Below are 115,343 nucleotides of genomic sequence, written 5' to 3'. Positions count from 1 at the left end.
GAGGCTCTTCTCGCGGTTTTCGCTGTGGCCCAGTTCCAGGCGCGATTGCCAGGCTTCGTTGATGTGGCCGTCGATATAGCTGCTGAAGCTGCTGACGGCGAATTCGCTGTAGGGTTTCTGCGGGTAGCTTTCGAAGGTGTTGCTGTCGAAGCGCCCGAAGGGATTGTCGAACTCGTTTTTACCGCGGTTATCCAGCAGGTTCAGGCCGGCTTCCCAGTCATCGTTGAAGGCGTGGCTCAGGCTCAGGCTCAGGGATTGGTTGCGGTAGGCATCATCGTCGCGATCGCTGGCATAAGACTCATGGGTGCGATTGCTCCCAGCGGTTTCGTCGAGGCTGGCGCCCAGGTTGAAACGGGTCTGCTGGTCGCCGCCGGACAGGCCGATGCTGCGCTCCCAGCTCTGCTGGCTGCCCATGCCCAGGTGCAGGCGGGGTTGCAGGCCCTGCTCGGCGCTGCGCCGGGTGAAGATCTGGATCACCCCGCCAATCGCGTCGCTGCCGTAGATCACCGAACGTGAACCGCGCAGCACTTCCACGCGCTCGATCTGCTCGATATTCAGGTGCTGCAGGTTGCTGTCGCCCGAGGTGGAAGAGCCGATGCGCTGGCCGTCCACCAGCACCAGGGTCTGTGCTGACGAGGTGCCGCGAATGTAGATGCCGGGCAAGCTGCCTCGCCCGCCGGTCTGTGCCACTTGCACGCCCGGTACCCGTTGCAGCAGGTCAGTGACGCTGGAGGGTTGCAGGCGGTCGATATCGTCGCGGGTAAACACGGTGTTGGCGGCGCTGCTGTCGTTACGCGCCTGCACTTGGCGGTTGGCGCTGATCAGCACGTCGGGCAACTTGAGCGCCTGTTCGCGGTCGAGGGTGTCGGCCAGCAGTTGGCCGGCAGGCAGCAGGGTAAGGGTCAGGGCGAGACGCGAGAGCTTCATCGACAATCCATTGCGGCTGGTGAGCGAGGCAGGGGCCAGGGATAAATCCTGTAGCCGCTGCCGCAGGCTACGATCGGCCCCGAAGAGGACGCGCTCTTCGAGATCGGCCCTTATCGCAGCCTGCGGTAGCGGCTACAGGTTACAGGCCGAGCAGTTGCAGGCGTGCCTGCACGGCGGCTTCGATACCGGCTTCGTCCAGGCCGCATTCGGCGAGCATCTGCGCCGGCTTGGCGTGCTCGACGTAGAGGTCCGGCAACCCCAGGTGCAGGATCGGCTTGAGGATCGCCTCGCGCGCCAGGAACTCGCTGACCGCACCGCCGGCGCCGCCCATGATGGCGTTTTCCTCGACGGTCACCAGCAGCGCGTGGCTGGCGGCGATCTCGCGTACCAGGGCCTCGTCCAGCGGTTTGACGAAGCGCATGTCGACCACGGTGGCATCCAGCGTGTCGGCGACTTTCAGCGCCTCGGCCAGTTGCACGCCGAATACCAGCAGGGCCACCTTGCTGCCCTGGCGGCGGACCACGCCCTTGCCGATCTCGATCGGCTGCAGGTCTTTCTCGATGCTGGCGTTCGGGCCGCTGCCGCGCGGGTAGCGCACGGCGGCCGGGCCGTTGTACAGGTGGCCGGTGCTGAGCATCTTGCGCAGTTCGTTCTCGTCACTCGGGGTCATCACCAGCATGCCGGGGATGCAACGCAGGAACGACAGGTCGAAGCTGCCGGCGTGAGTCGGGCCGTCTTCGCCCACCAGGCCGGCGCGGTCGATGGCGAACAGCACGTCGAGGTTCTGCACCGCCACGTCATGCACCAGCTGGTCGTAGCCGCGCTGCAGGAACGTCGAATAGATCGCCACCACTGGCTTGGCGCCTTCGCAGGCCATGCCGGCCGCCAGGGTCACGGCGTGTTGTTCGGCAATCGCCACGTCGAAGTAACGCAGCGGGAAGCGTTCGCTGAACGCCACCAGGTCCGAGCCCTCCTTCATCGCCGGGGTGATGCCCACCAGGCGCGGGTCGGCGGCGGCCATGTCGCACAGCCACTCGCCGAATACCGCGGAGTACTTCGGCCCGCCGGCTTTCTTCGGCGCGGCGGCCGGGGCGTCCAGGGGTTCGAGCTTGGTGATGGCGTGGTAGCCGATCGGGTCGACTTCCGCCGGGGCGAACCCTTTGCCCTTTTTCGTCACCACATGCAGAAACTGCGGGCCCTTGAGGTCGCGCATGTTGCGCAGGGTGGCGATCAGGGTCGGCAGGTCGTGGCCGTCGATGGGGCCGATGTAGTTCCAGCCCAGTTCCTCGAACAGAGTGCCGGGAACCAGCATGCCCTTGGCGTACTCTTCGGTGCGGCGGGCGATTTCCCAGGCACCGGGCAGGCGCGACAGGACCTTCTTGCTGCCCTCGCGCATGCTGGCGTAGGTGCGGCTGGAGAGGATCTTGGCCAGGTAGTTGGAGAGGCCGCCGACGTTGCGCGAGATCGACATGTCGTTGTCGTTGAGGATCACCAGCATGTTGGCGTCCACTTCCGGCGCGTGGTTCAGCGCCTCGAAGGCCATGCCCGCGGTCAGGGCGCCGTCGCCGATCACCGCGATGGCCTTGCGCTCGCTGTTCTGCAGGCGGGCGGCAATGGCCATGCCCAGCGCGGCGCTGATCGAGGTGCTGGAGTGGCCGACGCCAAAGGTGTCGTACTCGCTCTCGGAGCGGCGCGGGAAGGCGGCCAGGCCGTCCTTCTGGCGCAGGGTCGCCATGCGTTCGCGGCGGCCGGTGAGGATCTTGTGCGGATAAGCCTGATGACCCACGTCCCACACCAGACGGTCGTCCGGCGTGTCGAAGACGTAATGCAGCGCGATGGTCAGCTCGATGACGCCCAGGCCGGCACCGAAATGCCCGCCGGTCTGGCCGACCGAATAGAGCAGTTCCAGGCGCAACTCATCGGCCAGGGTTTCCAGCTCGGCTTCGCCTAACCGGCGCAGGCCGTCCGGCGTATTGGCACGGTCGAGCAGGGGCGTGGTCGGGCGCTTGCGGGGAATCTCATGGAACGTCGTGGGCATCAGGCGAATCGTTATAGGTATAAAAGAGGCGGCAGTTTACCTTATGCATCGCAAGCTGCCCACGCGGAGCGCGGAACTTGGTGGATAGGCGGTCTGCCGCGCCGGGGTCGATCAGCTGCGTCGTTCGACGATATAGCGCGCCAGCTCCCGCAGGGGCTCGGCGGCCGCGTCAAAGGGTCGCAGCGCATGCAAGGCCTGATCGCGCAGCTCCAGGGCATAGGCCTTGGCCGCTTCCAGGCCGAGCAGGGCCGGGTAGGTCGGTTTATCCCGGGCAATGTCGGCGCCCTGGCGCTTGCCCAGGGTCGCGGTATCGCTTTCCACGTCGAGAATGTCGTCCTGCACCTGGAACGCCAGGCCAATGGCCTGGGCATAGGTCTGCAGGGACTTGAGCTCATCTTTCTCGGCCCGGCCGCTGGCCAGGGCGCCGAGCTTGACGCTGGCCTCGATCAGCGCGCCGGTCTTGTGCCGGTGCATGTATTCCAGGGCTTTCTGATCGAGCTTGAGGCCCACCGAACCGAGGTCGATAGCCTGGCCGCCGACCATGCCAGCGGGGCCTGCCGCCAGCGCCAGGGCGCTGACCATCCGCAGGCGGATCTCGGCGCTCGAATCGCTCAGGCGCGGGTCGAGCAGGGCACTGAACGCCAGGCTTTGCAGGCCGTCGCCGGCAAGAATCGCGCAGGCTTCGTCGAAGGCTTTATGGGTGGTCGGCTGGCCGCGACGCAGGTCGTCGTCGTCCATCGCCGGCAAGTCGTCGTGCACCAGGGAATAGGCGTGGATCAGTTCCACCGCGCAGGCCGCGCCGTTGGCCTGTTCCGCCGGGCTACCGAGGGCTTCGCAAGCGGCGTAGGCCAGCAGCGGGCGCACGCGTTTGCCGCCGTTCATCACGCTGTAGCGCATGGCTTCGTAAAGGCGGGCCAGCTCGGGGCTTGGCGCGTTGAACAGGGTTTCCAGCGCAGCATTGACCCGGGCCTGACTGCTGGCCTGATAGGCCGCGATCATTCCGGTTGTTCCGCGTCGAAGGGTGCTTCGGCCAGTTCGCCGTCGCGCTCCAGCAGGATCTGCACTTTCTGCTCGGCCTGGGCCAGCGCCGCCTGGCAGTCGCGGGTCAGGCCGATGCCTTGCTCGAAGGCGGTCAACGAGTCTTCCAGCGACAGCTCGCCGTTCTCCAGCCGCTCGACCAGCGTCTGCAGGTCGGCGAGGGATTGTTCGAAATCTAAGGCAGCTTTTTTGCGGGCCATGGCGGCTATCCCGGTTGACGTTAAACCGGCGCGACACTAGCAGACATGGGGTTTTGGGGCAAATGAGCCGCGGTCGCCGAGCCGATTGCCTGCGCTGGATCATGGCCTGTTTACACGGCCGGGCGGGTGATGCCATTTCTTGCTTTGCGACAAGGAAAATTGCCGGCACTTGCCTTGCAATGACCCATCGTTGATTGGCAAGGAGAAGCTGAAATGGGTGTTTTCCAAGGTGTATTGAGGACGTGTGTACTGTTGGGCAGCTGTGCCAGTAGCCTGGTGCTGGCCGGCGGGGCCGACGGTTTGCAGCGGGTGAAGGTGGATCTGCTGGCGCCGCCGCAGGTTCATCCCCACGAGCAGGCGGTCAGCGGGCCGCCCAAGGTGCTGCAGTTTCGCATGAGCGTCGAAGAGAAAAAGATGGTCATTGACGACCAGGGCACCACGTTGCAGGCCATGACGTTCAACGGCTCCATGCCCGGCCCGACCCTGGTGGCGCACGAGGGGGACTACGTGGAGCTGACGCTGGTCAACCCGGCGAGCAACAGCATGCCCCACAACATCGACTTTCATGCGGCCACCGGGGCCCTGGGCGGGGCGGGCCTGACCCAAGTGGTGCCGGGCCAGGAAGTGGTGCTGCGCTTCAAGGCCGACCGCAGCGGCACCTTTGTCTACCACTGTGCGCCGCAAGGCATGGTGCCCTGGCACGTGGTCTCGGGCATGAGCGGCGCGCTGATGGTGCTGCCTCGCGACGGCCTGCGCGACCCGCAAGGCAAGCCCCTGCATTACGACCGCGCCTACACCATCGGCGAGTTCGACCTGTATATCCCCAAGGACAAGGACGGCCACTACAAGGACTACCCGACCCTGGCGTCCAGCTACCAGGACACTCGCGCGGTGATGCGTACCCTGACCCCGAGCCATGTGGTGTTCAACGGCCGCGTCGGCGCCCTGACCGGGGCCAATGCCCTGACCTCCAAGGTCGGCGAAAGCGTGCTGTTCATCCATTCCCAGGCCAACCGCGACAGTCGTCCGCACCTGATCGGCGGCCATGGGGACTGGGTCTGGACCACCGGCAAGTTCGCCAACCCGCCGCAACGCAACCTGGAAACCTGGTTCATTCCCGGCGGCTCCGCCGTGGCGGCGCTGTATACCTTCAAGCAGCCGGGCACCTACGTGTACCTCAACCACAACCTGATCGAAGCCATGGAGTTGGGGGCCCTGGCCCAGGTCAAGGTCGAGGGGCAATGGGACGATGACCTGATGACCCAGGTGAAGGCGCCGGGGCCGATCGTCGAGCGCAAACAGTAGAAAAGGGCAGGGATATTGCTCAGGTCTTGATCATTTCGGAAAAGTCCGTAATATCCCCCCATGCTCATCGACCAAATCAAAGCGCTGGCCAGCGACATCCGCATGCAGATGCTCGAATGGCTGAAAGACCCGGAAGGCAATTTTCCGCCCCAGGGCCATGACGCGCCGACTGTCATCGGCATCTGCATGACTGACTTGCAGCACAAGGCCGGGCTCTCGGCGTCCAGCACCTCCAGCCATCTGGCGATTTTGCAGCAGGCTGGCCTGGTTGATGCCACACGCATTGGCAAGTGGACTTATTTTCGCCGTAACGAAGCCGTCATCGCAGCCTTTGCCGAGCAACTGAAGCGCGAGCTTTGAAGTTTTACCTGAACATTTCGTAATTTTACGAAATGAAACGACGACCCAAGAGGAACTGTCCATGAAAGCAATCTACGTTCAAGCCGGTGGTGGCTACGACAAAGTAGTGGTCGGCGAGGCTCCGGCAGCCGCGCCCCAGGCGGGCGAAATCACCGTGCGCCTGCGCGCAAGCTCCCTCAACTACCACGATTTCGCGGTGGTCAGCGGCATGTGGGGCCCCACCGAGGCGCGCATTCCGATGGCCGACGGCGCGGGCGAAGTGACAGCCGTGGGCGCCGGCATCAGCGAATTTGCCGTAGGCGATTCGGTGGTCAGCACCTTCTTCCCCGAGTGGCTGGACGGCGAGCCCAACGTTGAAGGCTTTGCCACCGTGCCGGGCGACGGCGTGGACGGCTATGCCCGTGAGTTCGTCACCGCTCGCGCCACTGCCTTCACCCGCGCGCCCAAGGGCTGGAGCCACGCCGAAGCCGCGACCCTGACCACCGCCGGCCTCACGGCCTGGCGTTCGCTGGTGGACGACGGCGGCGTGACGGCTGGCGATACGGTGCTGGTGCAAGGTACGGGCGGGGTGTCGATCTTCGCCCTGCAGTTCGCCAAGATGCTCGGCGCCACGGTGATCGCTACGTCCTCCAGCGACGCCAAGCTGGAGCGCTTGAAGGCCCTGGGCGCCGATCACCTGATCAACTACCGCCAGGACCCGGCCTGGGGCGAAACCGTGCAGAAGCTCACCGCCGGGCGCGGCGTCGACCATGTGATCGAAGTGGGCGGTCCGTCCACTCTGGAGCAGTCGATGATCGCCGCGCGGGTCGGCGGCCAGGTCTCGGTGATCGGCATCCTGACCGGCGTCGCCGGCGAGTTCCCGATTGTCACCGCGCTGGTCAAGCAATTGCGCTTGCAGGGTGTACTGGTGGGTAGCCGCCGGCAGCAGCAGGACATGGTCCGCGCCATCGACGCCAACGGCATGCGTCCGGTCCTCGACAAGCACTTTGCCCTGGACGCCATGACCGACGCCTTCCGCTACCAGGAAAGCAACCAGCACTTCGGCAAGATCATTCTCGATATCTGACCCTGCCTGGCTGGTCGCCGCGGATCATTCGCTCTGATCCGTGGTGGCCAGCACCTCGTTGATCTTCCAGCAGCCTTTGTCCTTGACCAGCAGCAGATCGACGATCTGCGTGGTGTCCGGCGTGTTGCCCAGGGTCACCGACTCGCGCGCCGAGGTGCCTTGTACCTGCGGTTCGCCGACCTTGATCTGAGTCAGCCACTCATCCATGTAGTCCTGGGTCTTGATGAAGTAGTCCTCTTCCAGGCCCTCGGGGCTGTCCATCTGCTGCTTGATCCGCCCGATCAGCGATTGCGTGACGTACTGCTGCAGGTGCGGCAGGTCGTCGGTGATCGGGTCTTTCTGGTCGCTGAAACTTTGCAGGTACCAGTTGTAGAAGGCTTCGGCCACGGGCTTGGGCGAGGCCGCGCAGTCGGCGAGGCTGAGACCGGGGTGCAAAGCGGCGGCGGCCAGGAGCAAGGGAAACAGCTTTCTCATGGGGCGGTGTCCTTACTGGGGCGATGGGGTGCGAGGCGCCGTCCAGGGCATCGAACGGCGGCCCTCAAGCACAGTCACGCCATTGCGGGGTGTTCGATTTCAACATGGGAGCACGGTTAGCGCTATTGATCGTTTGTCGCGGGGCTGCGTTTTGGCAGTGCCTTGCAATACAAATCCGCTTCCGGAAGGTGTAGTCTTAAAATCACAATCGCTGCATGATCGAGATCAAACAGACCGCGACCTTTATGGAGTGGGAACGCAGGCTCAAGGATTCCAGAGCCAGGGCAGCGATTGCGGCGCGTATTTTTCGCTTGGCCAACGGCCTGCCCGGGGATGTATCGCCGGTGGGCGAGGGCGTGAGTGAGTTGCGCATCCATTACGGGCCGGGCTATCGGGTTTATTTCCAGCAGCACGGCCTTCAACTCGTCATCCTGCTGTGTGGCGGCGACAAAAGTCGCCAGCGCCACGATATCGAACGGGCCTGCTACCTGGCCCGTCGCTGGAGCCCATCATGAATGAACCGCTTTTCGACTATGACCCCGCCACGGCCCTGCGCGACCCGCAAGCCATCGCCCTGTTCATGGCGGACGCCTTCGAGACCGGCGATGCCGGCTACATCGCCAAGGCCCTGGGGGTGGTGGCCCGGGCCAAGGGCATGACCGAACTCGCTCACGAGACCGGGCTGTCCCGCGAGCAGCTGTACCGCTCGTTCAGCGAAAAGGGCAACCCGACCCTGAAAACCCTGCTGGCGGTGATGCGCGCCCTGGGCCTGGACATGACCGCGCGCGTGCACGGGGCCGGGTAAATCAGCAGAGGCTGCTGGCGCAGCGTTCGCGAAGCCGGGTCTGGACGCGATTGCGGCCCTTGCCCTTGGCGGTGTACAGCGCCTGGTCGGCCTCCGACAGCAAGCGCGAAAGGTCGTGCCCGACATCCTGGGTGGTCACCACGCCGATGCTGACGCTGAGCAGCCCCGGCTCGAGCATTGCCAACTCCGAGAACCCCCGGCGAAGGCGCTCCGCGACCTGCACCGCCTGGCGCTCGTCGGTCTCCGGCAACAGGCAGGCAAACTCCTCGCCGCCGATACGGCCGAACACGTCCTGCGGGCGCAGGTTGGCCAGGGCCAATTGACCAAAAGCGATCAGCGCCTGGTCGCCCGTTTGGTGGCCGTAGGTGTCGTTCAGGCGCTTGAAGTGGTCCAGGTCGCACAGCAGCAGGGCCGCGCCGGCGCCACGGCGCTGGCTGTCGAGCAGGCTCCGTTCGCCCCGGGTCATGAACGCCCGACGGTTGCCCACGCCGGTCAGCGCATCGCTGAAGGCGGCGGCCTTGAAGCGTAGCTCCGCGCGCTCCTTGACCATCGCCAGGGTCACGTAGGCGATGCCGATCACGTACAGCATCGCCTCGAACAGCATCAGGGAAAAAAACGATACGCCCTGGCCGCTGCCCGACAGCGCGTTATCGAACGCCAGCCCTTTATCGGCAAAGGCCCGCACGGCATAAAAGGCCGTGTGCAGCAGGGTCAGCAGCAGTGCCGGTACATAGGCGACTTCCAGCTGCCGGCGGCTGCGCCAGAACTCCAACGCCGTCAGCACCCCATAAGCCGTCACCAGTGCCGAATACACCGATACCCGCGTGGACATCGACCCGTAGAACGCCGGCACCAGGCACAGCAGCAGCCACAGGGCCGCGCCGGCGAACAGGCCCGGCAGGTGCGGCAGGCGCCCGGCGAACACGCGCATCGCGGTCCAGTTCATCCCCGCGCTCAGCAATAGCAGCACATTGGCCAGCACCAGCGGCACCACATCGATTCCCAGCCCGCGCAGGCCGGTCAGCAGCATGCCCGCGGCCGCCAGCAGCATCATGCTGCCCAGGTACGCCAGCGAGCGCTCGCGGGTTTCCCGCAGCCACGCGTGGATGCTCAACAGCCCCATGAGGCAGAAGACAAAAACGCAAACCAGTTGCAGGGTCGGAATGTGCAGCACCATGTCCTTGGTTCTCACGGGGTCATGCCGGCAAGGGGCTGGCAGAGCGAGGTGGACCCCGTTGCTCGAGGGGCGCCTTGGCGTGGAAGCGCAGGATTGTAGCGATATCTTTTTGCCACTGCTTGATTGCGAAGGCGGGGCATTCGGGCGAGGGGAGAGCATCCGGCCAAAACGGGGCCCGTAGATGCGGCCCCGTATTCAGTCGTCCCTAGCGCGCCTGGGGCTGGTTGGCATCGAGCAGGGCGCTTACCACGGCATTGGCCATTTCCACCGAATGGATCATCGACCAGATCAACCCGCGTTCCACGCCGCTGGCGCGCTCGCTGATCTCGTCGCTGACCTGCACCGCGCAATCCAGCAGTAGCGACACATGGACCAAGGCTTCTTCGGCACTGACGCCGGGGCGGACGTTGAACAAGGCATCGCGGCCCACGGCTGCCGCGGCGGTGTCTTTCAGGCTGCCGAGGATAGAGGTTTCAGGCGTATTCGACGCCAGGGCCAGGCGAATGCGCTGGGTGGCGAGGTCGTGTTCGGGGTTTCTGAATTGCCCGGACAGGGGCGGATCGGGGACCAGCTTTTTCATGGTGCATCTCCAACGTGAGTGGAGCTGCCAGATGTCGCTGCTAAACGAGTGGGTGGCAGCTGTACGCAGGTTAGCAGGCCGGTCACATTGGAAAACCGGCGCACCCGAAGGTGCCCTGCGCACAGCCGCCATGACAGGCAGAAAGAATCTACCGACAGGTGACTTCGATGCGCCCAATGTGAAGCTCCGAGCTGCTAAACCCGATCACTGAATAAGCAGTGACAGACCGAGCCTAGAGAGCAGGTTTTGCAGGCGCAAGCGGGTGGGAGTTTCTAGGAAAAGTCGCTCAATAGAAAGCGAAGAACCTTACGTTGATGCGCCGAAAGTGGACGTTGGGGAACCTTTCGCCTTCGGTCTTGACCTGCGTGAAGAGTGCTTTGGCTCTACCCGCGGCTTCGGGCGGATCGTGGTGTCGAGGACCGCATTAACGATGGCATGTTCAAGCCCCCTGCCTATTGCTCAAGAGCCGACTGGGCGAGGAGCCGCCATACAAACGGACGACGTCCGTACAAAAAAACAGAACAAGAAGTTACCGTTTCCATGGCTATCCGCCTTCCGCGCGCGCCATAAAAATAGCGGGACAATTTCCCAAGGCGGAGCGCCATATCCATGTCAAGCGTATACAGAGACAACATAGAACTGGTCTTCGATATCCAAGGCCAAGGCCCCGATCTTTTGTTGATCGCCGGTACTGCGGCCGATCGTACGCTCTGGTCCCTGGTGCGCGCCGATCTGGCCAAACACTTCAGGACGATTGCCTTCGACAATCGTGATTCGGGAGAAAGCAGCCTCTGCGCCACCGGTTATGCACTGCAAGATCTCGCCAAGGATGCGCGTGCTGTCCTGGACGCGGCAGGTTCTTCGCGGGCGCATGTCATGGGCCATTCCCTGGGTGGCATGATTGCGCAGGAGCTGGCGCTCCTGGCTCCGCAGCGCGTTGCCAGCCTGACATTGGTCGATACCACGTCAAGGTTGGGGACTTACACGCAAGCAGTCATTTCCATGGCTCTTGCATGGTGCCATGCCATAGAGGACCGGGAGCTTCTGGTGAAGTCGCTGTACTTCCTGGCCTTGGGCGAGGACTCCATTCAGGGCGGAGCGTTGAGCCAGGTAGCCGCCTCTATTGCTGAAGGTGGGCCAGGGCAACCTCGGGAAGCGCTGGTGCGTCAGTGGGAGGTTGACCTGACCGTCGATATCTACAATCGCCTCAAGCACATCAGCGCTCCGACCCATATTGTCTGGGGCGCGCAGGACAAGCTGATACACGAAAGCCATCAGTTCGAGATGCTCGACAACATCATGGGCTCGACCTACACCCGCCTTGAGCATTGCGGGCATTGCCCGATGCTTGAGACCCCCGTCAATTTCGTAGAGAACACCCTGCAGTTTCTGCTGGGGCAGTGAACCCGAACCGATGGAGCCCGAGCTCCATCGACTTGCAGGCCCGCGCGGCCTTGCAGGTTGCTCGCGACCGGCGTCGCCGGTACGGGATCAGGAAGCGGTTAAAACCAACCCCATGCGTTTCCCCGCCGCCGATACGGCAAGCGACCGGCTTTCAGTCGAGCCGTCTCGGCGGTCATTGGCCGCATCGATACTTGAAGCCGACAACCCTCACCCCCGCCCCTCGCCACCACAGATAAAGTCAATGAACGCCCGCAGCTTCGGCGTGAGATGCCGGCTCGAGGGCCAGACCACCTGGATGTTCAGGGTGCGCTGCACCCGCTCGGGCAGGATCGATATCAGCTCGCCGGCATCCAGCCCTTCGCGCACCGCGAATTCGGGGACGCAGGCAATGCCCAGGCCCTGGCGGGCCATGTGGATCAGCATGTCGAGGTTATTGCAGACCATGGTCGCCGGGACCTTCAATTCGGTGCCTTCGGCGAGCCCCGTCAGCGGCCATTTTTCCAGCTTGCCGGTCGACGGCAGTTTGTAATGCAGGCAGTGGTGGTCTTGCAGTTGTTCCACCGTGCCCGGGTGACCGTAGCGGTCAAAGTAACTGGGCGCGCCCACCAGGTAGAAGCCGAAGCTGTCCAGCTTCCTGGCCATCAGCCGCGAGTCGTGCAACTGGCCGGTGCGCAGCACGGCGTCGAAGCCTTCCTCGACCACGTCCACCAGGCGGTCGGTGAAGTCCAGTTCCAGCTGGATGTCCGGATAACGCTGCATGAAGCGCGAGAGGTGCATGAACAGCACGTCGCCGAGCAGCGGCAGGCTGATGCGCAATTTGCCGCGCGGGGCCTCGCTGGAGCTGGAGAGTTCCTGTTCGGCCGCCTCCAGTTCGTTGAGCACCCGCCGGCAGCGTTCCAGGAACAGCGAGCCCTCGCTGGTCAGGTTGATGCTGCGGGTATTGCGGTGGAACAGCCGGGTGCCGAGTTTCTCTTCCAGGCGGGCAATGCTCTTGCCCACGGCCGAGGCGGAGACCCCGAGCAAGCGGCCCGCGCCTACGAAACTGCGGCTCTCGGCGACCTGGACGAACACCGTGATGCCATTGAGCTTATCCAACGCTCACTCCTTTGATTGCGGACAAAAAGGTCCGTGGACCCCGGAATTGTAACCTCTGTTTCCCTACGGTGGCCGGTTCTACTATCGCTACATCCAGCTCTGCCATTCAACAGTTTGGGGTCAGGTATGTCAGTCAACGAACCGCTTCGCCAGCTACATTCGCTTCGCTCGTTCGAGCCCGCCCAGGTGGCCTCACGGATCGATGCCGTGCTCGAACAGACCCTGCACGACCAGCGCCTGGTGGGCGCGGTGGTGCTGGTGGCCCACCAGGGCCAGGTGATCTACCACCGCGCGGCCGGCCTGGCCGACCGGGAAGCGCAAGTGCCGATGCGCGAAAATGCCTTGTTCCGGCTGTCGTCGGTGTCCAAGCCGATTGCCTCGGTGGCGGCGCTGGTGCTGGTCGCCCAGGGCAAGATCCAGCTGGACGACGACATCAGCCGCTGGCTGCCGTATTTCAAGCCAACCCTGGGCGACGGCCAGCCGGCGACCATCACCCTGCGCCAGCTGCTGAGCCATACCGCCGGCCTGTCCTACGGTTTCCTGGAAAGCGCCGCGGGCGGTCCTTATCAGGACGCCGGGGTGTCCGACGGCCTGGAGCGCAACGCGCTGACGCTGGAGGAGAACCTGCGCCGCCTGGGCCAGATCCCGTTGCAGTACCCGCCCGGCAACGGCTGGGGCTACTCGATCGCCACCGACGTGCTGGGCGGGCTGATCGCCGCGGTGCATGGCAGCAGCCTCGCCGTGGCGATCGACCAACTGGTGGTCCAGCCCCTGCAACTGCACGACACCAGCTTCAAGGTGACGGACGTCGAGCGCCTGACCGCGGCCTACCTGAACGATCAGCCGCGGCCGCACCGCATCGAGGACCTGGAGGTGATCCCGGTCTTCGAGGGCACCATCGGCATCAAGCTGGACCCGGCCCGGGCGCTCGACCCCAACGCCTATGACTCCGGCGGCTCCGGCCTGGTCGGTAGCGCCGGCGAGTTCCTGACCCTGCTGGAGACCCTGCGCAAGGGCGGCGCGCCGCTGTTGCCCAAGGCGCTGGTGGATGAGATGACCCGCAACCAGACCGGCGACCTGGAACTGGAAAACTGGCCCGGCCGCGGCTTCGGCCTGGGTTTCACCGTGCTCAAGGACCCGGCCGCGGCGCAGACCGCCGAGTCGGCCGGCAGCTGGCGCCTGGGCGGCGCCTACGGGCACTCGTGGTTCGTCGACCCGGCGCAGCAACTGACCGTGGTCGCGTTCACCAACACCGCCTTCGAAGGCATGTTCGGCCAGTTCACCGTAGACCTGTGCAACGCCGTCTACGGCCAGTGACCCCGCGCCGGCCCCCGCCACCGGGGGCCGGCCGCATGAACATCGAAAAACAGACGGTTCGCTCAGCGATCTGCATTGCCGTACCCCTCGCAACATTGCCTGCAAGCGCGCAACGCCATTGATGGTTTTTTATCGGGAGCACGCTCGACACGCGCAGGCGTGGTCGGGCGCGCCGTGACTCTACGGGGATCGGATGATGAAAAAAGCAGAGCTCTACCACTCGCATGTGCACAGCAAGCTGGACTCGCTCACGGGAATACGCTTTCTCGCCGCGGCGATGGTGTTCATGTTTCACGCGTCGCTGACCCGCATCATCGGTTTCAACCCCTACGCCGACAGCGACGTGATCAACGTCTTCCAGCGCCTCTTCAGCGGTGGCGGCTGGCTTGGCGTGTCGTTCTTTTTCGTGCTCAGCGGTTTCGTGATCACCTGGTCCGCACGCAAGGGCGACAGCCTGACCGGCTTCTGGCGGCGCCGGTTGCTGAAGATCTACCCCAACCACATCGTCACCTGGTTGCTGGCGATGCTGTTGTTCAGCGTGCCGGCCGCCAGCGTGGCGATCTGGTTGCCCAACCTGCTGCTGGTGCATTCGTGGATTCCGCGGATGGACACCTTCCTCAGCGTCAACGGCCCGTCCTGGTCGCTGTGCTGCGAGATGTTCTTCTACCTGCTGTTTCCGCTGGCGCTCAAGCTGGTCTGGAAGATCTCCGAGGAACGCCTGTGGCACTGGGCCTGGGCGATGGTCGCCGGCCTGGCCCTGACGCAAGTGGCGATCCGCCTGCTGGCGCCCGCCACGCCGCTGATCAACGAGTACCCGATTTCCCTGAGCCAATGGTGGTGGGCCTATTACTTCCCGCCCGCGCGGCTGTTCGAGTTCGTGCTGGGCATGCTCATGGCGCGCATCCTCATGGCCGGGCGCTGGATCGAGTTGAGCGTGTCCTGGGCGTTCGCGCTGTTGGTCGTGAGTTATGTGGCGGCCATGTACGTGCTGTTCCAGTACAGCCTCAACCTGGTGACGCTGGCGCCGATCGCCGCGCTGATCACCGCCATCGCCGCCAGCGACCTGCAGGATCGCAAGGGGCTGCTCAACAGCCGCTGGATGGTCTGGCTGGGGGAGATCTCGTTCGGTTTCTACATGATCCATCTGCTGATCATGACGCTGGCCACGCAGTTGCTTGGCGGCCGTCTGTTCGACAACGCCACGGCCACCCTGATCGTCGCGGCGACCTTCGCCCTGTCGGTGCTCGGCGGCTGGCTGCTGTTCAATTTTGTCGAGCGCCCGGTCATGCAGCGCTGGGGCCGGCCGGGCAAGGCGAGGGCGCTGGGCGGCCTGCCGCAGCCTGAAACCGCGCCTTGATCGACCCTCAACCGATGGCCTCATCACAGGGAAGTTGTCTTATGCACTCGATCCGATCCCGGCGCTCGGGCAGCGCCTTCATGTTTCGCACCTTGCTGGCCTGCGCCGTGGTGGCCGGCCTGGTGGTCGTGCTGCGCGGCGAACCTTCGGCCACCGCCAAGGCCGCCGCGGCGCCGCCGGCCGCCGAGGTCGACGTGGCCATGGCGCTGTCGCGGCCGGTGACAGACTGGCAGAACTATTCCGGGCGCCTGGAGGCGGTCGAGAAAGTGGTGATCCGCCCGCTGGTGTCCGGGACCATCGTTGCCGTGCACTTCAAGGACGGCGCCATCGTCAAGGAAGGCGAGCTGCTGTTCGAGATCGACGCCAGGCCCTACGCCGCCCGGGTCGAGCAGGCCCAGGCGAGCCTGGCCGCGGCCAGGTCGCGCAGCCAGTACACCGCCACCGACCTGGGGCGGGCGCAGCGGCTGATCAATTCCAATGCCATCGCCATGCGCGACCTGGACGAAAAGCAGAACGCCGCCAGCGAAGCCCAGGCCAATGTCCGGCAGGCCCAGGCGCTACTCGACAGCGCCCGCCTGGACCTGGCCCATACCCGCATCAGTGCGCCGGTCAGCGGGCGCATGTCGCGGGCCCTGGTGACGACGGGCAACATTGTCAGCGCCGGGGAAAACGCCGCGCCGCTGAGTACCCTGGTGTCGCTGTCGCCGATCTACGCGGCGTTCGACGTCGACGAGCAGACGTTCCTGCGTTACCTCAACCAGAGCAGCGCCAAGCCCGAGCAGGTGCCGGTGCTGCTCGGGCTGTCCAACGAGAGCGATTACCCGCGCACGGGCCAGTTGGCCTCGCTGGACAACCAGCTCGACCTGCAGTCGGCCACATTGCGGGTGCGCGCCAGTTTCGACAACGCCGACGGCCAGCTGCGGCCCGGCATGCTGGCGCGGATCAAGCTGGGGGGCGGCCCGCCGCGCCAGGCCGTGCTGATCGATGACCGCGCCATCGGCACCGACCAGGACAAGAAGTTCGTGCTGGTGGTGACCGCCAACGATCAGGTGGAGTACCGCCGGATCAGCCCCGGCAACCTGGTGGGCGACCTGCGTGTCATCGATTCCGGCCTGCAACCGGGCGAGCGGGTGGTGATCAACGGCCTGCACCGGGCGCGCCCCGGTGACACCGTCAGGCCGCTGTTGGCCCAGCGCGCGGACGCGAGCGCCCAGCCATGAACTTTTCCCGTTTCTTCATCGACCGGCCGATCTTCGCCGGCGCGCTGTCGACCCTGATCCTGCTGGCCGGGATCATCTCGCTGTTCCGCCTGCCGGTCTCGGAGTACCCGGAGGTGGTGCCGCCGCTGATCGTGGTCAACGCCCAGTACCCCGGCGCCAACCCGGCGGTGGTGGCGCAGACCGTGGCGGCGCCGCTGGAGGAGCAGATCAACGGCGTCGAGGACATGCTGTACATGCAGTCCCAGGCCAACAGCGACGGCAACCTCACGCTCAGCGTGACGTTCAAGGTCGGCACCGACCCGGACAAGGCCCAGCAACTGGTGCAGAACCGCGTCTCGCAAGCGCTGCCGCGGCTGCCGGAAGACGTGCGCCGGCTGGGGGTGGTGACGATGAAGTCGTCCTCGACCCAGACCCTGGCGATCCACCTGGTGTCCCCTGACGATCAGTACAACGCCACCTACCTGCGCAACTACGGCATCCTCAATATCAAGAACCAGCTCGAACGCATTCCGGGCGTCGGCGAGGTGCGGATCTGGGGCGGCGGCGACTACGCGATGCGCATCTGGCTGGACCCGCAGAAGGTCGCCCAGCGCGGCCTGAGCGCCAGCGACGTGGTGGCGGCGATCCGCGAGCAGAACGTCCAGGTGGCCGCCGGGGTCATTGGCGGCCAGCCGATGCGCACGGACGTGGCGCAGCAACTCTCGGTCAACACCCAGGGGCGGCTGAAGTCGGAAAAGGAATTCGGCGACATCATCCTCAAGAGCGCGCCCGGCGGCGCGGTGACCTTTTTGCGCGATGTGGCCCGGGTCGAACTGGCCGCCTCGGACTACGGCCTGCGCTCGCTGGTCGACGGCAAGCCGGCGGTGGGGTTCGGGGTGTTCCAGATGGCCGGCGGCAACGCCCTGGCGATCTCGGCGAAGGCCCGCGAGATCATGCTCGAGGCCAAGCAGGACATGCCCACCGGGGTCGACTACAAGATCGTGTTCGACCCGACCCAGTTCGTCCGCTCGAGCATCCTGGCGGTGATCCAGACCCTGCTCGAATCGACCCTGCTAGTGGTGCTGGTGGTGATCCTGTTCCTGCAGACCTGGCGCGCCTCGATCATCCCGCTGCTGGCCATGCCGGTGTCGATCATCGGCACGCTTTCGCTGATGCTGGCCTGCGGTTTTTCGATCAACGCGCTGTCGCTGTTCGGCATGGTGCTGGCCATCGGCATCGTGGTCGACGACGCGATCGTGGTGGTGGAAAACGTCGAGCGCAACATCGCCCTGGGCCTGACGCCCAAGGCCGCTTCCTACAAGGCGATGGACGAAGTCAGCAAGCCGATCATCGCCATCACCCTGACCCTGGTCAGCGTGTTCGTGCCGCTGGCCTTCATGCCCGGGCTGACGGGACAGTTCTACCAGCAGTTCGCGCTGACCATCGCCATCTCGACGCTGATCTCGGCGTTCAACTCCCTGACCTTGTCGCCCGCGCTCTGCGCCTTGCTGCTCAAGGCCCACGACCAGCCGCGCGACCGCCTGAGCCAGATCATCGACCGGCTGCTGGGGCCGCTGTTCACGCGCTTCAACCGGCTGTCGGCGCGCGGCGAGCAGGCCTACGGCAATAATCTGGGGCGGGTGATCCAGCGCAAGAGCATGACCCTGGGCCTGTACGCGGTGTTGCTGGGGCTGACGGCCTGGCTGGGGCATTCGCTGCCCGGCGGTTTCGTGCCGGCCCAGGACAAGGAATTCCTGGTCGGCCTGGCGCAGTTGCCCAACGGCGCCTCGCTGGAACGCACCGAGCAGGTCATCCAGCGGATGAACGAGATCGCCCTCAAGCAACCCGGCGTGGCCCATACCCTTGAGTTTCCCGGGATGTCGGTCAACGGCCTGATGAACTCGTCGAGCGCGGGGATCATCTTCGTCATCCTCGACCCCTTCGCCGAGCGGCACGGCGAGCAGATGAGCGCCGGGGCCATCGCGGCGGCGCTGAACCAGCAGTTCGCGACCATCAAGGAGGCGTTCACCGGGGTGTTCCCGCCGCCACCGGTGCTGGGCCTGGGGACCTTGGGCGGCTTCAAGCTGCAGTTCGAGGACCGCGGCGCCCTGGGCTTCGAGCAGCTCGACGCCGCGGTGCGCGCTTTCCTCAAGCAAGCCGCGCAGGCGCCCGAGCTGGGGCCGAGCTTTTCCAGCTACCAGATCGACGTGCCGCAGTTGAAGGTCGACCTCGACCGGGTCAAGGCCAAGCAGTCGAACGTGGCGATGACCGATGTGTTCGACACCTTGCAGATCTACCTGGGCTCGCTCTACGTCAACGACTTCAACCTGCTGGGCCGGGTCTATCAGGTGCGGGTGCAGGCCGACGCGCCGTTCCGCGCCCATGCCGACGACATCGGCCAGCTCAAGGCGCGCAACGCCGACGGCAACATGGTGCCGCTGGCCAGCCTGGTGGAGGTGCGCCCCACCTACGGGCCGGAAATGGTGGTGCGCTACAACGGCTACACCGCCGCCGACCTCAACGGCGGCCCGGCCCCGGGTTATTCCTCCGGCCAGGCCCAGGCCGCGGTGGAGCGGATCGCCGCCGAGACGCTGCCCCAGGGCATCAAGTTCGAGTGGACCGAGCTGACCTACCAGCAAATCATTTCCGGCGACTTCACCCTGTGGATCCTGCTGATCTGCACGTTGTTGGTGTACCTGGTGCTGGCGGCGCTGTATGAAAGCCTGCTGTTGCCGGTGGCGATCCTGCTGATCGTGCCCATGGGCATCATGTCGGCGCTGCTCGGGGTCTGGCTGACCCAGGGCGACAACAACATCTTCACCCAGATCGGCCTGATGGTGCTGGTGGGGCTGGCGAGCAAGAACGCCATCCTTATCGTCGAGTTCGCCCGCGAGCTCGAGCTGCAGGGGCAGGGCATCGTCCGCGCCGCCATCCAGGCCAGCCAGCTGCGTTTGCGGCCGATCCTGATGACCTCCATCGCGTTCATCATGGGCGTCGTGCCGTTGGTGCTGTCCACCGGCGCCGGCGCCGAGATGCGCCATGCCATGGGCGTCGCGGTGTTCTTCGGCATGCTCGGGGTGACCCTGTTCGGCCTGCTGTTCACCCCGGTGTTCTACGTCGCGCTGCGGCTGCTCGCCACGCGGCGGGCCCGCGCGAACCAGGAGGCCAGCGGCCCGCCCATTGCGGAAATAACGGTCCGCTAAGAACGGAACAGCAGACGGTTTTTCCCTATTTGCAATCGCTCTACAGTCATCCGCACTCAATGAAACAAGGGGACAGTCAATGACACGCGTCGTGCGCTTTAGCCAATACGGTGGCCCGGAAGTACTCAAGATCGAAGACATCGAGGTGCCTGCGCCGGGGCCCGACGAGGTACGGGTCAAGGTCAAGGCGATCGGCCTGAACCGGGCGGAATCGATGTTCCGTTCCGGCCAGTACCTGGAGCAGGCGCAGTTTCCCTCCCGGCTGGGCTACGAGGCAGCGGGCATCGTCGAATCGGTAGGCAGCAGGGCCGGGCAGTTCGCGGTGGGCGACACGGTCAGCCTGGTGCCGCCGATCTCGATCGCGCAGTGGGGCACCTACGCGGAACTGGCGGTGCTGCCGGCCGCCATGCTGGTCAAGCACCCCGCCAGCCTGTCGTTCGCCGAGGCCTCGGCGGTGTGGATGCAGTACGTCACGGCCTGGGGCGCGTTGCTCCATGTGGCGGCGTTGCAGCCGGGCGAGTTCGTGCTGATCACGGCCGCGTCGAGCAGCGTCGGCCTGGCGGCGATCCAGATCGCCAATCAGCTGGGCGCGATCCCGATCGCCGTCAGCCGCACCGCGGCCAAGCACGAACAATTGCGCGAGGCCGGCGCGGCGCATGTGCTGACCAGCGAACAGGCGGACTTCAACCAGCAGGTCGAGCGCATTACCGCGGGCAAGGGGGCCCGGGTGATCTTCGACCCGGTGGGCGGGCCGTTCCTGGAACAACTGGTCGAGGCCGCGGCCAGCGGCGGCATCGTCCTGGTGTACGGCGCCTTGAGCAGCGAGCCATCGCCGTTCCCGCTGTTCAAGGTGCTGAGCAAGAGCCTGGCGTTGCGCGGTTACCTGCTGCACGAAATCACCTCGCGGCCCGAGTTGCTGGAGGCCGGCAAGGCCTATGTGATCGCCGGCCTTGCAGCCGGGAGCCTGCGGCCGATCATCGCCAAGACCTTCGATTTCGAGCGGATCGTCGACGCCCACCGCTACCTGGAGGCCGGCGACCAGTTCGGCAAGGTGGTGGTCACCCTGGAGTCCGGGTCATGAAAATGCTCCATCCGATCTACTTCCTGGCGCTGGGCCTGTTCGGCGTCTACACCATCGAGTTCGGCGTGGTCGGGATTCTGCCGGTGATCATCGAGCGCTTCGCCATCAGCGCCTCCCAGGCGGGCCTGCTGGTGGGGCTGTTCGCGCTGATCATCGCGGCGTGCGGGCCGGTCATGGTGTTGCTGCTGTCGCGCTTCAACCGCAAGAAGGTCCTGACCCTGGCGCTGTTCGTGTTCGCCGGCACCAGCGTGCTGTCGGCCTATGCGCCGAACTTCGAGTCGCTGATGCTGCTGCGCATCATCCCGGCGCTGTTCCACCCGGTGTATTTCTCCCTGGCTTTCGTCGCGGCCACGTCGCTGTACCCGCCGGGGCAGTCGACCAATGCCGCGGCCAAGGCGTTCGTCGGCACCAGCATGGGCATGGTGCTGGGGGTGCCGCTGACGACGCTGATCGCCGCGCAGTTTTCCTACGAGGCTTCGTTTCTGTTCTGCGCCGCGGTCAACTGCATCGCCGGCCTGGGGATCATCGCCCGGCTGCCGGACGCGCCCGACAGGCAGGCGGTTTCCTATGGCGACCAGTTGGCGATCCTGCGCAAGTTTCCGCTGTGGCTGAACATCACCGCCTCGACCCTGATCTTCGCCGCGATGTTTTCCGTGTACAGCTATTCGGCCGAGTACCTGGCCCGGGAAGCCGGCATGAGCGCGCAACTGATCAGCATCCTGCTGGTGGTCTTCGGCGTCGGCGGCGTGGCCGGCAACCTGTACGCCGGCAAGCTGATCGGCCAGAACATGGTCAGGACCACGATCCTGCACCCGATCCTGCTGGCGGGCGCCTATGGCTTGCTCTACCTGTTCGCCGGCCCGTCGCTGCTGACCATGTTGGTGATCGTGGTGATCTGGGGCGCGACCCACACCAGCGGGCTGATCGTGACGCAGATCTGGCTGACCTCCGAAGCGCCGGAAGCCCCGGAATTCGCCACCGGCATCTATATCTCCTTCATCAATCTGGGCGTGACTATCGGGTCGACAACGGGCGGTTGGTTCCTGGCGCGCCTGGGCTTGCAGGGCACTCTTTACAGTGGTTTGCTGTTTGCCGCGCTGGCCCTGGTGGTCATCGTGGTCAAAGTCCTGTTTTTCAGTGTGGCACCGCGCAAGGGAGGCGCGACCGTCGCGGCAGACTGAGTTCTGCGATGCAGGGCGGCCCGCACGGAGCCGGAGGGTTTTCATCCGTGCGCGGCTGGCATCGGCTTGACGTTCCCAACCAAGGATCTCCAGGACGGAAGCCTTTGGGTCGACCGCCTGGATTGTTTTTCCATTGAAAATCGATCGAGGCCTCATGAATCCCCTGACTGTGTCCAACCCGTCCTGCAACTGGCCCACAGGGCTGGAGTCGCGCGACAGCAGCATGTTCGACTGGGAAAACCTGCGCCATTACGTCACCTTCGCCCGCACCCAGTCGCTGAGCAGCGCGGCGCGCGAGCTGGGCGTCGAGCATGCCACCGTGGCCCGGCGGATCGCCGCGCTGGAGTCGTCGCTGAACCTCAAGCTGGTCGACCGGCGCAAGCGCAACTACGAGATCACCCCGTTCGGCCACCGCATCGCGGAAATCGCCGGGCGGATGCAGAAGGACGCCAAGGCCATTTCCAAGGTGGCGCTCTCGGTGCAGACCGAGATGGTCGCCGACCTGGCGGTCAGCGCGCCGCCGTTGCTGACCTCGGAGTTCATCGCCCCGCACCTGGGGCGCCTGCGCCGCGAGCACCCGTCGATCAATGTCAGCCTGTTGATGCAGGACGACATCGGCACCCTGTGCAACCCCGAGCCGGACCTGATGATCCGCCTGTGCCGGCCGACCCAGATGGACCTGGTCGCGCGCAAGATCGGCACCGTGTCCTTCGGCCTGTACGGCAGCCATGAGTACCTGGCGGCGCACGCCAGCGAGGCATACGAATACATCATCTACGACGACAGCATGGAGCATTCCCGGCAGCAGGTATGGCTGCGCGAGGTCGCCGCGGAGCGCCCGGTGGTGTTGCGGGCCAGGAGCCTGGAAGTCCAGGCGTCGGCGGCCCGGGCCGGTATCGGCGTGGCGTTGCTGCCCAATTTCTATGGCCAGAAGGACCCGGTCCTGGGCAAGGCCAGGTTCCATGCGCCGGACCTGATGATCGATATCTGGCTGGTGGTCCACGAAGATTTGCGCAAGGAGGCGCCCATTCGTTCGCTGATGGACTTCCTGGTCAGTTGTTTTCCCACCGAACACTACTTTTGAGGCGATCTCTTACAGGTGGCGTAGTTCACTCTGGCATTAATACAAGGGGAATTTTTTAACCCCCCAGGGTGAATACGGGGAGTTTACAAACAAGCGGGCAGATTTCAGTATCGGCTCCATAACAAGAAACATGCTTGCTCCTCCGACGATTGATAGCTCATTGCCAGGGTTTTCAAAAGTCCCCCTCCCGGACACGGCACACGCTTCTCCGGTTGCGGTCTCAAACCATAATAAAAACAACAGCGCCGAATTCGATTGTCCAACGACAGTGATCGCTGGCAGTCGAAGTGCTGATGCTGAAAAAAACCTTTACCAAGTTCTGCTCTTGGCCTTAGCGGCCATCGACTCATGCCTGTAATAACTGCATGGGAATAACCCTGCATTACGGTCACGTTACTACTCACGAAACCCGGGACGTACTTGCGTGCGCTTCCAGAGTTTCATAGCGAGCTCACAGAAGGAATTGGGATCATGAATAACGTAAAGATTATTGATGTAACGCTCCGTGATGGTGGTTATCGCAACAACTTCGAATTCACCACCGACTACGCCTCCAATGCCGTCGGACACCTTGTAGACGTTGGGGTTGGCCATGCCGAAATCGGTTATTGCAACGGTTCTTTTGTGCGCAAGAAAGAACATGGGCTGAGCAGTTCGGTCAACCCGGAATATATTGAATCGTTGCGCCGTGCGGCGCGTGGTCAACTCGGTTTGTGTGTCATGGTGCACCCGCGCAATGTGACCGGCGAAGACTTTGAAATGCTCGCCGAACAGGGCGTCGGTATGATCCGTGTGTGTTTGCGCGCCGAGCAACTAGAGCAAGGCCTGGACACTATCGAGTTGATCAAGTCGTTCAACTTCCAGGCCAGCGCCAATATTACCCATATCACCACGCAAACACCGGGAACCGTTACCGACATGGCATTGCGCGCGGAAGGCGCCGGGGCCGATGTTATTTATTTCGCCGACTCTAATGGCAATATGATTCCTGATGATGTCGAACGGCTAGTAAGTCGGATATCCAGAAGGGTGCATGTGCCGCTGGGGTTCCACGCGCATAACAATCTTTCCCTGGCACTTTCCAACTCCATCGCCGCTGTCGAGGCCGGCGCCGAATATATCGATACGTCGATTTGCGGCATGGGCAAAGGCGCCGGCAACTTGCACCTGGGCATGTTTATCGCCTACCTGGAGCGGGTCGGCAGTGCCAATGGCTATGACTTGGTCAAGGCGTTGCAACTGTCCGAATACACCGCGCAGAGCGTTCCACTGAGCAGCCTGCCGACCCCGCTCATGGATGTGATGCTGGGGGCCTACAACTTGCCCTTCGATGTCCAGCAGCGGCTGGAGGACACCATGTCCCGGCTGCAGATCAGCTCGACCTTCCAGGCGCTGCGGGCGATGCACGAGCAGGACCTGTTCCAGCGCCGCGCGGCGCGCCCGACGGTGATTTCCCGGGCCAGTTTCCCGGCTCGCCTGGCCGCCGAAGGAAAAATGTGATGACGACCCTTTCGCAATCGACGTTGCCGGGCAAGCCGGCGCGGCATCGGGTCTGTGTGTTGCCTGGCGACGGCGTCGGCGTCGAAGTCGTCGACGCCATACTGCCGATCTTCGATGCGCTGCAACTGCCCATCGACCTGGACTTCGGCCAGATCGGCTGGGAGTGCTGGCGCAACGGCGGCGACCCGGTGCCGGCCGAGACCTGGGAAAAAATCGCCGCCGCCGACGCCACGCTGCTGGGCGCCATCACCAGCAAGGCCTTGCAGGAAGCGGAAAAGGAATTGCCCGCGGCCTTGCGCAACACCTCGCGGGCGTACGTCTCGCCGGTGATCCAGCTGCGCCAGCGCCTGAGCCTGTATGCCAACGTGCGGCCGGTCACCGATGTGCTCGGCGAGGGCCGGTTCCGTTTCACGGTGATCCGGGAGAACACCGAGGGGCTGTACGCGGGCCTGGACTTCGCGTCGATTCCCGCCGAATTCGAGCCGGTGCTCAAGGCCCGGGAACTGGCCGGCGCGCCCTGGACCCGCGAGGGCGCCGAAGACGCGACCATGACCGTGCGGCTGCAGACCCGGGCCGGCCTGACCCGGCTGTTCCGCTTCGCCTTCGAGTACGCGCGCAAGCACGGCTACAAGCGCGTGACCCTGGCGGACAAGCCCAATGTGCTGCGCTACAGCGGCGCGTTCGCCCGGGGGATCCTCGAAGAGGTGGCCGCGCATTACCCGGACATCGCCTACAACATCGACAACGTCGATGCCGTGGCCCTGTGGATGATCCGGCGTCCGGAACGCTTCGGGGTGATAGTCGCGGAGAACATGTTCGGCGACATCCTTTCCGACCTCGGGGCAGGGGTCATGGGCGGCCTGGGGTTCGCGCCCAGCGCCAACATCGGCGACGCCGGGGCCTACTTCGAGCCGGTGCACGGCAGCGCCCCGGCCCATGTCGGCCAGGAAAAAGCCAACCCCAGCGCGATGTTCCTGTCCCTGGCCCTGTTGCTCGAACACCTGGGCTACCAGGCCCAGGCCCAGGCCATCGAGCAGGCCGTGGCGCAGGTGGTCCGGCACGACTGCCAGACCTACGACAGCGGCGGCCAGGCGACGACCCGGGAATGCGCCGCGGCCATCATCGAAAGAAGCGTGTTCAACCTCAATCAACTCGCCCCCCACAGCGAAAACGGCTGGGTTTCGCCAGCAAGGAGTCATGCATGAGCCACCCAACACTCTCGGAATCGCAACGCGCCTCCCTGCTGGAGCAATGCGCTGTGCTGGACACCGCCTCGCTGAGCGACGCCCTGGACAGCCTGGGGATCGACGCCGGGTTGCTGGGCATCGTCCAGCAAGTCCCGGGGACCCGTTGCGCCGGCTTTGCCTTTACCGTGCTCTACGAGCCGGTCAGCCAGGGCGCGGGCTTCAAGAACGCGGCCAACTACATCGACGACGTGCCGCCCGGCTCGGTGGTGGTGTCCAGCAACGCCGGCCGGCTGGACGCCACGGTCTGGGGCGACATCCTGACCCACGTTGCGGTGCAGCGGAATGTCCGCGGCACCCTGATCGACGGGGTGGCGCGGGACATCGACACCGTGACCCGCCTCGATTACCCCTTGTTCAGCCGCGGGCGTTTCATGCAGTCGGGCAAGAACCGCGTGCAGCTCAAGGCCACCCAGGTGCCGGTCGAGGTCAGCGGCGTGACCATCCGCCCCGGCGACCTGATCGTCGGCGACGCCAGCGGCTGCCTGGTGATCCCCCTCGAACAGGCCGAAGAGGTCATCCGGCGTGCCATCGCCGTGGAGAAGACCGAGCGCGACATCATCGCGTCGGTCGGCCAGGGCCTGTCGCTGGCGGAGGCGCGCTGCCTGCACCGCTACGACCAGCCGTGGCTGGCGGCCGAGGCGAAAACCCCAAGCGCCGCCTGAGCGGCAACCTGCCTGCGACGTACAGGCGTGAGGCGCAACGACGCATCACGTTCCCTGATCAAGGAGATACAGCAATGACTTCGAATCATCCGGCAAAGATCAAGACCAACCCGATGCGCAGCAGCACCAACAAAATCAAGCTGGGGGTCTTCGCGCTCAATATCGAGGGCGGCTGCACCCTGACCACGGTTCCGGAGCGCCTGGACGCCTCCGACTGGAACGGCAACCTGGAAATCGCCAAGAAGGCCGACAAGGCCGGCCTGGAACTGCTGCTGCCGGTCGGCCGCTGGCGCGGCTGGGGCGGCGCCAGCGACCCGATGGGCGTGTCGTTCGAGACCTATACCTGGGCCGCGGGCCTGGCCTCGGTGACCGAGCAGATCGCGCTGTTCACCACCTCCCACCTGTCGACCGTGCATCCCTTGTTCGCCGCCAAGCAGGCCGCGACCATCGACCACATCAGCGGCGGGCGCTTCGGCCTGAACATGATCTGCGGCTGGTACGGCAAGGAAATGGGCATGTTCAACGGCGGCGTGCAGCTGGAGCACGACCGGCGCTACGACCACGCCGACGAGTGGCTGAAGATCGCCCGGCTGGCCTGGAACGAACCGGGCAACTTCGACCATCAGGGCGACTTCTTCAACATCGCCCAGGGCTTTGCCCAGCCCAAGCCGCTGAACCAGCCGTTCCTGATGAACGCCGGCGGTTCCGAGCGCGGTCGAAGGTTTTGCGCCGAGCATTGCGACGCGGCGTTCCTGATCCTCAAGCACGAGGACGACGACGCCACCATCCGCGCGCAGATCAAGGCCTACCGCGACCTGGCGCGCCTGGAGTTCGGCCGCGAGATCCAGATCTGGGTCTACTCCTACGTGGTGCAGAAAGACACCCTGGAAGAGGCCGAGAAGTACCTCGACTACTACGTCAACCAACACGGCGATGAAGTCGCCCTGGATAACGTCACCTCGGAGATCGGCATCCAGAGCGGCATGTTCGCCAGCACCGAGGACGCCGAGCGCTTCCGCTTCCACTTCAAGGCCGGGTTCGCCGGGGTGCCGCTGGTGGGCACCGCGGAAATGATCACCGAGCAGTTCCAGCGCTACAGCGACCTGGGCATCGACGGCATCTGCCTGACCTGGCTCGACTACAAGAGCGGCCTCGACGAGTTTCTCCAGGACGTCCTGCCACGCATGGAAGACGCCGGCTTGCGCCAGCCCCACAACAGCTCGCGGGTGATTATCGGAGCGGTGGCATGAGCGCCCGGAGCGCGTTGGCGCTGGCCGTCGAGCCCCCCGAACAGGCGCTGGCCGAGGACTTCAAACGGGCCATGCGGCGCCTGACCAGCACGGTGTCGATCATCGCCACCGGCGTCGACGGCGCGCGCAGCGGCATGGTCGCCACGGCGGTCAGCTCGTTGTGCACCGAGCCGCCGTCGCTGCTGATCTGCATCAACCGCACGGCCAGCCTGTACCAGCCGCTGCTGGCCAACCAGCGCTTCAGCGTGAACCTGCTCGATGCCGCGCAGAGCCGCCTGGTGGGCGTTTTCGCCGGCCAGCTCAAGGGCAATGCGCGCTTCGAGCATGGTGACTGGGCGGCCTGCGACGACCTGCCGTACCTGGCCGACGCCCAGGCGACGCTGTTTTGCAGCGTCGATGCGCGGCTGTCCTACGCCACCCACGAGGTGATCGTCGGCCGGGTCGAGAAGTCGCGGGTCAACGAGCGGATTTCGCCGCTGCTGTGGCAGGACGGCAAGCCGGTGCAGTCCTGCGAACTGATCCACTGAACCGCTTTTGAACATCCCCTGAACACTGTGTTTTTTGCCTGGAGGCAACATGAGCAACCTGACTGAATTCGATGCACCTACCCCCGCCGAGAGCGAGGCGATTTTCCTGGTCAACGTGGTGCATGTCTTCGAGGGGCAGCAGGACGCCGCCCTCGACGTCCTGCGCTCGGCCGTGGGTTATGTGGCGCAGAACTACCCGTCGTTCCAGTGGAGCCGCCTGTTCAAGAGCATCGACGGCAAGACCGTGATCAACCAGGCGCAGTGGAGCAGCAAGGAGGAATTCGACTCGCTGTTCAGCGACGAGCAATTCATGTCGCGCTATTCCCGATTGAAGGAAACCGGCACCTGGGAGTTCCACCTCTACAAGGTCAACGACTACATCCCGGCAGACTTCGCCCCGGTGGCCGCGGCACTCGCCTGAGGGCAAGCGGGCCCGCGCGCACGGGGTGCCGCGGGCCCGTCGTTCGGCGACTTTTATCGGTACATCAAGGAGAGACACCGTGAGCAATTTTGATTCCGCGCTGACCCGACTGCTCAAGATCACCCATCCGGTGGTGCTGGCGCCCATGGGCGGCGCTTCCGGCGGGCGCCTTGCCGCCGCGGTTTCCCGGGCCGGCGGGCTCGGCCTGGTCGGCGCCAGCTATGGCGATCCGGACTGGATGAAGACCGAGCTGGCGCTGATGAGTGACGTCAAGGAGCCCTGGGGCGTCGGCCTGGTGATGTTCACCGTGGCCAAGCGTTTCGAGCTGCTGGACCTGGCCCTGTCCTATGGGCCCGATGTGGTCGCCTTGTCGTTCGGCGATGCCCGGCCCTTTATCGCCCCGATCAAGGACAGCGGCGCCCAGGCCGTGGTGCAGGTGCATGACGTCGACCAGGCGCTGGCCGCGCTGGATGCCGGGGCCGACGCCTTGATCGTGCAGGGCGCCGAGGCCGGCGGGCACAGCCTGCGGCGCGCGTCCTTGCCATTGCTGCCGGCCGTGCGCGACGCGGTGGGCGACGACGCGGTGCTGATCGCCGCCGGCGGCATCGCCGATGGCCGGGGGCTAGCCGCGGCGCTGTTGCTGGGCGCCGACGGGGCCATGCTGGGTACGCGCTTCCTGGCCAGCGACGAAGCGCTGCCGTCGAACAAGGTCAAGCAACGCCTACTCCAGGCCACGGCGGGCGACCTGGTACGCACCCGGGCGTTCGACCTGGTGCGCGGCATCGAATGGCCCGAGCACTACAGCGGCCGCGCCCTGGCCAACGACTTCACCGCGCGCTGGCTGGGTTTCGAGCAAGAGCTGCTGGGAGCCCCGGCCAGCGTGGCCGAGGACTACGCGCAGGCGTTGCGCGAAGACAACACCGACGTGCGGGCGATCTGGACCGGCGAAGTCGCCGACCTGATCAACGATGTGCTGCCCGCGGCCACCATCGTCGAGCAGACCGTGCGCGGCGCGGAGCAGGCGCTGCGTGTTGCCGGCCGACGGTTTGCCTGATCCCGACGAACCCTGTTCTTGCGCAAAGGAATCGATATGAACAGCAATGCCCCCGTACATGTGCAGTTTGGTTTGGGCCCGGAACTGGTGGTGGTGATGTCGCCGGTCATGCCCACCTGGGACGAGGGCCAGTTCTTCGCCCCCCTGACCCAGTCGCTGGTCGACAAGGGTTATCGGGTCGTGATCTTTGACACGTTGTCGTTGCTGGGCGATGACGACGAGCCTTTCATCGGTTTTACCCAGCGCTGGGCGCAGGTGCTCGAACCGCTGGGGCCGATTGCCCTGATCGCCGGGTCCGCCCTGGGCGGCGCGGTGGTCCAGGGCTTGCTGGCGACCGGCGTGGGCCGGCAGGCGGCGCAGGCGCTGCTGATTTCCTCGCCGACCAGGGCCGACAAGATCCTCGACCGGCGCCTGGGGGCGATGGCCGACCTGGCCAGCGCCGGCGACGTCGACACCGCCCTGATGCTGCTCGATCAGTGGGTGCTGCCGGCCCGGGTGAAACCGCCGGCGCGCCAGCCTGCGCCGCCGGCGACGGCCGACGAGCGGGCCGGGCGACGCCTGGACCAGGGTTTCCGCTTGTTGAGCGAGCTGAATGTCGAGCCACAGGTCGCGGCCTGGCCGGGGCGCCTGCTGAGCATCTTCGGCGAGCGCTCGCAGCTGGTCAGGGCGACCAATGTCAGCTTCCAGGCGTCCGCGCAGCATCGGGCGGTGGGCGTTCCCGGCGCCGGCATGCGCCCGCTGCTGGATGACCTGGCCCAGGTGCGCGCCAGCGTGCGTACGCACCTTGGGATCGACCTGGAGGCCCATGCATGAGCACCTCGACCGCAGCAAGCGAGGCCGCCGCGGCGCGCTTTATCGATGTTCACTACCATGCCGGCCCCGATGCCTACCTGCGTCGCCACAGCGCGATACAGGCCGGCGGGCAGTATCGGGCGCTGGACGGTTGGGTGGTGCTCAAGAACCATCTGGGCTGTACCGCGGCCCAGGCTTGGGAGGCACGCCAGCAGGGGTTGCCGGTGTCCGGCTCGATCGTGCTCAACGAGATTGCCGGAGGGATCGACTGGCGGGTGGTCGAGCGCTCGCTGTGCCAGCATGGCGCCGCCGAGCTGCGTTTCATCGTCCACCTGCCCACCGTCACGGGGCGCAAGCACACCAGCCGCCTGGCCCGCGACCTCAGCCACCCGATCCTTGGCCAGCGCCCGGTGCAGCCGCTGACGGTCAGCGACGCCAGCGGCCGATTGAACCACGCCACCCTGGAGCTGCTGCGCATGAGCCGGGATTACCCGGTGGTGATCTCCACCGGCCATGCCAACCGCGAAGAAGTGCTGCGCCTGGTGGAGGCGGCGGACCGCTTGCAGGTGCCGCGGCTGATGCTCAACCAGCCGGCCAACCCCCTGACCGGGCTGAAGGCCGCGGACCTGCTGGAGCTGGGCAGCCTGCCGCTGCTCTACATCGAGCAGACCGCGCTGACCTACCTGCTCGGCTATCAGGACGAGGACGACTTTTCCAGGGTCCTGCGCGAGCTGCCCCAGGTGGTCTACAGCTCGGACCTGGGCCAGACCAGCCAGCCGGACATCCGTCCGTGGCTGGACATCAGCCAGAAATGGTTCCAGGCCTTCGGCCTCAGCGCCGCACGCATCGAGTCGATCACCCGCGGCTGTCCGCTGCAGATGCTCAGTCACTGACCGGCAGCGGCTGAAAGGGCAGGGCAGGGGGTTTCCGGGCATTAAAAACGCCGGCTCATGGCCGGCGTTGTGGTGTGTTTTTCATCGCCTCGATGGGGGAATGGATACCCCTGGAATCAACGCTCGCGCATGGCCTCCCTGGCCTTGTTGAACGGTTTGATCAGGTAGTCCAATACCGTCTTTGAGCCTGTCTTGATGTCCACCGTCGCGATCATCCCGGGACTGATGGCGAACGGCTGACCCTGCGTGTTCTTTAGAAAACTCGACTCTGTTTGAATGAACACGCGATAGAAGTAGTTTTCCGGCTTCACCTTGTCCTGGATCGTATCCGGGGAGATTGTCACCACCTTGCCATCGAGCCCGCCGTAGATGGAGTAGTCATAAGCGGTGATTTTCACCTTCGCCGCCTGGTCCGGATGAATGAAGGCGATATCCCTCGGTGAAATGCGTGTCTCGATCAAGAGCTGGTCATCCAGCGGTACGATCTGCATCAGCTTGCCATTGGGCGGGATGACCCCGCCGATGGTGGTCACCTCGATGCCTTTGACAATGCCGCGCACGGGCGACAGGACCGTCAAGCGGGTCAATGAGTCCTCGCGACCTCTAATGACCGAGTTCAAGGTGCTGACCTCCGAACGAGCCTTGGCCAACTCCTCTCCCGCCTGAACCTGATAGGTAGACCGTAGCTCGGTGAGTTTGAGCTGCAATTCGCTGCGCTGGCGCTGCAAGCGAATCACCTCGACATTGCTGGCGGCACCGTTTTTGGCCAGCGACTGGGTGATCTGCAGTTCCCGGTCGACCAATCGCAGCGAATCATTCACCCCCGCCAGAGACTCCTTGAGCCTGTTGACCCGTTTATTGTAGAGCCGGGTTTCTCGAGCCATCAGCTCGGCGAATGGCTGAAGTTCATCGGGAAAAACCAGGGCACTGCCATCCACCTCCGCCTGCAGGCGACTTGCGCTAGCCAGGACGGCACGGTATCGAGAAGCGCTTTCCTCCAGGTTCGACTCGGTCTTGGTCGGATCAAGTTGCGCCAGTACTTGTCCTGCCTCTATCAGATCACCTTCCGACACGTTGAGAGCGGCCAGGATGCCTCCCTCCAGCGATTGAATGATCTGCTCATGGGAACTGGGAATCACCTTGCCATCGCCTTTGGAGACTTCTTCCAGGTCGGCAAAATAGGCCCAGCTACCAAGGATCAGAACAATCACCATCAGGCAGCTGACTACTCCCATTGATTGCTGCAGCGCAGCATCGTCCTCCGGGTCCATTCCTTCCAACGGCGACTTCTTCTTCATGAGGCGGCGCGCCCGGGCCAGCAATCCGTGAATATCAAGCATGCCGATCACCTCCGTTCTCGGGGTTGACCGCGGCAGAGCGGCTGAGACGCCTGATGGCTTCATCCTTGGGTTCGTCGAGCACGACCTTGCCCTCGTCGACCACGACGATTCGATCGACCAGTTCCAGCAAGGCAGGCCGATGCGTAGCGATGATCAGGGTCTTGCCCTGGGCCCACAGGCCGAGGTTTTCCAGAAACAAGCGCTCGGTTCCTTCGTCAAGCGATGAGGTCGGCTCATCCAGCAGCAGCACGTTGGGTTGACGCAGGAGCAGGCGGGCCAGCAGCAACGACTGTTTCTGGCCACCCGACAAGCCGATGCCGCCTTCCATGATCAGGTGATCCAGACCGGTCGGAAGTTTGTTGATGAAACTCGCCGCCCCCGTCAGGGCGAGTGCCGAGAGCATTTCCTGATCGGCGGCCAAAGGCGCGCCCAACTTCAGGTTTTCCCTGATGGTCCCGTGAAACAGCTGAGAGTCCTGCGTCAGCAAGGCCACGTCCCGGCGAACGTCCGCGGGGTCGAGGTGATTGAGCACGACGCCGTCCAGGCTGATGGAGCCTGAGCGAGCGTCGATGCCTCCTACCAAGGCCTGCAACAACGTCGACTTGCCGGCGCCATTGCGCCCCAGCACGGCGATGCGCTCACCGGCGCGAATGCTCATCCGTTCGACGTGCAGGGCCGGGCGATCTGGGCCATAGGCGAAAACCGCCTTGTCCAGGACGTAGTCCCCATACAGGTGGGCACGATGGACTTTGTGGCTGTGCTCCGGGTAATCGGTGGGCAGCGCCATCAGCTTGTCCAGGCCGGCCAGCGCGGTTTTTGCCTGCTGCCAGCGGATGATCACCTGCGTCAACTGGGCCATTGGAGCCATCATGCGCGATCCGAGGATCGAGGCGGCCACCAGGGAGCCCGTCGTCAGGTCCCCCACCATGACCATCGGCGCCCCAAAGAAAATCACCACGGCGAACACCAGGGTTTGCACCGACTGCGACCAATACTGCAAACGATGAGTCAGTGCCTTGAGCTGCAGATTCGCGGCGGCTGTCGTGGCGTTGTAGTGATTCCAGCTCAGCTGGAATTTCTGCTCGGCCTGCAGCGCCTTGACGTCCTCCAATCCCTGGATGGCCTCCACCAGCAACGCATTGCGCAAGCTCGACTCCCTGAGAGCCTGGTTGGCCAGCCGGCCCAGCTTGCCCTGGCTCAGTAAGCTGGGGACGACCATCAATACCAAGGCACACAGGGGCACCAGGACAAGAGGGCCGACCAACAGCCAGAACACGGCAAGGAACAGCAGGAAGAAGGGCAGGTCGGCCATGGCCGTTACCGTACTGGAAGTGATCAGGTCACGGATCTGTTCCAGTTCCCGGATCTGCGAAATGAAGGTGCCCGTGGAGCGCGGGCGGGCCGAGTTGCGTAGACGGATGGAGTGACCAAACACCTTGTCGGACAGGCGCATGTCCGCTCGTTTGCCCAGCAGGTCGGTGACATGGGATCGGGCATTGCGGATCACGAAGTCGATAGCGCCGGCCAGCAGCACGCCGATGAACAAGACATACAGGGTCGGCATGGAGCCCGCAGGCACGACCCGGTCATAGGTCTGCATGGAAAACAGCACCCCGGCCAGCCCCATCAGATTGGCGATCAGTGACGCGAATATGACATAGCGATAGGATTTCCAGTCCCGCAGGACAATGTCCTTGAACCAGTGCTTTTCATGGGGCTTGGTGTAATCGTCAATGCGCACGTCCGCACGATTGCCCACGGGGCGAAGGATGATGACCCTGCGGCATTGCTCCAGCAATTGGGCTCGAGGCAACACCGTCGCCAGGCCGTGGTCGCCACTGAGCCGGACCTGAAGCGAGTCATCGGCCCTTAGTCCTTCGATCAGCGCCAACTGGCCATCTTGCAATTGAATCAGCAATGGCAGGCGCCACTGAGTGAGGTCCTGGACTTTCAGCTCTTCGTCGATCTTGATCGAAAGCCCCAGGTGCTTGGCAATCGCGTACAGCTGTTCGTCCGAATGCGGGCTGTTCTGCCAGGCCGCAGCCAGGCGAACGTCCTCGGGCGAGAAGGTCAGGTTGTAATGGCCGGCGACCAACAACAGCACTTCCAGCCAGGGTGGGGAATTGTGCTGCGCGCTCTTTCCTGGCTCGTCTTGCAAGGTTGGGTTCATGGCAAACGCTCGGGATAATTGTCATTGCCGGCGGCGCCGAACGACCGACTGAGATGGCCTGCGCTATACAGGCAGTTGATCTGCAATCGGCGCAGAGTGTTTAACGTGCTTTGTTGCTCGATACGCGCCAGATAGGCTTCCTGCTCCGCGTTGAGCAGGTCGAGCAAGGGGCGTGTGCCCAATTCGAGATACTGCTTGCGATACAACTCGCGAGTCTCATTGATGGCGCGTTCGCGCAGAGACTGGGCACCGAGACTGGAATGCAGCTTCAGCACCTGGCTTTTGGCCTGCTGCAGTTCCTGTCGTGCGTTGAGCCGAGCGGTATCGAGCCCGGCCTGCGCGGATGCCAGGGCCCGCTCGCTGGCGGCCTTGCCGGACTGGATCGCGCCGCCCTGGTAAATCGGCATGCTTGCATTGAGGAATACGCTGTATCGGCTTCTGTCTTGATCTGTCCTTGAGTTGTCATCCAGTTGCTGGGTGAAGGTGGGCTCCAGGGAGAAGGTTGGCAAACCGGCCGCCTTTGCCGCCTTGACTCCGGTCTGTGCCCTGTCCACCCGAGCCTGGGCCGATATCACCTCAGGGTTGTCCTGCATGTTCGCGTCCTGCCGCTGGCAGGACTGCTCCAGTGCCCCTGGAAAACGGTCGGCAACAGCCGTCACCGAGGCATTTCCTGTCAGGCTCGCCAGCGTAGCCAGGGCGCGTGCAAGATTGGCCTGATGCTGCAACTCGGCAACCTTTGCCGCTTCAATGCGCGAGGCGGTCTGAATGTAGTCGGAACGAGTACTGGCTCCCATGTCGAAGCGTTGGCGAGCGAGCGCGGAAACCTTTTCCAGGCTTTCTATCTGTTCCCGGGCAATCAAGACCGCGCGCTGGTAGTACTGGCTGTCGAGAAAGGCCTGTGTCGTATTCAGGGTGACCCGTTCGGTGCTCAGGCGAACCTCGGCCTGTCGCTCCGCCACGCCTGCCTGGCTGGTCTCGACCGCGCTGGCCACCTTGCCGAAGTCATACAGCATCTGCGAAGCGGTCAGGTCGAACACCTGGGCACTGTTCCCGCCAGGGGTTGCGCTTTGATAACCGGACTTCACTCCACCATTGATCTTGGGAAGGTAACCGGCCCGAGCGACCTCGACATATTGAAGTTGTTCGTTGACCCCTTCATGGGCCCGCTTGATATCCGGATACGAAGCGATTGCCATATGGATGGCAGTAGCCAGGTCCGGGCGATCCGTATTGACAGGGGCCCTGTCGTCCATCCCCAACCGGGCAGCGGGCGGAGGAAGAAACTGCCCGGCCTTGATCAAGGCGGTCAAGGAAACGGGTGGAACGACGTGTTCTGTTTCAAGGCTTTTGCCTATCCCACCTGCCTCGGGCAGACGCTCTTCATTGACGAAGACCGGAGTTGGATTGTTTGGCGCAGCACTGCCTTTGCCAGCCGAAGCAACGGTGGTGGAAGCCTGTTCCACTCGCCTTTCTTCAACAGGTTTTACTGATACTTGAGCAGGGCGCGAGTTGGGAATGATATAGACGGTCTGGGCACTGGCCTGTTCGACCGAGAAAGTTGTACTCACTAACAGTACGAATATCAGGCAGAACACAGCGTGCCGAGAATTCAGCAAATAAAACATAATAATTACCAAGAGTAGCCCTGGGCCTTGCGGCCCAGGTTGTTTTCAATACGACTTAGATGACGGAAACTCCACTTTCCACCCAAAGATCCTTCTTTGTCGTTGTATCGATATAGTGCAAGTAGTCACGACCGTCCGACGACGCTTTAAATCCATCGGTCTTCCAGGAGTCCGGCAGGTCCAGTACAGAAGCCGACATCGAACCGGATACCGTACCGTCAGGCTGCAGGATATCTTTCAATGTCACCGTCAATGGCGCCTCGGACTGATCATCCATGGGTTGCAGTTTGAATAACTTGCTGGTGTCCAGTTTCTGTTCCTGCAGATTGAGCCTGGGCAGACTGGCATGGTCGTCGTTGTTCACGTCAAGCAAATGTTGAGAGGGGGCATCCGTTCCTGTCAGATCGGCAGGCGAGTTCGACCCCAATGGCACTTTTTCCAACTCGGCCACAAGCCGGGCATCGGCAATATGCACATTGAGGGTTGACGTTACCGTCTCGCCATTCTTGTGCCTGACCACATACTCGAAGGTATCCGTTTCATTCAACCCCGCCAGGTTGAGTTTTGGGGTGTAGGTATATTGGCCATCTGCCTTGATTTTCAAGTCGCCGAACTTGCCGTTAATGGTGTGTTCGGCGTTCTCGGACAACGAAGTCTTGCCGACGCTGGTGATAGACGCATCGTCCTGGGAAAGCAGGTCACCCGATACTCCAGGGGGGGTGAGCGTGATGGTAAAGCTGGACTCCACTATCGCCCCTGACGCTTCACGGGCTTCATAGGTGAAGGTTTCCGACTGCTCCGAAGGCGTGGCATCTTGATCTTGCTTATAGCTGGCCCGGCCGTCGGTTCCAATGAGCAACTCGCCATGCTTGCCTGGTATCGCGGTATATGCCTCGTTCTCCAGCTCCCTGCCATTAACCTTGAGAAGCTTTGCCCTTGGCGAAAGAGTAAGGTCGCTGGTGATCAGGCTGCTGGCAAAGCCTCCTGCGAAGGACTCCCTGGTGATTGTGGTTGTATATTCTTTTCGCCCCAAACCCAATAAGCTTTCATCGATGATAGTTAAGCGATAGTCGCCGGGGGTTTCATATGTGATGGAAGTAGTTGACCCGTTTAGGTCGGACTTGAAGCCCTTGCCAAGCAGATTCAGGTTGACAAACTCACCCCCCATGCTTCGATCTAAATTAACCCATTCATTTCCGACTCGCTTATCCACCGCCAACTCATTGGAACGGAGCAAGTCACCACTGAGCTGATTTTTATTACTTATCCTCACTTCCACCCTTTCGTTCTCGGCCACGGAAAACTCTTGCGTAGCTTTGGAGGGAAACCAGGATTCCTTACCTAAATGATCAGTCACTTTATCGGCTAGTTTACTAATGACCGAACTAAGAGGGACATCAATGGGGGCAGTCTCGGTTTTCGTAAGTTTATTGATGCCTGGATCTATAAAGAGACCGACCTGCACTTCCTGGGTTTGCGCCGCGAGCTGGAATGGTGCCAGTACGGAGGTCTGAGGCGACAAGGGTGACTGCTTATCCATAGATAAGGAGAACACATGCAGCGTTGTCCCGCCCATCTGTACCTCGATGGGGACGTCATAACTGCCGTCGTCGCCAACCCTCTGTTCGCCCAGCTCATTGCCCTTGGCATCCGTGACCACGACAGTGCTGTTGGGCGCGGCCTTGCCGAAGACGCTCTTGCCATCGGCGCTGATCGATGCGCTCAAGGCGACCGGCGGAGCAGCTCCCTCCACGAGAGCATCGGGTTGTGGCGGTCGGGCGACATCGAGCGCCAGTGTTTGCACGTATGCCGGGGCGGACTCAACGCCTTGCCCTTGAGCCGTGACGGTCAACGACTGGCCAGCCGGCTGCTTGGCAATGGTCGCCACGAAGGTACCGTCAGGCCCGACCACGCCAGAGCCGATTTCGTTGTCCTGGGCATCCTTGACGCGAATTGTATCGCCGGCCTTGGCTTTGCCCGTCACCTGCGTACCGGACTTGTTGATACTTACTTCGGTCGGCGTATTGGCGTCGATATATGAGGTTATGACCGTCGCGGAATCGGAGACCTTGTCCTTGTTCTGCAAGACGACGTTCAACAGCCTACCGACTGGCTGAGGGGCAATGCTGAGCTGGAAAGCCCCATCCGGCCCAACCAGCCCCTTGGCGATCACCGTCTGATTGTCCGCGGACTTGATCAGGGCGATGGTGTAGGGGGTGCCTTTGCCTTGAACCTTGGTGCCCGTGGCATCGATGCACAGATCGAACGGTTTGGCCGGAATCTGCTCCCCATCGAGCGGGACCAGCAACAGGGCTGGTAGCGAGGTTTTCACAGCATTTTCCGCGGTTACGGAAAGCCTGCCACCACCTGCCTGCAACGGGATATTGGCCGAGAAGAAACCGTCAGGCCCGGTGGCGAACGTACCCAGGACCTCAAGGGTATCGAGATTGACGATCTTCACCGTCTCTCCCACCTTGGCCTTGCCCAATACCCGGGTACCGTCCGGGTTGATACTCAGGTCGGTAACTGGCGAGACCGTTTCCAGCTCGGCCACAAGTCGGGCATCGGCAATATGCACATTGAGGGTCGAAGTGACCGTCTCACCGCTCTTATGTCTGACCACATACTCGAAGGTATCCGTTTCATTCAACCCCGCCAGGCTGAGTTTTGGGGTGTAGGTATATTGGCCATCTGCCTTGATTTTCAAGTCGCCGAACTTGCTGTTGATGGTGTGTTCGTCGTTCTCAGGCAACGGAGTATTGTTGACGCTGGTGATAGACGCATCGTCCTGGGAAAGCAGATCACCCGATATCGCAGGGGGGGTGGGCGTGATGGTAAAGCTGGACGACCTTATCGCCCCTGACGCTTCAAGGGCTTCATAGGTGAAGGTTTCCGGCTGATTCGAAGGACTGGCATCTTGATCCTGCACATAGCTGGCCCGGCCGTCGGTTCTAATGTGCAACTCACCATGTTTGTTTCGTATAGCGGTATATGTGTCGTTCGCCAACGTCTTGTCATTAACCTTGAGAAGCTTCGCCCCTGGCGAAAGAATAAGGCTGCTGATGATCGCGTTGTTGGCAAAACCTCCTGCGAAGGGTTCCTTGGTGAACGTGATGGCATATTTTTTATCCCCTACACTCAATACGCTTTCATCGTAGATAGTGATGCGGTAGTCGCCGGGGGTTTCATATGTGAAGGAAATACTTGATTTGTCCATGTCGGACTTGATGCCCTTGCCAACTAAGTTGGCAAGTTCTCCCTTGGGGCCGCGCTCATTTACATTAATCCATTTGTCTCCGACTTGCTTCTCTATCGTCACATTACTGATACGACCAAAGTCGGCATTGAACCGAGTATTATCACTTATCTTTACTTGCACCCTTTCGTTCTCAGCCACGGAAAACTCTTTCGTAACTTCGGAGGCTGACCGGGGTTTCTTGCCGAAAAACTCACTCACATTGTCGGCTATGTCACCAACGGACGTACTAATGGGGTTATCAATGATAGTGCGTACGGTGTTCGTAAGTTCATTGAGGTATGGATCGATGAATAGACCGACGTGGGCTTCCTGGGTTTGCGCTGTCAACTGAAATGGTGCCAGTACGGGCACCTGAGACGACTCACCCGCCATGGCCGCGGTGAGCACATATAGCGTTGTTCCGCCCACCTGTACCTCGATGGGTACGTCATAACTACCGTCGTCGCCAACCCTCTGTTCGCCCAGCTTATTGCCCTTGGTATCCTTGACCTCGATAGTGCTGTTGGGTGCGGCTTTGCCGAAGACGCTCTTGCCATCGGCGCTGATCGATGCGCTCAAGGGGGGCGGCGGAACCGCTCCAGCCACGAGAGGAACGATCAACTCACCAGGCAGCGACTCCTTGCCCGCCACTTCAGCCACGACCTTGACCGGAGTACCTGCGGCCAATTGGGCGATCTGTGCTGTGAATGTACCGTCTGCCTCGGCCAGGACCGGGCCCGCTAGCAGATTACCGGCAGCATCTTTGACCGATACGCTCGCGCCTGGCTCGGCCTTGCCGCTGATCCTGGTTGCGCTGGCGTCGATACGGGCATCGGGTTGTGTCGGTCGGGCGATATCGAACGCCAGTGTTTGCACGTATGCCGGGGCGGACTCAACGCCTTGCCCCTGAGCCGTGACGGCCAGCGACTGCCCAGCCGGCTGCTTGGCAATGGTCGCCACGAAGGTACCGTCAGGCCCGACCACGCCAGAGCCGATTTCGTTGTCCTGGGCATCCTTGACGCGAACCGTATCGCCGGCCTTGCCTTTGCCTGTCACCTGCGTACCGGCCTCATTGATACTCATGCCGGTCGGCGTATTGGAGTCGATATAAGGGGCTATCACCGTCGCGGAATCGGAGACCTTGTCCTTGTTCTGCAAGGCGACGTTCAACCGCTGACCGCCCGGCTGGAGGGCAATGCGGAGCTCGAAGGCCCCATCCGGTCCAACCAGCCCCTTGGCGATTTCCGTCTGATTGTCTTCGGACTTGACCAGGGCGATGGTGTTGGGGACGCCCTTGCCTTGAACCGTGGTGCCCGTGACATCGATGCTCAAATCGAACGGTTTGGCCGGAAACTGATCCCAGTCGTACGGGACCAGCAACAGGGCTGGCAGCGAGGTTTTCGCTCCCTTTTCCAGCGTTATGGAAAGCTTGTCACCCCCCATCTGCAACGGGATATTGGCCGAGAAGAAACCGTCAGACCCGACGGCGAACGTACCCAGGTCTTCCTTGGTATCGAGATTGACGATCCTCGCCGTCTCTCCCACCTTGGCCTTGCCCAATACGCGGGTACCGTCCGGGTTGATATTCAGGTCGATGGGCGGCAATGGCCGTTCCGTGTCGATAACCGGCGCCACGATCACGATAGCCGGTGAAGCATGCCCCTTGTTGTAGGCAGTCAGGGTCAGGTCCACCCTCGAATCCTGTGGCGTATTCAGGGCAATCTCGATCGCGCCGTCCTTGCCTGCGACACCACTGCCCAGTTCCACGCCCTGAGCATCCATGACCTTGATGATCTCGCCTGGCTTGCCATTGACCGCCACGTGAGTCCCGGTGTCGTTGACTTCACCATTACGCGGTGCCAGAACCGGCACCGCGATGCTCGCGGGAGCAGACACCAGATTGCCCGACGTCAGGGTCCCTTCGAGCGACTCAAGGCTGGCAATGGACGGCAGGATCGCACTGCCCTTGCCCTGTTGATCCAGTATCACGGAAATGGCGGTCCCGGCCGGGACATCGATTTGCACGGTAGCGCCCGGCTTGCCCTCGAGCATCAGTTGTCCGGTCAGGGCATCGACCGGGCCCAGTACGGGCTTCAGCAGTGGGGTCTCGACCTGCGCGGCAGATGATTGTTGCCCCCCCTTTTCGACGATCACGCGCAACGACTCGCCGCCCGCGTCGTGAGTCAGTTTGATCACGCCTTGGCCCAGGGTATCCAGGGTCACAGGCGAGCCGACGGGCTTGCCGTCCTTGTCTTGCAATTGCACGCTGGCCCCCGGGGTGCCGGTGACTGGCAACTTACCCGAGACTGGATCGACTGCCCCCAGCTGTGGGGCCAGCAAAGGCACATCCACCGTCGTAGTTGGCAATGGCTTACCGTCTGCGCCGGTGGTCACCACCTTGATTGGCTGGCCACCCATGCTTGGCGGTACGTTGACGACTCCCTTGCCCTGGGCATCCAGGGTCACAGGCGAGCCGACGGGCTTACCGTCCTTGTCTTGCAATTGCACGTTGGCGCCCGGGGTGCCGGTGACTGGCAACTTGGCGGAGACTGGATCGATTGCTCCCAGCTGTGGGGCCAGCAAAGGCACATCCACCGTCGTAGTTGGCAATGGCTTACCGTCCGCGCCGGTGGTCACCACCTTGATTGGCTGGCCACCCATGCTTGGCGGTACGTTGACTACCCCTTGGCCCAGGGTATCCAGGGTCACAGGCGAGCCGACGGGCTTACCGTCCTTGTCTTGCAATTGCACGTTGGCGCCCGGGGTACCGGTAACTGGCAACTCGCCCGAAACTGGATCGATGACTCCTGGCTGTGGGGCCAGCGAAGGCACATTCACTGTTGTAGCTGGCGATGGCTTACCGTCCGCACCGGTGGTCACCACCTTGATTGGCTGGCCACCCATGCTTGGCGGTACGTTGACGACTCCCTTGCCCTGGGCATCCAGGGTCACAGGCGAGCCGACGGGTTTGCCGTCCTTGTCTTGCAATTGCACGTTGGCGCCCGGGGTGCCGGTGACTGGCAACTTGGCGGAGACTGGATCGACTGCTCCCAGCTGTGGGGCCAGCAAAGGCACATTCACTGTTGTAGTTGGCGATGGTTTACCGTCTGCGCCTGTGACCACCACCTTGATTGGCTGGCCACCCATGCTTGGCGGTACGTTGACGACTCCCTTGCCCTGGGTGTCCAGGGTTACAGGCGAGCCGACGGGCTTACCGTCCTTGTCTTGCAATTGCACGTTGGCGCCCGGGGTGCCGGTGACTGGAAGCTCACCCGAAACTGGATCGACTGCTCCCAGCTGTGGGGCCAGCAAAGGCACATTCACTGTTGTAGTTGGCGATGGTTTACCGTCTGCGCCTGTGACCACCACCTTGATTGGCTGGCCACCCATGCTTGGCGGTACGTTGACGACTCCCTTGCCCTGGGTGTCCAGGGTTACAGGCGAGCCGACAGGCTTACCGTCCTTGTCTTGCAACTGCGCGTTGGCGCCCGGGGTGCCGGTGACTGGCAACTTGGCGGAGACTGGATCGACTGCTCCCAGCTGTGGGGCCAGCGAAGGCACATTCACTGTTGTAGTTGGCGATGGTTTACCGTCTGCGCCTGTGACCACCACCTTGATTGGCTGGCCACCCATGCTTGGCGGTACGTTGACGACTCCCTTGCCCTGGGTGTCCAGGGTTACAGGCGAGCCGACAGGCTTACCGTCCTTGTCTTGCAACTGCGCGTTGGCGCCCGGGGTGCCGGTGACTGGCAACTTGGCGGAGACTGGATCGACTGCTCCCAGCTGTGGGGCCAGCGAAGGCACATTCACTGTTGTAGTTGGCGATGGTTTACCGTCTGCGCCTGTGACCACCACCTTGATTGGCTGGCCACCCATGCTTGGCGGTACGTTGACGACTCCCTTGCCCTGGGTGTCCAGGGTTACAGGCGAGCCGACAGGCTTACCGTCCTTGTCTTGCAACTGCGCGTTGGCGCCCGGGGTGCCGGTGACTGGCAACTTGGCGGAGACTGGATCGACTGCTCCCAGCTGTGGGGCCAGCGAAGGCACATTCACTGTTGTAGTTGGCGATGGTTTACCGTCTGCGCCTGTGACCACCACCTTGATTGGCTGGCCACCCATGCTTGGCGGTACGTTGACGACTCCCTTGCCCTGGGTGTCCAGGGTTACAGGCGAGCCGACAGGCTTACCGTCCTTGTCTTGCAACTGCGCGTTGGCGCCCGGGGTGCCGGTGACTGGCAACTTGGCGGAGACTGGATCGACTGCTCCCAGCTGTGGGGCCAGCAAAGGCACATTCACTGTTGTAGTTGGCGATGGTTTACCGTCTGCGCCTGTGACCACCACCTTGATTGGCTGGCCACCCATGCTTGGCGGTACGTTGACGACTCCCTTGCCCTGGGTGTCCAGGGTTACAGGCGAGCCGACAGGCTTACCGTCCTTGTCTTGCAACTGCGCGTTGGCGCCCGGGGTGCCGGTGACTGGCAACTTGGCGGAGACTGGATCGACTGCTCCCAGCTGTGGGGCCAGCGAAGGCACATTCACTGTTGTAGCTGGTGATGGCTTACCGTCTGCGCCTGTGACCACCACCTTGATTGGCTGGCCACCCATGCTTGGCGGTACGTTGACGACTCCCTTGCCCTGGGTGTCCAGGGTTACAGGCGAGCCGACGGGTTTGCCGTCCTTGTCTTGCAATTGCACGTTGGCGCCTGGGGTACCGGTGACTGGCAACTCGCCCGAGACCGGATCGACTGTTCCCACTTGTGCAGGCAGTGAAGGCACATTCACTGTCGTAGCTGGCGATGGTTTACCGTCCGCACCGGTGGTCACCACCTTGATTGGCTGGCCACCCATGCTTGGCGGTATGTTGACTACCCCTTGGCCCAGGGCATCCAGGGTCACAGGCGAGCCGACGGGCTTACCGTCCTTGTCTTGCAATTGCACGTTGGCGCCCGGGGTGCCGGTGACTGGAAGCTCACCCGAAACTGGATCGACTGCTCCCAGCTGTGGGGCCAGCAAAGGCACATTCACTGTTGTAGTTGGCGATGGTTTACCGTCTGCGCCTGTGACCACCACCTTGATTGGCTGGCCACCCATGCTTGGCGGTACGTTGACGACTCCCTTGCCCTGGGTGTCCAGGGTTACAGGCGAGCCGACAGGCTTACCGTCCTTGTCTTGCAACTGCGCGTTGGCGCCCGGGGTGCCGGTGACTGGCAACTTGGCGGAGACTGGATCGACTGCTCCCAGCTGTGGGGCCAGCGAAGGCACATTCACTGTTGTAGTTGGCGATGGTTTACCGTCTGCGCCTGTGACCACCACCTTGATTGGCTGGCCACCCATGCTTGGCGGTACGTTGACGACTCCCTTGCCCTGGGTGTCCAGGGTTACAGGCGAGCCGACAGGCTTACCGTCCTTGTCTTGCAACTGCGCGTTGGCGCCCGGGGTGCCGGTGACTGGCAACTTGGCGGAGACTGGATCGACTGCTCCCAGCTGTGGGGCCAGCGAAGGCACATTCACTGTTGTAGTTGGCGATGGTTTACCGTCTGCGCCTGTGACCACCACCTTGATTGGCTGGCCACCCATGCTTGGCGGTACGTTGACGACTCCCTTGCCCTGGGTGTCCAGGGTTACAGGCGAGCCGACAGGCTTACCGTCCTTGTCTTGCAATTGCACGTTGGCGCCTGGGGTACCGGTGACTGGCAACTCGCCCGAAACTGGATCGACTGCTCCCAGCTGTGGGGCCAGCAAAGGCACATTCACTGTTGTAGTTGGCGATGGTTTACCGTCCGCACCGGTGGTCACCACCTTGATTGGCTGGCCACCCATGCTTGGCGGTATGTTGACTACCCCTTGGCCCAGGGCATCCAGGGTCACAGGCGAGCCGACGGGCTTACCGTCCTTGTCTTGCAATTGCACGTTGGCGCCCGGGGTGCCGGTGACTGGAAGCTCACCCGAAACTGGATCGACGACTCCTGGCTGTGGGGCCAGCGAAGGTACATTTACCGTCGTAGCTGGCGATGGCTTACCGTCCGAACTTGTGGCCACCACCTTGATTTGTTCACCACTCATGCTTGGCGGCACATTGACTACCCCTTGGCCCAGGGTATCCAGGGTCACAGGCGAGCCGACGGGCTTACCGTCCTTGTCTTGCAATTGCACGTTGGCGCCCGGGGTACCGGTAACTGGCAACTCGCCCGAAACTGGATCGATGACTCCTGGCTGTGGGGCCAGCGAAGGTACATTTACCGTCGTAGCTGGCGATGGCTTACCGTCCGAACTGGTGGCCACCACCTTGATTTGTTCACCACTCATGCTTGGCGGTACGTTGACTACCCCTTGGCCCAGGGTATCCAGGGTCACAGGCGAGCCGACTGGCCCGCCGTCCTTGTCTTGCAATTGCACATTGGCGCCTGGGGCACCGGTGACTGGCAATTTGCCGGAGATCGGATCGATTGCTCCCGCCTGTGAGGGCAGTGAAGGCACATCCACCGCTGTAACTGGTGGCACGTTGACTACCCCTTGGCCCTGAGCATCCGGGGTTACAGGCGAGTCGGCGGGCTTGTCGTCCTTACTGTCTCGCCCACTGGCCACCAACGCTACCAAGCCCCCGAGTCCAAGGGCACCCACCAGCCACATGAAGGTACTATCCCCACCCGCTGAAACCAGCAGCTCATCTATGCCGGAAATCTCTTCTAAAGACAGGGACGCCTCATTCTCCCCATAAGCGGCATGCCAATAGTGTCCTTGATCTTCCAGCACCAACTCATTGCGTGCGCCGTCAGGCGCAGCAACAAAGAACCCCTCAAGAACAATCTGTTTCCCCGAGCTCAGCTCGATAACCAGATTGTTCCCTGATTTATAATAAGACTTCATGTCTTGCGGGCTTAATGAGATTTTTACGATGCCGGGAGCTTTTACCGATACCAGATTACCTGTTACCTGTTCAGTAACCTTTCCGGATTTAATGTCTATCAAACTAGTCAGTGCCATTTTCAGTTACGCTCCAGAAATATAAATACACACTAAAGATTCAACGCACCACACTGCCAATTGCAGATGGCCCGCAAGCGACATGAAGCGATCCAGAGTGAATGCTGGCTAGTTTGGTAAGAAAAATCTTTAGGAGTACTCCTAAATTTAGGATGCCGTCAGTTTGATGAAAAAACCTGGGAGCGCTGCTCGTTCCACATCAAGGGAATACAGCGTGGCCATATGCTCTTGCACGCGCGCAATATTGCTCTTTCGGTGGGGGCAGAGGTGGTTGGTCAAACAGAGGCTTGAGTCCCGGTGATGTGCACTCGGACAAGGCAGCGGAACTTCTCAAGCAAAAGCGTGGGCAAAATGATTATTGCTGGCGGTCAGGTCCGACTGGTTATTGACACCAGTGTTACCCCGTTCAGGACTGGGAGCTGGTCATGGATGTCAATGGCACTTGGGAAACTGACAGACAGAGGCTCGTGCGTCATTTCGACGCTTTCTTCATTATCGGTTGAACATTACTGTTCAGGGCAGTTCCTGGGGCAGAACGTCTCCCCGGTCAAGAACTCCAAATGGATTATCGATGATGTAGCGCCAGATGCCGTCATGCCTACGGCATAAAACGTCGGTTGCAGTTCCTCCAATATCTATTTCCGTTCCATCCTTGGTTGTACCGCGAAGACGCCAATCAGAAACTTGCAGGGCCATATCGCCGGATACAAACAAGTTTCGTCTAGTAGAGTGTATTGGAAGGCCAAGGCTGAAGAACTTTTCCAACTCAAGTGCAATAGCGTCCTTGCCGCGATGAAGCGTGCCCGTTACATCAACCATGATGCAGTCGGTGTGAAATAACTCCAGCGCCGCTCCGACGTTGAGTGAGGTGAAGTTTTTTGCCGCGACGGAGAAAAAGTCTTCTGCCGTTTTGGCGTATTCGATTTCTTTTGGCATATGATTTTTTCTTTTCAGAATAGTGAAAAATTGTAGTTCACAAAAAAGCTCACCGAGAATGACTTGCAGGCCTGCCTTTAGAAACTTATTTAAACGCTCCGCACGTTCATGCCTTTTTCCATGGCCGTAGGTATGTGGCGTCATGTGGGCATGCGTGAGCGTTATGTAAACTACTCTAGCGTTTTCATGATCTTGAACAGGCCATTGTTGGAGGTTATCCCCAGCTTGCGGAACGCAGTGGCCTTTTGTGTGCTGATGGTCTTGATGCTGCGGTTGAACTTCTCGGCGATCTCCGTGATGGTCATGCCGTCGAGATAGCAGCGGATCACTTCCTGCTCGCGCGCCGACAGTACCGCAAGTTGCAGAGCGTTATCGCTAATCAGTTGAGGGGGCTCGTTAATCTGCTGGATGGCGTCTGCCACTTTGTAAGAGGCTTCTGCGCTCAGGTAAATGGCCCCGGAAGCAACCATTCGGATCGCCTTGGCGAGGCCTGACAGGTCTTCATCCTTGCCAATGAATCCGCGCGCGCCAACCCGCAGCGCCAGCGACACGGTGGCCGAGTCGTTCTGGGTTGACAGCACTAGTATCCGGCAGGCAGGGAAGCGTACTTGCAAGGCGCGGATGAGCGAGACGCCATCGAGCTCGTCACGGCCGAGAACGAAATCCAGCAAAAGGACATCGGCGGGCACCGTAGGCATGTCTCGCATCAGCTCGCGGCTGTTTTTATATATTCCGACGATTGCTATACCGGGGGTGCCGCCGAGGTGGCTGACAAGGCCTTGGCGAACGACGGCATGGTCGTCAAGTAATGCAACGCGTACAGGCTTCATGGTTGTTAGACGGCGCTCGGTATGGACCAGTCGACCCAAAGACTAAGTCATGAGAATAGCCGTTACTGGCGTCTGATCGAGAGTTTTTTAGGTGCAGACACATCTGCTCCTGCAACGGTTGTGCGCAGGCTCTAGCCGTGCACTATCGCGCCACAAGGTTCAGAAACTCATCCTGCTCCAGCGGGTGTGCCAGGGCGAATCCTTGTCCGGTGCTGCAGCCCAAGCGGTTGAGCAGTTCGATGCTGGATCGATCCTCAATGCCCCCAGTCACCAGGTTCAAGTTGAAAAGGCTGGCAAGGCTGACGATGCCGGAAATGATCTCGCTCGATTGTGGAGATTGTCCCGCTGCCCTGACTAGCTTTCCGTCGATTTTCATTTCATCGAAGGGGATGTGCGCCAGCAGAGCCAGGGTTGCGGCACCGGCAGCGAAATCGCCGAGGGAAATCAGGAAGCCCTTTGCTCGCAGCGTCATGATGGATGCCGACAGCGCCAGCTCGTTGTCAGGGGTCATTTGTTCGGTCAACTCGATCTTCAATCGCCGGGTGGGCAACCCGGCCTTGTGCATCTTGGCTGCCAGTCGGGTAGCCAGTCCGGCAGCACAGAGCGTGCGGGCCGATGCGTTAATCGCGATGGGAATGTCTATGTTTTGGCGATCGAGGATGCCGAGGATCTCGATCACGGTCTTCTCGATATAGCTGAACAGCAACAGGTCTAGCCCTAGCTTGTCGACCATCGGGATCAGTATCGACAAGGGTATGTCGCCGTGGAGTGGATGTCGCCAGCGTATCAGTGCTTCGGCACCGACCACCCGATGGTTTGCCAGGTCGTACTGTGGCTGCAGCATCACCCGCAAATCGTCCCCTGTGGTCACCACGGATACGACATCATCTTCGCTGAGCAAGAGCTCCAACTTTTTGGATTGCAACAGGATGGGGTCCGAGTGTTCGGTACTGGCAAGTTTTTCGAGTACCCGCAGTAATTGATCGGGATGATTCTCGGCGACAATCTCGACTTGAATGCCTGAGGCTCTAGTTAGGCTGGCATGCGATTCCAGGGCGGCGCTGGGAATGTCATTGATGGTATCCATCCGGTCATGCTCGATGCCGGCGACCAGCGAAATCGCATTGTCAGGCGTGCTGGTTTGTATCGTCCAGACAATATGTGGAGCCCTGCGTAACCGGTCCGAGGCGTTAAGCTCGCTAACCCAGCACGGGAGCATCAGGCTATCGGCCTGGTCCGCATGAATTTCGGCCATAACGATGTCGACAGGTTGCTTGCGCAGGCGCAGGTTACTCAACGATTCGACGTGTTCGATATGGAAAAGATCGCTACCGCTGAGGCGCTCGGTCATGCGCAATGCGTACTGTTTGTCGCGGCTTAATATGACCAGGCTGATTCGGGAGTTAGGTGCGGGGTTGGGGGGCGAGTTTTTCAACTTGAGGGTCGCTTGATGATTGCCGTGATAAGCATTTAAGCAATGCCCCAGCATCGCGCTCTATAGGATTGCTCCTAAAAATTATGTGAGATGGCACTTGGCGCCTATTTGTAGCTCTAGGTGCCTGGCGGCTTTTTAGGACTATTCCGGTATCGGTGGCGCGATGGACCACGTAAAAAGGCCGCAGCAATAGCAATAATGTCAGCGTACCCTCACCAGCGTCGGCAACAGACTGACCAAAGCGGCCAATAGTTGTTCGGGCTATCGTTGGTAAGCCGCAAGCTCAACACACAAGGCTCGGTGCGAATCGGGCTTTGCTGGGGTGGGTGATCGACTCCAGGCGATGGAGAGAAGATCGTTGTTTGGATGCCCACACGTCATTCCAATTCGCCTGGCTGCGCTTATTGTTTGCCGATATTGTACTAACGACCGGGGCTAAGGCCGCCAACAAGAGTATTGATCGCGTCAGGGGGGGCGATCAAAAACTGTGAGGTCATCCGCTGCTTTCCAAGAGGCATGGCTGTGAGAGAAATCGCAAAAAAAATAGACCGTAGCGCAAAAGCCATCAGCCCCCAGAAGGCGAGGGCATTTCGCAAGGTGGGAGCAGCCTCCTATATTGAGTTTTTTGAACTCAAGTACGCGTTGCAAATGCCATGAAATGGAGAGCAGCGCTTTGGCCCGCCGTTTTATTTGCCTGGTTGCCGCCAGCACTCTCCCAACACCTGGATCTGACTCAGGAGGAGCGCGCCTGGATTGCTGCGCACCCAGTCGTTCGTATGGCTGTCGAGCCTAACTGGAAGCCGCTCCAGTATGTGGAGGACGGTCAAGTCATGGGGCTGGTGTCCGAGTACATCTCCGTCATCGAGCACAGCACAGGCCTTCGCTTTGAGCCCGTGCCCGATAGCGGAGTCGGGAGGGAGAGGATAGAGAAGTTTCAGCGGGGTGAGGTGGATGTACTTCCAGGGATAATGCAGATGTTTGCGCCGCAATCGATTGTCAATGCCGCCATCTTCACGAATGCCTATTACATGGGAACTACGATAATTGTCGCGCGGAAAGATAGTCGGGCGGTATTCGATTTACATCGATTGGATGGGCAGGTTGTCGCTGTCAAGGAGAACAGTTCATACGATACCGCCATCAGAGCGCTCTACCCAAATGTCAAAATCCTTGGAACGCGAACTCCCGAAGACTCTCTAATCGCGGTCATTGAAGGGAGGGCCGAGGCTGCAATAGATATTGCACCTGCGCTGCTGCCTTATTTGCGAAGCGATTATGATGAAGAGTTGTATGTCTCCGGTGGAATAGCCCGTTTACCGATGGAGCTCTCCATGGCTGTACGACGCGACTTGCCGATCTTGCACCGTATCATCGACAAGGCGCTGGCATCCTTGACCGCCGACCAAATCGATGAAATGGAGCACCGTCAGCTCGAGTCGACCAACTATGGCAGGCCATCGCTGGCAATAATATTTCGCTATTACAGCATACACATGGTACTGGCCTTGATTGGGCTATTGCTGATTGCCGGATTTGCGATTCAGGCCAGGCAGCAGCGGCGCCTGGCTATGCGCAGCGAGAAAGAGAAAACGATGTTTCTGGCCGTGCTTAGCCACGAGATTCGCTCACCGATGAACGCCATTCTCGCCTCAATGGAGTTGCTGATGCAGCGTACTGAGCTGCCAGAGGAGTCTCATCGTTTACTGGCTGTAGCTTCCAGCGGTGCGGAGAACCTACTGTATCTATTGGATGATGTTCTGGATATCTCCAAGCTGGAAGCTGGGCGGTTACAACTTGATCTAGGCCCTGTGGACATTATGGAGCTGACGCATTCCGTTGTAGATCTGCTGGCGCTTAAGGTACAAAACGGTGTTGGGTTGGAGCTGATGCAAGAGCATCCCATCGAGTTTCATCTCATGTTAGACAGGTTTCGGGTAGAGCAGGTTTTGCATAACCTCATCTCGAATGCCATCAAGTTCACGCCTAAAGGCGGCGTAACGATCAGTATTAAGTTAGATATCAGTGCGCTCCCGTTAACCAAGCATCAATTGCAGATCCGTATAGTGGATACGGGTATCGGGATAGACTCCGAAGCTCTTCAACGACTTTTCCATCCCTACGCCCAGGCTACCCCGAATACGGCACGTAAATTTGGTGGCACCGGGCTTGGCTTGACGATCTGCCGGCAACTAGTGGAGTTGATGGGCGGTTCGATAGAGCTGGAAAGCGAACTTGGCAAGGGTACTGTCGTCTCAGTACGGTTGCCCTGTGATACCTACATTGCCCCCGCACATCTGCAGGAGCAGGCAATGTCCAGGCAACTATTCGATGTGGCGGCGACAGAGCACGCGCTTCGGGTCTTGCTGGTAGAGGATACGCCCGCCAATCAGGTGGTCCTCCAGGCTCAGCTCGAAGCCCTGGGCTGCCATTCGATACTCGCCCCGGATGGCGATAAGGCCTTGCTTGCGCTTGAGCAGGGTGCCTATGACATCGTGCTGTTGGACTGTGATCTCCCAGGTATTTCCGGCTATGAGGTGGCCCGCCAGTGGCGGGCTGTGGAGTCGTCGCTCAGCCTTGCGCCCGTGCCGATTGTGGCGATCTCTGCCTCGAGCGATGAGGAGCACACCATTGCCTGCTTCGAAGCGGGCATGGATGGGGTGTTGAAGAAGCCCATCAAGCTGGGCAAGTTGAGAGATGCACTTCAACTCTGGACAGATATGCCCGTAGCGCACATCGACGACGAAGCTATATTCGTTATGGATGAACGAGCGGCTATCGCGGACTTATGGGACGACGTGCATGCACTGCGGGTCGCAGTTGAAATGGCTGACATGGAAGAAGCGACGCATTGGGTGCATCGATTGATTGGCGCGTTCGCGGTATTGGAACAGTCGGATATGGCATCGTTGGCAAGATCAATGGAGGCCGGGTTCAAGGTCGGGCCATACAGCTCTGCACTGGCTGACCTGGTCCGGTTGGAACAGTTGTTGGCGCACTATGCCTTGTCGGTCTCAGACAGAACTTCACCATGAGATTGCGATCGAGCATCTTTTAATCCTATTCCGATAGTCTGCCCACTGCACGCCTACGTACAGTGTTTGGCATCGCTACTTGTACAGGATAGATACAATGCCATCGCGTCTGATGCAGGGAGAGCAAGACAGTACGTTGCCACAGGTGCTTATCGTGGGGGCAATTGACGGCATCGGTTGCGCCCCATCTTTCACCTACGAGGCGCAGGTCGTGACTACCTTGAGTGCGGCGGCCTGTGCACTGGCTACGCGACGGTTTGACGTTGTGCTGAGTGGGATCTCGGTGGAGTGTGACGAGGGGTTGGCCTTGCCTGCATTGCTGCTTGACCTCAAGCGGCAATGCCTATTGTCGAACTTGCCTGTCGTCATATGGTACGGCGCACAAGAGCGCGGATTGCTGGAGTGGCATGTACGCTTGGCCGGGCGTGCGGGTGTGAGAGTCCTGCTCTTCTCGTTGTCCAGCGCTAATGTCGATTTGAATGTCGCCAGCGCACTAGTGGAAAGTGCAGCCAATGGGGATGTAACTCAGTATGGCGAAAATCATGCACCCAATATGCATGAACTGGTGCGTGCCCTCATGACCGATAACGGTTTCAGAATAGTGCTGCAACCGCAAATCGACCTGGAAACCGGCGAGATTGTAGGCGCCGAAGCGTTAGCACGTTGGAGTCATGTGTCCAAGGGGGTTATTGGGCCGTCGACCTTTGTGCCGCTAGCGCGCAAGGCCGGATTGGAACTGCTGCTCTTTCATGTGGTGGTGACCAGGATCATTGCGCTTTTGAGTGAACTGTACCGTCGAGGTATTGCGGTGCCGATTGCCGTAAATGCTTCGGCCGAGACGTTGTCCACTGCTGGGATTGGTCGCTGGCTCGGCCGACAGCTTCAAGACGCCGCTGTTCCTAATTCGTTGCTCACGATCGAGTTGACGGAAGACGTGCCGGTGGGTGATTGGCTCGCCTTGTCGATGGAGTTGGGATGTCTGCGCATGTGGGGTTTCCCGATTGCGATGGATGATTTTGGTTGTGGCTTTGCTTCGATTGACTTGTTGACTCAAATGCCATTTTCCACACTCAAAATTGATGGTCGCTTCGTACAAGGCATGGAGCATGACTCCGGTTGTCGTGCGGCGGTTTGCGCGGCGATATCGATAGGCCAGACCATGGAACTGAATATCGTCGCTGAAGGAGTTGAATCTTCGTGGCAGATTGACGCGCTGCTTGAGCGGGGGTGTCGTATAGGACAGGGCTTTGCCCTGTCGGTGCCTCTGGAGGTGGACGAGTTCATGCGCGTGCTCGCCATCGGGAACCTGAGTTCCGTCACTGCAATGGCCAATAAGACATAGCTGGAGACGGTCTGGTGGTTGTGGTGAAAACCCAACGTGAGGCGGATCGCTAGGTCTTGCCACTGCCAGCCGAATCGCGCCCGCGTGCCCTATACGTCGTAAGCCGCCACTAATCCTGGTATCGGTCTGGAAGCCAGGCAGTCGCAACGGGTCGGGTCGGGCAATCAGGCTCACCATGGTCGAGGCCTTGGGGCAGGCTTCGGCTGAGCAGCTTTGCGTTGCCATCACGCCAGGTCAGAGTCAGTACATAGAGCGTGTCGAAATCATCGCGGTGCCAATCCTCGGCAATCATCTGCTCCTCACCCAGAGCCTTGCCAGCCACGGCATTGATCAATTCCGGCAGATAACCACGGGACCAGGCAATGTAGACCGTTGCGTTGTGATACTTGCCGCTCAGAAGCTCGCCGGCCAACTCGTCAGTGTCATTGGCGCCAAAGTCGATATTCACCGGTAGGCCGAGGTGGATGGCGCTGGGGCTGATCGTCATCAGTGGGCGGATATAGTTATAGCGTTGATCCTGGCTGCCTTCCTTGACATGCCTGGAGGGGTTGGCGGCGAACACGTAGTCGGCCTTGCCGAAACGCTCGGGCAGCAGGGTGGCGAGATCCAGGGCGCGGTTGAGCCCCTGGCAGTTCAACTGGCCGAGGCCCTGGCTGGGCTTTTCTGCATGGCGCAAAAAAACCAGAGTCTGAGTACCGTCAACCGGTTTCACCTGGCGCTCGAGCACTTCGAGAAACAGCAGCGCGGCTACGTTGACAAGTGTCAGGCCGAGCAGCCAATAGTGAAAACGGGGGTGAAAGGCAGCCTTGGGCGGTGGAGGTAAGTTTTCCAACTTGAAGATCACTCGGTGATTGTTAGGGCAATACACTTAAGCAACAGCGCATCATCGCCCTCTATAGGAATTTGCCTAAAACGTTGCGTGAGATCGGGTCTGCCCCGGGGGGAGTGACCCCTTCGAGGCCGGTGCTGCGTTGCGGGCAAATTGGGATCATCTATCCCCTGTCTAGCCCCAGCTCTACCGTGAACTCAATGCCGGTAGATCGCTTGTAGCATTACGCGTGTCCGATCATGCGTAATGCCACATCGCGCAGCACGTCATAGTGCCTACTGCTCACTAATGCGCAGTTGTGTTGGTGTCGCATCCAGCAGCAACCTGCGTGGAAAAGTCGCCCAGGTGGCGCCGAGTGCTTGTGTATTCGGATTGCCGGTCTTCGCAAAGGCCGCAAGGCTTTCGATCATTGTGTTCGACAATGCCTCACGCCCCGCTTTGTTCGCATTGCTGTACGCGAAGGAGAAAACGTTCGTTCCGAAATTGCCGAAGATAAACGGTAGATCCAGCGAATGTGTTGCGCCGTACACGGTGTTAAACGGTGCTGGCTCCTGATTCCAGTCGAAGCGGTAGTGCCAGACCTCGTCCGGTTGCCGCATGGCCAGGGCAATGAGTGGCAGTGTCACCCCACGATAGAAGATGGTATCCGTCGCAAGGGCCGCCATTGCATTCCACCCATAGGGCAATGCCGTCACCGGCAGATACGGGGCACTGATCAAGTCAGCCTCGGTCAGCGTGCCAGGCGCATTTGGATTGAAATTGAACTGCAGGCCGAATCGATCGTAGTCGTTTGGCTTGTAGCCCGAAATGGCGCTACCGGAGCTCTTGCCGAACAGTTCGGCAAATAGCGTGCCTTCGTCCTTCGTATTGCCGGCGAGCACCGGTACTTTCTGGTATTGCCCATTCGCGAGCGCTGCAAGCGAGTTCTTCGGCAGGACGTTGCCGTCCTCGATTGCCGCGCGTGCGTCACCCAATTGCGGGTTAGAAATCATCACCCTGAGAAGCTTGTCGGCCGGGATACCGCGCAGATACGCCGCAACCTGCGCGCTCGACTGCGATGCGAGCCAGGACTGTGCAGACGTGGCGTCCGTTGCCTTGCCGTCGGCAATGACGATCGCCGTCAGCAACGCCCGCGAGTAGGTCTGTGCGTCTGCCCGAGAAGTGGTCAAGAGGCCGCCGCTCAACGGTACAACCTTCTGGAACAGCCCGTTCGACAAGGGCGAAACGAGCAGGGCCCAGACATTGACTGCGCCCGCGGATTGCCCCATCACGGTGATGTTGTTTGGATCGCCGCCGAACGCTGCGACGTTGTTTTTCACGAACTTCAGCGCCTGCTGTTGATCGAGCAGGGCGAAGTTGCCGGAGTCCGCTAGCGCGTGGCCAGTCTTGAGCGGTTGCAGGTCAAGCCAGCCGAGGATTCCCAGGCGGTAATTGATCGTGACGACGACGGCATTGGCCTTCTTCGCAAGTGCCTGTCCGTCGTAGATGGGATCAGCGGAATATCCGGAGACGTTGCTACCGCCGTGGATGAAAAAAATGACTGGGAGCGGGCCGCTCGCCGCTGCCGGACTCCAAATGTTCAACGTCAGGCAGTCTTCGTTGCCCACCGGCTTGCCGAAACCTTCCCGCACCGCGAGGCCATAGGGTGCATCATTCGGCGCGGGACTGAAGTACACGCCTCCTTGCGCGCACGAGTGCCCGAATTGTTGCGCGGTGCGCACACCGTTCCACGACGCGGGATCAGCCGGCGGCATCCAGCGCAACGCGCCAACCGGCGGCTGTGCATACGGAATACCAAGCCAGGCATAGACACCCGTGGTGGCGCTGCGATCGAGACCGTTGACGATGCCGGCGCTTGTGACTCGCTGGGTGGGTGGCGAATCTGCGGTTCGCCAGGTGGGCAAGGAATTGCCTGCGCACCCAGCCAGCAACAACGCCAGGGTTGACGTGAAAACTCCCGCGGCGGACCGAAAAATTGAGGTCATGTCTTGTTTCCCCTTGCTAGAGTGAATTTTGTATATGGTTGAGGCCGGCCCGCTGGAAACCGTTTGGGAAGCGCGATACCGAGCGGCTCGATAGATCAATAGGTTGCGAAACCTCTCCCAGCAGGAGTGGCGCCCCTCGCTATGCGCGGCTTCGATCTCGTGGTGTTGATTGTGAGAGGCAACTTGTATGTCTAGGCCGAGAGCCGCGCGCGCCAAGCTCCTCTGCGCGTGACTCGTCAAAGGCTTTGCTCATGGTTGGGATTTCTTTCCTGAAACCTGGCTTTCCCAATGTTTCTAAGGGGGGTAGTCCAATAAAGAAACTTGGTGTGCCGGGAGCAATTTTTCTGGACTAGTCAGGGATGGCAAGGCGTATACGGGTACACGCCTTGCCTATAGGCTTCGGTATTGGTTGTTCTGTTGTCGCTTGTGACATCTTGATAATGCAGTCTTCTTGAAGGCCATCTTCGTAGGTCATCGCTACTGATATGGTCGATGTACCGTCTTCGTTCAAAATCGTGGTTGTGCTTTTGTTACTCTCAAGCTGCTTATGGGTTCCACTGCTAGTGCTAGAGCCTGCCGATGTGAACCCAGTCGCATCAACAGTCGGGACAAAAAGCAAAAGTATTACTATAAATCTAGACATTACCGTCACCATATCCGAACCATTCGCTTAGCTACCCGGAATCCAGTGATTGAGTTGTACGTGCTGGGCTTCTGGTTTGTGTGTCAGAACTAAATTCTTGGTCGATCTTTGGGCCCTGCGAATGCCGTGCCCTGATACTTGCAAAGTTTTCAATATTGGCTGGCGCATTGTACTGCGGGGTTTTCAATCAAAACTAAAAGGTAGCGCAAGCTATAAGAGCTCCCCTGTATGCAATCGACCTTAAAGCACGTATATAGCTGCGTTAGCTTGAGGCTATAAGATTAGAAGAACCGCGATACCTAGAAACAAGGTCACCGTCAGAAACCTAATGTTTTCATTGCGTCGAAATTCGCATCATAAAAGCTCATGCAATGTGACGCTTAGGCGTGCAAAAAAAAATAGGAATACTCCTAAAAATGCTGTCGCGGTCTAATAAAATCGGGCACCCATATTGTGTGAGCGGAGTCTTGAGCGCTTCTGGTCGAGCGGCGGCTCGAGCGCATTCATTGCATCGACATGCGTCGGATCATGCTGAGGCCTCTTTGAGTTGCGGCCTGGCGGGGCTAGAGCGGCATACCCGCCAGTTGAGCGGCATTTCCCGGCAAGTAGGCGACTTTCAGCAAATAGGTTTTGCCTAAGAGCTTGCCTTCGCCAAACCAGGTGATGCCATGGTGCTGCAGTTTCAAACCTGAAAAATCATAGGCAAACGATGTTCGGGTGCTACTGATGAAGATGAACTGATCGGCATCCAGTCTCAGCACTTTGTACGTGGTGCCGCGCGGTGGTAGGTGCTCTTTCACCCGTTGCAAATAAGCGGGCGCCAGGCGCACGAACATTTGCATCGACAGCTGGCGATACTGCTCCAGCGTCAGTCCGGGGCGGCTCTGCAGTTCGGCGGCGATCAGGGCGAAAATATCTGCATTGGTTTGCGCAATCGCCAACTTGTGGGGCAGGGCTTCCAGCAGTTTCGCCTGGTCGATCTCCAGCGAAGCTGTTTTGGCTTGACCGTTCTTTTCCTGAGCGGCAATGGCCGGAGCTTCTTTCATGAGTTCGCTCAGGCCCAGCGGCGATAACACCGTGGTCGCCAGGTATGCCGCGCAGGCGCTGGCTTGGGTTTGTCGGTCGCCATTGACCAGCAGTGATAACGGGTGGCCCATCGGTGGGATATCCCTGGGAGTACCACCTTGTTGCTGAATGAAGGCATTGACGTTTTCCTGCGGGATATCGCCTCTGGCCAAGGCGCACAGTTGTTCCATGATCAGGGGCTGTTTATGCGGGGCCAGTAGGTCAGCGAGGTTATGTACAGCGTTTTGCAGGATGGGCAGGGCGGGCAGGTCAAGCCATTGGGGGCGAGCCTCGACGGCGTTCTTTGTCTCTTTGCAGCCGGACAGCCCCAGAGCGAATACTAGGCCAAGGCTGGAAAGCAGCAGCTTGAGTTTCATCAACATGGTCCTGCAGTGAAATACACGGGAATGATTGCCCCTTTATAGCGGGAGGGGCGGCCCTGAAGGACAAGGCACGGTTGGTGCCGTGCCTTGCGTCTCATCTGTCGAGCTTGCGGCTTACCACTGATAGCCAACCCCCACGGCTACGCCGGTATCGTTTTGGCTGCTGGTGGTGCCCATCAGGTTGGTGGGCCAGCGGCCGTTGTCCGACACATGGGGGGCGAGCCTCGACGGCGTTCTCTGTCTCTTTGCAGCCGGACAGCCCCAGAGCGAATACTAGGCCAAGGCTGGAAAGCAGCAGCTTGAGTTTCATCAACATGGTCCTGCAGTGAAATACACGGGAATGATTGCCCCTTTATAGCGGGAGGGGCGGCCCTGAAGGACAAGGCACGGTTGGTGCCGTGCCTTGCGTCTCATCTGTCGAGCTTGCGGCTTACCACTGATAGCCAACCCCCACGGCTACGCCGGTATCGTTTTGGCTGCTGGTGGTGCCCATCAGGTTGGTGGACCAGCGGCCGTTGTCCGACACATGCGAGACGCCCACCGCCAGCGCCGACTGGCCGCGGTAGTTGCCCATCGCCACCGAGGTCATGCTGCCCCCGGCCATCGACGAGCGTGGCAGGCTGGCCATCGCCATGGCTCCGGCAATACCAGCGCTAAGGGCGCTGTCCTGTTGCTTGAGGTCGTGGCGGATGTCGGCGAAACGCTGATCGGTATAGGCATTGGCTTCACTGGTGACAGTCGCCACGCTACGGCTCAGTTGCTCGACGTTGACTGCATCGGTCATCCGGCTACCTGCGGCGACATTGGTAATTTGCCGTTCATTATTCGCATGTCCCACCGACACGCTGTTTTCCCTGTCCGCGATCGAGTTGGCTCCGAGCGCGACGCTATTGTTCGCGGTGGCTTGAGCATCGTTACCGGTTGCGGTGGCATTTTTCGCGCTGGCCTGGGCATTGCTACCGATAGCCACGCTGTTATCGCCCGAGGCCCGGGAACCCATGCCGCCCGCCACGGCATTGGTCCCGGTTGCCCTGGGCTGTTGCGCGTTGCGGCTGTTGTTGACCTGGAACGCTCCGCTGGTGCCTTTCTGCACACGGCTGATGTCGGCCTCGACCTTGGCCACGCTGTTGTTGACGTTAGTTGCAACAGCATCCATGTCTTTGATTGAACTCTGGACCTGCTTGATGCTGGTCTCTGTATAGGCCTTGGACTCGGCGACCGCTCCGTCAAGTTGACGCAGGTTGACGGCGTCGGTGGCCTCGCTGCCATCGGCAACGTTACTCAATACACGGGTTTGGCCAGCGACGGCATTGCCGACCGAGACCACGCCGGTGCTGTTGTTGTTCACCCCCGAGTACTTGCCGGTATAGCGCTGCATGCCACGCTGATCGTCGCTGGCGCCTTTGCCCAGGGCGACGCTACCGTCAGCCGAGGCTGTCGCACCGTCACCGATAGCCACTGCGCTGGCAGCTGTCGCGCTGGCGTCGTTGCCCAAGGCGATAGAGGCCGCGGCGCTGGCCTGGGCGTTGGGGCCCAGGGCCATGGAGTCGGTACCGCTGGCGAGCGAGTCTGCCTTGGTGGACTGGGCGTGGAAGTACTTGATGCCATAGCCGTTGTTGACGATGTTGTCGATTCGCGTGTTGGTGCTGAACAGCTGGCTGCCGTTGACCGCATCGCTACTGATTGCACTCAGGGTGCCGGCGGCGACATTGGTTAGCGTGGTGGCGGCACCCGTTGGGTTGAAGGTCACCTTGGTCTTGCTGTTCACATCGTCGTACTTGACGCCCACGGCCGCGGTGTTGGCCAGGCTATTGCCGAGGCCGGTCAGGGCATCGCCGACGTTGTTGCTGGTGGTCGGCGTGGTGCTGGCCTTGCCACTGGCATCGATGTGGGTGGTGTTGAAGCTCGGTGCCGTCCAGGCTCCGGTGCTGGCGCTCACTTGAGCCCCGGCGCCCAAGGCACTGGCGATGTTCTGGTTCTGCGTGCCGGCACTGGTCACCAGGTTGCCGAGTTGGGCTCCCAGGCCTGTGACTTGATTACCCAAGCCGTTGACTGTCTGATTGGTCGCAAATAGCTGGCTGGCGTTGACCGCGTCGGTGCTGGTGGCACTGAGGCTGCCGGCGGCGACATTGGTCAGGGTGGTGGCGCTGCTGCCCGGGTTGAAAGTCACCTTGGTCTTGCTGTTCACGTCGTCGTACTTGACGCCCACGGCGGCGGTATTAGCCAGGCTGTTGCCGAGGCCGGCCAGGGCATTGCCGATATTGTTGCTGGTGGTTGGCGTGGCGTTGGCCTTGCCAGTGGCATCGATATGGGTGGTGGTGAAGCTTGGCGCGGTTACCGTGCCGGTGACCGGATCTACTTGTGTGCCACCGCCCAAAGCGCTGGCAATGCCTTGGCTGAGTTGTTGCACCTGGTTACCCGAGCTGCTGGCCAGGTTGCCGAGCTGGGTCGTGAACTCGGAGCCCAGGTTGGTAATGGACTCGTTAAGGCTGGTGCCCAGGTTGGTAACCGAGGTGTTGGTGTCGAACAACTGGCTGGCGTTGACCGCATCGGTACTGGTGGCACTGAGGCTGCCGGCGGCGACATTGGTCAGGGTGGTGGCGCTGCTGCCCGGGTTGAAAGTCACCTTGGTCTTGCTGTTCACATCGTCGTACTTGACGCCCACGGCCGCGGTGTTGGCCAGGCTGTTGCCGAGGCCGGTCAGGGCATCGCCGATATTATTGCTGGTGGTTGGCGTGGCGCTGGCCTTGCCAGTGGCATCGATGTGGGTGGTGTTGAAGCTTGGCGCGGTGAACGTGCCGGTGACCGGATCTACTTGAGTGCCACCGCCCAAAGCGTTGGCAATGCCTTGGCTGAGTTGTTGCACCTGGTTACCCGAGTTGCTGGCCAGGTTGGCGATGGATTCGTTGAGGCTGGTACCCAGGTTGGTAACCGAGGTGTTGGTGTCGAACAACTGGCTGGCGTTGACTGCATCGGTGCTGGTGGCACTGAGGCTGCCGGCGGCGACATTGCTCAGGCTGGTGGCGCTGCCGCCCGGGTTGAAAGTCACCTTGGTCTTGCTGTTCACATCGTCGTACTTGACGCCCACGGCGGCGCTGTTGGCCAGGCTGTTGCCTAGACCGGTCAGGGCATCGCCGACACTGTTGCTGGTGGCGGGCGTGGCACTGGCGTTGCCAGTGGTATCGATGCTGGTGGTGCTGAAACGCGGTGCGGTCACTGCGCCAGTGACCGGGTCTATCTGTGTATCGCCACCAAGGGCACTGGCGAGACCTTGGCTCAGATGGTCGATCTGTTTGCCGGAGTTGTTGATCAGGTCGCCGAGTTGGGTGCCCAGGTTGGTGACGTTGGTATTGGTACTGAACAGCTGGCTGCCGTTGACCGCATCGGTGCTGGTGGCACTGAGGCTACCGGTGGCGACATTGGTCAGGCTGGTGGCTGCACCACCTGGGTTGAAAGTCACCTTGGTCTTGCTGTTCACATCGTCGTACTTGACGCCCACGGCGGCTGTGTTGATCAGGCTATTGCCGAGGCCGGTCAGGGCATCGCCGATATTATTGCTGGTGGTTGGCGTGGCGCTGGCCTGGCCAGTGGCATCGATGTGGGTGGTGTTGAAGCTTGGCGCGGTGAACGTGCCGGTGACCGGATCTACTTGAGTGCCACCGCCCAAAGCGTTGGCAATGCCTTGGCTGAGTTGTTGCACCTGATTACCCGAGCTGCTGGCCAGGTTGCCGAGCTGGGTCGTGAACTCGGAGCCCAGGTTGGTAATGGACTCATTAAGGCTGGTGCCCAGATTGGTAACCGAGGTGTTGGTATCGAACAACTGGCTGGCGTTGACTGCGTCGGTACTGGTTGCACTGAGGCTGCCGGCAGCGACATTGGTCAGGGTGGTGGCTGCACCACTCGGGTTAAAAGTCACCTTGGTCTTGCTGTTCACATCGTCGTACTTGACGCCCACGGCCGCGGTGTTGGCCAGGCTGTTGCCGAGGCCGGCCAGGGCATCGCCGACATTGTTGCTGATGGTCGGCGTGGCGCTGGCCTTGCCAGTGGCATCGATGCTGGGGGTGTTGAAGCTCGGTGCAGTCCAGGCTCCGGTGCTGGGGTTTACTTGAGCCCCTGCACCCAAGGCACTGGCGATGTTCTGGTTCTGCGCGCCGGCACTGGTCGCCAGGTTGCCGAGTTGGGCATCCAGGCCTGTGACTTGATTACCCAAGCCGTTGACCGTCTGATGGGTCTCAAATAGCTGGCTACCGTTGACCGCGTCGGTGCTGGTGGCAGTGAGGCTGCCGGCGGCGACGTTGCTCAGGCTGGTGGCTGCGCCACCCGGGCTGAAAGTCACCTTGGTCTTGCTGTTCGCGTCATCATACTTGACGCCGACGGCGGCGGTATTAGCCAGGCTGTTGTCGAGACCGGCCAGGGCATCGTCGACATTGTTGCTGATGGCCGGCGTGGCGCTGGCCTTGCCAGTGGCATCGATGCTGGTGGTACTGAAACGCGGTGCGGTCACTGCACCAGTGATCGGGTCTATCTGCGCATCACCACCAAGGGCACTGGCGAGACCTTGGCCCAGATGGTCGATCTGGTTGCCCAGATTGGCGACGTTGGTGTTGGTGCTGAACAGCTGGCTGCCGTTGACTGCTTCCAATGAGGTGTCCGATAACGCGCCGCTTCCGAGTTGCAGTATTCTGGTGCCGCGCATATCGAGCGAGTTGATATGGGCCGCGGCGGTCACTGGATCTAATAAGTCTCCCGTGGAGTCGCCATTCACAAAGAGCTCGTTGCCAAGGGTCAGCGATGTGGAACCAGCGCCTGTCGCGCCATTGGGGTTGTAAAATAGCGAACGATTAGTTTGGGTTGACCTATCTCTCGGCGAACAAACCGAGCCGTCCTTCTTGCTGGAATACCTAGCGCTATCACCCGCTGAGCTGCAACCGTCATCGCTTGCATCGTTGATATAAATACCATCGTTGGCTGCTGCAAAAATGGCGGGCGCCCATCCCAGGCTCAACAGAGATGGGATAACGACGCAGCCCAACAACATCCGCTTATTGAGAAAATTCATTCCTGCAAGGCATTGGGCTGGCGCTGATAGCTTGCCATGTTCCATGAGCATGCAGTCATGTTCGACGTATTTACCGGTGGCTATGCTACGGCTTTTCGTTTTGCCGCCACGACTCGCCAGCTCCGATACAGCCATCCAGCAACTTTTGGTAAAACTCCAGATTACAGTGTGTATTTTGTTCATGGTGTCTGGCACGAGCCAACCTCAGTAATAACAATTAAGTTGAAAGTGCAAGTTCATTACGGCCAGCCAGAGATCGCCCGCACAAAAGAATTGGCCTGGTCAATAAAGCTTGGTGGGGCGATCGTGATCCGGCTTTATAGCCGCGTGATCAGCTCGTGGAGAACTTGTTAATCTTTTTAAGTTACTGCTTTAAGGTTTCTATTGGATTGAATGACCAAGGAGTACGAAAAGGTGCGGTGGCTTTCTATCGCTACTTGAAGTGCTTCGATCTGCGTTGGCTAAGGCTCAGCACCATATAGGATGGGGCCAATGTAATGGGTTCATTATTTTCGAATCTATAGGAGTGCTCCTAATTTTGATTTTTTTGAACCGGATTAACTCGAATTCGCGGGACGAGAATGGGCTGTCTGGAGTTGTTTTTTGAATGTACTTCGGATGTTTCCTGTGAGCCGGAGTCGCCGTGAGGTATTTCAAGTTCGTCGCGAATGGCCGCGCCAACTATCGGGTGCTTGAATTCATAGTTGTTTGAATCGTGGTAGCGCTTTTGTTCGACCCTTTGCGGGCTGAGCAAGACATGCGAACAGACCCGAAAGTGGGCGAGCAGGGCAGAATCCCGGGGGAGAGGATTATTCAGGGCAAATAAAAAGCCGGCTTGTGGCCGGCTTCTCGGGGACTGGCTTGGTTCATTTTTGGTAAACCGCACCAGCCTGCAAAACGTACACCCAGCTCTTGCGGCTGGCTGTGGGACGTGGCGAGAAAATCATCTGCCGCGTCGGGCGAATCTGACCGGTTGGATAGGTCGATGCGCAAAGGTGGGGCGCAGCATACTGATGTTCGAGGGGAATTCCCAGCGCAAAGCGCAATCCAGAGCCTCTAGAGGCCGAAAAAATGGGAGGGACTGGCGAGGTTTGCCAAGAGAGGGCGTTGCCGGGCTGGTGCTATCGCGGGCCAGCCTCGCTCCTGCGGGGGGATGGGGGCAGGTATGAAAAAGCCCCGAATGAACGGGGCCTTTTCTTGAAGCTTGTCGCTCGAAGCTTGCAGCTGCTTCTTAGCCTTTATAGGCGGCAACCGACTTCGTGATCGCGGCGCGGGCGGCGTCGGCGCCGGCCCAACCTTCGATCTTCACCCACTTGCCTTTTTCGAGGTCTTTGTAGTTCGCGAAGAAGTGCTCGATCTGCTGGATCAGCAGCGCTGGCAGGTCGGTGTATTCCTTCACGTCGACATACAGCTGGGACAGCTTGTCGTGCGGTACCGCGATGACTTTGGCATCGCCGCCGCCGTCGTCGGTCATGTTCAGGATGCCGACCGGACGGGCGCGGATCACCGAGCCTGGCGCCACTGGGTAAGGGGTAACGACCAGCACGTCGAGGGGGTCGCCGTCGTCGGCCAGGGTGTTCGGGATGAAACCGTAGTTGGCCGGGTAGAACATCGGGGTGGCCATGAAACGGTCAACGAACAGGCAGTCGCTGTCTTTGTCGATTTCGTATTTGATCGGCGCATGGTTGGCCGGGATCTCGATTGCGACGTAGATGTCGTTCGGCAGGTCTTTGCCAGCCGGAATCTTGCTGTAGCTCATTGGGCGATGCCCCCGTTAGTTGACCAAAAAGTCTTGGCCGGATTGACCAAAAAGTGGCGGCGATTATAGGCATATTCGCCGGGTGATGCCACGTGCCGCAGGACGTGTGGAAACGTTGCAAGCCCGTTGTAGGAGCGAGCGTGCTCGCGAAAAAAGAGTCGCCCTCGCGCGTTTAGTTCAGAAGTTACACGTCATCGTTGACGATTATTTCGCGAGCAATCGAGCGTCGGCCGGCCCTTCCGGCAGGAGCCATCAGTGCTGCTGGTAATGCGGGTCGCTGGCTTGCAAGCGCTGGAGCCGGGCCAGGGGATCTTGCCGGTAAAACAGCCGCAGTTGCTCGTAGACTTTCGGATAAGCCTGGTGCAGCAGGTCCGGGCCGCTGAAGAAGTATTCGCTGGTGACAGCGAAGAATTCCGCCGGGTTTTCCGCGGCGTAGGGATCGATGGCGGTGTCGGCATCGGGGTCGTGGTCGAGCTGGCGGTTGAGGTCGTCGTAGGCCGTCTGCATCGCTTGGGCCCAGTCGCTGACACGCATGTCGCTGTGCAGCGGCGGCAGGCCGTTGGCGTCGCCGGTCAGCATGTCCAGCTTGTGCGCCAGTTCGTGGATCACTAGGTTGTAGGCTTCCCAGCCGCCGCTGGCCAGCACTCCGGGCCACGCCAGGATGATCGGACCCTGTTGCCAGGCTTCGCCGCTGTGTTCGGCGTCCCACTCGTGTTCGACGCCGCTGGCGTCGCGATGGCGCTGGGGGCTGAGGAAGTCGTCGGGGTAGAGGACGATTTCGTGAAAGCCCTGGTACCAGTTCAAGTCCCCCAGGTGCAGCAGCGGCAACTGGGCCTGGACCGCCAGCAGCAGGCGCTCGAACTGATGCAGTTCGACGCCGGGCAGGGGGCTCAGGTGTTTGTCGTCGAGAAACAGTACGCTGGTTTCCCGCAGCCACTGGTCCTCTTCGGCGCTCAGGCCGTCGAGGAAGGGCAGGTGCTGGCGCACCCGTTGCCACAGTTCATCGGCAATCGGGTGCTTGGCCAGGCGGCGCCGACGGCGCCAGGTGCTCAGGGGCCACATGTCGATCAGTGGCTTTCAGCCTTTGCCGCCGAGCGGCCCAGGCGGCTGCGCACCACACCGATGATCATCGGCACCAGCGACAGCAGGATGATGCCGACCACCAGCAACGACAGGTTCTTCTTGATGAACGGTACGTTGCCGAAGAAGTAGCCCAGGGTCACCAGGCCGCCGACCCAGAGGATGGTGCCGGCCACGCTGAAGGCGAAGAACCGCGGGTAAGGCATCCTGGCCACGCCGGCGACGAACGGCGCGAAGGTGCGGATAATCGGCAGGAAACGCGCCAGGGTCACGGTCTTGCCGCCGTGCCGGTCGTAGAAGTCATGGGTCTTTTGCAGGTAGTCGCGGCGGAAGATCTTCGAGTCCGGGTTGCTGAACAAGCGTTCGCCGGCCGTTCGCCCGATGATGTAGTTCGTGCTGTCGCCGAGGATCGCCGCCAGCATCAGCAAGCCGCCGAGCAGGACCGGGTCCATGCCGCCGCCGGCCGCCACCGCGCCGGCGATGAACAGCAGGGAGTCGCCGGGCAGGAAGGGCATCACCACCAGGCCGGTCTCGCAGAAAATCACCAGGAACAGGATGGCGTAGATCCACGGCCCGTAATTGGTCACCAACATGTCGAGGTAAACGTCGAGATGGAGGATGAGGTCGATCGGGTTGAAATCCATTGAAGCACCTGTGGTGATGGCCTGGCTCGGCGGGCCTGTGCAATACCGGGGCAAAAACTTACAGCTGGCGCGGATTCATCTTACGCCCCGAAAAGGTCGGCATTATAAGACTTGAAATGTGAAATGGGCGTTGAGTTTGTAGCGGGGGATGTCGTGTGGGTGATGGCAGGTCGGCAGCACGGGCTCGCGACCGTCGGCAGCCTCGGTCGAGGGCTGCCGGCGGACGCGACGAGCCGTGGCGGCGAGGTTTATTCGTCGCTGATCGGCAAGACGTAGTTCTTGAACTCGGTGTCTTCGCGAAAACCGATGGATTCGTAGGTTTTCTGCGCCACTTCGTTGTCGCTGCTGGTGGAAACCCGCATACGCACGGCCTGGGTGTCCTTGGCCATTTTCTTCGCGGTGCGGATCAGGCTGTCGGCCACCAACTGGCGGCGGGCGTCTTCGGCGACGTAGATATCGTTGAGGATCCACACGCGCTTGAGGGACAGGGAGGAGAAACTGGGGTAGAGCTGGCAGAAACCGAGGAGCTTCTTGTCGTCATCGTCGGGCAGGGCCAGGTAGATCACCGACTCCTTGCGTCGCAGGCGCTTTTCCAGGAAGGCCCGGGACGAGTCCGGAAACGGCAGGGCGCCATAGAATTCGCGGTATTTGACGAACAGGGGCGTGAGCAGATCCAGGTGTTCGAGGGTTGCTTGAGTAATCCGCATGGTTGTCCTCAACTTCAAATGGATACGACGGCAAACGGTTCATTACTCGGGCAGCCGTGCCTGGATGCTGCCTAAAGCGTGGAAAAAGCGCAATCGTCTCGAAAAATCACGGCTTTGCCGGGCCCAGCAGGAAATTCCCCCGCTGACTGTCGGGCGAGTCGCTGTCCAGGGTGTTCACCTGGGCCTCGTCCTTCAGGTTGACCCCCGAGAGTTGCCGCCTGCAGGCTTCGCGCATCAGGTACAGCAGGCGGTGCGCCGCCATGCCGTAGCTCAGCCCTTCCAGGCGCACGTTGGAGATGCAGTTGCGGTAGGCGTCGGTGAGGCCGACCTTGGGGTTGTAGGTGAAATACAGCCCCAGGCTGTCCGGCGAGCTTAGGCCCGGGCGTTCGCCGATCAGGATCACGGTCATTTTCGCCCCGAGCAGCTCGCCGATTTCGTCGGCCACCGCGACCCGGCCCTGTTCCACCAGGACCACCGGCGACAGCGACCAGCCTTCGGCCGCGGTCTGCTCTTCGAAGCGTTCGAGAAACGGCAGGGTATGGCGATGCACCGCCAGCGCCGACAGGCCGTCCGCTACCACCACCGCCAGGTCCACTCCGCCCGGGTTGGCGGCGGCGTGTTCGCGCAGGGCGTGGGCCGATTCGTCGCTCAGCCTGCGCCCCAGGTCCGGGCGCTGCAGGTAACTGTGGCGATCGTGGGCGGCGCTGTGCAGCAGCAGGCTGTCGCGGCTGCGCTCGGCCAGCTGGCTGCTCAGCTTTTGGTGATCGAACGGCAGGTGCACCGCGTCGCGGGCCTGGGCGTGGGCGAACTGGAAGTCCAGTTGGGCGCCAGTGGGCAGGCTGGTGCCGGTGCGGCCCAGGGCGATGCGCGCCGGGGTCAGGCGGCGCAGTTCCAGCCAGGGGTTCTGGCTGTCGGTCGGGTGTTTGTCCATGGGCCTGCTCCTTATCCGAGCTGCGCCAGGGCCTGGCGGAAGGCCGGCGGCAGGTTGTGGCCGAACCGCACCTTGCCGTCGGGCTGGGTGAAGATGCCGGTTTTCGCCAGCCACTGTTCGAACTCCGGCGCCGGTTTCAGGCCCAGGGTCTGGCGGGCGTAAAGGGCGTCGTGGAACGAGGTGGTCTGGTAGTTGAGCATGATGTCGTCGGAGCCGGGGATGCCCATGATGAAGTTGATCCCGGCTACGCCCAGCAGGGTCAGCAGGGTGTCCATGTCGTCCTGGTCGGCTTCGGCGTGGTTGGTGTAGCAGATGTCACAGCCCATGGGCACGCCCAGCAGCTTGCCGCAGAAGTGGTCTTCCAGGCCGGCGCGGATGATCTGCTTGCCGTTGTACAGGTACTCGGGGCCGATGAAGCCGACCACGGTGTTCACCAGGAACGGCTTGAAGTGCCGGGCCACCGCGTAGGCGCGGGTTTCGCAGGTTTGCTGGTCGACGCCGAAGTGGGCGTTGGCTGACAGCGCGCTGCCCTGGCCGGTCTCGAAATACATCAGGTTCTGCCCCAGGGTGCCGCGCTTGAGGCTCAGGCCGGCTTCGTAGCCTTCCTGCAAGACATTCAGGTTGATGCCGAAACTGGCGTTGGCCGCCTCGGTGCCGGCGATCGACTGGAACACCAGGTCCAGCGGCACGCCACGGTTGATCGCCTCGATGGAGGTGGTGACGTGGGTCAGCACGCAGGCCTGGGTGGGGATTTCGTAGCGCTGGATGATAGCGTCGAGCATTTCCAGCAGAGCGCAGATCGAGGCAATGCTGTCGGTGGCCGGGTTGATGCCGATCATGGCGTCGCCGTTGCCGTAGAGCAGGCCGTCGAGAATGCTCGCGGCGATGCCCGCCGGCTCGTCGGTGGGGTGGTTGGGTTGCAGGCGGGTCGAGAGCCGTCCGCGCAGCCCCAGGGTGCCGCGAAACTGGGTGACCACGCGGATTTTCTGCGCCACCAGCACCAGGTCCTGGACGCGCATGATCTTCGACACGGCGGCGGCCATTTCCGGGGTCAGCCCCGGCGCCAGGGCGCGCAGGCTCTGCTCGTCGGCGGCGTCGCTGAGCAGCCAGTCGCGAAAGCCGCCGACCGTGAGGTGGCTGACGGTGGAAAAGGCGGCCTTGTCGTGGGTGTCGATGATCAGCCGGGTGACTTCGTCGGACTCATAGGGAATCAGCGCTTCTTCGAGGAAGTGCTTGAGCGGGATGTCCGCCAGGGTCATTTGTGCGGCGACCCGTTCGCCGTCGTTGAGGGCGGCGACGCCGGCCAGGAAGTCCCCGGAACGCGCCGGGCTGGCCTTGGCCATGACCTCCTTGAGGCCGTCGAAGCGGTAGGTCTGGGCGCCGACGGTGTGGGCGAAACTTGCCATACAGGTTCTCCGTGACGACGCAGGAGCGCGCTCCCGCGTCGAGGTTTTCGGCGCTTAGTGCAAGGCTTCTTCAGCTTTCTGAATCGCCGCGAACTCTTCTTCGGGCGTGCCTGCTACCAAGTGATGCCGACTGTAGAAAGCAAAGTAAGCAATTAATACTCCATAGATGATCGCGGCGCCAATCACCACCCGCGGATCCACCAGGAACCCCGCCACCACGGCGATGCAGGCCAGTACCAGGGCCACGCCGGAGGTGAAGATGCCGCCCGGCGTGCGGTACGGACGGTCCATTTTGGGGCGGCGGATACGCAGGGTGATGTGCGCGGCCATCATCAGCACGTAGGAGATGGTCGCGCCGAACACCGCCACCAGGATCAGCAGGTCGCCCTGGCCGGTCAGCGACAGGCCGAAACCGATGATGCCGGGGATCACCAGCGCCAGTACCGGCGCTTTGCTCTTGTTGGTTTCCGACAGTTTGCGCGGCAGGTAGCCGGCGCGGGACAGGGCGAAGATCTGCCGGGAGTAGGCGTAGATGATCGAGAAGAAGCTGGCGATCAGTCCGGCCAGGCCCACCAGGTTGACGAAGCTGCCCATCCAGGTCGAACCGCCGTAGGACTTGGCCAGCGCTTCCACCAGCGGGTTGCCTGAAGTCAGCAACGCGTTGGCCCCAGCACCGCCCGGGCCGATCACCAGGATCAGCAGGGCGAAGCTGAGCAGCACCAGCATGGCGCCGATCAGGCCGCGGGGCAGGTCGCGCTTGGGGTTCTTGGTTTCTTCGGCGGCCAGCGGCACGCCTTCGACCGCGAGGAAGAACCAGATCGCGTAGGGAATCGCCGCCCACACGCCGACATAGCCGAACGGCAAGAAGCTGCTGGCGCCCGCGGCCTCGGTGACCGGGATGTCCAGCAGGTTGGCCACCGAGAAGTGCGGCACCATCGCCACCAGGAACACGCCCAGGGCGATGGCGGCCACGGCGGTGATGATGAACATCAGCTTCAGCGCTTCGCCGACCCCGAAAATGTGGATGGCGATGAACACGATGTAGAACGCCAGGTAGATCATCCAGCCGCCGATACCGAACAGCGACTGGCAATAGGCGCCGATGAACACGGCGATCGCCGCCGGGGCGATGGCGTATTCGATGAGGATCGCGGTACCGGTGAGAAATCCGCCCCAGGGGCCGAAGGCGCTGCGGGCAAAACCGTAGCCGCCGCCGGCGGTGGGGATCATCGATGACAGCTCGGCCAGGGAGAAGCACATGCACAGGTACATGGTGGCCATCAGCAAGGTGGCGAGGAACATGCCGCCCCAGCCGCCCTGGGCCAGGCCGAAGTTCCAGCCGGCGTAGTCACCGGAAATGACGTAGGCCACGCCCAGGCCCACCAGCAGGACCCAGCCTGCCGCGCCCTTTTTCAGTTCGCGTTGTTGGAAGTAGTCGGAGCCGACCTTTTCAAAGTCGACGGAGGAGCCCGCCGACGGCACGCCGGTGTGTTCGCTAGGCATAAGGATTCACCTGTTCTTATTGTTGTGCCCGGCCGGAGGACCGGATCGGTGTTGCGAGGCGATGTTGTTTGTCTTGAGCGCTTTATCGCGAGCACGTTCGCTCCTACAAAGAGCCGCACTAGTAGGAGCGAGCTTGCTCGCGATGGCATCCCGGAGGGCGACACAGCACCCGCTGCGTCGCCCTCCCTCTCTTCCTTTAGAAGAAGCCCAGCGGGTTGATGTCGTAGCTCACCAGCAGGTTTTTGGTCTGCTGGTAGTGGTCGAGCATCATCTTGTGGGTTTCACGGCCGACGCCGGACTTCTTGTAGCCGCCGAACGCCGCGTGGGCGGGGTACAGGTGGTAGCAGTTGGTCCAGACGCGACCGGCCTTGATCGCCCGGCCCATGCGGTAGGCGCGGTTGATGTCGCGGGTCCAGAGGCCGGCGCCAAGGCCGAACTCGGTGTCGTTGGCGATCGCCAGGGCTTCGGCTTCGTCCTTGAAGGTAGTGATGCTCACCACCGGGCCGAAGATTTCCTCCTGGAACACACGCATCTTGTTGTTGCCCTTGAGCAGGGTCGGCTGGATGTAATAACCACTGGCCAGGTTGCCTTCGAGTTTTTCCACCTTGCCGCCGGTCAGCAGTTGCGCGCCTTCGCCCTTGGCGATCTCCAGGTAGGAGAGGATCTTGTCGAACTGCTGCTCGGACGCCTGGGCGCCGACCATGGTGTCGGTGTCCAGCGGATCGCCGCGCTTGATCTGCTCGACCTTCTTCATCACCGCCTGCATGAACTCGTCGTAGATCGACTCCTGCACCAGAGCGCGGGACGGACAGGTGCAGACTTCGCCCTGGTTGAAGAACGCCAGCACCAGGCCTTCGGCGGCTTTCTCGATGAAGCTCGGCTCGGCTTGCATGATGTCGGCGAAGAAGATGTTCGGCGATTTGCCGCCCAGTTCGACGGTGGACGGAATGATGTTCTCGGCCGCGCACTTCATGATGTGCGAGCCCACCGGGGTCGAGCCGGTGAAGGCGATCTTGGCGATGCGCTTGCTGGTGGCCAGGGCCTCGCCGGCCTCTTTGCCGAAGCCTTGCACCACGTTGAGCACGCCTGGCGGCAGCAGGTCGCCGATCAGCTCCAGCAGCACACAGATGCCCAGTGGGGTCTGCTCGGCCGGCTTGAGTACTACGCAGTTGCCGGCGGCCAGGGCCGGGGCGAGTTTCCAGGCGGCCATCAGCAGCGGGAAGTTCCACGGGATGATCTGCCCGACCACGCCCAGCGGTTCGTGGATGTGATAGGCCACGGTGTTGCCGTCGATTTCCGCAGCGCTGCCTTCTTGGGCCCGCAGGCAGCCAGCGAAGTAGCGGAAGTGATCGGCGGCCAGGGGGATGTCGGCGTTCAGGGTTTCGCGGATGGCCTTGCCGTTGTCCCAGGTTTCGGTGATGGCCAGCAGCTCGAGGTTCTGCTCGATGCGGTCGGCGATTTTCAGCAGAATCAGCGAGCGGGCCTGTACCGAGGTGGCACCCCAGGCGTCGGCGGCGGCATGGGCGGCGTCCAGGGCTTTTTCGATGTCCTCGGCGGTGGAACGCGGGAATTCGGCGATCGGCTGGCCGTTGACCGGCGAGGTATTGGTGAAGTACTGGCCTTTGACTGGCGCGACGAATTCGCCGCCGATGTAGTTGCCGTACTTGCTCTTGAACGAAACGATAGCGCCGTCAGTACCGGGGTGTGCGTAACGCATGGTGGGTATCTCCTGGCTTTTGTGCTTATTGGGAGGACGCGCTGTTGCGCTTGTAAAAGCGTAGAGCAAAGCCCGGGCCACTGCGTTGCAGTCCAGGTAAATCAAAGGTTTACGAATGTTTCGACGGCCGCATGCCGGGTGTCTGTGGCAGTTGTGGCACGACCCGGGTGACACTTTGTACCGTTTATGGCACAGCCAGTGACTCATTGGTCGAGGCAGCATTGCAATGCGTGGGCGGCAGGAGGATGCTGGTGGGCCGCGAGGATCTGAAGAGCCCTTTCGTGGGGCCTTCTGAGCAGTCAGCGCCGCAGGAGAACAATAAGAAATGCACAGCAACCACCTCACCCGGCACGCCCAGCAAGTGCTGACCGTTGCCCAAGGCAAGGCCCGCTTGCAGGGACCCGGCAGCGATCCTTCCATTGCCCGTTCCTGGCTGCGTTGCCTGGAGGATTACCACCTCGACCCGGCCCTGAGCATGGCGCCCACCGTGCTCGAGCATGGCCGTGTGCTGGAAAGCCGCGAACGCCTGCAACAGGTGTTGCAGATCGCCGGCAACGAGATGGCCAGCCTGCACCAGCAACTGTCCGGCGCCGGCCACGCGGTGCTGCTCACCGATGCCCGCGGGGTGATCCTCAACTGCGTCACCGCGCCGGCCGAGCGCAAGATTTTCGAGCGTGCCGGGCTCTGGCTCGGCGCCGACTGGAGCGAGGCCTGCGAAGGCACCAACGGCATCGGCACCTGCCTGGTGGAGCGCCAGTCCCTGACCATCCACCAGGACGAACACTTCCGCGGCCGCCACACTGGGCTGACCTGTTCGGCCAGCCCGGTATTCGACCCCCACGGCGAGCTGCTGGCGGTGCTCGACGTGTCCTCGGCGCGCCCGGATGTGTCGCGGCAGAGCCAGTTCCACACCATGGCCCTGGTCAATCTTTCGGCGAAGATGATCGAGAGCTGTTATTTCCTGCGTTATTTCGACAACCAGTGGCTGCTGCGTTTTCACCTGCAGGCCGAGTCCGTCGGGCTGTTCAGCGAAGGTTTGCTGGCGTTCGACGGGGAAGGGCGGATCTGTGCGGTGAACCAGAGCGCTCTGAACCTGTTGGGGCACATTCGCGGCGGTTTGCTGGGCAAGCCGGTGGAGACGTTTTTCGATTGTTCGCTGGACGAGCTGCTGGGCCGCGCCAGTATCCATGCCAGCGCCAGCTGGCCGCTGCGCACCCGCGACGGCCGGCCGCTGTTCGCGGTATTGCGCGGCCAGCCGCGCAGCGTGCCCAAGCCAATGGCGCCGAGCGCGCTGGCGCTGGAGCGTCCGCGGCTGGCCGAAATCTGCCTGGGCGATGCGGCGCTGCAAAGCGACTTCCGCAAATCCCTGCGGGTGTTCGAGCGCGATGTGCCGCTGCTGATCAACGGCGAGACCGGTTCCGGCAAGGAAGCGTTCGCCAAGGCCATCCACCAGGCCAGCCAGCGCGCGGAAAAAGCCTTTGTCGCCCTGAACTGCGCGGCCATCCCGGAAAGCCTGATCGAAAGCGAGCTGTTCGGTTATCGCGGCGGCAGTTTCACCGGAGCGCGCAAGGAAGGCATGCGCGGCAAGTTGCAGCAGGCCGATGGCGGCACACTGTTCCTCGATGAGATCGGCGACATGCCGCTGGCCTTGCAGACCCGCCTGTTGCGGGTGCTGGAAGATCGCACGGTGGTGCCGATCGGCGGCGAGCCGCAGGCGGTCGACGTGCGGATCATCAGCGCCACCCACCGCGACCTGCTGGAGCGGGTACGGGACGGCAGCTTCCGCGAAGACCTGTATTACCGCCTCAACGGTCTGGAGGTCGCCTTGCCGGCGTTGCGCGAGCGCAGCGACAAGTCCCAGCTGCTGGACTTTCTCCTGGCCCAGGAGGCCGGCGATCAGCCGGTATCGCTCGACAAACCGGCGCGCCAGGCCCTGCTGGATTTCCATTGGCCGGGCAACGTGCGGCAACTGCGCACGGTGCTGCGCACCCTGACGGCCCTTTGCGAGGACGGGCGGATCGGCCTTGCGGATGTGCCGGCGATGATCCGCCAGAGCCGTCCGGCAGCGGTGCCGGCGGCGGCCGAGGAGGCCGGCGAGTTCCCGCTGGACGATGCCGAGCGCCTGGCCTTGCTCAACGCCCTGGAGCAGCAGCGCTGGCACATGAGCCGCACCGCCGAGCAACTGGGGGTGAGCCGCAATACCCTCTATAGAAAGCTGCGCAAGCACGGGATCGCGCGCCAGGCGTGATACCGCGCCAGCGCTCATCGCAAGCAATCGAGCGTCGACCGGCTGCTCCTGCAAGAGCGATGCGATCCTTTGTAGGCGCGAGCTTGCTCGCGATAGACGGCGCAGCCGTCGCCGAGGACCTTGCGCTCCCCATCAGCTAAAGAGTGCGATTTGCAGCCCTCTACGCTAACCTGCCTCGATGTTTTACGAGGCCTTCTATGCACATTCATATTCTCGGTATTTGCGGCACTTTCATGGGCTCGATGGCGGTTCTGGCCAAAGAGTTGGGCCATCACGTGACCGGCTCCGATGCCAATGTCTACCCGCCGATGAGCACCCAGCTCGAGGCCCAGGGCATCGAGCTGACCCAGGGCTACGACCCGGCCCAGCTTGATCCGGCCCCGGACCTGGTGGTGATCGGCAATGCCATGTCCCGCGGCAACCCGGCGGTGGAATATGTGCTGAACAAGGGCCTGCCCTATGTGTCCGGTCCGCAATGGCTGGCCGACCACGTGCTGCAAGGCCGCTGGGTCCTGGCGGTAGCTGGCACCCATGGCAAGACCACCACCAGCAGCATGCTGGCCTGGGTGCTGGAACACGCGGGCATGAGCCCGGGCTTCCTGATCGGCGGCGTGCCGCAGAACTTCTCGGTGTCGGCGCGGCTGGGCGGCACGCCGTTCTTCGTGATCGAGGCCGACGAATACGACAGCGCCTTCTTCGACAAACGCTCGAAGTTCGTGCACTACCGTCCGCGCACGGCGATCCTCAACAATCTCGAGTTCGACCATGCGGACATCTTCCCCGATCTGCCGGCGATCGAACGGCAGTTCCACCATCTGGTGCGAACCATCCCGAGCGAAGGCCTGGTCATTCACCCGACCACTGAGCCGGCCCTCAAGCGAGTGATCGAGATGGGCTGCTGGACCCCGGTGCAAACCACCGGCGCCGGCGGCCAGTGGCAGGTCAAGCTGCTCAGCGAGGACGGCTCGGCGTTCGAGGTGATGTTCGACGGCGCCGCCCAAGGCGTGGTCGAGTGGGACCTCACTGGCCAGCACAACGTCGCCAATGCCTTGGCCACCCTGGCCGCGGCACGGCATGTCGGCGTGGTGCCGGCCGTGGGCATCGCCGCGCTGAGCGCGTTCAAGAGCGTCAAGCGGCGGATGGAAAAAGTGGCGGAGGTTCATGGCGTCACCATCTACGACGACTTCGCGCACCACCCGACCGCCATCGCCACCACCCTCGATGGCCTGCGCAAGCGCATCGGCGATGTGCCGTTGATCGCGATCATCGAGCCGCGCTCCAACTCCATGAAACTCGGCGCGCACCGCGACGGCCTGCCGGAAAGCGTCAACCAGGCCGACCAGGTGATCTGGTATGCGCCGGCCAACCTCGGCTGGGACCTGGGGGCCACCGCGGCCTTGTGCACCGTGCCGTCGATTGTCAGCGACTCCCTGGAAGGCATCATCGAGCGGGTGAAGAGCCAGGCCAAGCCCGGCACTCACGTGGTGATCATGAGCAACGGCGGCTTCGGCGGCCTGCATGGCAAGCTGGCCGAGGCGCTGCGATGAACAATGGTCCGGAACACATCACCCTGGCGATGACCGGCGCCTCGGGCGCCCAGTATGGCCTGCGCCTGCTGGATTGCCTGGTGCGCGAAGATCGCGAAGTGCACTTCCTGATCTCCAAGGCCGCACAACTGGTGATGGCGACCGAGACCGACGTGACCCTGCCGCCCAAGCCGCAGTCCATGCAGGCTTTTCTCACCGAATACACCGGTGCGGCGGACGGGCAGATCCGGGTATATGGCAAGGAGGATTGGATGTCGCCGGTGGCCTCGGGCTCCGGCTCGCCGGCGGCGATGGTGGTGGTGCCGTGTTCCACCGGCACCTTGTCGGCCATCGCCACGGGCGCCTGCAACAACCTGATCGAGCGGGCGGCGGATGTCACCCTGAAGGAGCGCCGCCAGTTGATCCTGGTGCCGCGCGAGGCGCCTTATTCCAGCATTCATCTGGAGAACATGCTCAAGCTGTCGAACATGGGCGTGACCATCTTGCCGGCCTCGCCGGGCTTCTATCACCAGCCGCAGACTATCGACGACCTGGTGGATTTCGTCGTGGCGCGGATTCTCAACCTGCTGAATATCCCGCAGGACATGTTGCCGCGCTGGGGCGAGCATCACCTGAGCAGCGATGAATAAGGCGCTGCCATTCCTGCTGATCGCCCTGCAACTGGGCGGTTGTGCCACCGCCCGGACCTTGAACGCGGCCAAGCCGGGAGCGCCGGTGGTGTATTCCGGCACGCGCCTGGACCTGTACGCCATGCAGGGCGGTTGCTGCCCGATGGACCGTTTCGGTGCCGAGGCGCCGGGTTATCCGGGCGTCGATCTACCGGCCAGCGCCTTGCTCGACACGCTGCTGTTGCCGCTGTCGGTGCTGACGGTATTGGGGGTGGGGTTCCAGGCTACGGGCGGGTTGTAGCGGTCTTGTAGCTGCTGCCGCAGGCTGCGATCGGTCGCATGGCGGCCGTAGCGGCTGGCGGCGCGGCAAATCGCGTCGTCAGGATTGCGCCGGCCACGCAGGCGATCGCAGCCTGCGGCAGTGGCGACAGGCGCGATCCATGGCGTTTATTTCCCCAGTTTGCGCAGCTCGTCGGATTCGACGACCCGCACGCCATCCTGTTCTTCCAGCGCCAGGCGCCACATGGCCCGGGCCAGTTGGCAGGCTTCGATGCCGTGGTATTTGCCGGGAATCAGCTTGGACAGCGGGCCGGCCAGCTGTTCGGCGAGGCGCGGTTCGATGCGTTCGCCGAGCAGCAGCGACGGCCGGCAAATGGTTAGTTGCGGCCAGTCCTGGGCTTTCAACGCCTGTTCCATTTCGCCCTTGACCCGGTTGTAGAAGATCGAGGATTTCGCGTCCGCGCCCAGGGCGCTGATCACCACCAGGTGTCGCGCGCCCATTTCCCGCGCGCGCTTGCCGAAGGCCACCACCAGGTCCAGGTCGATGGCACGGAACGCTTGTTCGGAGCCAGCTTTCTTGAGGGTGGTGCCCAGGCAGCAGAATGCCAGGTCGACCCTGCCGCTGAGCTGCGGCAGCAAGACCGCCGGTTCGCCAACCGGGTTTTCCAGGCGCGGGTGTTCGCTCAGGCGGCGCCGGCTGGGCGCCAGGACGCGGCTCACCGTGGGTTCGTTGAGCAGGCGATCGAGCAAGTGTTCGCCGGTCAGGCCGGTCGCGCCGGCGAGCAAGATATGCTGAGGCGTCAAGTACATAGTGTTTCCCCCTTGATACTGTTTCAGCTTAGTTGCTCTTTGCTTCCTTGCTGTCGTTGGCGGCACTTTGCAGTGCCTTTCGAGCTTGCTGTTTACGCAGTTGCTGCCAGTGCGCCAAGACCCCCTTGGGCGCCCAGATCTGCGGTTCGGATGCTTCGAAGTTGTCGGCCTGTTCGCGTTCGGCCACGGTTGCCCTGGCCAGCTTGAAAGCGTGCTCCAGGTCGTCGGTCTGGTTCAGGGCCTGGGCGAACAGGGCATCGCCGAAATAGGTGAAGTCGGCCTCTTCCGAGCAGCCGAACGATACGCGATCTGCCTGGGAGGCGGTCATGATCAGGGTCCGTTCGTCCTTGAGCGCCGGAATAAAACCGCCGGAGTAGCAGGCCGAGATCACGATGATCTTGTCGCGGTTCTTCAGGGGCGCCAGCACGGCGGCCAGCTCGTCGGCCGGCAGGTCGGCCAGCTCCAGGCGCGGCTGGTCGAGCACCAGTTCGTGCTCGCTGGTGCCGTGGCTGGTCAGGTAGATGAACAGCAGGTCTTCCGGGCCGCTGCGCTCGGCCAGGGTCTGCGCCGCGCGCCGCAGGTTTTCCCGGGTGGCCATGGGGCGGCTGTCGAGGCGGTCGCGGTGGTTGACCAGGCGGATCTGCCCGTAGGCGCCGAAGCGGGTGGCGAGCATGTTGCTGATATAGTCCGCTTCGCGCAGAAACACGCTTTGCTTGCCGTCGCCGGCCAGGGTCAGGCTGTACAGTTCGATGGCCGGCGTCGATGCTGGCACCGCGGCGAGGGCCTCGTCGAGCAGGCGGCCCTGGACCAGCAAGCCGGTCTCCAACGGGTCGGGCAACAACTTGCCATCGGCGTCGCGGACCCGCAGGCCGTTGATCCAGTCGCCGCCTTGCACGGTGCCGTCGCGCAGCACCAGCACGCCGTGCCCCTGGTAGTTGTCGCCTTCGAAACCGCCGATATAGAAGCTGCCGTCGCTGAGGTTCAGGCGGCCCTGGCCACTGAAGCGCCAGTCGCTGAAGCGGCCGATGTAGTGGCTGCCGTCGACGCCAATCAGTTCGCCTTTGCCGCTGAGGGCGCCTTCCTTGAATTGGCCGATCCACACGTCGCCGTCGGCGTTTTCGTAGCGGCCCTTGCCGCTGAGCTGGTTCTGTTTGAAGCCGCCGACGTACAGGTCGCCGTCGGCGCCGCCGAAGGTGCCGTTACCCTCTAGCTGGCCATCGACGAAGTGGCCGCTGAACTGGTTGCCGCTGGCATCGCTGCGTTGGCCTTCGCCATTGGGTTTGCCACGGGAAAACTGGCCCTGGTACTGGCTGCCGTCCTCCAGTTCGAGGCGGCCGAGCCCGGAGTACAGGTCGGCCTTGAACTCGCCGCGGTAGGTCATGCCGCGCTCCTTGAGGGTGCCTTCGCCGTCGCGCCGGCCGAGCTTGAAGCCGCCGGTGTAATTGCTGTCCTTGGTGGTCAGGCTGCCTTGGCCATGGAACAGGCCTTGCTGGAATTGTCCGCGATAGACTTCGCCGTCGCTGCCATGCCATTCGCCCTGGCCATGCCACTGGCCATTATCGAACTGACCGGCGTACCAGCTGCCATTGGGATAGTCGATGCGGCCTTGCCCCTGCAATGTCCCGTTGACCACATCGCCGCGGTAGCGGCCACCGTCCGGCAGACGGGCATCGGGAGGCAGCAGCGATTCGCCGTCTCCACATGCGGTGAGCAACAGGGTCAGAACCAGGGGTGCAAGTGGGCGCATAGCGGGATCCGGATAATTAGGGGACCGAGTATGCCGTAGCAACGAGGCTTATATATAGAGAGAAGCTGCGCGAAACAGCGTGAGCTGTTTCGCATCAGGGGTATTTCAGACAAAGCAGAGTGACAATGGCTCGGCGATATAGGCCGGTTTTTCCTGGCCTTCGATTTCCAGGGTGGCGGTGGCCTTGAGCAGCCATTGGCCGGGCTTCTTCTCGGTAGCATCCACCAGGTCGACCTTGAGGCGGACCTTGGAATCGACCTTGACCGGCTGGATGAAGCGCACGCTGTCCAGGCCGTAGTTGACCACCATCTTCAGGCCTTCCGGCAGGATCAGGATGTCTTCCATCAGTTTCGGGATCAGCGACAGCGACAGGAAACCATGGGCGATGGTACCGCCGAACGGTGTCTGGGCGGCTTTTACCGGGTCTACGTGGATGAACTGGAAGTCACCCGTGGCTTCGGCGAACAGGTTGATTCGCTGCTGATCGATGGTGAGCCATTCGGAACGTCCGAGTTCCTTTCCGACATAATCTTTGAGCTCTGCAACAGGAACGTACGGCATTGAGACTCTCCTTGGGTTCATCGGTTTTATCGTTCTAGAGGTGCGGGGGCATGCGCCCTGACAACCCACTGTAGATCATCATGGGGGTTTGCTCCGGTCAACCTTCCATGCTTTTGGCGAATGCCGGTGCATAGCGTTCGCGTGCTTATAATGCCCAGCGATTTTTCGGGGGGACGAGGGATGTTGTTACGCGGTCTGACATGGCTGGTGCTGTTTCAATTGCTTGGCACGGCGATCAATCATCTGTTCCTGCCGATCCTGCCGGGGCCGATTGTCGGCCTGCTGTTGCTGCTGATCTTCCTGGTGGCCCGCGGCGAGGTCGGCGAGCCATTGAGCCAGGCCGCCTCCAGCTTGCTGCGTTACCTGCCGCTGTTGCTGGTACCGCCTGCGGTGGGCGTGATGGTGTACGCGGCGGATATCGCCGCGGATTTCTGGGCGATCGTTGGCGCGCTGGTGCTGTCGCTGGTGATCTCCATGGCGTTTGTCGGTGTGCTGATGCAGAGGCTGGTCAAGCGTCACGGGCATCGGGAGGGCGGCCAATGACGCTCGACTGGCAAGGCGCCTGGACGTCGGTGATCCATCATCCGCTGTTCGGCATCGGCATTACCCTGGGCGCCTATCAACTGATCCTCGCGGCCTTCGAGAAAACCCGCTGGGTTTTCCTGCAACCGGTGCTGGTCTCCATGTTGCTGGTGATTGGCGTCTTGCTCGGCTGTGGCCTGAGCTATGCCGAATACCGCAAGAGCACGGAAATCCTCAGCATTCTCCTGGGCCCGGCCACGGTGGCGCTGGCCGTGCCGCTGTACCTCAACCTGCGGCGGATTCGGCAGTTGTTCTGGCCGATTTTTACTACGCTGGTGATTGGGGGCGTGGTCGCCACCGGCCTGGGCGTGTTGCTGGGGTGGTGGTTCGGTGCCGAGAACATGATCCTGATGACCATGGCGCCGAAGTCGGTGACCTCGCCGATCGCCATGCTGGTGGCCGAGCAGATTGGCGGCGTGGCGGCGCTGGCCGCGGTGTTCGTGTTGATCACCGGGGTGATCGGGGCGATTTTCGGCCCGGCCATCCTCGACCGCCTGCGGGTGCACAGCCCGGAGGCTCGTGGCATGGCGCTGGGCATGACGGCCCACGCGGTGGGCACCTCGGTGGCCCTGCAGGAAAGTGACGAGTGCGGCGCTTTCGCGGCGCTGGCGATGAGCCTGATGGGTGTGGCCACGGCGGTGTTCCTGCCGTTGGCGGTGTCGTTGGTGGTTTAAGGAAACCTGTATGAGCCTGGCGCTTTTCCCGCTGAACACAGTGCTGTTCCCCGACTGCATCCTCGACTTGCAGATTTTCGAGGCGCGCTACCTGGACATGATCGGCCGCTGCATGAAGCAGGGCGGCGGTTTTGGCGTGGTGTGCATTCTTGAGGGCGACGAGGTCGGCATCGCTCCGGAAGGGTTTGCCCGGGTGGGCTGCGAGGCGCTGATCACCGACTTCCATCAGCAGGACAACGGCCTGCTGGGAATTCGGGTCAAGGGCGGGCGGCGCTTTCGGGTGCTGGCCAGCGAAGTGCAGCGCGACCAGTTGCGCGTGGCCGAAGTCCAGTGGCTGGACGAAGCCCCCGAGCAGCCGTTGCAGGACGATGACGGGGACCTGATCGCCTTGCTCAAGGCTTTGGCCGAACACCCCATGGTCGAAGCCCTGAACATGGGCACCGAAGCCAACGGCCAGCAGTCGCTGGCCAACCAGCTGGCCTATCTGTTGCCGTTCTCCGAGCTGGACAAGATCGACCTGTTGCAACTGGACGATCCGCAGCAACGCCTGGATGCGATCCAGGCGCTGCTCGACGAACTGCAAGGCGAACTTTTCGCCTGATCCTGTAGCCGCTGCCGCAGGCTGCGATCGCCCGCGTAGTGGGCGCAGATTCTGATAGTGCTGAAGAGCTTCGGGGCAACGCCTACAGCGGTATGCCGCTCTCTCTAATACGCATAACGCAGCAGGGCGTGCGGCAGGTGCCTGACTGCTTCGAACCCGAACAAGGCGACCAGCCCCGGCAATACCAGCCACCAGACTTTGGCCGGCATGGGCGCCAGCAGGGTCTGGCGTTGGGTGAACCACAGGGCAGCCGCGCATACGCAGGCGGCAAGCATGGTGCCGGCCAGGATGTCGGTGGGCCAATGGGCGCCCAGGTAGATTCGCGACAGGGCAATCGCCGCCGCGGGCAAGCAGCCCAGGAGCAGCCAGGTCAGGCGCATGCGCGGCGGCTGGCCGCGGCCGGCGAGCACCGCCAGGGTCAGAAACAGGGCGAACGAGCCGGAGCTATGGCCGCTGGGCATGCTGAAACTGGTCAGCGGATCGGTCAGGACCTCCGGGCGCATACGGGCGAAGAAGAGTTTGCTACCGGTGTTGGCCAGGGCGGTGCACAGCAGCGTGGCGCCGGCGAAGACGGCCTGCCGCCATTGCCGCGCAACCAGCAACAGCAGGGTGACCAGGGCGCTGGCGAACAGCATGGTGCGGAATTCGCCGAACTGGGTCAGCACCACCATCACCTGGTCCAGCGCCGGACTGCGGTGTTCCTGGACCAGCGCCATCAGGCCCTGGTCGAAATGGTTGAGGTAGGGGTAGCCGATGAACAGTCCGATCAGGATCGCCAGGCTGAGGCCGGCAATTAGCAGGGTCGCTCGGCGGTGGCCGCGCATGGTGCTGTTGACGCTCAGGCCCAGCAGCACGGCGATGCTGGCGGCGACGATGCCGGCTTGCGGCCAGAAACCCTCGGGCAGAGGCAGGCGGATCGCCGCGCCCGTGGCCCAGCCCGGCAGCAGGTAGGCCACGCTCCAGCCTGCGGCGGCCAGCAGGCTGACGGCGAAAAAGCGCGGGAACGGCATGTCGAACATACCGGCCACCATCGGCAGCATGGGCCGCAAGGGGCCGATAAAACGCCCGACCAGCAGGCTGGCGATGCCATAGCGCTGGAAATAGGCTTCGGCGCCGTTGATCCATTCCGGGTGATGGCGCAGGCCCGGCAGGCGCCGGATGTTCTGGTGGAAGCGACGCCCCAGCAGGTAGGACACCACATCCCCGAGCAGGCCGCCGAAGAACCCCAGCGCCAGGGTTTCACCCAGGGACAGCGCGCCGCTGCCGGCCATGACCGCAATGGCGAACAGCAGCACGGTGCCGGGTACGATCAGGCCGGCGATCGCCAGGCATTCGACGGCCGCCACAATGAACACGGCTGCTGCCAGCCATTGAGGGTTCATCGTCAGCCAGCCGGTTATTCCATCGAGCCATTGGCCCATAGGTTTTCAACTCCGTTGCTTCGGTTTTCGTTTCGACCACAGGAACGAACGCGCTCGCGCTAGCGGGCACGTTCGCCGCTACAGGCAGGATGGGGTGTGCAATACGTAGTCGCGACCTTCGATCTGCCCGCGACGTAGCGGGTTCCGAGTGCAGTAGGCGGCGTAGGCGGCATCGACGAAGCGGTACATCAGGTGTTCGTCGCGCCCGTGGGGGATGCCCAGGCGGGTGGTCTGGATGATGCTGGCGACTGTCGCGCCGACATCCTCGACGAACAGCACTTCATGGTCGAAGCGCTTGGCATCCCACACTGGGACTTTCAGGCCCAGGGCCTTGCACAACAGGGTCTGGCCGGCGCAGAGCTTCTGCGAGGGGCGCGGCCGACCGCTGGCGTCGGGGTTGTTCAGGAGCATCTGCGCCAGGCTGGCGGGCCCGCAGACTTCATCGACCCAGGGATAGGCCGACTTGATCAGCACCGCGTTGCCCGGACCGTGAGCGCTGAAGTTCAGCGAATCGCCGCCGCGGGCGTAGTACATATAGATGTGTCCGCCGTCCAGAAACAAAGCCTTACGCTTTTCTGTGTAGCCGAGGGAGGCATGGCTGCCTTTTTCCTCGCAGTAATAGGCTTCTGTTTCGATAATGCGCGCCGACAGCCACAGATCGCCCACCCGATGGCGGATGATTTTGCCGAGCAGTTCGCGGGCCAGAACCTGGGCATCGCGGTCGAAAAAGCCGTCGGGCAAGGCTTTGGGCGGTGTCGGGGCGGACAGATTGGACATGATGGCCAGGGCGATGACGGGAATTGGGTCGCAATGGTATCAATTCCCAGCTTAATTCAGGCTGAACGACGGGTATTTGCCGTCCATTTCGACCATCCGCCCGCGACCGCTGTCCGTGGGCCGGCGCGACAGCTATAATCAGCCGCTTTCCTCTTTGCCAAGACCACAGCAGACCATGACTGAGTCCGTTCTTGACTACATGACCCGTTTGGGTCGCGCCGCCCGCGAAGCTTCGCGAGTGATCGCTCGCGCCACCACTGCGCAGAAAAACCGCGCATTGCTGGCGGCTGCCGATGCATTGGACGCGGCTCGCCCCGAGTTGAGCGCGGCCAATGAGCAGGACCTGGCCAACGGCCGGGCCAATGGTCTGGAACCGGCACTGCTCGACCGTCTGGCGCTGACTCCGGTGCGTATCGACGAAATGATCGAGGGCCTGCGTCAGGTGGCCAAGCTGCCTGACCCCATCGGTGAAATCCGCGATATGCGCTACCTGCCTTCGGGCATCCAGGTCGGCAAGATGCGCGTGCCCCTGGGCGTGATCGGCATCATCTACGAGTCGCGTCCGAACGTGACCATCGACGCCGCCAGCCTGTGCCTGAAGTCCGGTAACGCCACCATCCTGCGCGGCGGTTCCGAGGCGATCAATTCCAATCGCGCCATTGCCACCTGTATCCAGCAGGGCCTGGCGGTGGCCGGTTTGCCGGCGCAGGTGGTGCAGGTGGTGGAAACCACCGATCGCGCTGCCGTTGGCGCGCTGATCACCATGCCCGAGTTCGTCGACGTGATCGTGCCGCGTGGCGGCAAGAGCCTGATCGAGCGGGTCAGCCGCGATGCCAAGGTGCCGGTGATCAAGCACCTGGACGGCGTCTGCCATGTGTTCATCGACGTGGCGGCCGACCTGGACAAGGCGATTCGCATCGCCGACAACGCCAAGACCCAGCGCTACGCGCCGTGCAACACCATGGAGACCCTGCTGGTCCACACCGCTATCGCCGAGCGTGTATTGCCGCCGCTGGCTGCGATCTATCGCGACAAGCAGGTCGAGCTGCGCGGTTGCCCGCGGACCCGCGCCCTGTTGGGCGACGATGTGATCGAGGCCACCGAAGAAGACTGGCGCACCGAATACACCGCGCCGATCCTGTCGATCCTGGTGGTCGATAGCCTGGCGGCGGCCATCGAGCACATCAACACCTATGGTTCGCATCACACGGACGCCATCGTCACCGAGAATTTCACCGATGCGCGGCGCTTCCTCAACGAGGTGGACTCCAGCTCGGTGATGGTCAATGCCTCGACCCGTTTTGCCGACGGTTTCGAGTATGGCCTGGGCGCGGAGATCGGTATTTCCACCGACAAGCTGCATGCCCGTGGTCCGGTCGGCCTGGAAGGGCTGACCAGCGAGAAATACGTCGTCTTCGGCGACGGCCATGTGCGCACTTGATGAGCAAACGTATCGGGCTGCTGGGCGGTACCTTCGACCCCGTGCACATCGGTCATCTGCGCAGCGCGCTGGAGGTGGCCGATGCGCTGGGGCTCGATGAGCTGCGCCTGACGCCGAGCGCGCGGCCGCCGCATCGCGATACGCCGCAGGTGTCGGCGCTGGACCGTCTGGCGATGGTCGAGTGCGCGGTGGCGGGCGTTTCGCCTTTGGTGGTGGACGATCGCGAGCTGAAACGGGACAAACCGTCCTACACCATAGACACCCTGGAACTGATGCGGGCCGAAATGGCCGCGGATGACCAGTTGTTCCTGTTGCTGGGCTGGGACGCGTTTTGCGGCCTGCCTACCTGGCATCGCTGGGAGGAGTTGCTCCAGCATTGCCACATCCTGGTGCTGCAACGCCCGGATGCCGACAGCGAGCCGCCGGATGCGTTGCGCAACCTGCTGGCGGCGCGCTCGGTGAGCGACCCCCTGGCCCTGCAAGGGCCCGGTGGACACATTGCATTCGTCTGGCAGACCCCGCTTGCGGTGTCCGCCACCCAGATCCGTCAACTGCTGGCCAGCGGTAAGTCGGTACGTTTCCTGGTGCCTGACGCGGTCCTGGCCTACATCGATGCCCACGGACTTTACCGTGGGCCGAACTAAAGAGGCGCGCTTGAAGGCACGAACAGTCGTGTATTGAAGCGCCCGAACATACGAGCAAAACGAGTTTTATATGACGAACAACGACGTAAACAAAGTAAAGCGCAAAGGCACCTTCAAAAGTGCGCCGCTGCCGGAAAAAGTCATCAGCGGCGAGCCCCTCAAGGGCGAAGAGCTGGTCAAGGTTGCCGTAGCGGCCCTGGAAGACGTGAAGGCCCAGGACGTGCTGGTCATCGATGTGCGCGACAAGCAGAGCATCACCGACTACATGATCATCGCCACCGGTACTTCCAACCGCCAGATCGGCGCGATGCTGGACAAGGTTCGCGAGTCGGTCAAAGCCCAGGGCGTCAAGCCGCTGGGTGAAGAAGGCAAGGGCGACAGCGACTGGGTGCTGCTGGACATGGACGACGTCATCGTTCACATGATGACCTCCAATGCCCGTCAGTTCTACGACCTCGAACGCCTGTGGAAAGGCGCCGAGCAGAGCCGTGCTGCCGACGGCAAGCACCACAGCCCTGAAGTCGGTCATGAGCACTTCAACAAGCTCAACAAAGACCAGGAATAAGGGACGGTTGTGCGCCTGCGCCTGATCGCTGTCGGTTCACGCATGCCCAAGTGGGTGGAAGAGGGTTGGCACGAATATGCCAAGCGTCTGCCATCCGAGCTGGCGCTGGAACTGGTGGAAATACCGCTCAATACCCGCGGCAAGAACGCCGACGTGGCTCGTTTCATCCGTCAGGAGGGCGAAACCATGCTGGCCAAGGTCGGGCAGAACGAGCGCATCGTTACCCTCGAGGTACACGGCAAGCCCTGGAGCACCGAGCAACTGGCGGTGGAACTGGATCGCTGGCGCCTCGACTCGCGCACCGTGAACTTCATGGTCGGCGGCCCCGAGGGGCTGGCGCCGGAAGTCTGCGCGCGGGCCGATCAGCGTTGGTCCTTGTCGCCGCTGACCCTGCCGCACCCGCTGGTACGGATCCTGATCGGTGAACAGCTGTATCGCGCCTGGACAGTCCTGTCCGGGCACCCTTACCACAAATAGTCCGCGCCTCTAATGTCCCAGCCGATCCGTATCAAGGACCACGAAAAAGACGCCCGTCTGGTGCGTGGCCGGGTCGTGTTCGGGGCTATTGCGGTGGTGTGCCTGATCGGTGTACTGATCGCGCGGCTGTATTACCTGCAGGTGATCCAGTACGACTATCACTCGACCCTGTCGGAAAACAATCGGGTTCACGTGCAGCCGATTCCGCCGACCCGCGGCCTGATCTTCGACCGTAATGGCGTGGTGGTGGCCGACAACCGGCCGAGTTTCAGCCTGAGCATGACCCGCGAGCGTTCCGGCGACTGGCGCCAGGTCCTCGATGTCATTATCGAGGTGCTGGAGCTGACGCCGGAAGACCGGGTACTGTTCGAGAAACGCATGAAACAGGGGCGCCGACCGTTCGAACCGGTGCCGATCCTGTTCGAGCTCAACGAAGAGCAGATCGCCCGGATCGCGGTCAACCAGTTCCGCCTGCCCGGGGTGGAAGTAGTGGCGCAGCTGGTCCGCCATTACCCGCAGGGCGCGCATTTCGCGCACTCGGTGGGTTATATGGGGCGGATCAACGAGAAAGAGCTGAAGACCCTGGACCCGGTGAACTACAGCGGCACCCACCATATTGGCAAGACCGGCATCGAGCGCTTCTACGAGCCCGAGCTGCACGGCCAGGTGGGCTACGAAGAGGTCGAGACCAACGCTCGTGGCCGCGTGTTGCGGGTGCTCAAGCGCACCGACCCGATTCCCGGCAAGGACATCGTCCTGAGCCTGGACATCAAGTTGCAGGAAGCCGCCGAGGCGGCCCTGGGCGGCCGGCGTGGCGCGGTGGTGGCATTGGACCCGACTACTGGCGAGGTGCTGGCCATGGTCAGCCAGCCGAGCTTCGATCCGAACCTGTTCGTCACCGGCATCAGTTTCAAGGCCTACGCCGAACTGCGCGACTCTATCGATCGCCCGCTGTTCAACCGGGTGTTGCGCGGCCTGTACCCGCCGGGCTCGACCATCAAGCCGGCGGTGGCGATCGCCGGGCTCGACTCCGGGGTGGTGACGGCCTCTACGCGGGTCTACGACCCGGGCTACTACCAGTTGCCCAACTACGACCACAAATACCGTAACTGGAACCGTACCGGCGACGGCTACGTCGACCTCGACACGGCGATCATGCGGTCCAACGACACCTATTTCTACGACCTGGCCCACAAGCTGGGGATCGATCGGTTGTCGGCCTACATGAACAAGTTCGGTATCGGCCAGAAGGTCTCGCTGGACATGTTCGAGGAATCGCCGGGCCTGATGCCATCGCGGGAGTGGAAGCGCGCCACTCGTCGCCAGGCCTGGTTCCCGGGCGAGACGCTGATTCTCGGGATCGGCCAGGGTTACATGCAGTCCACTCCGTTGCAGCTGGCCCAGGCCACGGCGCTGGTGGCGAATCGGGGCAAGTGGAACCGCCCGCACCTGGCCAAGACCATCGAAGGCGAAAAACCGGTGGATGACAACCCGATGCCGGACATCATCCTGCGCGACCCGTCGGACTGGACCAAGGTCAGCCACGGCATGCAGCAGGTGATGCACGGTGCCCGCGGCACCGCACGCAAGGCGGCTGTCGGCTCGCAATACCGGATCGCCGGCAAGAGCGGTACGGCCCAGGTGGTCGCGATCAAGCAGGGCGAGAAATACGACCGTTCCAAGGTCCAGGAACGTCACCGCGACCACGCCCTGTTCGTCGGCTTCGCGCCGGCGGAGAACCCGAAGATCGTGGTGTCGGTCATGGTCGAGAACGGCGAGTCCGGTTCCGGCGTGGCCGCCCCGGTGGTGCGCCAGGTGATGGACGCCTGGCTTCTGGGCCAGGATGGCCTGCTCAAGCCTGAGTTTGCCGGCCCTATCAGTGCGGAGGCTACGGCCCGTGAAGAGTAATTTCGATCGCATTCTGTCCAGCGAGGATGTGATGCGTCGCCGCGCGACGCTGTTGCAGCGCATGCACATCGACGGCCCCTTGCTGATCCTGCTGCTGACCCTGGCGGCCGGCAGCCTGTTCGTCCTCTATTCGGCCAGCGGCAAGAGCTGGGACCTGCTGGCCAAGCAGGCCACCTCGTTCGGCATCGGCCTGGTGTCGATGATCGTCATCGCCCAGCTCGAGCCCCGTTTCATGGCGCGTTGGGTGCCGCTGGCCTATGTGTTCGGCGTGGTGCTGCTGGTGGTGGTGGATGTCATGGGGCACAACGCCATGGGCGCGACCCGCTGGATCAATATCCCCGGGGTGATCCGCTTCCAGCCCTCGGAGTTCATGAAGATCATCATGCCGGCGACCATCGCCTGGTACCTGGCCAAGCGCACCTTGCCACCCCAGCTCAAGCATGTGGGGGTCAGCCTGATCCTGATCGGTATCCCGTTCATCCTGATCGTGCGCCAGCCGGATCTCGGCACCTCGCTGCTGATTCTCGCCGGCGGCGCCTTCGTGCTGTTCATGGGGGGATTGCGCTGGCGCTGGATCCTCAGCGTGCTGGCCGCCACGGTGCCGGTGGCCATCGCCATGTGGTTCTTCATCATGCACGACTACCAGAAGCAGCGGATCCTGACCTTCCTCGACCCGGAAAGCGACCCGCTGGGCACTGGCTGGAACATTATCCAGTCCAAGGCGGCCATCGGCTCCGGCGGCGTCTTCGGCAAGGGCTGGCTGCTGGGCACTCAGTCCCACCTGGACTTTTTGCCCGAGAGCCACACCGACTTCATTATCGCGGTCATGGGCGAAGAGTTCGGCCTGGTGGGCATTTGCGCCTTGCTGCTGATCTATCTGCTGCTGATCGGTCGGGGTCTGGTGATTACCGCCCAGGCGCAGACGCTGTTCGGCAAATTGCTCGCCGGCGCCCTGACCATGACGTTTTTTGTTTACGTTTTCGTCAACATCGGTATGGTCAGTGGCCTGTTGCCGGTCGTGGGGGTGCCGTTGCCGTTCATTAGCTACGGAGGAACTTCGCTGGTGACGCTGCTGTCAGCGTTTGGGGTTTTGATGTCGATCCATACCCACCGTAAGTGGATCGCGCAGGTTTGAATAAGGTGAAGAATTCAATGCAAGCAATGCGTGGCTGGACCGCTCGGTATGCGCCTTGGGTTGGTCTGGTAGGCATCCTCGGTGCGGCGCAGGAAGCGCTGGCCGCCGGCGAATACGAAGGTTCGCCGCAAGTGGCCGAGTTCGTCGGCGAGATGACGCGCGACTACGGGTTTGCCGGCGAACAGTTGATGGGCGTGTTTCGCGAGGCCGAGCGCAAGCAGTCGATCCTCGATGCCATTTCTCGGCCTGCCGAGCGGGTCAAGCAGTGGAAAGACTACCGCCCGATGTTCATTTCCGACGCGCGTATCGCCCGCGGTGTGGACTTCTGGCGCCAGCACGAGGCAGTACTGGCTCGTGCCGAGCAGGAATATGGCGTGCCGGCCCAGGTGATTGTGTCGATCATCGGCGTCGAGACCTTCTTTGGGCGCAATACCGGTAACTATCGGGTGATCGATGCGCTGTCGACCCTGGGCTTCGACTACCCGCCGCGGGCCGAGTTTTTCCGCAAGGAGTTGCGCGAATTCCTGCTGCTGGCGCGTGAAGAGCAGATCGATCCGCTGACCCTGAAAGGTTCCTACGCTGGTGCCATGGGCTTGCCGCAGTTCATGCCGAGCAGTTTTCGCGCCTATGCTGTGGACTTCGACGGCGATGGCCACATCAATATCTGGACCAACCCCGATGATGCCATCGGCAGTGTTGCCAGTTATTTCAAGCGCCACGGCTGGGAGGCCGGGCAACCGGTGGTCAGCCGGGCCGAGGTGCGCGGCGATCGGGTCGACGAAGGCCTGACCACCGGTATCGAACCGACGAAAACCGTTGGGGAGTTGCGGGCGCTGGGCTGGTCGAGTCATGATGCGCTGCGCGACGATATGCCGGTCACGGCGTTCCGCCTGGAAGGCGACAATGGCCCCGAATACTGGATGGGGCTGAAGAATTTCTACGCGATCACGCGTTATAACCGCAGCGTGATGTACGCCATGGCCGTACATCAGCTCTCTGAACAGCTGGTCCAAGCACGGGGCGTCAAGTAATGCTGGCATCGCCAATCCGCAAACCCCTGAAGCTGGTGGCGCTTGCCGCATTGTCCTTGCTGGTGGTCAGTTGCTCGTCGACCCAGGCGCCGAAACAGAAAGGTGGTTCGGCCGTCGTGCGCACGACTCCAGGCCTGGATATCAACCGTGCCCATAAGGACGGCGCTCCCTGGTGGGACGTGGACGTATCGCGCATCCCTGACGCCACGCCGACCCTGCACACCGGCCCGTACAAGGCCAACCCTTATACGGTGCTGGGCAAGACCTATTTCCCGATGGCCGAATCCAAGCGTTATGTCGCTTCGGGCACGGCTTCCTGGTACGGCACCAAATTCCATGGACAGAACACCGCCAACGGCGAGGTGTACGACCTGTACGGCATGAGCGCCGCGCACAAGACCCTGCCGCTGCCGAGTTATGTCCGGGTGACCAACCTGGACAACAACAAGAGCGTGATTCTGCGGGTCAACGACCGCGGGCCGTTCTATTCGGACCGGATCATCGATTTATCCTACGCCGCGGCCAAGAAGCTCGGTTATGCCGAGATCGGCACCGCCCGGGTCAAGGTCGAGGGGATCGACCCGCAAGAGTGGTGGGCCCAACGCGGCCGGCCGGCGCCCTTGATGCTCAATGAGCCCAAGGCCGCCGCGCCTGTGATGACCGCCTCGGCGGGCACTGTGGAGCAATGGACGCCACCTCCACAACAGCATGCCGCGGCCGTGGTGCCGGTGCAGCTGGACGCAAAAAAAAACGTTTCTGCGCAAGCCTCTGGCCAGTATCTGCAGGTGGGCGCCTTCGCCAACCCGGACGCTGCCGAGCTCCTACGCTCGAAGCTGAGCGGGATGGTGAGCGCTCCGGTGTTCATCAGCTCGATCGTGCGCAATCAACAGACCTTGCACCGGGTGCGCCTGGGGCCGATCGGCTCGCCGGGTGAGATCCAGCAAGTGCAGAACAGTGTCCGGCTGGCCAATCTGGGGCAACCGAGCCTGGTGACTGCCGAGTAAGCGCATTTCGATTCATGGTTCGCCTGCGGTAATTGGGGGGTGAACCCAGGTTGTTGGCTCGTCGTACAACAAAAGCCCGGCAAGGGTCAGTGAGTGAACAACTGAACACGCGATAGCCCTTTAGAAGGCTGTCTGAATAGTTTTGTCCGCGAGGACAAGTTTCCATTAGCAATTTCGAGAGACGGATGAACATCACCACCTTTGCCAAACGCCTGTGTCTGCTTGTCCCGCTGATCATCACGCCTGCCGCCTGGGCGGTCGAAGTGATGCCGTCGCCGCCGCAACTGGCCGCCAAGTCCTATGTGCTCATGGATGCCAGCAGCGGTAACGTGCTGGTGGAGAACAACGGTGACCAACGCCTGCCGCCAGCCAGCCTGACCAAGCTGATGACCGCCTACATCGCGACCCTGGAAATCCGTCGCGGCCAGATCGGCGAGAACGATCCGGTGACCGTCAGCGAGAACGCCTGGCGCACCGGCGGTTCGCGGATGTTCATCAAGGTCGGCTCGCAAGTGACCGTCAGCGACTTGCTGCACGGCATCATCATCCAGTCGGGCAACGACGCCAGCGTCGCGATTTCCGAGCACATCGCCGGCAGTGAAGACGCCTTCGCCGACATGATGAACAAGACCGCCGGCGACCTGGGCATGACCAATAGCCACTTCATGAACCCGACCGGCCTGCCGAACCCCGAGCACTACTCGTCGGCGCACGACATGGCGGTGCTGGCTCGCGCGATCATTCACGAAGATCCGGCTCACTACGCGATCTACTCGCAGAAAGAGTTCTTCTGGAACGGCATCAAGCAACCTAACCGCAACCTGTTGCTGTGGCGCGACAAGACCGTCGACGGTCTGAAAACCGGTCACACCGACGAGGCCGGCTACTGCATGGTGTCCTCGGCCGTGCGTGACGGCATGCGCCTGATCGCCGTGGTGTTCGGCACCAACAGCGAGCAGGCTCGCGCCGCTGAAACCCAGAAGCTGCTGACCTACGGTTTCCGTTTCTTCGAAACCCAGACCTTCTACCAGAAGGGCACCGAGCTGGCTCAGGCCCCTGTCTGGAAAGGCACCACTTCCCAGGTCAAGGCCGGTCTGGCTGAAGACCTGACCATGACCATGCCAAAAGGCCAGCTGAAGAAGCTCGCCGCCAGCATGACCATGAACCCACAACTGGTCGCGCCAATCGCCAAGGGCGACGTGATCGGTAAAGTCGAAGTGAAGCTGGACGACAAGGTGGTGCACAGCGCCGATCTGATCGCTCTGGACGCGGTCGACGAAGGTGGTATCTTCCGCCGCATGTGGGATAGCATCCGTCTATTCTTCTACGGCTTGTTCAACTGATATTGTCGACCCGCGTGGCCCTCGCTCTGAAGCAGAGCGGGGGCCGCGTCCGTCGCCACGGCTTACGAGGCCGTTACGCCATGACAGACACCGAAGTAAAGGCGCCAAAGATCGAATTCCCCTGCGCGGATTACCCGATTAAGGTGATCGGCGACACCGGCGTGGGTTTCAAGGACAAGATCATCGCGATCCTTGAAAAACACGCGACCGTCGACCACAAGTCCCTGGCCGAGCGCCAGAGCACCAATGGCAAGTACACGACGATCCAGCTGCATATCATCGCCACTGGGCAAGAGCAGCTGTACGACATCAACAGCGAGTTGCGGGCCACCGGTTTCGTACACATGGTGCTGTGATGTCGCAAACGCTGGGCTTTCGCGAGCTCGGCCAGATGGCCTACGAGCCGGTCTGGCAGGCCATGCAACGCTTTACCAACGAACGCGGCACCGACGCTCCCGATGAAATCTGGCTGGTGCAGCACCCGCCGGTCTTTACCCAGGGGCAGGCGGGCAAGGCCGAACATCTGTTGCTGCCCGGGGATATCCCGGTGGTGCAGGTCGACCGGGGCGGCCAGGTGACCTATCACGGCCCTGGCCAGTTGGTGGCCTATCTGCTGCTGGACGTGCGTCGTCTGGGTTTTGGCGTGCGTGACCTGGTCAGTCGGATGGAGCAGTGCCTGATCGAGTTGCTGGCCAGCTACGGCGTGACCGCGGCGGCCAAGCCGGATGCCCCCGGCGTTTACGTCGACGGCGCGAAAATGGCCTCCCTGGGCCTGCGGATCCGCCATGGCTGTTCCTTTCATGGGCTGGCCTTGAACGTGGACATGGACCTGCAGCCGTTTCGCCGGATTAACCCCTGTGGCTATGCCGGGCTGGCAATGACCCAGCTGAGCGACCACGCAGGATCGATTGAATTTGCCGAGGTAAGTGCCCGGCTGCGCGCGCAGCTCGTCAAACACCTCGACTATGCTGAGCAGACGACCCTAACGGGCGGAATCGACTGATATGACTACTGCGCAAGACGCTGTGCAAACCCTGATCCCGACGCTGGATATCTCCGAGCGCCCGGCCCGTGCGAAAGTGGAAACCGGCGTTAAATTGCGCGGTGCCGAGAAAGTCGCCCGCATCCCGGTGAAGATCATTCCGACCACCGAGCTGCCGAAGAAACCCGACTGGATCCGCGTGCGTATCCCGGTTTCCCCGGAAGTCGACCGGATCAAGCAATTGTTGCGTAAGCACAAGCTGCACAGTGTCTGCGAAGAGGCGTCCTGCCCGAACCTGGGCGAATGCTTCTCCGGTGGCACCGCGACGTTCATGATCATGGGCGACATCTGCACCCGACGCTGCCCGTTCTGCGACGTCGGCCACGGTCGTCCGAAGCCTCTGGATGTCGATGAACCGACGAACCTGGCGGTGGCCATTGCCGACCTGCGCTTGAAGTACGTGGTGATCACCTCGGTCGACCGCGACGACCTGCGCGACGGCGGCGCCCAGCACTTTGCCGACTGCATCCGCGAAATCCGTAAATTGTCGCCGAACGTGCAGTTGGAAACCCTGGTTCCCGACTATCGCGGCCGTATGGACGTAGCGCTGGAAATCACCGCTGCCGAGCCGCCGGATGTGTTCAACCACAACCTGGAAACCGTACCGCGCCTGTACAAGGCCGCGCGCCCGGGTTCCGACTACCAGTGGTCGCTGACCCTGCTGCAGAAGTTCAAGCAACTGGTGCCGCACGTACCGACCAAGTCCGGCCTGATGCTGGGCCTGGGCGAGACCGACGATGAAGTCATCGAGGTCATGAAGCGCATGCGCGAGCATGACATCGACATGCTGACCCTCGGCCAGTACCTGCAACCGTCCCGTAACCACCTGCCGGTACAGCGTTTTGTGCATCCGGACACCTTTGCCTGGTTCGCCGAGGAAGGTTACAAGATGGGCTTCAAGAACGTCGCCTCGGGCCCGCTGGTACGTTCTTCCTATCACGCCGACGAGCAGGCGAAGCTGGCCAGAGAAGGCCTGGTCTCCTGATGTAATGCGCCCGCAAGGTCTGTCCTTGCGGGCGTCATCTGCCGTTACTTCCGCGCCTCACCCCCTGTTCAGGCTTTTCCTGCAAACGCCGTCGCGTTTCAACCCTTCTGTTTGCCTGTTTTCATGTCTACTGTGCATGAACCAATCCACACAGGGAGAACCATTGGATGACCCTCCAACCGACTGATGTCCTTTGTGCCCAGCGGCCCGTGCCGGTGCTGCCCTCGCAAGGGGTGATCGGCTTGATCGCGCCTGCCGGGCCGGCTGCCCTGGATAGCGAGAAGGCCGCTCGATGGATGCGTACACGAGGTTATTCGCTGCGGGTTTACCCAGGTGTCGAACATAAGGATGGCTATCTCGCGGGCAGCGACGAGGTTCGTCTGAACGACCTGCACGCCGCCTTCGCCGCCGACGATGTCGATGCCATCCTGTGCCTGCGGGGCGGTTATGGCAGCCCGCGCCTGATCGACCGGATCGACTACGACCTGCTCAGGCGCAACGCCAAGCCGTTTGTTGGCTACAGCGACATCACCGCGCTGCATCTGGCGATCAATCGCTATGCGGGTTTCGTGACCTTTCACGGGCCGATGCTCAATGCCGATCTGCTGGGCGACAAGCAGCCGCCGACTGAGTCCTCGCTATTCAGCCTGCTCAGGGGGCAGTTGAAGGCCGGTAGCCTGTTGGCCCATCCGGCGGCCTTTCCCTTGACCACCATCGAGCCGGGCATCGCCTGTGGCCAACTGCTGGGGGGCAACCTGTCGTTGATCGCCGCCACCCTGGGGACGCCCTATGAGATCAACGGCGACGGGGTCATTCTGTTCATCGAAGACATCAATGAACCGCTGTACCGCATTGACCGCCTGCTGACGCACCTGCGCCTGGCCGGCAAGCTCGACAGGTTGCGCGGTGTGCTGGTGGGCGACGTGGCGGGCGTGGAGCCTCAGGCGCTTGCCGGGCTGCTCAAGCAGACCTTCGAGCCTTTGCGGATTCCGGTGCTGAGCGGATGGCGCAGCGGGCATTGCGACCCCAACCTGACCCTGCCGCTGGGGGCGATGGTCAGGCTGGACGCGGGGGAGAAACAACTGATCCTGGAACAGGACGTGGTCTTCGGCGGAGTGGCGTGACTCGCTCCTTGTAGGAGCGAGCTTGCTCGCGATAGCGATCCCTCTATCAAGGATCGGGCGCTGGCCTCAGCGCGAGCGCAGGCTTTCCAGCAGCTTGTGGGTCGGATAGCCGTCGGCGGGCCAGCCCAGCGATTGCTGCGCGCTGCGAATCGCCTTGCGGGTGTTGGCGCCGATAATGCCGTCCGGGTTGCCGGCATCGTAATTGTTGGCGCTGAGCAGGCCCTGCAATTCGATGCGTTCGGTTCGGCTCAAGGGCATATCGTCTTTCGGCCAGGCGCCGTTGATCAGGCCTGAGCCGCTGAAACGCTGCGACAGCAGGTTCACCGCCAGGGCGTAGGACGAAGAGTTGTTGTACTTCAGCACGGCGCGGAAGTTGTCGAGGATCAGGAACGCCGGACCGCGATAGCCCGCTGGCAGCAGCAGGGCCGCGGACAGCTGCTCGGAACCGGCTGGAACGCTGGCACCGTTGGGCAGTTTCATGCCCAGGCGCATCCATTCGGCCACCGGTTTGCGGATCGCGCCATCAGCCAGCGCATAGTCGAAACCGTTCGCCAGTTCCACTTCGAAGCCCCAGGGCTGGCCTTTCTGCCAGCCGGAGCTTTGCAGGTAGTGCGCGGTCGAGGCCAGGGCATCGCCCGGGCTGTTCCAGATGTCGCGGCGGCCATCGCCGTCGAAATCCACGGCGTGGGTGTTGTAGGTGGTCGGAATGAATTGGGTCTGCCCCATCGCACCGGCCCATGAGCCAAGCATCTTCTCAGGCTGGATGTCGCCGTGCTGGAGGATCTGCAGGGCAGCCAGCAACTGGCTGTTGGCGAAGGCCGGGCGACGGCCTTCGTAGGCCAGGGTTGCGAGCGAGCGAATCACCGATTTGTTGCCCTGGAACTCGCCGAAATTGCTTTCCATGCCCCACACCGCCACCAGGGCCTGACGATCGACGCCGTAACGCTGTTCGATCTGCTGCAGGATATCGGCGTATTGATTGAGCAGCGCCTGGCCCTTGCGTACACGCAGCGGCGACAGGGCGCCGTCGAGGTATTCCCATACCGGACGGCTGAATTCCGGCTGGCTGCGATCGGCCTTGATCACGCCCATGTCCGGGGTGATGCCGGCGAATACACGGTCGAAAAGATCGGCGCGGATGCCCGCGTTCAGGGCTTCGGTGCGAAACCCTGCCTGCCATTGGGCAAAGGTCTGGGTCGGTTGGATATCCAGGTTGTCGACGGCCAGCGGGGCGACGGTTGCAGGTGCGGCGAGCGGGGCGGCTTGAATGCTTTGGAGTGGCTGGGCATCGGCGGCGGTGGGTTTTTCCGCGCAGGCGACGAGCAGGGCAAGGCTGGAGGCAGCGATCAGTTGGCGCAGGTGCCAACGACGGGAAAGACAAAAGGGCATGCACAGGTCCAGAGAATACGAATCAGGTACAGACCTTATCACGCCGGCGGGGTTCTCCGCTTTATGCAGCCAGAAAGTAAGAAGCCTCCCAGCTTTTAGACTGGAAGGCTTCGCGGCGGTAGCTGCCTTTGCCCTTGGCGGGTCGTTCCTGGCGGCTGCGGAACAGGGGCTGGGCGACGATGGATTTGGCCTTGTTGGGGCCATGCTTGGATGGCTTGCTCATGCTGGATTCTCTCTTGAGGTGGGTGATGCGCCGCAGATGATCGGCCAGCTTTGCCCGGCTGTCCAGCCCGGCGACAGGTAGGACTTTTCGCCAATCTTCCTTCTCCCCCCAAGCCTCCTGTAGGAGCGAGCGTGCTCGCGATAGCGATCAGCCAGGCAAACTCATCGTCCCGACTCATGCGGATCGCGAGCAAGGAAGGGTTATTCGGCGGGGAGAGGCAGGCGTTGTCCGGCCATCAGCAGCGACAGGCGGCTCAGGCTGCTCCAGGGCGAACCGGTGGCCTGACCCTTGATCTGCGCATCGATCCGCTGGGCATCGAGCAGCAGTTGCGCCCAGCGCGGTGCGGAGTAGCGCTGCAAGGCTTTGCTCATCAGCGGTTTGCGTTTGTCCCAGACGGGCGGACGGGCCTGGCTGAACACCTTATCCAGCGGGGTGCCCTGGCTGTACTGCAGCGACATGTTGGCCAGCGCCCGCAGCTCCCGTGACAACGCCCAGAGAATCACCGGGGGCTCGACACCTTCGCCGCGCAAGCCTTCGAGCATGCGCAGGGCGTGTGCCGGCTCGCCGTTGAGGACGGCGTCGACCAGCCCGAAAACGTCGAAGCGTGCGCTGTCGGCCACTGCCGCTTGCACGGTTTCCACGGTGATCTGGCCACCTTCGGCCATCAGCTTGAGCTTTTCGATTTCCTGGGCCGCGGCTAGCAGGTTGCCTTCAACCCTGGCCGCGATAAGCTCCACGGCATCCTGGCTGGCGGAAAGTCCGGCCTGGGACAGGCGTTGGCGAATCCACTGCGGCAGCTGGTTGGCGTCCACTGGCCAGATCTGAATGAACTGGGTCTGCTCGCCTTCGATCAGCGCCTTGCCCCATTTGGTCTTTTGCGCGCTGCCGTCGAGCTTGGGCAGGCTGATCAGCAGCAAGGTGTCTTCGGCCGGCCGTGAGCAGTATTCGATGAAGGCCGCGGCGCCTTTGTCACCGGGCTTGCCGGAAGGCAGGCGCAGTTCCAGCAGGCGCTTTTCGGCGAACAACGACATGCTCGCACCGGCCAGCAGCAGCGTTCCCCAATCGAAGTTGGCGTCGGCACTGAAGACCTGGCGTTCGTCGAAGCCTTGCTGGCGGGCAGCGCTGCGAATGGCGTCGGCGGCTTCCTGGCACAGCAACGGGTCGTCGCCACTGATCACGTAGACCGGCGCGAGCGTGCCTTGCAGGTGTTTGCCGAGTTGGGCGGGGGCGAGTTTCATAAGAAGGGGCAAGCGGGGCGCTTGAGCGCCCCGCGAGACTTACTGGTTCGGCAGCTGCATAGGCGACTGTTGCGGGGTTTCCGCTTCAGCCTTCTGTGCGGCTTCCAGGGCATCAGCCTCGGCCTTGGCGCGGGCATTGGCGGTTTGCTGCAACTGGTCCAGCTGGGTCGGGGTCAGCAGTTGCAGGCGCAGCATCATGTTCTGCACCAGGTCGCGACGCATTTCCTTGCGCACTTCCAGCGATTCCTGGTCGGAACCCACCAGGTTGTTGCCGTCGTGGATGTAGACCTTCTGCACTTGCAGTTTGTCGCTGAGCAAAGTCAGGTTGTTCTGGCCCTGGATGTCGTAGTTCAGCACGGTGGTCATTTCATACTCGGCCGAACGGCCGGCACCGGCGTAGCTGAGGCTGCGCTGGGATTCCTGTTCGCGGGTCAGGACCAGCTTGTAAGGCGCGCCGGCATAGACCTTGACGCCGCTGCTCTGCAAGACCTGGCGCAGCTGGGTCACGGTTTCGCCGTAGGCGTTGCGGGCATTCAGGTCGAGTTCCTTGATCGCCAGTTCGGTGGTGCCGGTACCGCGCAGCTGAAAGCCGCAGGCGCTCAGCAGTACAGCGAGGCCCATCACCAGCAGATTGCGTTTGATCATCTTGTTGCTCCCCTTGAAACCATGTGGGCCGGCAAGGCGGCCCTGGAGGTTTTATTCGGCGCCAGCCTCCGGGCTGGCGCCTGATCCAATTAGCTAGCGACGATATTGACCAGCTTGCCCGGTACGACGATCACTTTACGGATCGTCAGGCCTTCGGTGAAACGCAGCACGTTCTCGTTGGTCCGGGCGGCGGCTTCGACCTCTTCGCGGCTGGCGCTGGCCGGCATTTCGATCTGGCCGCGCAGTTTGCCATTCACTTGAATGACAAGCTGCAGGCTGTCCTGGACCAGTGCGTTGTCATCCAGCACCGGCCAGCCGGCGTCGATGATCGCACCGCTGCGACCCAGGCGCTGCCACAGCTCATGGCTGATGTGCGGAGTGATCGGCGCCAGCAGCAGGGCCACGGTTTCCAGGCCTTCCTGCAGCAGGGCGCGGTCTTGTGGAGTGGCTTGCGGGGCTTTTTCCAGCACGTTCATCAACGTCATGACCTGGGCGATGGCGGTGTTGAATTTGTGATGCTGGCCGACGTCCTGGCTGGCTTGCTTGATTGCCAGGTGGATAGCGCGACGAATGACCTTCTGGTCGTCGTTCAGCGTACCCAGCTCCAGTGCGCCCGGCAGGCCCTGGGCGACGTGGGCCTGGGCCAGGCGCCAGACGCGCTTGAGGAAGCGGTGCGCGCCCTCGACGCCGGAGTCGGACCATTCCAGGCTCATGTCGGGCGGCGAAGCGAACATCATGAACAGGCGGCAGGTGTCCGCGCCGTATTGTTCGATCATCGATTGCGGGTCGACGCCGTTGTTCTTCGACTTGGCCATTTTCTCGGTTCCGCCGATTTCCACCGGCAGGCCGTCGCTGATCAGCTTGGCGCCGACAATCTTGGCCTTGCTGTCGCGCTCCAGCTCGACATCGGCCGGGTTGTACCAGGTATAGGCACCGTTGGCTTCGCGACGGTAGTAGGTCTCGGCGACCACCATGCCTTGGGTCAGCAGGTTCTTGAACGGCTCGTTGGAGCTGACCAGGCCTTCGTCGCGCATCAGCTTGTGGAAGAAGCGGGCGTAGAGCAGGTGCAGGATCGCGTGTTCGATACCGCCGATGTACTGATCCACCGGCAGCCAGTGGTTGGCCGCGGCAGGATCGACCAGGCCGCCTTCGTACTTCGGCGAGGCGTAGCGGGCGTAGTACCACGAGGACTCGACGAAGGTGTCCATGGTGTCGGTTTCACGCTTGGCCGGCTTGCCACATTTCGGGCAACTGCACTCGTAGAACTCGGGCATGCGCGCCAGCGGCGAGCCGGCGCCGTCCGGCACCACGTCTTCCGGCAGGACGACCGGCAGTTGGTCTTCCGGGACCGGTACGTCGCCACAGCTGTCGCAGTGGATGATCGGGATCGGGCAGCCCCAGTAGCGCTGGCGGCTGATGCCCCAGTCGCGCAGGCGGAACTGGGTGCGGGATTGGCCGAGGTTCTTTTTCAGCAGGGCGACTTCGATGGCGTCGAAGGCACCGGCGAAATCCAGGCCGTCGAAGGCACCGGAGTTGATCAGTTCGCCGTGCTCGCCATAGGCGTCCTGCCAAGGCGCAGGTGTTTCGTCACCGGCGCTGGTACGCACCACGTTCTTGATCGGCAGGTTGTACTTGGTGGCGAACTCGTAGTCGCGCTCGTCATGCGCCGGTACGGCCATTACAGCGCCGTCGCCGTAGTGCATCAGCACGTAGTTGGCGACCCAGACCGGGAGTTTCTCACCAGTCAATGGGTGCTCGACGAACAGGGCGGTCGGCAGGCCTTTCTTCTCTTGAGTGGCGATGTCGGCTTCGGCGACGCTGCCACCCTTGCACTCGGCAATAAAGGCTTGCAGCGCCGGATCGTTCTGCGCGGCCAGGGTCGCCAGCGGATGCTCGGCGGCCACGGCGACGTAGGTCGCGCCCATGAGGGTATCTGGACGGGTGGTGAAGACTTTCAGCGCGCCCGCTTCGCCGATGGAGGCCTGGTCGTAGGGGAATTGCACTTCCATGCCACGGGATTTGCCGATCCAGTTGCGTTGCATGGTCTTGACCTGCTCGGGCCAGCCCGGCAGCTCGTCGAGACTCTCCAGCAGTTCATCCGCATAGGCGGTGATCTTGAAGTAGTACATCGGGATTTCGCGTTTTTCGATCAGCGCGCCGGAACGCCAGCCGCGACCGTCGATCACCTGCTCGTTGGCCAGGACGGTCTGGTCGACCGGGTCCCAGTTCACGGTGCCGTTCTTGCGGTAGATCACGCCTTTCTCGAACAGGCGAGTGAACAGCCATTGTTCCCAGCGGTAGTAGTCCGGTTTGCAGGTAGTGACTTCGCGGGACCAGTCCACCGCCAGGCCCAGGCTGCGCAGCTGGGACTTCATATAGGCGATGTTTTCGTAGGTCCACTTGGCCGGTGCGACGTTGTTCTTCATCGCGGCGTTTTCCGCCGGCATGCCGAAGGCGTCCCAACCCATGGGTTGCAGCACGTTCTTGCCTTGCATGCGCTGGTAGCGGGAAATCACGTCGCCGATGGTGTAGTTGCGCACGTGCCCCATGTGTAGCTTGCCGCTGGGGTAAGGGAACATCGACAGGCAGTAGTAAGTCTCCTTGCCTGGTTGTTCACTGACTTCAAAGGACTTTTGCTCATCCCAGAACGACTGGGCGGCGGCTTCGATTTCGCGGGGCTGATAGTGTTCGTGCATGGCTACTTTTGAACTGAATAGGGGTGGCCTAATCCTCTTCAATGCAACGTTGGGCGGTGATGGCGCCAAATGTGGCGTTTTCGCTACCCAGTCGAGCTGGAAGTGGAGTTACAGGAAGCGCCGTAGCATACATGACCGCGCTCTACCGAGGGAAACCCTGATTACGCGCCGCGGGCCGTTGGTCGCGGCACCGGGCCTGTTTCGGCAGCGCGGCTAAGCTCAAAAAGGGGAGTGAGTCTTACTTTCATGAGGTGAGTGGATGGTTGAGTCGCAGCGAAAAGTTACAAAACCCGAGTTGTACGAACGCTTGATAGATCGTCTGGCTTTGGCCCTGGATGCAGCGAAAACAGCAGGAAGCTTGCGTGATGAGCGTCCCGTGGAGTTGGAGTTGCGTGGTCTGAGCCATGCCGAGTTCGAGGTGATCAAGGCCTATCTGGATCGTAGCGAGCGTGAGACGCAACTGAGCGTGCTCGAATGCCTCAGGCATGAAATGGCTCCGCGTTCGGCCAAGATCATCTGGTTGAAGGACAAGGCGCCTGCCCGGGATGCGGTAAAGGTCCGATCCCTGCATTTCAAATGAGCCTGCACAGCCCGTTCGGGCATCCATGCAGCCTCGATGCTGCGTACCTTGTGCGTGAAATCCGTTTCGTAGCTGTTGTTGCTTTGCTTTTACCCACTTAGGCTTCGAGCATCTTTGGAGATGCTCGATGCCTTTTCGTTATTTCGTCAAACAATTGCTCCTGCCGCCTGGCCTTTTGTTGCTGCTGCTTCTGCTTGCCTGGTGGTTTCGTCGTTCCAGGCCGCGGCTGGCCGGGGTGTGCTTTGCCCTGGGCCTGGGCGGGTTCTGGTTGATGAGCCTGCCGGTCATGGTCGAATGGGGTGCCAGTGCCCTGGAGACTGAGCCGGCGTTGGCGCAAAGCCAGTGGTCGACCCTGGCCGAGCACGCCGATGCGATCGTGGTGCTGGGCTCGGGAAGGGAGCGTGGCGATCCGGCCTGGGGGACAGACCAGCCGACCGGTGTCGGGCTGGAGCGCCAGCGTTATGCCGCGCGCCTGGCCAAGGCTTGCGGATTGCCGATCCTTACCAGCGGTGGCCTGCACTACGGCACGCCGCCTACGGAGGCGGCGCTGATGGCCGAGTCGCTGCTCAACGATTTCGATGTGACGGTGCACTGGCAGGAAGGCCGCAGCCGCACGACCTGGGAAAATGCCCAATTCACCGCGCAAGTCCTGGAGCCACAAGGCGTCAAGCGTGTGGTGCTGGTCACCCAGGCCTGGCACATGCAGCGGGCTGTCTGGAGTTTCGAACAGGCGGGGTTCACCGTGGTGCCGGCGCCCGTGGGGTTCCTGGGGGTGGATAACGCCAGGCCGCTGGGCGGCTGGATGCCGGAATTCAAGTCGATCTGGCAGAGCGGCCAGCTGTTGAACGAGGCGGTCGGGCTGGTGGGGTACAAGCTGTTCTATCGGGGAGAGCGCTAGGTTTATCGCGAGCGAGCTCGCTCCTACAGGGTTCCGCACGGTCCTTGTAGGAGCGAGCTTGCTCGCGATGGCGTCAGACGGTCTTGGCGATCCGGCTGGCCAGTAGCGCCCAGCCGAACAGCAGGACGCAGAGGATGACCAGCGGCCATGAGCGCCACTGCAGGTAAGGCGTCAGGTTGTGCATCGGCACCACTTCGCCGTAGAGAATGCCGCGTTCGAACTGTGGAATCTGCACGGTGATCTTGCCGAACGGATCGATCAGGCCGGTCACCCCGTTATTGGTCGCGCGGATCATCCAGCGGCCGGCCTCCAGGGCGCGCATCTGGGCCATCTGCAAGTGTTGCAGCGGGCCGATCGAAGTGCCGAACCAGGTATCGTTGCTGATGGTCAGCAGCAAATCGCTACGCGCCGACAGGCTGGCGGCGAATTCCGGATACACCACTTCGTAGCAGATGAACGGCGCGATCTGATAGCCCTTGGCCTGGAGCAGAGGCTGGTCGACGGGGCCGCGGGCGAAGTCGGACATGGGCAGGTCGAAGAATGCGATCAGGCCGCGCAGCAGATCCTGCAGGGGGACGTACTCGCCGAAGGGCACGAGTTTTTGCTTGAGGTACTCGCCATCGCCTTCGCCGACCACAGTGATGCCGTTGAAGTAGCGCTTCTGGTGATGCACCTCCTCGCGGATCGGCACGCCAGTGATCAGTGCCGAATGCCGGTCGGTGGCGAAGTTACCCATCATATTCAGATAGCCTTCGGCCGACTCCTTGAGCACGGGCACTGCGGTTTCCGGCCATACCAGCAGGTCGACGCGCTTGGAGCTGAAGCTCATGTCGCGGTACAGCGCCAGTTGGGAGTTGAGCTGCGCGGGGTCCCACTTCATGCTCTGTTCGATATTGCCCTGGACTGCCGCTACGGTCAGCGGCTCGCCGGCCGGGCTGGTCCAGGCGTGCCCCTTGAGGGCGATGCCGATGGCCCAGGGCGCTATCAGCAGTGCCAGGCCAATGGCGATAAAGCCTTTGCGCTTGGCGCGAATCAGGCTGGGCAGGTTGTAAAGCAGGGCCGCGGTAAGCGCCAGGGTAAAGGAGATCAGCCACATGCCGCCCAGCGGGGCCAGGCCGGATAGCGGGCCGTCGAGTTGGCTGTAGCCGGAGTAGAGCCACGGGAAGCCGGTCAGGAACCAGCCGCGAAAGGCTTCCTGGCCCACCCACAGGGCGGCGAAGGCCAGGGCATCGGCCAGCGGCGCTTCGTTGCGGCGCAGCCAGCGCGCCCAGAGCCAGGCCGGCAGGGCAAAGAACCAGGCGATGGCGGCGATGAAGGCCAGCATCAGCAAGCTGGCCAGCAGCACCGAAGCGCCGCCGTAGGTGTGGATACTGACGTAGATCCAGCTGGTGCCGGCACCGAACAGGCCGAAGCCGAACCACCAGCCGCGCCACAGCGCCTGGCGCGGGCTCAGCTGGCGCAGGCCGGCATAAAAGAAGCCGACGGCCAGCAAGGCCAGCGGCCAGATATCGTACGGTGCCAGGGCCAGGGTGGTGATTGCGCCAGCCGCCAGGGCCAGCAGATTACCGGGCCAGCCGGGGCGGGTTACGCGCAGCATGTCGATCCTTAACCTTAACGAGGGATAGGCGTGAGTCGCAGCAGGTGAATCCGGCGGCTGTCGGCATTCAGGATGCGGAAGCGATAGGCGCCGATTTCGGTGATTTCGTTGCGTTTAGGCAGGTGCCCGAACGCGCTCATCACCAGGCCGCCGACGGTGTCGAACTCGTCGTCGGAAAACTCGCTGTCGAAGAACTCGTTGAAGTTCTCGATCGGCGTCAGTGCCTTGATCAGGAAGTCGCCGCTTGGCAGGGGCTTGATATAGCTGTCTTCCTCGACGTCGTGCTCGTCCTCGATATCGCCGACGATCTGTTCCAGCACGTCTTCGATGGTCACCAGGCCCGCCACTCCGCCGTATTCGTCGATGACGATGGCCATGTGGTTATGGTTGGCGCGGAATTCGCGCAGCAGCACGTTCAGGCGCTTGGATTCGGGGACGAAGGTCGCCGGGCGCAGCAGATCCTTGATATTAAAGCTGTCGCCGTTCTCCTTGAGGATCAACGGCAGCAGGTCCTTGGCCAGCAGGACGCCCATGACGTCGTCATGGCTTTCGCCGATCACCGGATAACGCGAGTGTGCGGAATCGAGGACGAACGGGAGGAATTCGCGAGGTGTCTGGGTCGCCTTGATGCTGATCATCTGCGAGCGCGGAACCATGATGTCCCGTACCTGCAGGTCAGCGACCTGGATGGCGCCTTCGACGATGGCCAGCGCTTCGCTGTCCAGCAACTTGTTCTGATGGGCTTCGCGCAGCAGCTCCAGCAGCTCCTGGCGGTTTTTCGGCTCATGGGCAAAAGCCTGGGTCAATTTACCCAGCCATGACTTTTGCCCGCTGCTCGATCGGTCTTCGCTCATAGCGATTACTCTAAATCCTTGGTTGTTACAGATGGATGTTCTTCGTTTTCGTCGTCCGCATAAGGGTCGGGATGACCCAGTTCTGCAAGCAACGTTCGTTCCAGTGCTTCCATTTCTTCGGCTTCGTCGTCATCTATATGGTCGTAACCCAGTAGATGCAAGCAGCCGTGAATCACCAGATGGGCCCAGTGGGCCTGGAGGTCCTTGCCTTGTTCGGCGGCTTCGCGCTCGACCACTTCGACACAGATCACCAGGTCGCCGAGCAAGGGAATGTCCAGCAGGTCGTCGGGCACGTCGGCGGGGAACGACAGGACGTTGGTGGCGTAGTCTTTATGCCGCCAGGTGTGATTCAGCTCGCGGCCTTCGGGTTCGTCCACCAGGCGGATGGTCAGCTCCGAATCGGCCGTGCGCTGGCGCAGGGCCAGCTCACACCATTGGCGGAACAGGGCTTCGCTGGGAGCAGGCTTGTCGCTTGCCAGTTGCAGATCAAGCTCAAGCATCGTGGCGATTGCCCTTTTCCGCGGAGGACTGGGCGGACGTGTCGGTCGCGTGCTGCTCGAAACGCTCGTAGGCTTCGACGATGCGTTGCACCAGCGGATGGCGCACCACGTCCTTGGGCATGAAGTGGGTGAAACTGATGCCCGGGACGTCCTTGAGCACATTGATCACTTGGGCCAGGCCGGACTTGGTGCCTTTGGGCAGGTCGACCTGAGTGATGTCGCCGGTGATCACCGCCGTGGAGCCGAAGCCGATGCGGGTCAGGAACATCTTCATCTGCTCGACAGTGGTGTTCTGGCTTTCGTCGAGGATGATGAAGCTGTTGTTCAGCGTGCGACCGCGCATATACGCCAGCGGGGCGATCTCGATGACCTGACGCTCGATCAGCTTGGCGACGTATTCGAAACCGAGCATTTCATACAGGGCGTCGTACAGCGGGCGCAGGTAGGGGTCGATCTTCTGGGCCAGGTCGCCTGGCAGGAAGCCGAGCTTTTCGCCGGCCTCGACCGCCGGACGTACCAGCAGGATGCGCCGCACTTGCTCGCGTTCCAGCGCGTCTACCGCACAGGCCACCGCGAGATAGGTCTTGCCGGTACCGGCCGGGCCGATGCCGAAGTTGATGTCGTTGCCGAGGATTTCCTTGACGTAGCGCTGCTGATTCAAGCCGCGCGGGCGAATCATGCCTTTTTTGGTGCGCAGGGCGACGGCGGCTTCGGCGACAGGGTGGTTGCCCAGTTCCTCGACGGCCGACTCCTGGAGGAACAGGTGCACCATGTCCGGCGACAGTTCGGTACCTTTGGTTTCCCGGTACAGGCGGCGCAGGAGGTTTTCCGCGGAGGTGGTGTGCTTGGGTTCGCCGATCAGCTCGAACTGATTGCCGCGATTGCGGATCTCGATGGTCAGGCGCTGTTCGATCAAGCGCAGGTGCTCGTCGAATTGCCCGCACAGATTGGCGAAGCGGCGAGCCTCGAAGGGCTCGAGGATGAAGCGATGGGGTTCTATGGGTGCGTTCAAGGTCGTTTTTTTAGCCGCCCAACGGCAATTAGGATGAATTCAAGGATAACGCCAGTGGCCTGGGTGCGAAAGCTCTTATGCGAAGCAATGTCTTTCAGCGCATTTTCCGTGATGACCGGCCTGCCGACGCTGGCGGGTGCGAGGCCGCCTGCGCTGGCAAGTCAGTGTCGGCGGCCGTTCATTGCAGCAGCGAGCCGCGTAGCGAGTGAGGCTGGGCGGCGTCGATATGCACGTCGGCGAACTGGCCGATCAGGGTCGGATTGTCACAGCGGAAGTTGACGATACGGTTGTTCTCGGTCCGCCCCTGTAATTCGCCGGGGTCCTTTTTCGAGTAGTCGGTCACCAGGATGCGCTGGATCGAACCGACCATTTGTCGGCTGATTTCGAATCCTTGCTGGTTCAGCCGGTGTTGCAGCGCGTTCAGGCGCTCCTTTTTCAACTCTTCCGGGGTGTCGTCCGTCAGGTCCGCCGCCGGGGTGCCCGGGCGCTGGCTGTAGACGAAGGAGTAGGAGAAGTCGAAACCGACGTCCGCGATCAGCTTCATGGTCTGCTCGAAGTCTTTTTCGGTCTCGCCGGGGAAGCCGACGATGAAGTCCGAGCTGATGCAGATGCCCGGTACGGCCGCCCGCAGTTTGCGCAGCTTGGACTTGTACTCCAGCGCCGTGTGGTTGCGCTTCATGGCCGCCAGGATCCGGTCTGAGCCCGATTGCACCGGCAAGTGCAAGTGTTTCACCAGTTCCGGCACTTCGGCGTGGGCCTGGATCAGGCTGTCGGAAAATTCCAGCGGATGGGAGGTGGTGTAGCGAATACGCTCGATACCCTCGACCGCCGCTACCACGCGGATCAGTTCGGCGAGGTCGGCCAGGCGTCCGTCGTGGGTCTGGCCACGATAACCGTTGACGTTCTGCCCCAGCAGGGTGACTTCGCGCACGCCGTTTTCCGCCAGGTGGATGATCTCGGAGATTACGTCGTCGAACGGTCGGCTGACTTCCTCGCCACGGGTATAAGGCACCACGCAGAAGGTGCAGTACTTGCTGCAACCTTCCATGACCGAGACATAGGCGCTCGGGCCGTCGATGCGCGGCTCCGGCAGGTGGTCGAACTTTTCGATTTCCGGGAACGAGACGTCGACCTGCGGCAGCTTGCTGACGCGGGCGGCATCGATCATTTCCGGCAGGCGGTGCAGGGTCTGCGGGCCGAAGACCACGTCGACGTAGGGCGCGCGGTCGCGGATGGCCGCGCCTTCCTGACTGGCCACGCAACCGCCGACGGCAATGACCATTTCCGGGTTGGCCAGCTTCAGCTCGCGCCAGCGACCCAGCTGGGAATACACCCGGTCCTGGGCCCGCTCGCGGATCGAGCAGGTGTTGAGCAGGATGACGTCCGCGTCTTCGGCGCGGGCAGTGACTTCCAGGGCCTGGTGTTCACCCAGCAGGTCGACCATGCGCGAGCTGTCGTACTCGTTCATCTGGCAACCGTGGGTTTCTATATAAAGCTTCTTGGCCATGGAAGGGTCATCACGTGATTCAAAGAACCGCGCATTATAGGGAACATGGGGCGTGGTTCCTACCGCTGTGCGTCCGGCGGCTATGCTATAGTTCGCGCCCTCTTTTTTATCCCCCGATGTGTTCCCCGCCTCCCATGACCAAACGTGAAGCCCCGATCTACAAGGTGATTTTCCTCAACCAGGGACAGGTGTTCGAAATGTACGCCAAACAGATCTATCAAAGCGATCTGTGGGGCTTCCTGGAGGTGGAGGAGTTCGTCTTCGGCGAGCGCACGCAAATGGTCGTCGATCCGAGCGAAGAGAAGCTCAAGGCACAGTTCGAGGGTGTGGTGCGCAGTTTTGTGCCGATGCATTCGATCGTGCGTATCGATGAAGTCGAGCGCCTGGGCACGCCGAAGATCAGCGAGGCGCGGGGCGCAGGCAATGTCATGCCGTTTCCGATGCCGATGCCCGAGAAGTAAGGGCTAGACAGCGCTTTATCGCGAGCAAGCTCGCTCCCGCAGGCGGCGTTTTCAAGGCAGGGGCGAGAAGGGCGAACGCCCGTCGGCGCTCTGCAACTCCATCAGGTACTTGCGGAAGATCTGCCCCAGCACCTGGGTGGCGACTTCCAGCTCATCGCGTTGCATGTGCTCGGCCACTTCGTCGGCCGTGTCCAGGGCGTCTTCGGCGCCGTTGACCGCCGCCATCTTCAACACGATATAGGCCTGGACGTTGTTGGCCGGTACGCCTTCGCCGTGGAAGAACATGGTGCCGAGCTTGAATTGCGCCTGGGCATGCCCCTGCAGGGAGGCCTTTTCAAAGTAGCTCAGGGCCTGGTTGAGGTCGCGCGGGGTATTTTTACCGTCGTAGTAGAACTCGCCCAACTCGTATTGCGCTTGCGCATCCCCTTCATCAGACGCCTTCTGGCAGGCTGCCAGGGCCTCGGACAGATCTTGTGGCTGAGTATTGAGGGTGCAGCGACCCATTGCTGGGATCAACAACGAGTTGCCACCTGCTTGTGCATGCGCGAGCAGGGGCTGAAGGAGCAACAGGCAGCCCAGTGCAAGGGCGCGGCCGGTGCGGTTCATGGGAATCGACTTACCTCTGAAGGGCGCGCGGACCCATCGAGGGATCCAATAAGCGCGCATTATGAAATAAGCAGGGCCAACCTTACAAAGTCTTTACTCGTTTTTCTGCTGCGCGGGCGCGATATCCGCCGCTTTCGGGGGTGTTTGGCGAGTCGGGGCGCAAGTGCAGCGTAAAACCGGCGCCAGCAAGCGCGGCGCCGGTTTGCCCGCAGGGTTACTTCAGGGCGGCGAACGCGCGCTCGGCCGCGTCCAGGGTCAGCTTCAGCTCAGCATCGCCATGGGCGATCGAGGTGAAGCCGGCTTCGAACGCGCTCGGGGCCAGGTAGACGCCGCCTTCGAGCATCAGGTGGAAGAAGCGCTTGAACAGGTTGGCGTCGCTGGCCATCACGTCGTCGAAGGTGACGATATCGTCAGCGCCGCTGAAGTACAGGCCGAACATGCCGCCCGTCTGGGTGGTCACGAACGGGATGCCGGCGGCATCGGCGCGTTGCTGCAGGCCGTCGAGCAGGCGGCTGGTGTAGTCGCTCAGCTCGGCGTGGAAGCCCGGGCGGCTGATCAGGCGCAGGGTGGTCAGGCCGGCGGCCATGGCCAGCGGGTTGCCCGACAGTGTGCCGGCCTGGTAGACCGGACCCAGCGGTGCGATGCATTCCATGATCTTGCGCTTGCCGCCGAAGCAGCCCACCGGCATGCCGCCGCCAATGATCTTGCCGAAGGTGGAGAGGTCCGGAGTCACGCCGTAGTGCGCCTGGGCACCGCCGAGGGCGACGCGGAAACCGGTCATGACTTCGTCGAAGATCAGCACCACGCCGTGTTTGTCGCAGAGGCTGCGCAAGCCTTCGAGGAAGCCCGGGGCAGGCGGGACGCAGTTCATGTTGCCGGCCACGGGCTCGACGATGATGCAGGCCACTTCCTGGCCGACTTCGCTGAGCATCTGCTCGACCGCGTCGATGTCGTTGAACGGCAGGGTCAGGGTGTGTTTGGCGAAGGCCGCCGGCACGCCCGCCGAGCTGGGGACGCCCTGGGTCAGGGCGCCGGAGCCGGCCTTGACCAGCAGGCTGTCGGAGTGGCCGTGGTAGCAGCCTTCGAACTTGATGATGCTGTCGCGGCCAGTAAAGCCGCGGGCCAGGCGAATCGCGCTCATCGTCGCCTCGGTACCGGAGCTGACCATGCGCACCATTTCCATGGACGGCACGATGGCGCAGACCAGGTCGGCCATTTCGGTTTCCATGGCGGTCGGGGCGCCGTAGGACAGGCCGTGCTCCAACTGCTTGCGGACCGCGTCCAGCACGTCCGGGTGGCTGTGGCCAAGGATCATCGGGCCCCAGGAGCCGACATAGTCCACATAGCGCTTGTCGTCTTCGTCGGTGACGTAGGCGCCCTCGGCATGCTTGAAGAACAGTGGCGTGCCGCCCACGCTCTTGAATGCTCGGACGGGCGAGTTCACGCCGCCGGGGATGTGTTTCTGGGCATTGGCAAACAGGGTTTCGGAACGAGACATGATCGGACTCTCGGAAATCAGCAGTTAGAAGAGGGCGTTGAAGGCACGGGCGCGGCGGGTCACTTCCTGGGCGCTGTCGGCGCCGAACAGGCCATGGATCACCGCCAGCAGGTCGGCGCCATGGGCCACCAGCGGCGCGGCGTTTTCCAGGGTGATGCCGCCGATCGCGCAGATCGGCAGGTGCAGGCTGGCGCGGGCCCGGTCGAGCAGTTCGAGGCTGGCGGCCGGTGCGCCGGGCTTGGTGTTGGAGTTGAAGAAGCGACCGAAGGCGACATAGCTGGCGCCCTCCTTGGCGGCCTGTTCGGCAAGCTCAAGCTGGGCGTGGCAGGTCGAACCGATGATCGCCTGGCGCCCGAGCAGGGCGCGGGCCGGGGTCAGCGGCCCGTCGGTCTGGCCCAGGTGCACGCCGACGCCGATGCGCGCGGCGAGTTCGGCGTCGTCATTGATAATCAGCTGGGTCTTGTAGCGTTCGCACAGGCTTTGGAGGGCTTCGGCTTCGCGCAGGCGGCGAGCTTCGTCGCCGCTCTTGTCGCGGTATTGCAGGAGGGTCACGCCACCGTCGAGCGCCGCTTCCACGTATTGCAGGAATTTGCCGGCCAACAGCTGGCTGTCGGTGATGGCATACAGGCCACGTAATTTCATCGAGCGCGCCTCATGGCTTACGAGCAGAAGTCCAGCGGCAAGCGACGCGGGACGAACTGGCCTTGGCCCAGTTGCTCGGCGTCGCGCAGGGTGCGCCAGGTGTAATCGAGGGCCGACTTCACGGCACTGGCCAGGTTTTCGCCCTGGGCCAGGCGGCCGGCCAGGGCGCTGGCCAGGGTGCAGCCGGAGCCGTGGTAGCTGCCTGGCAGACGCTGGCAGGTATAGGTGTGGCGGCTGCCGTCGCGGCTGTACAGGCGGTTATGCACTTCATGTTCATCGCCATGGCCGCCGGTGATCAGCAGGTGTTTGACGAATGGCAGGAGTTTTTCCGCGCACTGGTCGGCGCTGCCTTCGGGCAGTTCGGCGAGAATTCGTGCTTCTGGAAGGTTGGGGGTGGCGATGGTCGCCAGTGGCAACAGGCGTTCGCGCATGGCGTAGCCGACTTCGTCCTTGCCCAGTCGTCCGCCGCCGCCGGCGCGCAATACCGGGTCGCAGACCATCGGTAGATGGGGATGCGCCTGTAACAGCTCGACCACGGTGTCGACCATTTCCAGCGAGCCGAG

General features: G+C 62.1%; 95 protein-coding genes (2 of these 95 cut by a window edge). 48 read left to right on the top strand and 47 right to left on the bottom strand.

All coding sequences use genetic code 11. The features are described 5' to 3' along the window. The 4 genes from BTN82_RS26375 to BTN82_RS26360 form a co-directional block, all read right to left on the bottom strand. Positions 1-927, bottom strand: partial view of a TonB-dependent receptor domain-containing protein gene (locus BTN82_RS26375; protein WP_075121978.1) — the 5' end (the start) only. It extends 969 nt beyond the left edge of the window; 927 of the gene's 1,896 nt are visible here — the first part of the coding sequence; it begins with the start codon at positions 925-927; the stop codon falls past the left edge of the window. 139 nt (positions 928-1,066) lie between these two features. Continuing rightward, a complete protein-coding gene (gene dxs, locus BTN82_RS26370; protein WP_075121977.1) occupies positions 1,067-2,965 on the bottom strand; it encodes a 1-deoxy-D-xylulose-5-phosphate synthase in 1,899 nt (632 codons plus the stop codon). 111 nt (positions 2,966-3,076) lie between these two features. Beyond that, positions 3,077-3,964 (bottom strand): (2E,6E)-farnesyl diphosphate synthase, encoded by an 888-nt coding sequence (gene ispA / locus BTN82_RS26365; RefSeq protein WP_075121976.1) that lies wholly within the window; start codon positions 3,962-3,964, stop codon positions 3,077-3,079. After that, positions 3,961-4,203 (bottom strand): exodeoxyribonuclease VII small subunit, encoded by a 243-nt coding sequence (locus BTN82_RS26360; RefSeq protein ID WP_044465286.1) that lies wholly within the window; start codon positions 4,201-4,203, stop codon positions 3,961-3,963. The genes ispA and BTN82_RS26360 overlap by 4 nt, the downstream gene beginning before the upstream one ends. Before the next feature lie 213 nt (positions 4,204-4,416). On the opposite strand from BTN82_RS26360, the gene nirK reads away from it, so the two are divergent. From nirK to BTN82_RS26345, 3 genes are read left to right on the top strand one after another with little or no spacing between them, the layout of a single operon-like run. Next, positions 4,417-5,508 (top strand): copper-containing nitrite reductase, encoded by a 1,092-nt coding sequence (gene nirK / locus BTN82_RS26355; RefSeq protein WP_075121975.1) that lies wholly within the window; start codon positions 4,417-4,419, stop codon positions 5,506-5,508. Between the two features lie 60 nt (positions 5,509-5,568). Next, positions 5,569-5,868 (top strand): ArsR/SmtB family transcription factor, encoded by a 300-nt coding sequence (locus tag BTN82_RS26350; protein ID WP_075121974.1) that lies wholly within the window; start codon positions 5,569-5,571, stop codon positions 5,866-5,868. Between the two features lie 55 nt (positions 5,869-5,923). Next, the gene (locus BTN82_RS26345) at positions 5,924-6,934 is read left to right on the top strand and encodes a zinc-dependent alcohol dehydrogenase family protein (protein WP_186828458.1); all 1,011 of its coding nucleotides are present in this window, start codon (positions 5,924-5,926) and stop codon (positions 6,932-6,934) included. Positions 6,935-6,958: 24 nt separating this feature from the next. Here the strand turns inward: BTN82_RS26345 and BTN82_RS26340 are convergent, their stop codons facing one another. Continuing rightward, on the bottom strand, positions 6,959-7,408 hold the full coding sequence (locus BTN82_RS26340; protein WP_075121972.1) for a DUF3828 domain-containing protein: 450 nt from the start codon (positions 7,406-7,408) through the stop codon (positions 6,959-6,961). 215 nt (positions 7,409-7,623) lie between these two features. Here BTN82_RS26340 and BTN82_RS26335 point away from each other — a divergent pair, with 215 nt between their 5' ends. After that, positions 7,624-7,923, top strand: coding sequence for a type II toxin-antitoxin system RelE/ParE family toxin (locus tag BTN82_RS26335; protein ID WP_075121971.1), 300 nt, complete (start codon positions 7,624-7,626; stop codon positions 7,921-7,923). Continuing rightward, positions 7,920-8,213 (top strand): addiction module antidote protein, encoded by a 294-nt coding sequence (locus BTN82_RS26330; protein ID WP_075121970.1) that lies wholly within the window; start codon positions 7,920-7,922, stop codon positions 8,211-8,213. The genes BTN82_RS26335 and BTN82_RS26330 overlap by 4 nt, the downstream gene beginning before the upstream one ends. Before the next feature lies 1 nt (position 8,214). On the opposite strand, the gene BTN82_RS26325 is transcribed toward BTN82_RS26330, so the two are convergent. Together BTN82_RS26325 and BTN82_RS26320 are read right to left on the bottom strand one after the other, a co-directional pair. Next, positions 8,215-9,390, bottom strand: coding sequence for a sensor domain-containing diguanylate cyclase (locus tag BTN82_RS26325; protein WP_075121969.1), 1,176 nt, complete (start codon positions 9,388-9,390; stop codon positions 8,215-8,217). Between the two features lie 205 nt (positions 9,391-9,595). Next, a complete protein-coding gene (locus BTN82_RS26320) occupies positions 9,596-9,970 on the bottom strand; it encodes a DUF6124 family protein (RefSeq protein ID WP_075121968.1) in 375 nt (124 codons plus the stop codon). 609 nt (positions 9,971-10,579) lie between these two features. On the opposite strand from BTN82_RS26320, the gene BTN82_RS26315 reads away from it, so the two are divergent. Further along, positions 10,580-11,374: an alpha/beta fold hydrolase gene (locus BTN82_RS26315; RefSeq protein ID WP_075121967.1), complete on the top strand. Its 795-nt coding sequence runs from the start codon at positions 10,580-10,582 to the stop codon at positions 11,372-11,374. A gap of 207 nt (positions 11,375-11,581) precedes the next feature. Here BTN82_RS26315 and BTN82_RS26310 read toward each other — a convergent pair whose 3' ends face one another. Continuing rightward, positions 11,582-12,469, bottom strand: coding sequence for a LysR substrate-binding domain-containing protein (locus BTN82_RS26310; protein WP_075121966.1), 888 nt, complete (start codon positions 12,467-12,469; stop codon positions 11,582-11,584). 126 nt (positions 12,470-12,595) lie between these two features. Here BTN82_RS26310 and BTN82_RS26305 point away from each other — a divergent pair, with 126 nt between their 5' ends. The 16 genes from BTN82_RS26305 (at position 12,596) to BTN82_RS26230 (ending at position 31,237) form a co-directional block, all read left to right on the top strand. Beyond that, a complete protein-coding gene (locus tag BTN82_RS26305) occupies positions 12,596-13,786 on the top strand; it encodes a serine hydrolase domain-containing protein (protein ID WP_075121965.1) in 1,191 nt (396 codons plus the stop codon). Between the two features lie 196 nt (positions 13,787-13,982). Beyond that, on the top strand, positions 13,983-15,143 hold the full coding sequence (locus tag BTN82_RS26300) for an acyltransferase family protein (protein WP_075122029.1): 1,161 nt from the start codon (positions 13,983-13,985) through the stop codon (positions 15,141-15,143). Positions 15,144-15,184: 41 nt separating this feature from the next. Further along, positions 15,185-16,363, top strand: coding sequence for an efflux RND transporter periplasmic adaptor subunit (locus BTN82_RS26295; RefSeq protein ID WP_261793023.1), 1,179 nt, complete (start codon positions 15,185-15,187; stop codon positions 16,361-16,363). After that, positions 16,360-19,545, top strand: coding sequence for an efflux RND transporter permease subunit (locus BTN82_RS26290; RefSeq protein WP_075121964.1), 3,186 nt, complete (start codon positions 16,360-16,362; stop codon positions 19,543-19,545). The genes BTN82_RS26295 and BTN82_RS26290 overlap by 4 nt, the downstream gene beginning before the upstream one ends. Positions 19,546-19,624: 79 nt before the next feature. Further along, positions 19,625-20,626, top strand: a complete 1,002-nt coding sequence (locus BTN82_RS26285; RefSeq protein ID WP_075121963.1) for a zinc-dependent alcohol dehydrogenase family protein — start codon at positions 19,625-19,627, stop codon at positions 20,624-20,626. Beyond that, entirely contained in the window at positions 20,623-21,807 is a 1,185-nt protein-coding gene (locus tag BTN82_RS26280) for an MFS transporter (RefSeq protein ID WP_075121962.1), read from the top strand. The genes BTN82_RS26285 and BTN82_RS26280 overlap by 4 nt, the downstream gene beginning before the upstream one ends. 154 nt (positions 21,808-21,961) lie before the next feature. Next, positions 21,962-22,891 carry a LysR family transcriptional regulator gene (locus BTN82_RS26275; protein WP_081375522.1) on the top strand — a complete coding sequence of 310 codons (930 nt, stop codon included), beginning with the start codon at positions 21,962-21,964 and terminating at the stop codon, positions 22,889-22,891. A 471-nt stretch (positions 22,892-23,362) separates the two neighbouring features. Next, entirely contained in the window at positions 23,363-24,391 is a 1,029-nt protein-coding gene (locus BTN82_RS26270; protein ID WP_075121961.1) for a nucleoid-structuring protein H-NS, read from the top strand. Further along, the gene (locus BTN82_RS26265; protein WP_075121960.1) at positions 24,391-25,596 is read left to right on the top strand and encodes an isocitrate/isopropylmalate dehydrogenase family protein; all 1,206 of its coding nucleotides are present in this window, start codon (positions 24,391-24,393) and stop codon (positions 25,594-25,596) included. The genes BTN82_RS26270 and BTN82_RS26265 overlap by 1 nt, the downstream gene beginning before the upstream one ends. Then, complete coding sequence (locus tag BTN82_RS26260) at positions 25,593-26,300, top strand: RraA family protein (RefSeq protein WP_075121959.1); 708 nt, start codon at positions 25,593-25,595, stop codon at positions 26,298-26,300. Before BTN82_RS26265 ends, BTN82_RS26260 begins: the two co-directional genes overlap by 4 nt. A gap of 74 nt (positions 26,301-26,374) precedes the next feature. Next, on the top strand, positions 26,375-27,550 hold the full coding sequence (locus BTN82_RS26255; protein WP_075121958.1) for an LLM class flavin-dependent oxidoreductase: 1,176 nt from the start codon (positions 26,375-26,377) through the stop codon (positions 27,548-27,550). Then, positions 27,547-28,077 carry a flavin reductase family protein gene (locus BTN82_RS26250; protein ID WP_075121957.1) on the top strand — a complete coding sequence of 177 codons (531 nt, stop codon included), beginning with the start codon at positions 27,547-27,549 and terminating at the stop codon, positions 28,075-28,077. Before BTN82_RS26255 ends, BTN82_RS26250 begins: the two co-directional genes overlap by 4 nt. A gap of 49 nt (positions 28,078-28,126) precedes the next feature. Next, entirely contained in the window at positions 28,127-28,498 is a 372-nt protein-coding gene (locus BTN82_RS26245; protein ID WP_075121956.1) for an antibiotic biosynthesis monooxygenase family protein, read from the top strand. A 79-nt stretch (positions 28,499-28,577) separates the two neighbouring features. Then, a complete protein-coding gene (locus BTN82_RS26240; protein ID WP_075121955.1) occupies positions 28,578-29,552 on the top strand; it encodes an NAD(P)H-dependent flavin oxidoreductase in 975 nt (324 codons plus the stop codon). 36 nt (positions 29,553-29,588) lie between these two features. Continuing rightward, the gene (locus BTN82_RS26235; protein WP_075121954.1) at positions 29,589-30,365 is read left to right on the top strand and encodes an alpha/beta hydrolase; all 777 of its coding nucleotides are present in this window, start codon (positions 29,589-29,591) and stop codon (positions 30,363-30,365) included. Further along, positions 30,362-31,237, top strand: coding sequence for a DUF6282 family protein (locus BTN82_RS26230; protein WP_075121953.1), 876 nt, complete (start codon positions 30,362-30,364; stop codon positions 31,235-31,237). The genes BTN82_RS26235 and BTN82_RS26230 overlap by 4 nt, the downstream gene beginning before the upstream one ends. A 116-nt stretch (positions 31,238-31,353) precedes the next feature. Here BTN82_RS26230 and BTN82_RS26225 read toward each other — a convergent pair whose 3' ends face one another. The 7 genes from BTN82_RS26225 to BTN82_RS26185 all read right to left on the bottom strand — a co-directional run bounded on the left by BTN82_RS26225 (position 31,354) and on the right by BTN82_RS26185 (position 49,711). Next, positions 31,354-32,535: an HlyD family efflux transporter periplasmic adaptor subunit gene (locus BTN82_RS26225; protein ID WP_075122026.1), complete on the bottom strand. Its 1,182-nt coding sequence runs from the start codon at positions 32,533-32,535 to the stop codon at positions 31,354-31,356. A 34-nt stretch (positions 32,536-32,569) separates the two neighbouring features. Further along, the gene (locus tag BTN82_RS26220; protein WP_075121952.1) at positions 32,570-34,747 is read right to left on the bottom strand and encodes a type I secretion system permease/ATPase; all 2,178 of its coding nucleotides are present in this window, start codon (positions 34,745-34,747) and stop codon (positions 32,570-32,572) included. Beyond that, complete coding sequence (locus BTN82_RS26215) at positions 34,744-36,372, bottom strand: TolC family outer membrane protein (protein ID WP_148169616.1); 1,629 nt, start codon at positions 36,370-36,372, stop codon at positions 34,744-34,746. The genes BTN82_RS26220 and BTN82_RS26215 overlap by 4 nt, the downstream gene beginning before the upstream one ends. A gap of 55 nt (positions 36,373-36,427) precedes the next feature. Beyond that, positions 36,428-46,594, bottom strand: a complete 10,167-nt coding sequence (locus BTN82_RS31240; RefSeq protein ID WP_148169615.1) for an Ig-like domain-containing protein — start codon at positions 46,592-46,594, stop codon at positions 36,428-36,430. A 513-nt stretch (positions 46,595-47,107) separates the two neighbouring features. Beyond that, positions 47,108-47,674 carry a YybH family protein gene (locus tag BTN82_RS26195; protein WP_081375519.1) on the bottom strand — a complete coding sequence of 189 codons (567 nt, stop codon included), beginning with the start codon at positions 47,672-47,674 and terminating at the stop codon, positions 47,108-47,110. Positions 47,675-47,700: 26 nt separating this feature from the next. Then, a complete protein-coding gene (locus BTN82_RS26190) occupies positions 47,701-48,360 on the bottom strand; it encodes a response regulator transcription factor (RefSeq protein WP_075121946.1) in 660 nt (219 codons plus the stop codon). 142 nt (positions 48,361-48,502) lie between these two features. Next, on the bottom strand, positions 48,503-49,711 hold the full coding sequence (locus BTN82_RS26185; protein WP_186828449.1) for an EAL domain-containing protein: 1,209 nt from the start codon (positions 49,709-49,711) through the stop codon (positions 48,503-48,505). Positions 49,712-50,448: 737 nt separating this feature from the next. On the opposite strand from BTN82_RS26185, the gene BTN82_RS26175 reads away from it, so the two are divergent. Together BTN82_RS26175 and BTN82_RS26170 are read left to right on the top strand one after the other, a co-directional pair. Next, positions 50,449-52,827, top strand: coding sequence for an ATP-binding protein (locus BTN82_RS26175; protein ID WP_075121944.1), 2,379 nt, complete (start codon positions 50,449-50,451; stop codon positions 52,825-52,827). A 97-nt stretch (positions 52,828-52,924) separates the two neighbouring features. Then, positions 52,925-54,169 carry an EAL domain-containing protein gene (locus tag BTN82_RS26170; protein ID WP_081375516.1) on the top strand — a complete coding sequence of 415 codons (1,245 nt, stop codon included), beginning with the start codon at positions 52,925-52,927 and terminating at the stop codon, positions 54,167-54,169. Positions 54,170-54,278: 109 nt separating this feature from the next. Here BTN82_RS26170 and BTN82_RS26165 read toward each other — a convergent pair whose 3' ends face one another. The 5 genes from BTN82_RS26165 to BTN82_RS30795 all read right to left on the bottom strand — a co-directional run bounded on the left by BTN82_RS26165 (position 54,279) and on the right by BTN82_RS30795 (position 64,268). Beyond that, the gene (locus BTN82_RS26165; protein WP_075122023.1) at positions 54,279-54,944 is read right to left on the bottom strand and encodes a histidine phosphatase family protein; all 666 of its coding nucleotides are present in this window, start codon (positions 54,942-54,944) and stop codon (positions 54,279-54,281) included. A gap of 329 nt (positions 54,945-55,273) precedes the next feature. Next, the gene (locus tag BTN82_RS26160) at positions 55,274-56,983 is read right to left on the bottom strand and encodes a carboxylesterase/lipase family protein (RefSeq protein WP_075122022.1); all 1,710 of its coding nucleotides are present in this window, start codon (positions 56,981-56,983) and stop codon (positions 55,274-55,276) included. A gap of 1,206 nt (positions 56,984-58,189) precedes the next feature. Continuing rightward, positions 58,190-59,068 carry a hypothetical protein gene (locus BTN82_RS26155; RefSeq protein WP_075121943.1) on the bottom strand — a complete coding sequence of 293 codons (879 nt, stop codon included), beginning with the start codon at positions 59,066-59,068 and terminating at the stop codon, positions 58,190-58,192. A gap of 120 nt (positions 59,069-59,188) precedes the next feature. After that, positions 59,189-59,284, bottom strand: coding sequence for a YadA-like family protein (locus tag BTN82_RS31960; protein ID WP_186828448.1), 96 nt, complete (start codon positions 59,282-59,284; stop codon positions 59,189-59,191). Between the two features lie 220 nt (positions 59,285-59,504). Beyond that, positions 59,505-64,268 carry a YadA-like family protein gene (locus BTN82_RS30795; protein ID WP_410002840.1) on the bottom strand — a complete coding sequence of 1,588 codons (4,764 nt, stop codon included), beginning with the start codon at positions 64,266-64,268 and terminating at the stop codon, positions 59,505-59,507. Here BTN82_RS30795 and BTN82_RS31665 point away from each other — a divergent pair. Then, a complete protein-coding gene (locus BTN82_RS31665; RefSeq protein ID WP_261793022.1) occupies positions 64,191-64,487 on the top strand; it encodes a hypothetical protein in 297 nt (98 codons plus the stop codon). The two genes, BTN82_RS30795 and BTN82_RS31665, sit on opposite strands and share 78 nt — an antisense overlap. An 877-nt stretch (positions 64,488-65,364) precedes the next feature. On the opposite strand, the gene ppa is transcribed toward BTN82_RS31665, so the two are convergent. The 8 genes from ppa to BTN82_RS26090 all read right to left on the bottom strand — a co-directional run bounded on the left by ppa (position 65,365) and on the right by BTN82_RS26090 (position 73,880). Next, on the bottom strand, positions 65,365-65,892 hold the full coding sequence (gene ppa, locus BTN82_RS26125; RefSeq protein ID WP_075121941.1) for an inorganic diphosphatase: 528 nt from the start codon (positions 65,890-65,892) through the stop codon (positions 65,365-65,367). Positions 65,893-66,144: 252 nt separating this feature from the next. Further along, the gene (locus tag BTN82_RS26120; protein WP_075121940.1) at positions 66,145-66,954 is read right to left on the bottom strand and encodes a zinc-dependent peptidase; all 810 of its coding nucleotides are present in this window, start codon (positions 66,952-66,954) and stop codon (positions 66,145-66,147) included. 5 nt (positions 66,955-66,959) lie between these two features. Beyond that, the gene (locus tag BTN82_RS26115) at positions 66,960-67,616 is read right to left on the bottom strand and encodes a DedA family protein (protein ID WP_075121939.1); all 657 of its coding nucleotides are present in this window, start codon (positions 67,614-67,616) and stop codon (positions 66,960-66,962) included. 248 nt (positions 67,617-67,864) lie between these two features. Beyond that, complete coding sequence (locus BTN82_RS26110) at positions 67,865-68,323, bottom strand: GNAT family N-acetyltransferase (protein ID WP_075121938.1); 459 nt, start codon at positions 68,321-68,323, stop codon at positions 67,865-67,867. Between the two features lie 106 nt (positions 68,324-68,429). Next, positions 68,430-69,254 carry an ethanolamine ammonia-lyase subunit EutC gene (gene eutC, locus BTN82_RS26105; RefSeq protein ID WP_075121937.1) on the bottom strand — a complete coding sequence of 275 codons (825 nt, stop codon included), beginning with the start codon at positions 69,252-69,254 and terminating at the stop codon, positions 68,430-68,432. A gap of 11 nt (positions 69,255-69,265) precedes the next feature. Next, entirely contained in the window at positions 69,266-70,660 is a 1,395-nt protein-coding gene (locus BTN82_RS26100) for an ethanolamine ammonia-lyase subunit EutB (RefSeq protein WP_075121936.1), read from the bottom strand. Between the two features lie 54 nt (positions 70,661-70,714). After that, positions 70,715-72,163 (bottom strand): ethanolamine permease, encoded by a 1,449-nt coding sequence (gene eat, locus BTN82_RS26095; protein ID WP_075121935.1) that lies wholly within the window; start codon positions 72,161-72,163, stop codon positions 70,715-70,717. A gap of 196 nt (positions 72,164-72,359) precedes the next feature. Continuing rightward, positions 72,360-73,880, bottom strand: coding sequence for an aldehyde dehydrogenase family protein (locus BTN82_RS26090; protein ID WP_075121934.1), 1,521 nt, complete (start codon positions 73,878-73,880; stop codon positions 72,360-72,362). 325 nt (positions 73,881-74,205) lie between these two features. On the opposite strand from BTN82_RS26090, the gene BTN82_RS26085 reads away from it, so the two are divergent. The 4 genes from BTN82_RS26085 (at position 74,206) to BTN82_RS26070 (ending at position 78,584) form a co-directional block, all read left to right on the top strand. Further along, positions 74,206-76,128 carry a sigma-54-dependent Fis family transcriptional regulator gene (locus tag BTN82_RS26085; RefSeq protein ID WP_075121933.1) on the top strand — a complete coding sequence of 641 codons (1,923 nt, stop codon included), beginning with the start codon at positions 74,206-74,208 and terminating at the stop codon, positions 76,126-76,128. Between the two features lie 197 nt (positions 76,129-76,325). Continuing rightward, a complete protein-coding gene (gene mpl / locus BTN82_RS26080; RefSeq protein WP_075121932.1) occupies positions 76,326-77,675 on the top strand; it encodes a UDP-N-acetylmuramate:L-alanyl-gamma-D-glutamyl-meso-diaminopimelate ligase in 1,350 nt (449 codons plus the stop codon). After that, the gene (ubiX, locus tag BTN82_RS26075) at positions 77,672-78,304 is read left to right on the top strand and encodes a flavin prenyltransferase UbiX (RefSeq protein WP_075121931.1); all 633 of its coding nucleotides are present in this window, start codon (positions 77,672-77,674) and stop codon (positions 78,302-78,304) included. The genes mpl and ubiX overlap by 4 nt, the downstream gene beginning before the upstream one ends. Continuing rightward, a complete protein-coding gene (locus BTN82_RS26070) occupies positions 78,297-78,584 on the top strand; it encodes a YceK/YidQ family lipoprotein (RefSeq protein WP_075121930.1) in 288 nt (95 codons plus the stop codon). Before ubiX ends, BTN82_RS26070 begins: the two co-directional genes overlap by 8 nt. A 146-nt stretch (positions 78,585-78,730) precedes the next feature. On the opposite strand, the gene BTN82_RS26065 is transcribed toward BTN82_RS26070, so the two are convergent. From BTN82_RS26065 to BTN82_RS26055, 3 genes are all read right to left on the bottom strand, one after another. Beyond that, positions 78,731-79,372 (bottom strand): oxidoreductase, encoded by a 642-nt coding sequence (locus BTN82_RS26065; RefSeq protein WP_075121929.1) that lies wholly within the window; start codon positions 79,370-79,372, stop codon positions 78,731-78,733. 28 nt (positions 79,373-79,400) lie between these two features. Next, positions 79,401-81,119: a C13 family peptidase gene (locus BTN82_RS26060; protein WP_075121928.1), complete on the bottom strand. Its 1,719-nt coding sequence runs from the start codon at positions 81,117-81,119 to the stop codon at positions 79,401-79,403. Positions 81,120-81,224: 105 nt separating this feature from the next. Continuing rightward, complete coding sequence (locus tag BTN82_RS26055) at positions 81,225-81,680, bottom strand: MaoC family dehydratase (RefSeq protein ID WP_075121927.1); 456 nt, start codon at positions 81,678-81,680, stop codon at positions 81,225-81,227. A 180-nt stretch (positions 81,681-81,860) separates the two neighbouring features. On the opposite strand from BTN82_RS26055, the gene BTN82_RS26050 reads away from it, so the two are divergent. From BTN82_RS26050 to BTN82_RS26040, 3 genes are read left to right on the top strand one after another with little or no spacing between them, the layout of a single operon-like run. Further along, a complete protein-coding gene (locus BTN82_RS26050) occupies positions 81,861-82,223 on the top strand; it encodes a CidA/LrgA family protein (protein ID WP_075121926.1) in 363 nt (120 codons plus the stop codon). Beyond that, positions 82,220-82,936 carry an LrgB family protein gene (locus BTN82_RS26045; RefSeq protein WP_075121925.1) on the top strand — a complete coding sequence of 239 codons (717 nt, stop codon included), beginning with the start codon at positions 82,220-82,222 and terminating at the stop codon, positions 82,934-82,936. Before BTN82_RS26050 ends, BTN82_RS26045 begins: the two co-directional genes overlap by 4 nt. Before the next feature lie 10 nt (positions 82,937-82,946). Further along, complete coding sequence (locus BTN82_RS26040; RefSeq protein WP_075121924.1) at positions 82,947-83,537, top strand: LON peptidase substrate-binding domain-containing protein; 591 nt, start codon at positions 82,947-82,949, stop codon at positions 83,535-83,537. Positions 83,538-83,641: 104 nt separating this feature from the next. On the opposite strand, the gene BTN82_RS26035 is transcribed toward BTN82_RS26040, so the two are convergent. Together BTN82_RS26035 and BTN82_RS26030 are read right to left on the bottom strand one after the other, a co-directional pair. Beyond that, complete coding sequence (locus tag BTN82_RS26035; RefSeq protein ID WP_075121923.1) at positions 83,642-84,958, bottom strand: bifunctional DedA family/phosphatase PAP2 family protein; 1,317 nt, start codon at positions 84,956-84,958, stop codon at positions 83,642-83,644. Between the two features lie 78 nt (positions 84,959-85,036). Continuing rightward, on the bottom strand, positions 85,037-85,735 hold the full coding sequence (locus BTN82_RS26030) for a DNA-3-methyladenine glycosylase (RefSeq protein ID WP_075121922.1): 699 nt from the start codon (positions 85,733-85,735) through the stop codon (positions 85,037-85,039). A gap of 175 nt (positions 85,736-85,910) precedes the next feature. Here BTN82_RS26030 and BTN82_RS26025 point away from each other — a divergent pair, with 175 nt between their 5' ends. From BTN82_RS26025 to BTN82_RS25965, 13 genes are all read left to right on the top strand, one after another. Further along, positions 85,911-87,176, top strand: coding sequence for a glutamate-5-semialdehyde dehydrogenase (locus BTN82_RS26025; RefSeq protein WP_075121921.1), 1,266 nt, complete (start codon positions 85,911-85,913; stop codon positions 87,174-87,176). Beyond that, on the top strand, positions 87,176-87,820 hold the full coding sequence (gene nadD / locus BTN82_RS26020) for a nicotinate-nucleotide adenylyltransferase (protein WP_075121920.1): 645 nt from the start codon (positions 87,176-87,178) through the stop codon (positions 87,818-87,820). The genes BTN82_RS26025 and nadD overlap by 1 nt, the downstream gene beginning before the upstream one ends. 70 nt (positions 87,821-87,890) lie before the next feature. After that, entirely contained in the window at positions 87,891-88,385 is a 495-nt protein-coding gene (gene rsfS / locus BTN82_RS26015; protein WP_025129303.1) for a ribosome silencing factor, read from the top strand. Between the two features lie 9 nt (positions 88,386-88,394). After that, positions 88,395-88,862 carry a 23S rRNA (pseudouridine(1915)-N(3))-methyltransferase RlmH gene (gene rlmH / locus BTN82_RS26010; protein WP_075121919.1) on the top strand — a complete coding sequence of 156 codons (468 nt, stop codon included), beginning with the start codon at positions 88,395-88,397 and terminating at the stop codon, positions 88,860-88,862. Positions 88,863-88,874: 12 nt separating this feature from the next. Continuing rightward, positions 88,875-90,770 carry a penicillin-binding protein 2 gene (gene mrdA / locus BTN82_RS26005; RefSeq protein ID WP_075121918.1) on the top strand — a complete coding sequence of 632 codons (1,896 nt, stop codon included), beginning with the start codon at positions 88,875-88,877 and terminating at the stop codon, positions 90,768-90,770. 31 nt (positions 90,771-90,801) lie between these two features. Beyond that, the gene (gene rodA / locus BTN82_RS26000) at positions 90,802-91,905 is read left to right on the top strand and encodes a rod shape-determining protein RodA (protein ID WP_075122020.1); all 1,104 of its coding nucleotides are present in this window, start codon (positions 90,802-90,804) and stop codon (positions 91,903-91,905) included. 17 nt (positions 91,906-91,922) lie between these two features. Beyond that, positions 91,923-92,936: a lytic murein transglycosylase B gene (gene mltB / locus BTN82_RS25995; protein ID WP_075121917.1), complete on the top strand. Its 1,014-nt coding sequence runs from the start codon at positions 91,923-91,925 to the stop codon at positions 92,934-92,936. After that, on the top strand, positions 92,936-93,940 hold the full coding sequence (locus BTN82_RS25990; protein ID WP_075121916.1) for a septal ring lytic transglycosylase RlpA family protein: 1,005 nt from the start codon (positions 92,936-92,938) through the stop codon (positions 93,938-93,940). Before mltB ends, BTN82_RS25990 begins: the two co-directional genes overlap by 1 nt. Positions 93,941-94,125: 185 nt before the next feature. After that, on the top strand, positions 94,126-95,283 hold the full coding sequence (locus tag BTN82_RS25985; protein WP_075121915.1) for a D-alanyl-D-alanine carboxypeptidase family protein: 1,158 nt from the start codon (positions 94,126-94,128) through the stop codon (positions 95,281-95,283). Between the two features lie 80 nt (positions 95,284-95,363). After that, on the top strand, positions 95,364-95,639 hold the full coding sequence (locus BTN82_RS25980) for a DUF493 domain-containing protein (protein WP_075121914.1): 276 nt from the start codon (positions 95,364-95,366) through the stop codon (positions 95,637-95,639). Beyond that, a complete protein-coding gene (lipB, locus tag BTN82_RS25975) occupies positions 95,639-96,286 on the top strand; it encodes a lipoyl(octanoyl) transferase LipB (protein ID WP_075121913.1) in 648 nt (215 codons plus the stop codon). Before BTN82_RS25980 ends, lipB begins: the two co-directional genes overlap by 1 nt. Position 96,287: 1 nt before the next feature. Then, entirely contained in the window at positions 96,288-97,310 is a 1,023-nt protein-coding gene (gene lipA, locus BTN82_RS25970) for a lipoyl synthase (RefSeq protein ID WP_075121912.1), read from the top strand. A 167-nt stretch (positions 97,311-97,477) separates the two neighbouring features. Then, entirely contained in the window at positions 97,478-98,434 is a 957-nt protein-coding gene (locus BTN82_RS25965) for an LD-carboxypeptidase (RefSeq protein WP_075121911.1), read from the top strand. A gap of 66 nt (positions 98,435-98,500) precedes the next feature. Here BTN82_RS25965 and BTN82_RS25960 read toward each other — a convergent pair whose 3' ends face one another. The 5 genes from BTN82_RS25960 to leuS form a co-directional block, all read right to left on the bottom strand. Further along, entirely contained in the window at positions 98,501-99,823 is a 1,323-nt protein-coding gene (locus tag BTN82_RS25960) for a lytic murein transglycosylase (RefSeq protein ID WP_075121910.1), read from the bottom strand. 61 nt (positions 99,824-99,884) lie between these two features. Next, on the bottom strand, positions 99,885-100,046 hold the full coding sequence (arfA, locus tag BTN82_RS25955; RefSeq protein ID WP_015637164.1) for an alternative ribosome rescue factor ArfA: 162 nt from the start codon (positions 100,044-100,046) through the stop codon (positions 99,885-99,887). 200 nt (positions 100,047-100,246) lie between these two features. Continuing rightward, the gene (holA, locus tag BTN82_RS25950; protein WP_075121909.1) at positions 100,247-101,284 is read right to left on the bottom strand and encodes a DNA polymerase III subunit delta; all 1,038 of its coding nucleotides are present in this window, start codon (positions 101,282-101,284) and stop codon (positions 100,247-100,249) included. A gap of 39 nt (positions 101,285-101,323) precedes the next feature. Continuing rightward, a complete protein-coding gene (gene lptE / locus BTN82_RS25945; RefSeq protein WP_075121908.1) occupies positions 101,324-101,929 on the bottom strand; it encodes an LPS assembly lipoprotein LptE in 606 nt (201 codons plus the stop codon). 89 nt (positions 101,930-102,018) lie between these two features. Then, complete coding sequence (gene leuS / locus BTN82_RS25940; RefSeq protein WP_075121907.1) at positions 102,019-104,625, bottom strand: leucine--tRNA ligase; 2,607 nt, start codon at positions 104,623-104,625, stop codon at positions 102,019-102,021. A 259-nt stretch (positions 104,626-104,884) separates the two neighbouring features. Between leuS and BTN82_RS25935 the strand changes: the two genes are divergently transcribed. Both BTN82_RS25935 and BTN82_RS25930 read left to right on the top strand, forming a co-directional pair. Then, entirely contained in the window at positions 104,885-105,205 is a 321-nt protein-coding gene (locus tag BTN82_RS25935; protein WP_075121906.1) for a hypothetical protein, read from the top strand. A 127-nt stretch (positions 105,206-105,332) separates the two neighbouring features. Further along, the gene (locus BTN82_RS25930; RefSeq protein ID WP_075121905.1) at positions 105,333-106,103 is read left to right on the top strand and encodes a YdcF family protein; all 771 of its coding nucleotides are present in this window, start codon (positions 105,333-105,335) and stop codon (positions 106,101-106,103) included. Positions 106,104-106,176: 73 nt separating this feature from the next. Here BTN82_RS25930 and lnt read toward each other — a convergent pair whose 3' ends face one another. The 5 genes from lnt to miaB form a co-directional block, all read right to left on the bottom strand. Continuing rightward, positions 106,177-107,700 carry an apolipoprotein N-acyltransferase gene (lnt, locus tag BTN82_RS25925; protein ID WP_075121904.1) on the bottom strand — a complete coding sequence of 508 codons (1,524 nt, stop codon included), beginning with the start codon at positions 107,698-107,700 and terminating at the stop codon, positions 106,177-106,179. Between the two features lie 14 nt (positions 107,701-107,714). Continuing rightward, complete coding sequence (locus tag BTN82_RS25920; protein WP_075121903.1) at positions 107,715-108,554, bottom strand: HlyC/CorC family transporter; 840 nt, start codon at positions 108,552-108,554, stop codon at positions 107,715-107,717. A 5-nt stretch (positions 108,555-108,559) separates the two neighbouring features. Continuing rightward, complete coding sequence (gene ybeY / locus BTN82_RS25915) at positions 108,560-109,054, bottom strand: rRNA maturation RNase YbeY (protein WP_075121902.1); 495 nt, start codon at positions 109,052-109,054, stop codon at positions 108,560-108,562. Then, positions 109,047-110,066: a PhoH family protein gene (locus tag BTN82_RS25910; RefSeq protein ID WP_075121901.1), complete on the bottom strand. Its 1,020-nt coding sequence runs from the start codon at positions 110,064-110,066 to the stop codon at positions 109,047-109,049. Before BTN82_RS25910 ends, ybeY begins: the two co-directional genes overlap by 8 nt. Before the next feature lie 178 nt (positions 110,067-110,244). After that, the gene (miaB, locus tag BTN82_RS25905; RefSeq protein ID WP_075121900.1) at positions 110,245-111,573 is read right to left on the bottom strand and encodes a tRNA (N6-isopentenyl adenosine(37)-C2)-methylthiotransferase MiaB; all 1,329 of its coding nucleotides are present in this window, start codon (positions 111,571-111,573) and stop codon (positions 110,245-110,247) included. Between the two features lie 134 nt (positions 111,574-111,707). Between miaB and BTN82_RS25900 the strand changes: the two genes are divergently transcribed. Beyond that, positions 111,708-112,034, top strand: a complete 327-nt coding sequence (locus tag BTN82_RS25900; protein ID WP_075121899.1) for a DUF1820 family protein — start codon at positions 111,708-111,710, stop codon at positions 112,032-112,034. A 51-nt stretch (positions 112,035-112,085) separates the two neighbouring features. Here the strand turns inward: BTN82_RS25900 and BTN82_RS25895 are convergent, their stop codons facing one another. The 4 genes from BTN82_RS25895 to BTN82_RS25880 form a co-directional block, all read right to left on the bottom strand. Further along, a complete protein-coding gene (locus BTN82_RS25895) occupies positions 112,086-112,640 on the bottom strand; it encodes a tetratricopeptide repeat protein (RefSeq protein ID WP_075121898.1) in 555 nt (184 codons plus the stop codon). 214 nt (positions 112,641-112,854) lie between these two features. Continuing rightward, positions 112,855-114,138: a glutamate-1-semialdehyde 2,1-aminomutase gene (gene hemL / locus BTN82_RS25890; protein WP_075121897.1), complete on the bottom strand. Its 1,284-nt coding sequence runs from the start codon at positions 114,136-114,138 to the stop codon at positions 112,855-112,857. Positions 114,139-114,162: 24 nt separating this feature from the next. After that, complete coding sequence (thiE, locus tag BTN82_RS25885; protein WP_075121896.1) at positions 114,163-114,780, bottom strand: thiamine phosphate synthase; 618 nt, start codon at positions 114,778-114,780, stop codon at positions 114,163-114,165. 17 nt (positions 114,781-114,797) lie between these two features. Further along, a protein-coding gene (locus BTN82_RS25880) for a hydroxymethylpyrimidine/phosphomethylpyrimidine kinase (RefSeq protein ID WP_045881137.1) crosses the window boundary here: on the bottom strand, positions 114,798-115,343 show its 3' portion. The gene runs 252 nt beyond the window's last position; 546 of the gene's 798 nt are visible here — the last part of the coding sequence; the start codon falls outside the window, past its right edge; its stop codon occupies positions 114,798-114,800.

The organism is Pseudomonas chlororaphis (genome assembly GCF_001921865.1).
Lineage (GTDB): Bacteria > Pseudomonadota > Gammaproteobacteria > Pseudomonadales > Pseudomonadaceae > Aquipseudomonas > Aquipseudomonas chlororaphis_D.
Note: the sequence above shows the minus strand (reverse complement) of the source record. Positions and strands in the feature narration are given on the sequence as shown.

Excerpts from the sequence above, each read along its gene's own strand:
- rsfS (WP_025129303.1), top strand. The coding sequence starts at position 87,891 with ATGACGAACAACGACGTAAACAAAGTAAAGCGCAAAGGCACCTTCAAA.
- arfA (WP_015637164.1), bottom strand. The coding sequence starts at position 100,046 with ATGAGCAAGCCATCCAAGCATGGCCCCAACAAGGCCAAATCCATCGTC.
- thiE (WP_075121896.1), bottom strand. The coding sequence starts at position 114,780 with ATGAAATTACGTGGCCTGTATGCCATCACCGACAGCCAGCTGTTGGCC.
- BTN82_RS26230 (WP_075121953.1), top strand. The coding sequence starts at position 30,362 with ATGAGCACCTCGACCGCAGCAAGCGAGGCCGCCGCGGCGCGCTTTATC.
- hemL (WP_075121897.1), bottom strand. The coding sequence starts at position 114,138 with ATGTCTCGTTCCGAAACCCTGTTTGCCAATGCCCAGAAACACATCCCC.
- mrdA (WP_075121918.1), top strand. The coding sequence starts at position 88,875 with ATGTCCCAGCCGATCCGTATCAAGGACCACGAAAAAGACGCCCGTCTG.
- BTN82_RS26225 (WP_075122026.1), bottom strand. The coding sequence starts at position 32,535 with ATGAAGAAGAAGTCGCCGTTGGAAGGAATGGACCCGGAGGACGATGCT.
- BTN82_RS25900 (WP_075121899.1), top strand. The coding sequence starts at position 111,708 with ATGACCAAACGTGAAGCCCCGATCTACAAGGTGATTTTCCTCAACCAG.
- BTN82_RS26070 (WP_075121930.1), top strand. The coding sequence starts at position 78,297 with ATGAATAAGGCGCTGCCATTCCTGCTGATCGCCCTGCAACTGGGCGGT.
- BTN82_RS26195 (WP_081375519.1), bottom strand. The coding sequence starts at position 47,674 with ATGACGCCACATACCTACGGCCATGGAAAAAGGCATGAACGTGCGGAG.
- nirK (WP_075121975.1), top strand. The coding sequence starts at position 4,417 with ATGGGTGTTTTCCAAGGTGTATTGAGGACGTGTGTACTGTTGGGCAGC.
- BTN82_RS26065 (WP_075121929.1), bottom strand. The coding sequence starts at position 79,372 with ATGTACTTGACGCCTCAGCATATCTTGCTCGCCGGCGCGACCGGCCTG.
- leuS (WP_075121907.1), bottom strand. The coding sequence starts at position 104,625 with ATGCACGAACACTATCAGCCCCGCGAAATCGAAGCCGCCGCCCAGTCG.
- BTN82_RS31665 (WP_261793022.1), top strand. The coding sequence starts at position 64,191 with ATGTTCGACGTATTTACCGGTGGCTATGCTACGGCTTTTCGTTTTGCC.
- BTN82_RS31240 (WP_148169615.1), bottom strand. The coding sequence starts at position 46,594 with ATGGCACTGACTAGTTTGATAGACATTAAATCCGGAAAGGTTACTGAA.
- BTN82_RS26030 (WP_075121922.1), bottom strand. The coding sequence starts at position 85,735 with ATGTCCAATCTGTCCGCCCCGACACCGCCCAAAGCCTTGCCCGACGGC.
- BTN82_RS26115 (WP_075121939.1), bottom strand. The coding sequence starts at position 67,616 with ATGGATTTCAACCCGATCGACCTCATCCTCCATCTCGACGTTTACCTC.
- lptE (WP_075121908.1), bottom strand. The coding sequence starts at position 101,929 with ATGATCAAACGCAATCTGCTGGTGATGGGCCTCGCTGTACTGCTGAGC.
- BTN82_RS26170 (WP_081375516.1), top strand. The coding sequence starts at position 52,925 with ATGCCATCGCGTCTGATGCAGGGAGAGCAAGACAGTACGTTGCCACAG.
- BTN82_RS26280 (WP_075121962.1), top strand. The coding sequence starts at position 20,623 with ATGAAAATGCTCCATCCGATCTACTTCCTGGCGCTGGGCCTGTTCGGC.
- mpl (WP_075121932.1), top strand. The coding sequence starts at position 76,326 with ATGCACATTCATATTCTCGGTATTTGCGGCACTTTCATGGGCTCGATG.
- lnt (WP_075121904.1), bottom strand. The coding sequence starts at position 107,700 with ATGCTGCGCGTAACCCGCCCCGGCTGGCCCGGTAATCTGCTGGCCCTG.
- ybeY (WP_075121902.1), bottom strand. The coding sequence starts at position 109,054 with ATGCTTGAGCTTGATCTGCAACTGGCAAGCGACAAGCCTGCTCCCAGC.
- BTN82_RS26290 (WP_075121964.1), top strand. The coding sequence starts at position 16,360 with ATGAACTTTTCCCGTTTCTTCATCGACCGGCCGATCTTCGCCGGCGCG.
- nadD (WP_075121920.1), top strand. The coding sequence starts at position 87,176 with ATGAGCAAACGTATCGGGCTGCTGGGCGGTACCTTCGACCCCGTGCAC.
- BTN82_RS26155 (WP_075121943.1), bottom strand. The coding sequence starts at position 59,068 with ATGAAACTCAAGCTGCTGCTTTCCAGCCTTGGCCTAGTATTCGCTCTG.
- eat (WP_075121935.1), bottom strand. The coding sequence starts at position 72,163 with ATGCCTAGCGAACACACCGGCGTGCCGTCGGCGGGCTCCTCCGTCGAC.
- ppa (WP_075121941.1), bottom strand. The coding sequence starts at position 65,892 with ATGAGCTACAGCAAGATTCCGGCTGGCAAAGACCTGCCGAACGACATC.
- eutC (WP_075121937.1), bottom strand. The coding sequence starts at position 69,254 with ATGGACAAACACCCGACCGACAGCCAGAACCCCTGGCTGGAACTGCGC.
- BTN82_RS26040 (WP_075121924.1), top strand. The coding sequence starts at position 82,947 with ATGAGCCTGGCGCTTTTCCCGCTGAACACAGTGCTGTTCCCCGACTGC.
- BTN82_RS26190 (WP_075121946.1), bottom strand. The coding sequence starts at position 48,360 with ATGAAGCCTGTACGCGTTGCATTACTTGACGACCATGCCGTCGTTCGC.
- BTN82_RS26060 (WP_075121928.1), bottom strand. The coding sequence starts at position 81,119 with ATGCGCCCACTTGCACCCCTGGTTCTGACCCTGTTGCTCACCGCATGT.
- BTN82_RS25930 (WP_075121905.1), top strand. The coding sequence starts at position 105,333 with ATGCCTTTTCGTTATTTCGTCAAACAATTGCTCCTGCCGCCTGGCCTT.
- BTN82_RS26055 (WP_075121927.1), bottom strand. The coding sequence starts at position 81,680 with ATGCCGTACGTTCCTGTTGCAGAGCTCAAAGATTATGTCGGAAAGGAA.
- BTN82_RS26090 (WP_075121934.1), bottom strand. The coding sequence starts at position 73,880 with ATGCGTTACGCACACCCCGGTACTGACGGCGCTATCGTTTCGTTCAAG.
- dxs (WP_075121977.1), bottom strand. The coding sequence starts at position 2,965 with ATGCCCACGACGTTCCATGAGATTCCCCGCAAGCGCCCGACCACGCCC.
- BTN82_RS25895 (WP_075121898.1), bottom strand. The coding sequence starts at position 112,640 with ATGAACCGCACCGGCCGCGCCCTTGCACTGGGCTGCCTGTTGCTCCTT.
- BTN82_RS26120 (WP_075121940.1), bottom strand. The coding sequence starts at position 66,954 with ATGTGGCCCCTGAGCACCTGGCGCCGTCGGCGCCGCCTGGCCAAGCAC.
- BTN82_RS26295 (WP_261793023.1), top strand. The coding sequence starts at position 15,185 with ATGCACTCGATCCGATCCCGGCGCTCGGGCAGCGCCTTCATGTTTCGC.
- BTN82_RS26245 (WP_075121956.1), top strand. The coding sequence starts at position 28,127 with ATGAGCAACCTGACTGAATTCGATGCACCTACCCCCGCCGAGAGCGAG.
- BTN82_RS30795 (WP_410002840.1), bottom strand. The coding sequence starts at position 64,268 with ATGGCTGTATCGGAGCTGGCGAGTCGTGGCGGCAAAACGAAAAGCCGT.
- BTN82_RS26330 (WP_075121970.1), top strand. The coding sequence starts at position 7,920 with ATGAATGAACCGCTTTTCGACTATGACCCCGCCACGGCCCTGCGCGAC.
- lipA (WP_075121912.1), top strand. The coding sequence starts at position 96,288 with ATGACTACTGCGCAAGACGCTGTGCAAACCCTGATCCCGACGCTGGAT.
- BTN82_RS26235 (WP_075121954.1), top strand. The coding sequence starts at position 29,589 with ATGAACAGCAATGCCCCCGTACATGTGCAGTTTGGTTTGGGCCCGGAA.
- BTN82_RS26110 (WP_075121938.1), bottom strand. The coding sequence starts at position 68,323 with ATGCGGATTACTCAAGCAACCCTCGAACACCTGGATCTGCTCACGCCC.
- BTN82_RS25965 (WP_075121911.1), top strand. The coding sequence starts at position 97,478 with ATGACCCTCCAACCGACTGATGTCCTTTGTGCCCAGCGGCCCGTGCCG.
- BTN82_RS26300 (WP_075122029.1), top strand. The coding sequence starts at position 13,983 with ATGAAAAAAGCAGAGCTCTACCACTCGCATGTGCACAGCAAGCTGGAC.
- BTN82_RS26050 (WP_075121926.1), top strand. The coding sequence starts at position 81,861 with ATGTTGTTACGCGGTCTGACATGGCTGGTGCTGTTTCAATTGCTTGGC.
- BTN82_RS26250 (WP_075121957.1), top strand. The coding sequence starts at position 27,547 with ATGAGCGCCCGGAGCGCGTTGGCGCTGGCCGTCGAGCCCCCCGAACAG.
- BTN82_RS26085 (WP_075121933.1), top strand. The coding sequence starts at position 74,206 with ATGCACAGCAACCACCTCACCCGGCACGCCCAGCAAGTGCTGACCGTT.
- holA (WP_075121909.1), bottom strand. The coding sequence starts at position 101,284 with ATGAAACTCGCCCCCGCCCAACTCGGCAAACACCTGCAAGGCACGCTC.
- BTN82_RS26325 (WP_075121969.1), bottom strand. The coding sequence starts at position 9,390 with ATGGTGCTGCACATTCCGACCCTGCAACTGGTTTGCGTTTTTGTCTTC.
- BTN82_RS26265 (WP_075121960.1), top strand. The coding sequence starts at position 24,391 with ATGACGACCCTTTCGCAATCGACGTTGCCGGGCAAGCCGGCGCGGCAT.
- BTN82_RS26315 (WP_075121967.1), top strand. The coding sequence starts at position 10,580 with ATGTCAAGCGTATACAGAGACAACATAGAACTGGTCTTCGATATCCAA.
- BTN82_RS26305 (WP_075121965.1), top strand. The coding sequence starts at position 12,596 with ATGTCAGTCAACGAACCGCTTCGCCAGCTACATTCGCTTCGCTCGTTC.
- BTN82_RS26025 (WP_075121921.1), top strand. The coding sequence starts at position 85,911 with ATGACTGAGTCCGTTCTTGACTACATGACCCGTTTGGGTCGCGCCGCC.
- BTN82_RS25960 (WP_075121910.1), bottom strand. The coding sequence starts at position 99,823 with ATGCCCTTTTGTCTTTCCCGTCGTTGGCACCTGCGCCAACTGATCGCT.
- BTN82_RS26350 (WP_075121974.1), top strand. The coding sequence starts at position 5,569 with ATGCTCATCGACCAAATCAAAGCGCTGGCCAGCGACATCCGCATGCAG.
- lipB (WP_075121913.1), top strand. The coding sequence starts at position 95,639 with ATGTCGCAAACGCTGGGCTTTCGCGAGCTCGGCCAGATGGCCTACGAG.
- BTN82_RS25985 (WP_075121915.1), top strand. The coding sequence starts at position 94,126 with ATGAACATCACCACCTTTGCCAAACGCCTGTGTCTGCTTGTCCCGCTG.
- BTN82_RS26270 (WP_075121961.1), top strand. The coding sequence starts at position 23,363 with ATGAATAACGTAAAGATTATTGATGTAACGCTCCGTGATGGTGGTTAT.
- BTN82_RS26335 (WP_075121971.1), top strand. The coding sequence starts at position 7,624 with ATGATCGAGATCAAACAGACCGCGACCTTTATGGAGTGGGAACGCAGG.
- BTN82_RS25990 (WP_075121916.1), top strand. The coding sequence starts at position 92,936 with ATGCTGGCATCGCCAATCCGCAAACCCCTGAAGCTGGTGGCGCTTGCC.
- BTN82_RS26035 (WP_075121923.1), bottom strand. The coding sequence starts at position 84,958 with ATGGGCCAATGGCTCGATGGAATAACCGGCTGGCTGACGATGAACCCT.
- BTN82_RS26360 (WP_044465286.1), bottom strand. The coding sequence starts at position 4,203 with ATGGCCCGCAAAAAAGCTGCCTTAGATTTCGAACAATCCCTCGCCGAC.
- BTN82_RS25980 (WP_075121914.1), top strand. The coding sequence starts at position 95,364 with ATGACAGACACCGAAGTAAAGGCGCCAAAGATCGAATTCCCCTGCGCG.
- BTN82_RS26255 (WP_075121958.1), top strand. The coding sequence starts at position 26,375 with ATGACTTCGAATCATCCGGCAAAGATCAAGACCAACCCGATGCGCAGC.
- BTN82_RS26045 (WP_075121925.1), top strand. The coding sequence starts at position 82,220 with ATGACGCTCGACTGGCAAGGCGCCTGGACGTCGGTGATCCATCATCCG.
- BTN82_RS26185 (WP_186828449.1), bottom strand. The coding sequence starts at position 49,711 with ATGACCGAGCGCCTCAGCGGTAGCGATCTTTTCCATATCGAACACGTC.
- BTN82_RS26220 (WP_075121952.1), bottom strand. The coding sequence starts at position 34,747 with ATGAACCCAACCTTGCAAGACGAGCCAGGAAAGAGCGCGCAGCACAAT.
- BTN82_RS25920 (WP_075121903.1), bottom strand. The coding sequence starts at position 108,554 with ATGAGCGAAGACCGATCGAGCAGCGGGCAAAAGTCATGGCTGGGTAAA.
- BTN82_RS26340 (WP_075121972.1), bottom strand. The coding sequence starts at position 7,408 with ATGAGAAAGCTGTTTCCCTTGCTCCTGGCCGCCGCCGCTTTGCACCCC.
- ubiX (WP_075121931.1), top strand. The coding sequence starts at position 77,672 with ATGAACAATGGTCCGGAACACATCACCCTGGCGATGACCGGCGCCTCG.
- BTN82_RS26320 (WP_075121968.1), bottom strand. The coding sequence starts at position 9,970 with ATGAAAAAGCTGGTCCCCGATCCGCCCCTGTCCGGGCAATTCAGAAAC.
- BTN82_RS26215 (WP_148169616.1), bottom strand. The coding sequence starts at position 36,372 with ATGTTTTATTTGCTGAATTCTCGGCACGCTGTGTTCTGCCTGATATTC.
- BTN82_RS26260 (WP_075121959.1), top strand. The coding sequence starts at position 25,593 with ATGAGCCACCCAACACTCTCGGAATCGCAACGCGCCTCCCTGCTGGAG.
- miaB (WP_075121900.1), bottom strand. The coding sequence starts at position 111,573 with ATGGCCAAGAAGCTTTATATAGAAACCCACGGTTGCCAGATGAACGAG.
- ispA (WP_075121976.1), bottom strand. The coding sequence starts at position 3,964 with ATGATCGCGGCCTATCAGGCCAGCAGTCAGGCCCGGGTCAATGCTGCG.
- BTN82_RS26100 (WP_075121936.1), bottom strand. The coding sequence starts at position 70,660 with ATGGCAAGTTTCGCCCACACCGTCGGCGCCCAGACCTACCGCTTCGAC.
- rodA (WP_075122020.1), top strand. The coding sequence starts at position 90,802 with ATGCGTCGCCGCGCGACGCTGTTGCAGCGCATGCACATCGACGGCCCC.
- BTN82_RS26285 (WP_075121963.1), top strand. The coding sequence starts at position 19,625 with ATGACACGCGTCGTGCGCTTTAGCCAATACGGTGGCCCGGAAGTACTC.
- mltB (WP_075121917.1), top strand. The coding sequence starts at position 91,923 with ATGCAAGCAATGCGTGGCTGGACCGCTCGGTATGCGCCTTGGGTTGGT.
- BTN82_RS26160 (WP_075122022.1), bottom strand. The coding sequence starts at position 56,983 with ATGACCTCAATTTTTCGGTCCGCCGCGGGAGTTTTCACGTCAACCCTG.
- BTN82_RS26175 (WP_075121944.1), top strand. The coding sequence starts at position 50,449 with ATGAAATGGAGAGCAGCGCTTTGGCCCGCCGTTTTATTTGCCTGGTTG.
- BTN82_RS25935 (WP_075121906.1), top strand. The coding sequence starts at position 104,885 with ATGGTTGAGTCGCAGCGAAAAGTTACAAAACCCGAGTTGTACGAACGC.
- BTN82_RS26275 (WP_081375522.1), top strand. The coding sequence starts at position 21,962 with ATGAATCCCCTGACTGTGTCCAACCCGTCCTGCAACTGGCCCACAGGG.